The following is an 83,993-nucleotide window of genomic DNA, read 5'->3' as shown; positions in this document are numbered from 1 at the left end:
TGGATTTCTTCCAAGCATTTCGTCCTTATACAATTATATGGAATAGACAAAGTGGTTTTTTTCACCTAAAATCGATATATGTCGAAATTTATAAGAAGGAGGTGTGAACGGGCATGGTACGCTATATTGCCAATAAGTTTTTCTACATGTTGGTATCGCTGTTTATTCTCATTTCGGCGACCTTTTTTCTGATGAAAGCCATTCCAGGGAGTCCTCTGACGTCGGAGAAGCAGGTGCCTCCGGCGATCAAAGAACGATTAATTGAACAGCTGGGACTCGATAAGCCCGTTTATCAGCAGTATTTGAAATATTTGGGTGAGATTGCGCATGGCGATTTGGGGATTTCAATGAAAATGATTAACCAGGATGTATCCCACATCATCGGTCAAACGTTTTCAGCGTCCTTGAAGCTGGGGGCCGTAGCTATCGTCGTCGCGTTAGTCGTCGGGGTGGTGCTTGGTATGCTGGCAGCGCTGTATCATCGCAAATTGATTGACAATGTGGCGATGGTGTTAGCGGTGCTGGGCATCGCGGTGCCGAGCTTCGTGGTAGCTTCTTTGCTGCAATATGTATTCGCTTCGAAACTGCACTGGCTGCCTACGATGGGCTTTAAGGGACCGATGTATTACGTGTTACCGGTGGCGGCACTCACCGCGCAGCCGATCGCGTTTATCGCCCGGTTGACCCGTTCTAGCATGCTTGAGGTCTTGCATGCCGATTACATCAAAACCGCCAAGGCGAAAGGCCTCGGTTGGATGGCCATCCTGTTCCGCCACGTGATCCGCAACGGCATCATGCCAGTCATCACGTATATGGGTCCGATGACGGCGAATATTGTTACCGGTTCCGTGGTTATCGAACAACTCTTCGGGATCGGCGGCATCGGCAAGCAGTTCGTGCAAGCGATCAGCGTTCGCGATTATCCGCTGATTATGGGGATCACGATCTTCTATGGCGTATTGCTGATGTTGGCTCGTTTCATCACAGACATTCTCTATGTGATTGTTGATCCGAGAATTAAGCTTTCGAAAGGGAAGGAGGGATAATGCGCATGGATTCGAATCCGATCAAAATGATGCCGACTCCGGCCGATCTGACGGCGGACGATTTCCGCAAAATCGGTACGGACGAGAAAGAAGCCGAAGTGATTCAACGCGAGAGCATCTCGGCTTGGCGTGACGCTTGGCAACGGCTTCGCAGCAACAAGCTGGCGATGACGGCTTTGATCATCTTGGCGTTGATTACGCTAACCGCGATTATTGCTCCGATCCTTGTCGGCAAAATCTATGGCTATAACTATTATTCGAACGATCTTCTCTATACGAACAAAGGTCCTTCGTCTACACATTGGTTTGGTACGGACGACCTCGGTCGCGACATGTTCATCCGGACCTGGATGGGCGCGCGCATTTCCTTGATCGTCGGCTTGGCGGCAGCTTGTATCGACCTCTTGATCGGCGTGATTTACGGCGGCATCATGGGTTACTATGGCGGCCGCGTCGACGAAATTATGAATAAATTTTCCGAGATTCTGTATTCCATCCCTTACCTGCTCGTTACGATTCTTTTGCTGGTCGTCATGGAGCCAAGCTTGGGAACGATTATCCTGGCTTTGACGATTACCGGATGGATTAACATGTCGTGGATCGTCCGCGGCGAAATTATGCAGTTGAAAAACCGCGAATACGTGCTGGCTTCCCGTTCGATGGGTGCAGGCCACGGGCGCTTGCTGTTCCGCCACCTGTTGCCAAATGCCGTGGGACCGATCATCGTTACGGTAACGTTGTCCGTACCGAACGCCATTTTCGCGGAAGCCTTCCTTAGCTTCCTCGGTCTCGGGGTACAAGCTCCGGTTGCTTCGCTGGGTTCGATGATCAACGATGCTTTGACCGGTTGGTTGTATTACCCTTGGCGCATGATGTTCCCGGCGGTTCTGATCAGCTTGATCATGCTGGCGTTCAACATTTTCGGCGACGGCCTTCGCGACGCGCTGGATCCCAAATTGAAGAAATAGGAGGTGGAATGAATGGAGCCGATTTTACAAGTCAAAGATTTGCATGTTTCCTTCCAAGTCAAAGGTGGAGAAGTGAAGGCCGTCCGCGGCATGAACTTTGAAGTGGGGAAAGGTGAAACGGTTGCGATCGTCGGCGAATCCGGCAGCGGCAAAAGCGTCACGGCCCAAACGATCATGCGCCTGATTCCGTCCCCTCCTTCCATCATCAAGCAAGGTGAAATTATTTTTCAAGGGCAAGACCTACTGAAGAAAAGCGATAAGCAAATGGAAACGATCCGCGGGAAAGATATTGGCATGATATTTCAGGACCCGATGACCTCCTTGAATCCTACGATCAGAGTAGGCCGACAAATTACTGAAGTATTAATCAAACATCAGAAAATGTCAGCGGGCGAAGCGAAGAAACAGGCTGTCGAAATGCTTAAGCTTGTAGGCATTAAGAATGCGGAAGCCCGCTTTAACCAATATCCACACGAATTTTCCGGGGGGATGCGGCAGCGCGTCATGATCGCCATTGCACTCGCTTGCCGGCCTTCGCTGCTGATTGCGGACGAACCGACGACGGCTCTCGACGTGACGATCCAGGCTCAAATCATGGACGTGATGAAAGAGATGCAATCCCGTCTCGGAACCTCCATCATTTTGATCACCCATGACCTTGGCGTCGTAGCCGGTATGTGTGACCGCGTCATCGTTATGTATGCCGGTGAAGTGGTGGAAACCGGAACGAAATGGGAAATCTTTAAAAACCCGCAACATCCGTACACCAAAGGCTTGTTGCGTTCGATGCCGCGTTTGGACCAAAAGAAAGGCGAACCGCTTATTCCGATTATCGGCACGCCGCCGGATTTGATTAAGCCGCCGCTGGGTTGTCCTTTCGCCGCCCGCTGCGACCAGGCGATGAAGATTTGCGAAAGAATCGATCCAAGCGCGACTGTATTCAGCGAAACGCATATGGCCCGCTGCTGGGATCTTCATCCGATGGCCAAGGAGGTACAGTCGTCATGAGCAAAGGCAAAACCTTGATTGAAGTCGAAGGTTTGAAAAAATACTTTAACGTCGGCGGCGGCAACGTGCTCAAAGCCGTCAACGATATTAGCTTTTCGATCGCCGAGGGCGAAACGCTGGGCCTCGTAGGCGAATCGGGCTGCGGTAAATCGACCGCGGGTCGGACCATTCTTCGCTTGTACGAACCGACGGCCGGCAGCGTCCGCTTTAACGGCGTGGATATCAATCAGTTGCCGCCGAAGAAAATGAAAGCGATGCGCCGCGACATGCAGATGATCTTCCAGGATCCGTATGCATCGCTGAATCCGCGGTTCACCGTTACGGATATCATCGGCGAGGCGCTGGATATCCACGGTATGGCAGGCTCCCACGCCGAACGCAAAAAACGCGTCGAAGAGCTGCTCGACATGGTTGGTTTGAACCCGGACCATGCGACGCGTTATCCGCATGAGTTCTCCGGTGGTCAGCGCCAACGGATCGGGATTGCCCGCGCGCTTGCGGTGAATCCGAAATTCATCATCTGCGACGAACCGATCTCGGCGCTGGACGTATCCATTCAGGCGCAGGTCGTCAACCTGCTTGAGGATCTTCAGGACCGCCTGGGATTGACGTACCTGTTTATCGCGCATGACTTGTCCATGGTGAAGCATATCAGTGACCGCGTTGCCGTCATGTACCTGGGCCGGATCGTGGAGCTGGCCGATAGCGAAGAGCTGTATGCCAACCCGATGCACCCTTATACGAAAACCCTCTTGTCTGCGATTCCGATCCCGGATCCGGAGGTTGAAGCCAACAAGAAGCGGATTCAGTTAGAGGATACCGGAAGCGGCCCGATCGGCAAAGAAGGCGCATCCGGCGGCGGATTGTTCGACTTGGACAACTCCGAGCTGGTTGAAGTGTCCAAGGGACATTTCGTTTCCATGCCGAAAAAAGGCTGATTGATCCTGCGAGCTCCCGCAGCCGTAATTAACGGTTGCGGGAGCTTTTTTGCGCCTACCAGTTACGGAAAGTTAGAAGTTCTGCAAAAGTAAGGATTTCTTTGACGGAGCGGCAGGACTTCCGGTACAATCAAGGAAGGTTTTGATGCAGACAGGAGGACGCTACCTGATGAATGTCGTTCAAGAGCAACTCTCATTTGCGGGGCCGCTGGCTGAAGCGTACGTCAACCAGTTCTCCGCAGTTGAGCTATTATATGAAAGCGACCCGGGGCAGGCCGATAGCTGGGCTGAACGGGCCGCATGGCTAGACCAAACGGAACATACGCGCATAGATCGGAAAGCCTTGACTGCCCGGCTTCGAGAATATAACGGGCTATATAACCCGAACCCGGCCGTCAAACGGGCGATTGACCAATTGGAGTTGCCCGGGACGGCGGTGATTGTCGGCGGGCAGCAAAGCGGGCTGTTCACCGGGCCGCTGCTCGTGGTTTATAAAGCCGTGACGATCCTCAAAGCGGCGAAGGCAGCTTCAACCCGGTTAAACCGCCCGGTTGTGCCGATTTTCTGGATTGCCGGCGAGGATCATGACTGGGACGAGGTCAATCATGCCTATGTGTTAGCGCCCGATTTGCAGGTGCGCCGGATCCGCATGCACCGTGGGGCGATGGACCGGCTGCCGGTCAGCTTCACGAAGGTGACGTCCGAAGCTTGGGACAAGGCGGTATCCGAACTGGAGCAGCTGTTGCCCGATAGCGAGCATAAGGCCGCCATCATGGAATTGGTACGAAGCTCGTCATCGGAGACGGATAACCTGACGGCGTGTTTTGCCAAACTGATCGGGGCTTTGTTCGGGAAACACGGTTTGGTGCTGCTGGATTCGTCGGATCCTGAGCTGCGCCGGCTGGAGATGCCGGTATTCGAGCGAATGATTCGGCACAATGACGAGCTGGAGTCGGCTTATCACGAAACGGTACGCGATATGGCGGGCTTGGGATACGAACCGTCTGCAGAGGTAGCTGAAGGCGGAGCCAATTTGTTCTACATAAGCGAGCGGGAACGGCTGCTGTTGTTTAAGCGGGAGGGCCGGTTCGAAGACCGCAAGGGCAAGGTATCCTTTACCGCCGAGGAGTTACTGGTCGAGCTTCGGGAGCATCCGGAGCGGTTCAGCAATAACGTGCTGACGCGTCCGCTGATGCAGGACAGTTTGCTGCCCGTCCTCGGCTCAGTTCTCGGGCCTGGCGAAATCGCCTATTGGGGTCTCACCCGCAAAGCGTTTCATAAGCTGGAGATGAAAATGCCTTTGCTGCTGCCCCGGGAAGCTTTTACTGTCGTCGATGGAACTGTGCAAAAATATATGAAGAAATACCAGCTTGGCTGGAATGACGTGAAGGATGCCGAAGTCTTCCGCAGCAAACGCGAAGCTTGGCTTGCCGCACAGGAGCGGATGCAGGTAGATCAGCGGTTTGACGAAGTCGTCGCCGCTTTTGGACAGCTGTACGATCCGCTTCTCGAGGAATTGGCCGAGGTTCAAAGCGGCCTGTCGCGAATCGGGGCGGTGAACCGGGACAAGATCATCGGCCAAATCGAATACTTGCGCGGCAAGACGAAGGATGCGCTGGAGCAAATCCATGAAACCGGCCTGCGCCATTTTGACCGGATTCAATTGTCATTGTTCCCTTTGAATAAGCCGCAGGAGAGAGTTTACAATCTCTTTGATGCTTTGAACCGGTTCGGAATGGATTGGATCGACGGCCTCATGGATATTCCTTATGAAGTGAGTGGCAAACATCGAATTATCTATTTATAGGAGGAGACGAATATGAGTTCGAAAGCGATTCAGAACAGCATCATTGCCGACCCGAAGCTTGCGCCGGAGGGACATTTGAAGATCGATTGGGTAGAAGCCCACATGCCGGTGCTGAACCGGGTTCGCAAGCAATTTGAGGCCGAGCAGCCTTTTAAAGGCCTGAAAGTTACCATCTCTCTTCACTTGGAAGCGAAAACGGCCTATTTGGCCAAAGTCGTGCAAGCGGGCGGAGCCGAGGTCACCATCACCGGCAGCAATCCGCTGTCGACGCAGGACGATGTCTGCGCCGCTTTGGTCGAAGATGGAGTGACCGTTTATGCGAAATACAATCCCGAGCCGGAGGAATATAAGGCGCTGTTGATCAAAGCGTTGGAGACGAAACCGGACTTGATCATCGACGATGGCGGGGATTTGGTCACGATTTTACACTCGGAACGGACGGACCTGCTGGAGAACGTGCGGGGCGGAGCCGAGGAAACGACGACCGGCATTTTGCGTTTGAAAGCGATGGATAAGGAAGGTCAGCTGAAATTCCCGATGGTCGCGGTGAATGACGCTTATTGCAAATACTTGTTCGACAACCGCTACGGAACTGGTCAATCGGTATGGGATGGAATTAACCGGACGACGAACCTGGTGGTTGCCGGCAAAACCGTCGTGGTGGTTGGCTACGGCTGGTGCGGTAAGGGCGTCGCCATGCGGGCCAAAGGCCTTGGTGCCAACGTCGTCGTAACGGAAGTGGACGCGATCAAAGCGGTCGAAGCTGTGATGGACGGCTTCCAAGTGATGCCGATGCTGGAAGCGGCAAAAATCGGCGATTTCTTCATTACCGTTACCGGCAACCGCGACGTGATTCGCGGCGAGCATTACGATGTGATGAAGGACGGCGCGATCCTGTCCAATGCCGGCCACTTCGATGTGGAAGTGAACAAGCCGGAACTTGCGGAGCGGTCTGTGTCGGTTCGCACGGTGCGCCGCAACATCGAGGAATACCACCTGAAGGACGGACGCAAAATGTACTTGCTTGCGGAAGGACGTCTGGTCAATTTAGCCGCAGGCGACGGGCATCCGGCCGAAATTATGGACATGACGTTTGCGCTGCAGGCGTTGTCCCTGAAATACGTGAATGACCGTTATAAGGAAATCGGCAAAACGGTGGTGAACGTGCCTTACGAGCTGGATGAGCAAGTCGCCCGCTTCAAGCTGGAAAGCCTAGGCGTAAGCATCGATGCGTTGTCCGACGAGCAGCGCGCTTACCTGGATAGCTGGCAGGAGCATTAATTCGGTTTGCAGGACTTGAGTAAAGCTGAGTTGAACATGAAGTCGCATTGTGAATTAACGGTAATTCGTACCGCTAATCGTCGCTTGTTCGCGGATAGATGACCAATTAACGGTAAATCCTACCGTTAATTTTGACGGTCTGGGTAAAGTCGGGCGATTTTGACGGAAATAACGGTACAAAACCCTGTTAATTCGCTGAAACTACGGATCGTTGAGAAAATAACGGTAGCTTTTACTTTTAATTCAGAATAAGGACTCTCTCGTGCAGAGGAATCTGCCGGGATAGTCCTTTTTGTCGTGTTTTGGCGATCAGCAGGAGCAAACAACGAGCACAGACTCAAGCGATTCCGAAGTTACGGCGACCACCCGCCAAAAAAAAATATGAACATTAGAAGGATTTTCTCCTCCAATGTGGAATAGTTACTTATCACGGTGGTGTAAAGTGGTGCAAAGTGGGGGAAAGAGGTAAGGAGTGAGTCACCAATGTTTATGGGGGAATTCCAACATAGCATTGACGATAAAGGCCGGATTATCATACCGGCTAAGTTTCGTGATCTCCTCGGCAGCTCTTTCGTCGTCACCCGCGGCTTGGACCAGTGCCTTTTCGTTTATCCGATGCAGGAGTGGGAAGTCCTGGAGCAAAAGCTGAAAGCATTGCCGTTGATGAAGTCCGACGCCCGCGCGTTTACCCGCTTCTTTTTCTCGGGAGCGACGGAATGCGAATGGGATAAACAGGGAAGGGTAAACTTGCCAGGCAGTTTAAGGCAGTATGCCAAGCTGGAGAAGGATTGCATCGTTCTCGGCGTGTCGAACCGGGTAGAAATATGGAGCAAGGACACGTGGGAGCAATACTTCCAGCAGTCGGAGGATACTTTCAATGAGATTGCGGAAAAACTGGTCGATTTCAACTTCGATCTTTAAGTGCGTGTTCGAAAAGTCAGGTTTTCAGCACCGAGTCTTTAAAATGAATTCAGGTTTGGGGGCGTAAGTCTTGTTCCATCACATCACGGTACTCAAAGAAGAAGCAACAGAAGGGCTGCGCATCAAGCCGGACGGCATTTACGTAGATTGTACGCTGGGGGGCGGCGGTCACAGCTCGGTGATCTTGTCCAAGCTAGGCCCGGGAGGAAGGCTGATCGCCTTCGATCAGGACGACTGGGCGCTGGACAATGCCAAAGAGCGGCTCGCAGCCTACGCGGACAAGTTAACATTGGTAAAAAGCAATTTTCGCTACATCGAGCAAAAACTGCTGGAGATCGAAGGGGTGCCGCAGCTAAACGGGGTTCCCCAAGTGGACGGCGTATTGTACGACCTCGGCGTTTCCTCTCCCCAATTTGACGAAGGGGAGCGGGGATTCAGCTATAACGCGGATGCGCCGCTCGACATGCGGATGGATCAATCCGCGTCGTTGACGGCTCGGGAGATCGTAAATACGTGGCCGGAACGCGAAATTGCTCGTATCTTGTTCCAATACGGCGAGGAGAAATTTTCCAGGCGCATCGCCAAGGTCATTGCAGAACGGCGGGAACAGGAGCCGATCGAATCGACGGGTCAACTCGTTGAGCTGATTAAGGAAGGGATTCCCGCGGCCGCCAGGCGGACGGGCGGACATCCGGCCAAACGCAGCTTTCAAGCGCTGCGCATCGCCGTCAACGACGAGCTCGGCGCTTTCGAGGAAGGGCTGCATGCGGCGATCCGCTGTTTAGCTCCGGAAGGCAGGGTGTCGGTCATCACCTTCCATTCGTTGGAGGATCGAATCTGCAAGCAGATTTTTGCCAGCTATGTAGAGAAATGTACTTGCCCGCCCGATTTTCCCATGTGCGTGTGCGGAGGCAAAGGTTCACTTAAATTGATTAATCGGAAACCGTTAGTCCCGTCGGAGCGGGAACTGGACGAAAATCCGCGGGCCCGCTCGGCGAAATTACGCGTGGCGGAGAAATTGCAAACCGGTGTGGAGGTATCGTAAATGGCTTATACGCGTGGGAATCTGGCAGTCAAGGAGAAACAAGCGGAACGCAGCTATCAAACGCAGCGTTACCGGGAAACGACGAAGGTGGTCACCCGCCGTTCGCCGCTGCCGGTTCGCGAGAAGCTCTTGTATATGATGACGGTCCTGTTTTGTGTGGCGGTGATGGGCGGACTGTTATGGCAAAATGTGTCACTTTACAACATCAAGCGCCAAATGTTTAATTTGAATACGGACATTCAAGCGATCAACGCCGAAGTGAAGGAATTGACGATCCAGAAGGAAAAACTCGAGGAACAGGTTCCGGAGAAAGCGAAGGAGCTCGGTTACGTGCAGCCGGAAGTGGAAGGGTTCCACGTTCAGGTTCCTGCAGGAACGGTGGCGAACAGCGGCGTCAATGCGGAGAACGATGCGGTGGCTGCGGCGGATGGCGTGGCCACAGCCAAGAAATAAAGTCTAAAGAGGTTTTGCCATGATCAAGCGAATAAAGCTTCGAACACTGCTGATAGGGGGATGTATTACCCTCTTTTTTGCTGTATTGATGGGTAGAGCGTTTTGGTTGCAGGTCGTGCAGGCGGACTTTTGGCAGGCGCATGCGGAGGAGCTGTGGTCGACCAAAAAGCCGCTGCCGGCGACGCGGGGAACGATCACCGACCGAAACGGCGACGTCCTGGCGGTGGATGCCCCGGCCTATACGGTGGCCGTCAATCCTGAGATCATTAACAAATACGGCCTTCAGGACGAGGTGGTTGAAGGGCTTGGCAAAGTCCTCGGTAAAGACGAAAATGAGCTGCGGGACATCGTAAACGCCAAGAAGGAGTCCGGCGAATACTTTACGCAACGCGAGGTTCGGAACGAGGGCTGGAAAATCGACCAGGACTTAAAGGACCAGGTTCAAGCTTTCATCGGCGAGCTGAAGGAAGAACACCAAGACCTGCAAGACATCGGCATTTATTTAATCAAGGATCAGAAACGCTATTATCCGAAGCAAAGCTTAGCTTCCCACGTATTGGGTTATCTCGACCGCGAAGGCAAAGCCGTCTCCGGCCTGGAAGCGTTCTTCGACGAGCAGTTGAAAGGCGTCGACGGATCGATCGAGTACAAGCGCGACGGCCGCGGCATCGAAATCCCGAAGGCGAGCGAAATCTATAACCCGCCGAAAGACGGGAAGAACCTGAAGCTCACGATCGATTATACGATTCAATATTATATCGAGCAGGCGATGAAGGAAGCCTACGATCAACTGCAGCCGATCAGTATGACGGTCATCGCGGCGGATCCGAATACGATGGAAATTCTCGGCATGGCGAATATGCCTACATATAACCCGAATGAATATTGGGCGGACGTCGATCAGAAAAATTTTTATAACCATGCGATCAAATCGGTTTACGAGCCGGGTTCCACTTTTAAAATCGTGACACTGGCCGGGGCGGTGCAAGACGGCTTGTTCAATCCAAACGCCACGTACAGATCGGGCAGCATCCGGGTGCCGGGGCAAACGATCCACGACTTGAAGCGCTCCGGTTGGGGCGAGATCACTTATTTGGAGGGCGTCAAGCGCTCCAGTAACGTGGCGTTCGTCAAGCTGGGCTACGAAATGCTGGGACCGGAACGGCTGAAGACGTATGTCGACCAATTCGGTTTCGGCAAAAAGACGGGCATCGAGCTGCCGGGCGAATCCAAAGGGATCGTGGATCCGGTACAGCAAGCCGACTTTGCGGCGATGGCTTACGGCCATGGCAAGCTGCTCGTTACGCCGTTGCAGCAGATTGTTGCGGTATCGGCGATCGCCAACGGCGGCAAGCTGATGGAGCCCCATATCGTGAAGTCGATAACGGATCCGCAGACCGGAGAGACGTTGAACACTAAACCCAAGGAAGTCCAACAGATCCTCACACCGGATAAAGCCAAAGAGGTCGGAACCTATTTGGAACAGGTCGTTTCGGACCAGAAGATCGGGACCGGACGCCACGCCTACATCGAAGGTTACCGGGTTGCCGGCAAGACGGGGACTGCGGTAAAGGTTGTGAACGGGCAATACGACTATACGAAGCAGGTCGTTTCTTTCATTGGCTATGCGCCGGTGGATGATCCGAAAATCGCGGTTATCGTCCTGATCGACGAACCGAAGGATTCCGAGCTGGGCGGGGGGACCGCAGCCGCTCCGGTGTTCAAGAAGATCGTGAACCAAACGCTGCAGTACATGGGGGTTCCGAAGAAAATTGATGCCGGCTCTGATGCCCAGTCCAAAACCGCCGCCTCGGGTCCGAAGGTGCCCGACGTAGGTGGGCTGCCGGTGAAGCAAGCCAAGGATCAGCTGTCGGCAAGCGGCATTTCCTACGCGACTTATGGGAAAGGAACCGAAATCATTTCCCAATTCCCTAAGGCGGGCAGTACGCTAAAAGCCGGTCAATTCGTTTACCTGCTCACGGAGAAAGGGTCGGACATCAACGTGCCGAACCTGCAAGGCGAATCGCTGCGCGACGCCATGGAAATGTTGTCGGTGCTGCAGATTCCGGTCTCGGCGAAAGGGGAAGGATACGTCGTCTCGCAGGAAGTCGTCAACGAGGACGGGGGGAGACGCGTCATTCTTACGCTGGAACCGCCCGACAAGGAGGAAGCACCCCCCGGTGACGGGCAAGCGGAAGATGCCGGCGACGGCGGCGAAAAAGGCGACGATGCGGGTGAAAATGCAACCCAGGACTCGCCATAGCTTGTTCTAACCCCTGGTTGTCCTGAATAGTCATGTGATGAGTACAATCATGATGATGTGTCAGGATGGGTTAGGGGGGCGACCTGTGAAAGTATCCAAATTTACCGTCAGACGAAGATTGTTCTGGCTGTTAATGGTGTTGTGTTTGCTGTTTGCGGCGCTGGCCGTACGTCTTGCCTATGTTCAAATCGGAAAAGGCGCGGAGTTGTCCGCCAAGGCGGAGGATTCCTGGCGCCGAAATATCCCGTATTCGGCAAAACGCGGCGAAATCAGCGACCGTAACGGAAACGTGCTCGCTTATAATATTACGACGCCAACGGTCATGGCCATTCCGGTGCAGATCAAGAATCCGGAGCAGACGGCCAAAAGCCTGGCGCCGCTCCTTGGGATGACCGAGGAATCGGTTCTGAAGTCGATCACCAAGAGACAATCCATAGTCAGGCTGCAACCCGGCGGACGCAAAATTACGATGGAAAAAGCGCAGCAAATTCGTGATTTGGCTCTTCCGGGTATTGTTGTCGCTGAAGATAACAAGCGCTACTACCCCTTCGGGGGGCTGGCGGCACATATTCTGGGCTTCACCGGCGGGTACAACCAAGGGCTCACCGGCGTGGAAAGCAAATACGACAGCCTGCTCAGCGGCATGAACGGCAGCGTATCTTATTTGTCCGACGCCGGCGGTCGCCTGATGCCGGGCTCCTCGGAGAAATACGTGGAGCCGAAAGACGGCTTGAATCTAACGCTGACGATCGACAAAACGATCCAAAGCATCATTGAACGCGAGCTGGACCAAGCCATGGACCGGCTGCAAGCCGATTCGGCGTTGACGATCGCGATGAATCCGAAAACGGGGGAAATCCTCGGCATGGCCGCCAGACCGGGGTACGAGCCGGGAGCTTACCAGGAATACGATTCGGCGATATATAACCGAAATCTGCCGATTTGGATGACGTACGAGCCGGGTTCCACTTTCAAGATCATTACGTTGGCGGCGGCGCTAGAGGAGAAGAAGGTCAACCTGCTGAACGACCGTTTCTTCGATCCCGGTTACGTCAAGGTTGGCGGAGCGACGCTCCGCTGTTGGAAGAAAGGCGGCCACGGCAGCCAAACGTTCCTTCAGGTCGTGGAGAACTCCTGCAACCCCGGATTCGTAGCCTTGGGCCAGCGGCTGGGCAAAGAAACGCTGTTCCAGTACATCAAGAACTTTGGTTTCGGCAGCAAAACCGGCATCGACCTGAACGGAGAAGAGAACGGGATTTTGTTTAAGCTCCCTCAAGTGGGACCGGTCGAGCTGGCGACAACCTCGTTCGGGCAAGGCGTATCGGTAACCCCGATCCAGCAGATTACCGCAGTGTCCGCAGCGATTAACGGCGGCAAACTGTTCAAGCCCTTCGTCGCCAAGTCGTGGACCAATCCGGATACGGGCGAGGTGGTTTCCGAGACGAAGCCGCAGCTGGTGCGGCAGGTCATCTCGGAGGAGACCTCTAAGCAGATCCGCACGGCGCTGGAAAGCGTCGTAGCCAATGGGACGGGCGGGAACGCGTTTATCGATGGTTACCGGGTCGGTGGGAAAACGGGGACGGCCCAAAAGGTCGTGAACGGACGTTATTCGCAAAATGAACATATCGTTTCGTTTATCGGCTTCGCCCCGGCGGACGATCCGCAGATCGTCGTTTACACCGCGGTCGATAATCCGCAGGGCATCCAGTTCGGCGGCGTGGTGGCTGCGCCGATCGTACGCAACATCATGGAAGATGCGCTGGAATACATGAAGGTTCCGCCGCGTCAGCAACAGGTCGCGAAGAAGTACAAATACGGGGAGACGCCGATCGTTACGGTGCCGGACCTAGTCGGCCACACGACGCAGGAAATCTATGAGGATATGAACATGAATTTTAACCTGGCGAGATCCGGCGCGGGCAACGTGGTCATCAATCAAGCCCCGAAGGCGGGATCGCGGGTGGAAAAGGGCTCGACCATTCGCATCTACATGGGAAGCGAAGCCGAAGCAGAAGAACAACACGGTCATAATCCGATCACAAGTGAATAATATTCCTGAACTGAGCAATTTTTGGTGATAATATAGACAATGAGTGTGTAGCTCTGCAAACGTAGTTGAAAGACGGAGGGGTAACCTATGCTGCTTAAGGAACTGGCAACTTATTTAATAGCTTCGCAGATACGAGGGGATGGGGAAACGTCCTGTACGGGAATCGCCATCGATTCGCGCAAGGTGGGGGCGGGGGATCTGTTTATCTGCCTTCCCGGCCATACGGTGGATGGTCATGACTATGCCCGGCAGGCCGAAGAGCAAGGCGCGGCCGCGCTTGTAGTGGAACGGTGGCTGGACGGCGTTGCCCTGCCGCAGCTTAAGGTGAAGGACAGCCGGCTGGCGATGGCCGTGCTCGGAGGCGTGTTCTTCGGTTCGCCGAGCGCACGGTTGAAAGTGATCGGCGTGACAGGGACGAACGGCAAGACGACCACGACTTATCTGATCGAGCGGATCCTGCAGGATCAAGGCCGGGAAACGGGCCTGATCGGCACGATCCAGCGACGGTTCGCCGGTCAGACCTATCCGATGTCGGGGACGACGCCGGAATCGCTTGAACTGCAGAAATATTTGCATGACATGGCCGAAGGCGGCGGCGAGTATTGCGTCATGGAGGTGTCCTCCCATGCCCTGGATCAGGGGCGCGTCAAAGGGACCCGCTTCCGTACGGCCGTATTTACGAACTTGACCCAGGATCATCTGGATTATCATAAAACGATGGAGGATTACCGCGGGGCCAAATCGTTGTTCTTCTCCCGGCTTGGCAATACGTACGCGGCGAATCCGGAGGAACGCAGCTATGCGGTGCTGAACGCCGACGACCCGGCAAGCGCCTTTTTCGCCAAACAGACGGCGGCGGAAGTGATTTCTTACGGCGTGGAGCAGGAGGCGGACGTACGGGCTTCGGACATCTCCATCACGGCCCGGGGGACATCGTTCCACGTCGAAACGTTCCGCGGGAGCGCGGATATCTCCTTGCGCATGGTTGGCAAGTTTAATGTCTATAACGCATTAGCGGCCATTTCGGCGGCGTTGCTGGAAGGCATTCCGCTTGAGCGGATCAAGGCCAGCCTGGAATCGGTCAAAGGCGTCGAAGGCCGGGTGGAGGCGGTGGACGAAGGCCAGGATTTCGCCGTGATCGTCGACTACGCCCATACCCCGGACGGCTTGGAGAACGTGTTGCGTACGGTCAATGAATTCGCCAAGGGGCGAGTCATTTGCGTGTTCGGCTGCGGCGGGGACCGGGACCGGACGAAACGGCCGATTATGGGACGCCTTGCCGCGAAATACGCGCAGCAGGTGATCGTCACCTCCGACAACCCGCGGACCGAGGACCCGGATGCGATCCTGCGGGATATCGAGCAGGGGCTGATCGAAGACGGGGTGGATCGGGCGCGTTACGAGCTGATCGTCGACCGCCGCGAGGCCATCCAAAAGGCTATTGAAATGGCAAGCCGTGAGGATGTAGTATTGATTGCGGGGAAAGGCCATGAGACCTATCAATTGATCGGATCCAAGGTGCTCGATTTTGATGATCGAATCGTAGCAAAAGAAGCGATAAGGGGTTTGGCAAAGTGATAAAAAGAAACTTAGCGGAAATTGCCGCGATGTGCGGCGGACAAATTCGGGAGGCGGGCGACGCCGGCATCCTGGTGCAGGGCGTGGTTACGGACTCCCGGCAAATCACGGAAGGCTGCTTGTTCGTGCCGCTGGCGGGTGAACGGTTCGACGGCCACGATTTTGCCGCGGACTGCTTGCAGGCTGGGGCAGGCGCTTGCCTGTGGGCACGATCGAAGGGAACGCCGCCGGGTCCGGCCGTACTCGTGGATGATACGCTGATCGCGTTGCAGGCACTGGCCAAATCTTACTTGACCGAAACAGGGGCCAAGGTGGTCGGCATCACCGGGAGCAATGGGAAGACGACAACCAAAGACTTGGTATACGCTCTCTTGTCTACAACCTATAAAGTGCATAAAACCAAAGGGAACTTTAACAACCATATCGGCCTTCCTTTGACGCTGCTGGCCATGCCGGAGGATACGGAAATCGCCGTGCTCGAAATGGGCATGAGTGGGCGTCATGAGATCGAACTGCTATCGAAGCTGGGCGAGCCGGAAACGGCGGTGATCACCAACATTGGCGAATCGCATTTGCAACAGCTCGGTTCACGGGAAGAGATCGCGAGGGCCAAGCTGGAGATCCTTGCAGGGATGAAGCCTGGGGGATTGTTCATCTACAATGGGGACGAACCTCTCCTCCCTCAAGTGTTGGCCGAGCCGTCCACCGCGAAGCCGGAAGGGCTGCAAACGGCAACGTTCGGGCTTCGTCCGGAAAATGACGCTTATCCCACCGGGATCCTGTTCACGGACCACCGAACGTTGTTTACGCCGCATGGCAGTGAAGGCGAGCCGCTGGACCTGCCGCTTCTGGGCGAACATAACGTAACCAACGCGCTTGCTGCCATCACCGTCGCCCGCCATTACGGGGTAAGCGAGGCCGCGATCCGCGAAGGCTTCGGCAAGGTGGAACTGACCGGAATGAGAATCGAGGTCGTTACCGGCCAGAGCGGCATCACGATCTTGAACGACGCGTATAACGCCAGCCCGACTTCCATGAAGGCGGCGATCGGCGTTTTGGATCATATGAAGGGGTACCGGAAAAAAATCGCCGTGCTTGGCGATATGCTGGAGTTGGGCGCTTCCGAGGAGGAGTATCACCGCGGAATCGGTGAGATGTTGACGCCGGGCAAGGTCGATCTGCTGTTTACCTGCGGGCCGCTTTCCCGCCACATCGCCGAAGGGGCCAAGAAACAGATGGACCCGGACCGCATTCACGCATATACTGATAAGTCTGAACTGATCCGCAAGCTGGTTTCGCTGCTGCATCCGCAGGACGTCGTCTTGGTTAAGGCTTCCCGAGGCATGAGACTCGAAGAAGTCGTCGAAGCGATCAAAACTAGCGAGTTGACATACTAATACCGGCGAAAGGGGGGGATCCCATGGATTTTGGACTTATCTTGCTAACGATCGGCGTATCCTTTATTCTGGCGGTCATCTCGGCTCCGCTGGTCATTCCGCTGCTGAGAAGGCTCAAATTCGGCCAGCAAATCCGCGGCGAGGGGCCGCAAAGCCATTTGAAAAAGGCAGGAACGCCAACGATGGGCGGCATTATTATCCTATTGGCGTTTACATTGTCCTTTATGAAATTTTCGGTCGTGAATACCGACTTCTACGTTCTTCTGGTCGCTACGCTGGGCTTCGGGCTGGTCGGATTTCTCGACGATTACATCAAAATCGTGTTTAAACGGTCTTTGGGTCTCACGCCAAGGCAGAAATTGATCGGACAACTGCTGTTCTCCGGTATCATGTGCGCTTTGCTGATCTCGGAAGGCCATAGTACGGCGATTGGCGTTCCAGGAACGCAGTTTGCGTTCGATTGGGGTCCGTGGTTCTACTATCCGTTTATCGTCATTATGATGATGGCGGTCACCAACGCGGTTAATTTTACCGACGGGGTGGATGGCTTGCTGTCCGGCGTCAGCGCGATTGCGCTGGGCGCGTTTGCGGTGATCGCAATGCAGGTGACCTCGCTTCCGGCCGCGGTTTGCGCGGCGGCCATGATCGGCGCCGTGCTGGGTTTTCTCGTGTTTAACGCCCACCCGGCCAAGGTATTCATGGGCGATACCGGTTCGCTGGGCATCGGCGGGGCGATCGGAGCGATTGCCATCGTGACCAAAACCGAGCTGCTGTTCCTGATCGTCGGCGGCATCTTCGTGATCGAAATGCTGTCCGTCGTCATTCAAGTGGTCTCATTCAAGACGCGCGGCAAGCGGGTATTCAAAATGAGCCCGATCCACCATCACTTCGAGTTGTCCGGATGGTCGGAATGGCGCGTCGTCGTTACGTTTTGGTCGGTTGGACTGGTGTTGGCGGTCATTGGACTTTACTTGAACAAGGGGTTGTAAAAAGATGAATCATCCAGAAGAATACCGGGGGCGTCAGGTCGTCGTTCTCGGTTTGGCGAGAAGCGGCGTTCAGGTCGCCAAAACCCTGCATAAATATGGAGCCGTCATCACGGTCAACGATAAAAAAGAAAGAGAACAGTGTCCCGAAGCATCCGAATTGGAGGCTTTGGGAATTTCTGTTGTATGCGGAGGTCATCCGGACGGGCTGATCCATGAAGGCGTTTCGCTGGTTGTCAAAAACCCGGGGATCCCGTATACCGCTGCTCCCGTGGCCAAGGCGCTCGAGCTAGGCATCGAGGTCGTGACGGAGGTGGAGGTGGCCTGTCTGCTCAGCCCGGCTCCGATTCTCGGGATTACCGGCTCCAACGGCAAAACCACGACGACGACTTGGATCGGCAATATGCTGGAGGCCGCCGGCATGAGACCGATTGTCGCCGGAAATATCGGTATCCCGCTGTGCGAAGCCGCAGAGGAGGCGGATGCCGGCAACTGGCTGGTCGCCGAGTTGAGCAGCTTTCAGCTGAAGGGGACGAAGGAATTCCGCCCGGAGGTCGCCTGCCTGCTGAACGTGGCGGAGACGCACCTGGATTACCACGGTACGATGGATGACTACATTTCATCCAAAGCCAAGCTGTTTACGAATCAACGGGAAACCGACCGCGCCGTCATCAATTGGGACGACCCTGTGTGCCGGGAGCTTGTGCCCTACCTTCGCGCCAAGCTGATCCCTTTCTCGATGACCGAGGAATTGAAGTCGGAAGGCGTTTACGTCGAGCCGGCGTACGTCCCGGACGTCGAGGACGGGCTGGCCCGCCGCATCATGTATCGCGGAGCCGACGGTGAGTCGCTTGGCATCGTCGACATCGCCGACATCGCCTTGCCGGGCCGCTTTAACGTCGAGAACGCACTCGCGGCCGTCGCGGCGGCGATCGCGGCGGGGGCCGCACCAGAGTCGCTTGCGGAACCGCTGCGGACCTTCCGCGGCGTGGAGCATCGTTTGGAGTACGTGGACGAGAAGCAGGGCGTCGCTTACTACAACAACTCCAAAGCGACCAATTCGAAGGCCACGGTCATGGCCCTGGGCGCATTGCAAGCGCCGATCGTGCTGATCGCCGGCGGTTTGGACCGGGGTTCCGATTACATGGAGCTGCTGCCGGTTTTCAAAGAGAAGGTGAAAGCCATCGTGGCGCTCGGACAAACGAAGGAAAAAATCGCTAGAGTCGCCGAGCTGGCGGGTCTATCGAACATCGTGATGGTCGATACTGTGGACAGCGCCGCGGATACGCTGCGTACCGCGCTGAAGGAGGCCACCGGCCTGGCGGAGCCGGGAGACGTGGTTCTGCTCTCGCCGGCATGCGCCAGCTGGGATATGTTCCCTTCCTATGAAGAGCGTGGACGCATTTTTAAAGAGGCGGTGCATACCCTTTAAGTAGGGGGGTGGAAAAGCCCCTACTTTCTGTCAAGAGGTGGCATCCACGATGGGCAAGAGCCGTACGGCGCCGGATTTTTGGCTGGCGGCCAGCATTCTCGGACTGCTGGCGATCGGAATCGTGATGGTATACAGCGCGGGTTCGGTACTCGCTTTCCATGATTACGGCGATTCTTTCTATTTTGTCAAAAGACAGCTGCTATTTGCCGTGCTCGGATTGATCGCGATGGTTCTCATGATGAATTTGGATTACCGGCTGCTGCGGAAATACGCCAAAATCGGGCTGGTCTTTTGTTTTGCGCTGCTCGTCATCGTGCTGATTCCCGGTATCGGGGTCGTGCGCGGGGGGGCGCGAAGCTGGTTGGGGATCAGCTCCTTTGGCATCCAGCCGTCCGAGTTCATGAAACTGGGCATGATTTTGTTTCTATCCTATTGGCTCAGCAAAGAAGATTACAAGATCACGAACTTTACCAAGGGGCTGCTGCCGCCGCTCGGCATTATCGGACTGGCCTTCGGCTTGATCATGCTGCAGCCCGATTTGGGGACGGGCACGGTGATGTTGGGCGCCTCGCTGTTGATCGTGTTTACCGCGGGCGCGCGCATTCGGCATTTGGCCGGTCTGGCCGCGGTAGGCGCGCTAGGTTTCGTCGGATTGATCCTGGCGGCGCCTTACCGGCTGCAACGGATCACCGCTTTCCTGGATCCGTGGTCGGATCCGTTAGGGGCGGGTTATCAGATCATCCAGTCGCTGTATGCGATCGGACCGGGAGGCTTGGCCGGCTTGGGGCTTGGTATGAGCCGGCAAAAATACAGCTACGTGCCGGAACCGCAAACCGACTTTATCTTCTCGATCCTGGCCGAGGAATTGGGCTTTATCGGCGGGCTTTTGGTCCTGCTTTTGTTTTTGATTTTAGTGTGGCGCGGCATGCGCGTGGCCATGACGATCGACGATACGTTTGGCAGCTTGCTCGCCGTCGGCATCGTCGGCATGGTCGGCGTGCAGGTCGTGATCAACATCGGCGTCGTCATCGGCCTGATGCCCGTCACCGGCATTACGCTGCCGCTGATCAGCTACGGGGGATCGTCGCTTACGCTGATGCTGACCGCGCTAGGCATTTTACTTAATTTATCCCGTTACGCGAGGTGAGGATATGCGCGTCGTACTTAGCGGCGGCGGAACCGGGGGACACATCTACCCGGCGTTAGCCGTCGCCAGCCAATGCGCCGAGGAATTTCCCGGCTCGGAATTTCTGTACATCGGGGGCAAGCGCGGGCTGGAAAGCTCGCTCGTCCCAAAGCAGGGGATTCCGTTTGAAGCGATTGATATTACCGGCTTCCGTCGGAAGCTGTCGTTCGATAACGTGAAAACGGTTATGCGTTTTCTCAAGGGGGTGCAAACCTCCAAGAAGCTGTTAAAAGAATTCAAGCCCGATGTCGTCATCGGGACGGGCGGTTATGTCTGCGGTCCGGTCGTTTACGCTGCGGCCAAGCTGGGTATCCCCAGCATCATTCACGAACAGAACGCGATTCCGGGCTTAACGAACCGCTTTTTAAGCAAATACGTATCAACGGTGGCCGTCAGCTTCGAGGGCTCCGGCACGGCATTTCCGTCGGCCCGCAACGTCGTTTACACGGGCAATCCCCGGGCAACCACTGTCAGCGCAGCAGACAAACGGAAAGGCTTCGAAACCCTTGGTTTGCCGGAGTCTAGCTTCGTCGTGCTGGTCGTCGGCGGCAGCCGCGGCGCCAAAGCGATCAACGAAGCGATGGTTGAGATGTCTCCGTTGCTGAAGCAATCGGAGCATTTGAAATTTGTATACGTGACCGGGGACAGCTATTATGCCTCGACGGTGGAGGCGATCACGGCGAAGACGGGCGAGCTGCCCGCTAATTTGCAGGTGCTTCCTTATGTGCACAACATGCCGGAGGTCCTGGCCTGCACCTCGCTGATCGTGAACCGTGCCGGGGCTTCTTTTTTGGCGGAAATCACGGCGCTGGGCATACCGGCCATCCTGATTCCTTCTCCGAACGTCACGAACAATCATCAGGAGAAAAATGCCCGCACGCTGGAGAGCGCCGGGGCAGCCGAGGTGATCCTGGAGCCGGAGCTGACGGGTGGCAGCCTTTATGCGTCGATTGAGCGCGTCATGAACGATTTGCCGCGGCACAGCGCCATGTCGACCGCTTCGCGAGCGCTGGGCAAGCCGGATTCCGCCCATCTCGTCGTGGAAGAGATGCGGAGACTAGCGTTAAACCGTCACCGCAGCTAGCGGCGGACAGCCTTGTTTCCAGGGTCTGGGCGAGTGTCACACTCTCCGTGAGGGAGGCATAAGATACTCTATAAATCGTGACAACCAAGCGGGGCAGGACGACAACCCCCGCAGGACCCGGGCTCCGGCAGTCATCGGCTGCCGATTTGGAACAGCGGCACCCGGCGTTTGACGCCGATGGAATCCGCCATACAAGTCAAGGAGGGTATACGATGCAGCAGTGGATATCACATTTGATCAGGCTGGAGGCCTTGGAGGTCTTGCCGGATGAGCCGATGTCGAAGTATACGACATGGAAAATCGGCGGTCCGGCAGACGCGATGGTCGTCCCGAAAACTTCCCGGCAGTTGGCGGAGCTGATGCGTCTGCTCCATGCCGAGGGAATTCCGTGGATGACGATCGGAAAAGGCTCCAATCTGCTCGTTTCCGACAAGGGCATCCGGGGCTGCGTCATTCGGCTGGGGGGCGAGCTGGAACAGATTGCGTTCGACGGTACGGAAGTCCGTGCCGGAGGCGGCGCATCTACGGTCAGACTCAGCATCATGGCGGGAAAAGCGGGATTAACCGGGCTGGAATTTGCCGGGGGGATCCCGGGAACGGTCGGCGGCGCCGTCTATATGAATGCAGGTGCCCACGGGTCCGATGTGTCACGTATATTTAAATCCGCTGACATTGTTCTGGAGACAGGTGAATTGGTCACGTACCCAGCGGAGGATATGAAGTTTGCCTACCGGCATTCCGTCCTGCATGAACAGCGAGGGATCGTGGCACAGGCATGTTTTTCGCTTGCCGCGGGCGACCGGCTGGAAGTGGCGGCGGCCATGGCGGCGTATAAGGATCGCCGCCGCAAAACGCAGCCGCTGACGCAGCCTTGCGCAGGCAGCGTATTTCGCAATCCGCCCGGGGATCATGCCGCGAGGCTGATCGAAGCGGCGGGACTCAAAGGGACGAAGGTCGGCGGGGCCGAAGTATCCACGCTGCACGCCAATTTCATCGTCAATACCGGGCAAGCGACAGCAGAGGACGTTCTTGCGCTCATGGAGCAAGTCAAGGCCGCCGTTCAAAGCAAGTTTGGAGTGGCGCTGGTGCCGGAGGTCTTCTTCGTGGGCGAACGGTAAACTCGGAGGTGATACATTGGACAAATTGGTGATCGAAGGCGGGAAACCCCTATCAGGAACCATTCGTATCCATGGAGCGAAAAATGCCGCGCTGCCGATCCTGGCTGCATCGTTGCTGGCAGAAGGCAAAGTGCAACTTCGAAATGTCCCCCGCCTGCTCGATATTGATGTCATGTTAGGCATCCTCGGTCGATTGGGCTGCAGAGCCGTCCATTTGGGAGATACGGTGACCGTCGATACGTCGGGAGCGGATTCCAGCCATGTGCCGGAAGATTTGATGAAACAGATGCGCTCCTCCATTTTTTTAATGGGGCCGCTGCTTTCCCGTTTCGGGGAAGTCTGTATTTATCAACCGGGCGGTTGTGCGATCGGGGAACGGAAAATCGATCTGCATTTGAAGGGACTCGAAGCTTTAGGAGCGAAGATTGAGGAGTACGATCAGCAAATTTGGTGCAGAGCCAGCAGGCTGGTCGGCACTGACATCCATCTGGATTTCCCCAGCGTAGGCGCGACGGAGAACATCATGATGGCGGCTGCGCTGGCCGAAGGAACTACCATAATTACCAACGCGGCGCGGGAGCCGGAGATTCAGGACCTGCAGAACTTTTTGAATGCCATGGGCGCCAGCATTATCGGCGCCGGTACCGACACGATTACCGTCAAAGGGGTAGAACGCCTTTTCCCTTGCGATTACGAGATTATCCCGGACCGCATCGTTGCGGGGACCGCGCTGATCGCCGTCGCCGCGACCCGCGGCAGCGTCACCCTGACCCACAGCAATCCTTCGCATCTCGTATCCTTGTTGCATGTGCTCAAGCGAGCCGGTGTTCAAATCGGAGTTACGGATGATATAATAACGTTGAGCAGTGCGGGCCGTCCCAAAGCGGTAGAACGGATCGTGACCTCGCCGTATCCGTCGTTTCCTACCGATTTGCAGTCCCAAGTGATGGTGTTGTTATCCTTGGCGGACGGACTTAGCGTCATGAAAGAGACCGTGTTCGAAGGCCGGTTCAAGCATGTTGACGAGCTTGTCCGCATGGGGGCCGATATTACGGTGGACCTGAATTCCGCATTTATTCGCGGGGTTCCCCGGCTCTACGGCGCGACCGTGGAAGCGACCGACCTGCGTGCAGGGGCGGCGCTGGTCATCGCCGGTTTGGCGGCCCAAGGCCAAACGGTGGTCGAGCAGGTTCACCATATCGACCGCGGTTACGATCGGATCGAAAACATGTTTCAGCGCCTGGGAGGCGCGGTGCGCCGCGAATCTCCCGCCCTGCGGCAGCTGGATCTGGCCTAAGGCCGATAAGCTTGCTGAATCGCAAACCTTCATTGGTGATAGCCCTAAACTTTTGTCCCCTCCCCCGGAGGGGATAATAGGCTTTGTAATACTTATTCAGAAAGTTGCGGAGAAATGACATGCCAAAAGCAAATGTACCCGTCCTGAAAGAACCCGCGCCAAAGAAGAAAAGCGGCCGTAAAATCAAAACCATTCTCATCTTGCTTTTCCTCGCGTTGCTGTGCGTCCTTTTTTTTCGATCATCCCTTAGTAAAATTTCCGTGATTACGTTCGAAGGCAATACGTATACTACCGAAGCGGAGCTCCTGGAGGTCACCGGTCTTCAAGTCGGCTCCCCGTTTTTTGCCGTCAGCGCGGATCATATTGCCCGCAAGCTGGAGGATGTCTCCTCGGTGAAGCAAGCTACGGTGGACAAGACGTTTCCCGGCAGCGTAAACATCCGCATCGAGGAATATCCGATCGCAGCTTACGAGTTGACGGGGGAAGGGAAGCTGCAAGGTTTGCTCGCCAACGGAACGCGAATCGGGCTCAAAGACGGTTCGATGCCGGTGGACAAGCCGATCTTGACCGGTTGGAAGGCAGATGACGCTAGCTTGGTCAAACTATGCCGAACGTTGTCACAAATTCCGGACGAGCTTACCGCGGACATCTCCGAGATCGTACCCTCGCCGACCATGTCCTATCCGGATCGGATCAAGCTGTATACGAGGTCCAAATTCGAAATCATCTCGGCCATCTCGCTCCTGGCCAAAAAAGCGGAATACATGAACGAAATTCTGCAAACGCAGGACCCTGGGAAGCTAACGATGCTGGATGCCGATTCTTATGTGCCGTACTCCGCGACGGAGAACGAAGACGGTGGACAAAATGATACTACTCATGAGTGAAAAACAATGTTAAAATACATTTTATGGGCTAGTTGGCGTTCTCCCTCTTTTTTCTTCTAATTTTGCATATCTGGCCAGGATCTAATTCCGAAGGGTCATGTACTTCCTGCCTATTGGATGTAAAACTTGGAAGTCAAAAAATTTGTAGAAAAAAGAGGGAAAGGTTAAATGGCGTTGAATTAGTAGATAGTGCATTTAACACGGTAAGTATATTTTGATGGGGAAATAGGAGGTGCCAGGGGCTTGAGCAACAATGACATCATTGTTAGTTTGGACATCGGTACATCCAAAGTTCGTGCTATTATTGGGGAAATTAGTAATGGAACCTTTAATATTATTGGGGTTGGATCTGCCGACTCGGAAGGAATTCGAAAAGGCGCGATTGTAGATATTGACCAGACGGTGCAATCGATTCGCAGCGCTGTGGATCATGCGGAACGGATGGTAGATATTCAAATATCGGAAGTGTATGTCGGCATTTCGGGAAATCATATCGGACTCCAAACGAGCCACGGGGTTGTAGCCGTACAAAACGAAGACCGGGAAATCGGCGAAGAGGACATCGAACGCGTCCTTAAGGCAGCCGAGGTGATTGCGCTGCCGCCGGAACGCGAAATTATCGATGTGGTGGCCAAGCAGTATATCGTGGACGGGCTGGAAGGCATTTCGGACCCGCGGGGCATGATCGGCGTTCGTCTCGAAGTCGAGGCGACGATCGTTACCGGCGCCAAGACGGCGATTCATAACTTGCTTCGCTGCGTGGAGAAAGCCGGACTTAAGGTTCGGGATTTGGTATTGCTGTCGTTGGCTTCCGGACAACTGGCGTTGTCCAAAGACGAAAAAACGATGGGATCCGCCCTGGTAGACATCGGTGCGGGCTCCACGACGATCGCTGTATTCGAAAGCGGCACGATCGTAGCGACATCCACGCTTCCGATTGGGGGAGAATTTATAACGAACGACATTGCTTACGGTCTTCGGACGCTGACGGACCATGCGGAGAAAGCAAAGCTGAAATACGGCTGCGCTGCGATCGAGGACGCGGCGTCGGACGTGACCTTCAAGGTGACGCGGATCGGAAGCAATGTGGACAAGGAGTTTACGCAGGAGGACCTGGCTGCCATTGCGGAGCCTCGCGTGCAGGAGATTTTTCAGTTGATTCGCCAGGAAGTCAAACGTCTTGGCTACAGCGAGCAACCGGGGGGATATATCCTCATCGGCGGAACGGTGTCCATGCCGGGACTGCTTAAGATTGCCCAGCAGGAGCTGGAAGCTTCGGTTCGGATTGCCGTGCCTGATTTCATCGGCGTCCGCGATCCCGCTTTTACCGGCGGGGTAGGGATTTTGCATAAGGTGATCAAGAACCTGCGCGTTCGCAGCGGTTCCAGTCCCAAGAAGAGCGCGAACCGGAGCAAAGCTCCGGGGCCGCAGGAAACGGTACGGAAAACCGGCTTGATGGAACGACTCAAGAACTTGTTTAGCGAATTTATATAGTGGTTCAGGAATGATGCACGGGCCATCCATGCATATTGAGGGGGAGATGGAAGAGTATGTTGGAATTTGATTTCGAAATGGAGAGCTTGGCACAAATCAAGGTGATCGGGGTTGGCGGCGGCGGAAGCAACGCGGTGAACCGGATGATCGAGAACGGCGTGCAGGGCGTGGAATTTATTACGGTCAACACGGACGCTCAAGCGCTGCATTTGGCCAAGTCCGAACATAAATTGCAAATCGGGGATAAGCTTACCCGCGGTCTCGGCGCCGGTGCCAATCCGGAAGTCGGCAAGAAAGCGGCGGAAGAATCCCGCGATTTGATCGCTAATACGCTGAAAGGCGCGGACATGGTGTTTGTAACCGCCGGCATGGGCGGCGGCACCGGGACCGGCGCAGCGCCGGTGATTGCTGAGATCGCCAGAGAATGCGGCGCGCTGACGGTTGGCGTCGTAACCCGTCCGTTTACGTTTGAAGGACGTAAGCGTTCTTCGCAAGCGGAGCTGGGGATCGAAGCCTTGAAGGAAAAGGTCGATACGCTGATCGTGATCCCGAACGACCGTTTGCTTGAGATCGTCGACAAGAAGACGCCGATGCTGGAAGCGTTCCGCGAAGCGGACAACGTGTTGCGTCAGGCGGTGCAAGGCATTTCCGACTTGATCGCCGTACCGGGTCTGATCAACCTCGACTTCGCCGACGTGAAGACGATCATGACCGAGCGCGGATCCGCCCTGATGGGGATCGGTCTTGCGACCGGCGAGAACCGTGCGGCCGAAGCGGCACGCAAAGCGATCATGAGTCCGTTGCTCGAGACTTCGATCGAAGGCGCGCGCGGCGTCATCATGAACATTACCGGCGGGGCCAACCTGTCGCTGTATGAAGTAAATGAAGCGGCCGAGATCGTCATCTCCGCATCCGATCCGGAAGTGAACATGATTTTCGGCGCGATCATCGACGAGAACATGAAGGAAGAGATCAAAGTCACGGTGATCGCCACGGGTTTCGAGAACAAGCCGTTGCCTAACCGCAAGCCGACGGCATCTGCTCCTGGCGCGCCGGAGCCGCAGGAGTCCCGTCCGAGTTCGGCTTCCACGCTGAGACCTTTCGGCAACCAGCCTAGCGGCGACCAACTGGATATTCCGACGTTTCTCCGCAACCGTTCGCGCAACAACAACGAATAGGCGATAAGCCTTTGAACGTCTTCCCCAAGACCTTGCCCTAGTATGGGACAAGGTCTTTTTCTTTTTTTCAAAGGACGCTTGACTCTCCAGCAACTGGAGCATTTAGGATACCTATAGGTTTCCAGTCGACAAAAATAGTGGCATTCTACTTTCAATTTTAGACAGACTTTCTCGTTCGTTCTCTTTATACTGATAACCATCTACCCAGGCAGGTGAATGCCGTTGGTTGTCTATATCGATCTTCTATTCTTGATGAACCTATTGATCGATGCAAGCTTGCTCCTGGTCACGGCTTGGATGCGGAAGCAAAAAATCATCCTCTGGCGGCTGGCCTTGTCGGCGGGAGTCGGGGCGACGTACGTCGTCATGATGTTTTTGCCGGAGCTCTCGTTTCTGTACACGTTTCTGGTGAAGTTTCTATTCTCTGTCGCGATGTTGTGGATCGCGTTCGGATTTGGAAGTTTGCAAAACTACCTACGGAATATGGGAGCTTTTTATATTGTCAATTTTGCGGCGGCCGGCGGGATTCTGGGTGTGCACTATCTACTGCAGGACTCCGGAGAAATCTGGAGCGGGATTTGGTATTCGGCATCCGGCGGGCTTTCGTTTTCGCTCAAAATCGGAGCGTTGTTTATCCTGGTTTGTTTTTTTGTTGTCTTGTTCTGGTTTAAACGGGTGCTCGATGCACGCCAGCGGCAGGAGCGGATTCGCTCCTTTTTGGCTGAGGTGGAGGTGCGCGTCGGAGATACGACGATTACCTGCACGGGACTGATCGACACAGGCAATCAATTAACCGACCCGCTTAGCCGCCTGCCGGTGACGGTGATGGAAGCTTCGCTTTGGGAGCGGGTTCTCCCCCCGTCTTATCGGGGGAAGCTGGCTGACGAGCGTGCGGACAACCTCATCCTGGAGCTTACGGAGGCTGGGGATTTTCCTTGGCCCGAGCGGCTGCGGCTGGTTCCCTACCGAGGGATCAACAAAGGCACGCAGTTTATGCTGGCGCTCAAGCCTGACGAGGTGACGGTGCGTCTGGAGGGACGGGAGTATCGTTCGCCCCGGGTGCTGATCGGTTTGGACGGGGGGAGGTTATCGACAGAAGGAACTTACCGAGCGATCGTTCATCCCGCGTTGGTAGAGACGGCAGAGGCGACGGAAGGCACGGACCACATCAGTAAAACGGGAACGTAACATAGGAGGATACGAAACCATGCATGTAAAGTGGAAAATGATGCTGCAGCTGCAGTATTACCGGCTGCTGTTTCTTTTTGGGCTAAAAAGCGAAGAAATCTATTATATCGGCGGCAGCGAAGCGCTGCCACCTCCCTTGACGCGCGAGGAGGAAGAATACCTGCTGCAGCGGCTGCCCAGCGGCGATGCGGCGATCCGTGCCATGCTGATCGAGCGCAACCTGCGACTTGTCGTGTATATCGCCAGAAAATTCGAGAATACCGGAATCAATATCGAGGACCTGGTATCCATCGGGGCGATCGGGCTGATCAAGGCGGTCAACACCTTTGACCCGGAGAAGAAAATCAAACTGGCCACCTATGCTTCCCGCTGCATCGAAAATGAAATTCTGATGTATCTGCGCCGCAACAGCAAAATACGCACCGAGGTGAGCTTCGATGAGCCGCTCAACATCGATTGGGACGGCAACGAACTGCTGCTCTCCGATGTGCTGGGCACGGAGAACGATACGATCTACCGCAACATCGAGGAGCAGGTGGATCGCAAGCTGCTGCACAAAGCGCTCGACAAATTGACCGAGCGGGAACGCATGATCATGGAGCTGCGGTTCGGGCTGGTCGACGGCGACGAGAAAACGCAGAAGGATGTGGCCGACCTGCTGGGGATCTCGCAATCGTACATCTCGCGTCTGGAGAAACGGATCATTAAACGGCTGCGCAAGGAATTTAACAAGATGGTCTAAGCCATCGGCTCGATGATTTTCGCTTCGTCACGGAAAGAGGACAGCGGAATAAAAATGCAACCCCGGGAGATACTGTTCATTAGTTTCTCCTTGGGAGGTTTAGACACGATGACCCGAAACAAAGTCGAAATTTGCGGCGTCGATACCGCAAAATTGCCCGTTCTAACCAATGCGGAAATGCGTGAATTGTTCCACTCGTTGCAGCAGGACCACGTAAGATCAGCCAGAGAAAAGTTAGTTAATGGCAACCTGAGACTCGTGCTGAGCGTCATCCAGCGGTTCAACAATCGGGGGGAGTATGTGGACGACCTGTTCCAGGTTGGCTGCATCGGACTCATGAAAGCCATCGATAATTTCGATTTATCGCAGAACGTCAAATTCTCCACCTACGCCGTGCCGATGATTATCGGGGAAATCCGGCGTTACCTGCGGGACAATAATCCGATCCGCGTCTCCCGCAGCCTGCGCGACATCGCCTACAAGGCGCTGCAAATGCGGGACAACCTGACCAACCAGAACTCGCGCGAACCCACGATCTTCGAAATCTCCGAGGCGTTGGGCTTACCGAAGGAGGACGTTGTTTTTGCCCTCGACGCCATCCAGGATCCGGTTTCTTTGTTCGAGCCGATTTACCATGACGGCGGCGATCCCATCTACGTGATGGACCAAATCAGCGACGACAAGAACAAGGACGTGTCCTGGATTGAGGAAATCGCTTTGCGCGAAGCGATGCAGCGGTTGGGCCGCCGCGAAAAAATGATCTTGTCCATGCGTTTCTTCGAAGGAAAAACGCAAATGGAGGTTGCCGACGAAATCGGGATCTCTCAGGCACAAGTATCCAGGCTCGAGAAATCCGCCATTTTACAAATGCAGAAGCATGTGAAGTCGTAATTCCGGTCCCTGCGGGGACCTTTTTTTAGTTGTGAAGATTTCCATATCTTGAACAACCGCTCCTTCTGTATCATGGAAATGGTGCAATAGGCTTGCAACGCGAGATACGCGGGAGGGAAGGATTATGAAGTATTGCATTGGCGAGTTTTCCTCGCTGCTGGGCATCACCCGGGATACGTTGAGGTTGTACGAGAAGCACGAGATCGTCAAGCCGGTCAAGGACCGCCACAACAGTTACCGCTATTTCAACGACCTGGACGCCAGGGACCTTTTGATGAGCCGATGGTATCGAAGCATGCAAATTCCGCTGCAGGACGTGGCCGGCCTAATCCAAAACGCCTCGCTGGGCGACATTCTCGATAAGATGGAGAGCAGCAGGCAGGAGCTGGAGGAAGAGATCCGCAAAAGCACGATGCTGCTGCATAAACTTGTCGAGCTAAGCGGGGAGGTTCAGAGCTTGGAGAGCCGACTGTTCCAATGCAAGCTTGTGGATCGTCCGGGGCTTTACCGTCTAAAACAAACGGACAAGAACAACCTGCTCAACACGAAAGGCTTGGAAGGCACCATAAATGCCTTGATGGAGATGCTTCCTTACTCGTTTTATTGCTTCCGCATCGAGCAGGACACGATCGAGTCAGAGGAAGATCTGATGGATTACAGCTGGGGCTTATCGATTTCCGAAGAGGAGGTGCGTCAGCTCGGAATCGCATTGGACGAGCATCTGGAGTATATCCCGCCGTCCCGCTGCGTATCGTCCGTGATTTTATCGCCCCAGGGCGAGCATTTTTCCAAAGAGGCATTCCGGTTTATGCTGGATTACATGGACGAACGCCAATATGCCGTTTCCGGCGCGGTGACCGGACGGTTGATGCTGACCGAAACTCATCAAGGGACGAAACGTTCGTTTTTGGAAATACATATCCCCATAGTGGAATCTTATTGACCTTGGTGCCGCACCAAGGTTTATGCTTGATTCGGAGCCTTACTTGATCATTTCATGTGAAAACAATCACAAAAAAAGGCTTCAATATGCAGTAAGGGGAGAAGAGGGAATGCGCAGCAAACGTTTTAACAAAATGCTCATGTTTTCCATCTGCATCGTATTGGTCGCATCGATGTTCGGCTGGGGGTGGCAATCCGGGAAGCTGGTAAACAGCCCTTCCACAGCGGCGGCGGCCTCCGCGTTTAAAGCGGGGACGTATACCGGAGAGGCTGAAGGCAAAGACGGCGTGATCAAAGTGCAAGTGACGATGGAGCAAGCGGATCGGATCAAGGATATCAAGATCGTCAGCCAAACGGAAACCGAGGGACTCGGCGATTCCGCGCTGAACAAAATCAAGGAGCAAATCCTGGCTAACCAATCGCTGGCCGTCGACGCGGTAAGCGGCGCAAGCGTGTCGAGCGATGCCATGCTGAAAGCGGTAGAAGATGCCGTGAAAAAAGCGGGCGGCGACGTCAACGCCTTGAAATCGGTTAGCGTCAAGAAGCCTGGCGCAGGCAAGACGGAGAAGCTTCAAGCGGACGTCGTTGTCGTCGGCGCAGGCGCTTCCGGCGTATCGGCAGCGGTGACGGCAGCGGACAAAGGCGCCAAAGTCGTGATCATCGAGAAAACCGGCGTGATCGGCGGCGCCAGCAACCTGTCCTGGGCGGGTAAATTTTATAACTCTTCCGCCGCGGTAGCCGATGGTTTAAAGGTGAACGTGGAACAGGAAATTTCCAATTGGATCGTCAATAACCACTGGAGAGTGGATGCGGCGGCAGTACGCCAATACGTCACGAAATCCGGAGATACTTACGATTGGTTAAAGAACAAAGGGTATGTAACAACTTACATGAACTTTGGCGGCGAACAGCTTCACGTGCTGCCGGCTTATAACACCCGTGAACAAACCCTTCGCAAGATGCTGGCGGCTTCCGTAGAGAAGAACGGCGGCAAGGTCATTACCGAAACTACCGCGAAGAAACTGATGACGGACGCTAAAGGTGCCGTTACCGGCGTCGTAGCGGAGAAGGCGGACGGAACAACGCTGGAGATCAGCGCAAAGAGCGTCGTTATGGCGACGGGCGGATACGCCGGCAACAAAGAGATGGTGAAGGAAGCCTTTGGCTTTGAGGGAGTCAATGGCGGACTTGCGCAAAACATCGGCGAAGGTCTGAAAATGTCCTGGGCAGTAGGTGCGAAGGTGCCGGACAACTTCGGTGGACAAATGCTGCACCAAACGTTGGCAAGAGCAACCAGCGATTTGAAAAAGCAATACTCTTCCTTCGAAGCCAGCTACCCGTTGATGTTGAGCTATCTGCCAACTTTGATGAACGTGGGCCCTTCGGGAGCCCGGTTCAGAGACGAGACGGCTACATTGACGGCGGTTGCGGCTGCCAATACGAGCGCCTTTAACGGGCCTTACCATCTGGTGATCGTTTCGCAATCGCAGTTGAAAGCTTTGGAAGCGAAGGGCATGAACGGCATCAAAGCGCCGAAGCTGCCTGGACTTCCTCCGGAATTTTACGCGGATTTCACCGATAAGTTCAAACTGGACACGCCATGGAAGAATGTCGTATCCGTATTTGATGCCATGGTGAAAAACGGAGACGGGTATAAAGGCAACACGATTGAGGAATTGGCCAAAAACGCCGGAATGGACGCAGAAGTATTCAAGGACGCGTTCAACAAATATGCGCAAGCAACCCAAACCGGCGTAGACACAGAATTTGGCAAATCCAAAGACTACTTGCCGCCGATGGGCGACGGCCCTTATTATGCGATCATTGCCGAGATCAACAACCTGGGTTCGGTTGGCGGCTTGCTCGTAAACCCTAAATTCCAAGTGCTGAACGACAAACGCGTACCGGTAAAAGGACTTTATGCCGTCGGACTTGAATCCGAAGGCGTGCTCTTTAATGACACATACGTCGGTAACGGCGTAGGCATCGGCTATTCGTTTACCTCCGGACGTCTGGGCGGCGAAAACGCAGCTGCCGGCGCGCTGGGCAAAAAATAGAAAATAGAACGGGACGAATGGAAGGGCCGCCTCTTCCGGGATCGAATGGATTCCGGGGGGCGGTCCTTTTTTGCGTTGTTCGGTCGTCTTTTCCCGTGGCCAAGGGCGCATGCGCTGAATTCCTCGCACATATAGTAAAGGGACGGAGTGAATCAGACGGGACGGGGGCGATAAAACCATGGACAATGTGGTGAGGGCGAGTATGAAAATATCCGATTTCCAGACGAAGGACGTCATCAATGTCGTGGACGGGAAACGGCTCGGGCATATCAGCGACCTGGAGCTGGATCTCAGACAAGGGGTCATCGAAGCGATTGTCGTGCCCGTCGGGGCGAAATTCATGGGGATATTCGGCGGCGGCAGCGATTTGATCATCCCTTGGAAAAATATCGTGAAGATCGGATCCGACGTCGTTCTGGTCAAAATGGAGGAATTGCGTGAATCCAGAACGCAGACGACCTACGATACCACCGTGTACATTGACCGGGATGGGCGGGCGGAGCGGCGGAGCTAGAAACCGCAAGCGGCCCCGCGCCGATTTGTGGTAGACTTGAATTACTATATAAAAATTAGACGATTTTTAATTACCTTGAGGAGATGGATGATGGAACCGTTTGTAAGGAATGCTAATGACCAACAACCGGAACGGTTCGAGTTGGCTCCGTGGTCGGATCTGATCCCGGGACTCAGCGTCGGGTTTACCGGAAGGGCAGGCGGGGTCAGCGAGCCGCCGTACGATCGCTTGAATCTTGCCTACCATGTCGGCGACGATCCGCAGCATGTCTTGGAGAACCGGCGCCGGTTAGCCGAAGCGCTGGGTTTCGCTCCCGATGCCTGGACCTGCGGCGAGCAGGTTCACGGCAACGCCGTCGCCGTGGTTCGTGCCGAGGATCGCGGCAAGGGGTACCTGGATCGCAGCAGCGCCTTCCAGGAAACGGACGGGCTAGTGACGAACGTGCCGGGGGTGCTGCTGACTTCGTTTTATGCCGATTGCGTTCCGCTATATTTCGCCGATCCCGGGAAGGGCGTCGTCGGTTTGGCCCATGCCGGGTGGAAGGGGACCGTCCGCCTGATTGCCGCGGAGATGATCCAAACGATGGAACGGGAGTTCGGCAGCCGGAGAAGCGAAATTCGCACCGCCATCGGCCCCAGCATCGGAGACTGCTGTTACGAGGTGGACGAGGCGGTGATGGAGAAAGTCCGCGAGGCGTTGCCCGCTGGGGATGGGATTGTTGGGGGGAAGCCCTATGCTTCCGCGTCAAACCATGCAGGGAAAACGATGCTGAACTTGAAAGAAATCAATCGAATCATTATGATTAAAGCAGGAATATTGCCGACTCATATCGAATGTACAACGTGGTGTACAAGCTGCCATCCGCAGTATTTTTACTCCTACCGGGCGCAAGGTGGCGTTACGGGGAGGATGGCAAGCTGGATTGGCATAAAAGAGAGGTGATCCTTCCCGTGTCGCTGAAGGAACGAATACAGCATGTGGAAGAGCGGATTTTAGCGGCTTGCGAGCGGAGCGGAAGGAAACGCGAAGAGGTCCATGTCGTGGCCGTAACCAAATACGTGTCGACTGAAGCGACTCGCGAAGTCCTTGACGAAGGTATCGAGCATATCGGCGAGAACCGTCCGCAACTGGCCGTTCCCAAATGGGAAGCGCTTGGCGGACAAGGGACCTGGCATTTTATCGGCCATTTGCAGAGCAATAAGGTCAAGGACGTCATCGGGAAATTTCAATATATTCATTCGTTGGACCGGCTGTCGCTGGCCCGGGAATTGGAGAAGCGGGCCGCGGCTCTCGGAACGAACGTTACCGCGTTTTTGCAGGTGAACGTATCCGGCGAGGAGTCCAAGCAGGGAATTACGCCGGAAACGGCGGCCGATTTTCTTAGGGAGACCGCAGAACTGAAGCATGTCCGCATCGCCGGGTTGATGACGATGGCCCCGATCGAGGAGGATGCGGAGCGGACAAGACCGGTCTTTCGACGCCTGCGCGAGCTACGCGATCAACTGAACGCCCTGGCGATTACCGCGGAGCCGTTGACGGAACTGTCGATGGGCATGTCGGGAGATTTCGAAGTGGCGATCGAGGAAGGGGCGACTTGGGTTCGCCTCGGAACGCTTTTAGTGGGGAAAGGGGAATTGACGTAATGGGAGTAATGAACCGGTTCATGAACTTTCTGGGCTTGCAGGAAGAAGAAGAGATTGTGGAGCGCGAACGGTTTTCCGGCCAAGAGGACGCGGAAATTGAAACCCCAAGCTTTGAATCCCGTAAAAATCAGAGAGGAAACAACGTGGTCAGCATTCACTCCCAGAAGAATGTCAAGGTGATCCTCTATGAACCTCGCTCCTATGAAGAAGCGCAGGAAATCGCTGACCATCTGCGTTCCCACCGGTCGGTCGTGGTAAATTTGCAGCGGGTTCGCAATGATCAGGCGATGCGGATCATCGATTTCTTGAGCGGTACGATTTACGCGCTAAGCGGCAGTATATCCAAGGTCGGGGCGAATATTTTCCTGTGCACGCCGGATACCGTCGAGATTCAGGGGTCCATCACGGAGATTTTAACGGAGGATTCCGATTACAACAGAATGAGGTGATGACAGCTTGGTAGGCTATATCGATTCCATCGTTTGGCTGCTATACAATATTTACTTTTATATGATTCTGGTTTACATTTTGATGTCTTGGGTACCTAATGTCCGGGAAAGTTTTATCGGCGAGCTGCTGGGCAAGCTGGTTGAACCTTACTTGGCTCCCTTCCGGCGGTTTATACCTCCGATCATGGGGATGATCGACATTTCTCCGATTATTGCCTTGTTCGTGCTCCGCTTGGCTGCCTTCGGATTAATGAGCGTTCTGCACTATATCTTCGGGTATTAGAGATGAAAGCCGATATCTATGAACATTTTAAACCGGAGGAACGGCCGTTCGTCGACCGGGCCTGGGAATGGGTCGTAAATGCCGGGGATTATCATGAGGTCAAGCTAAGCGACTTCCTGGATCCGCGGCAGTGTTTTATCCTGGAGTCCTTGGCCAATCGTCACCCGGATGCGCTGATCCGGCTGGACGGCGGTTATGAAGGCGCGGAACGGCGCCGGGCGCTGATTGCTCCGGATTACCGGGATCTCAGCCAAGAACCGATGGGAATGAAAGTGCTCGACATCACCTCGGGAGACCAGAAGTTTCTTGCCCTTCAGCACGGCGATTATTTGGGTGCGATTTTGGGATTGGGTCTCAAACGAGATAAAATCGGCGACATCCATGTCCGCGAGGACGGGTGCCATGTGGTGATAGCTGAAGAGATCGCTCCCTTCCTGCAGATGAACCTTAACCAGGTGCATCGAGTCAGCGTCCTCACCGAGCTGCTGAACCTAAGCGAGCTGAGGACGATGGAGAAAGAGCTGGAGCCGCTGGAATTGACGGTGGCCTCTTTGAGACTGGATGGGATCGCCAGCGATGTGTTCCGCTTAAGCCGCAGCAAAGTGCTGATTCCGATCAAGGCGGGCCGTTGCCGGGTGAATTGGAGAACGGAGGAGGATCCCTCTACCCCGCTGAAAGCCGGAGACGTGATCGCGCTGCAAGGCTTCGGGCGGTTTAAAGTGCTTGAGGCAGGCGGCTTGACCAAAAAGGGCAGGCATCGTGTCAAAATCGGTAAATTTGTGTGAGGCGTTTTGCAGGAGATGGCGGATTCTTGTCGAATAAGATAGTTCGAACTGTTTCCTGAATGTATCTCGTGATTGAAATGACCACGTCTTCCCTCTGAAGTGCGAGTTCAAAAAGTCAGGTTTTCAGCACCGATTCGATGTCGAGTTCGCTTCTCGAGTTACCTCGTGATCAAAAGTTGACTTTTGAACAACTTTTTTAAGGGAAGTTTCGAAATTTCTAGGAGGTGGGGATCATGCCATTAACGCCGCTGGATATACATAACAAAGAGTTTTCCAGACGTATTCGCGGTTACGACGAAGATGAAGTCAACGAGTTTCTCGACCAAGTGATCAAAGACTATGAGATCGTGATCCGGGAGAACAAGGAGCTTCACAACCAGCTAATGACTTTGCAAGAGAAACTGGATCATTTCGCCAATATTGAGGAAACGCTGAGCAAAACGATTATCGTTGCGCAGGAAGCGGCCGATGAAGTGAAGAACAACGCGAAGAAGGAAGCCCAGTTGATCGTGAAGGAAGCGGAGAAGAACGCCGACCGGATCGTCAACGAATCGCTGGCCAAATCTCGCAAAATCGCGATGGAAGTGGAAGAACTCAAGAAGCAGGCTTCCATCTACCGCGCTCGGTTCCGTACGCTGGTGGAAGCGCAGCTGGATTTGCTTAGCAGCGATAGCTGGGATACGTTGGAGAATCGCGAACGCGTCGCCGATAAAGGGCAAGAGGTGCAAGAGTTGTATTAATCGCAAACAACGCCATTTGGCTTCCGTGAAGGAGCGCCAAATGGCGTTGTTGTTATTGGATCTCATTGGTCCAAGCGATTGGGCCGGCTTGCCTGCGATATTCCGAAGGAGAAACACCGGTCATTTGCTTGAATAGGGACAAGAAGTGCTTTTTGTCCGTATAACCGACGGTCCGCATGATCTCCTTAACGGAGAGTCGGGTGGAGGCGAGCAGCTCGCGGCTCGTCTCGATTCTTTTCTTTCGGACGTAATCGTTAAACGTGCAGCCCGCGTATTGCCGGAATAAACGATGAAAATGGCGTTCGCTTAAATGGCTGGCGGTTGCTAAGCTGCGGGCGGTTAAAGGGGTATGAAAGGAGGCGTCGATCTGGTGAACGACTTCCTCCATGGCCCGGTTTTCCGGTCCGTCGGCAAGGCGGGTCTCCCTGCGCTCCAAATGGCGTTCCAGCATGACCGCCAGCTCGACGAACAGACTGTACAATCGAAGGAGATAACCGGAATTTCTTTCGGTATATTCACGGTAAGCCGTCCGAAACCAGGTGCTCCATTGTCCGCTGCCATCCTTCAAGTGGTACGGCCGCGGAGGTTCTGCGGCATCTTCTCCGAATAAGCAGAGCCTGGAACGGCGCAGCTCCTCAAAGCCCGGCAGGCACTCCAAACGGGACCGAAGCTTATTTGGTTCATACAGGCAATTGTATACGATTAGTGGCCGACGCGGGCCTGCATGGCAGGGGCGGAAGACATGCTTCGTTCCGGCGGGGAGCAGAAACATATCGTTTCTGGCGACGCGAACGACCTGATCGTCAATAAAATGAAACCCCTCTCCTTCGGCCACAAGCACGATCTCCACGAATCGATGGCTGTGCATCTGCAGATCAAACGACTCCTCGGCCCGGTTAAAGAAAAAGGGCAAGGAGTCCGTAAAAAAGGCGGTTCCGTCCAAGACCTTCTCCCCTCGGTACAATGACAACCGTAACCCCTCCTCCACTGCAGTTGCCCCTATTATAGGCCCCGGCCCCGGCTGGGTCAATTTCCAGAACCGGATGCCAAACGAATATGTTCGATCACGGCATCAACGCCTCCCGGGGGCTGAACCACGATATCGACGACGTCCGGGGAAACGATGCGCAGATGCATCCGGGCGGGGGGAGGCGGCATTTGTCCGTCTCCCGCGGTTACGCTCCCGGGACTCGGTGTCTCCAAGCGCCAGGAGATGTCGATTTTGCCGCCTCCCGGAACGGGAACTGACCCGCGAGCCCAGGACAATCCGCCGCAAGGCTGCGGTTCAACGAGGACGCGGCTCCAACCGGGCTCAAGGCAACGCACACCGAGGACGTAAGCGCCCAGGAAGTAGGCCGGCCCTGCGGACCAGGCATGGCAATGACTCCGGGTCAGCAGGTCGGGATTTGCTCGATTTTCCGAGAAGTTCGGATACATTTCCCAGCAGGTCGTAGCCCCCCAATCGATCATTTGCCCGTATTGGCGGCGAATGTCCTCGAGCATGACGTCCCATTCGCGCAGCTTGGCGAGCGCCTCGTAATAAAAGAAGGACATAAACGGGCTGCCGATTTGCACGAAGGCGCTGGGCGGCCGCAGAATATGGCTTTCGACGAAAGCGAGCCTACCGGTCTCGTCCCCGGCTTGTTCAGGAATTCCGCATAACAGCGCCACCACTTGCGTTTGAATGCTGAATATGTCTGAGAGCCGACCGTCCGCATGGATGCAGTCGAGATAGGCTTTTTTTTCCTCTGACCATAAATGCGTATTGATGGCGGCAGCCAAGCGGTTCGCCTGATCGGCGTAGAACGCTTTGGCTTCGTCATTGCCGAGAACTGACGCTAATGCGGCGGCGGACGACAGCGCTTTGACCAGGAACATGTTCTGGTGCGAAACGATGCCGTCGTTCGGCTGGTCCAGCGGAGCCCAATCCAACAGGTTCCAACTGCGAATCTGCAGTAATCCCCGGGCATCGAGCCGCCCTAAATAATGCTTAAGCGTGTATTCGATGTGGGGGAAGATATCCGTTGCAAAGGTTTTGTCCCCATTATGTCGATACAGCTCCAAGCAAGCGGTAATCCAGAAAAACGTCCAGTTCGGGATAACGCTGTTCCATCCGCTGGGCACCTGGTTAGCGTAAAACGGGGTTTGGAACTTTGAACCGGGAACCAATCGAAGGCAGCGTTCCACGATCCGGTCGGCCCCAAATAAATAATAGTTAACCAGCGCTTCATTTCGGGCATCGCCGACCCAAAAGGTTTGCTCGTACATCGGACAGTCAACGAAGGTATCCTCCATGCAAAGCCGGGTCGTATGTTGACTGATTTGCCAGATGTCATTCAAGCGCGGATCCGAAGACTGGAATTGCCCGATCTCGGCGATGGGATAATTGCTTTGCAGCATCCGTAGATAACGGATGCGAACGGGGGAAGCCGCGTTTCGTACGGTAACCTGGCAGTAACGCAGACCCCTCCGCACCGGAGAAGTATACTTGCGAAGTCCACCGGCACAGATATAACGAAGCGTATGGTCCAGTCCGTAGGTATCCTGGCGCCGGCCGTGATGCATAAATTCGAATCCGTACAAATCGAGAATCGCCCCTTCCGGCGCTTCTACTTCGAACTCGAAATACCCCGACAGTTCCTTGCCGAAGTCGATCACAAATTCGGTATCCGCGTCGGGATAGCAGGGGACTTCCGCAACATCGGGCCCGGGAATCACCGCGTGATGCAGCGAGCTAGGAATGGATAGGGGGACTTCATGCCTTTTCCACACGGAGAGGATAAAGACGTCTTCCCGGCTAACCAGCCCTTCGGGAACGGGACGCATCCAAGTCGTAAATCCCAGCAGACCTGCCGTATCCGAGATCCCTTTGGCCCGCACATAATCCGGATGACCTTCATCCATCGGCAGGTTCGGGAGATGATCGTAACGGATGCCGCCGTCGAAAGGACCAAGGGTGGCAAAGACGGAGGGATCGTCTATTTCGGCGGAGGGATTCGCCTGAAGGAACGAAAGGGGCGATAAGAACTCCAACGGCTCCTCCGCATCCACGGCAAAATGATACCCGCCTCCGTGCGTGCCTCCGCTCACGTCGATCAGCAAAAAATGGTCGCCCGGCTCGAGGTCAAGGCGGAGGAAGCGTTCGGGGGCTTCTCCCGTCAGCGAGTTCTCATCGTACCAAACTCCGTTCAGGCTGCAACCCCGAAAAGTCCCTCCGACATCGATCAACGCCAGCGTGGCCGTACAGCGCCGTTTACAACGTAGGACGGTAGTCAGCAACCCTAGGAATTCCACCGGGTTTGCCGTATCGGTACTCTCTTCATAAAAATGATTGCGCAGGTCGATCGCCGCGGTAAATTGCACGGGCGTGACCTTGCTGAGCTGTTCGACGCGCCGCGGATAAACGGGCTCTTCCGTCAAATAAGGAATGTCCCTCGTCACCGGCATTCCCCAAGGTTCGCATCCCGCCGGGCCGATGACGGTGGCCGGTTGCCACTCCGGCCCCGGCTTGAAATCCGCTTCGATCCAGGCGTCGTCCCAAAGCCGGGCATCGATTTTTTCGGCAAAAGCATGTTGACAGGACATTCTCGGGGAACGCCGGTCGTGACCTGGATGCGGAACGGTCAGCCATGTGTCGTCGGTCGCTGCCATCACCTGCCGGGCCGTGTCGGGGCCGGTGACGCGCTGGCCTTGTCCTTGGGCGGAAGAGCCGCTTTCAAGCTCCAATTGGGCCAGCAGCCCTCCGCGCCCCCGCAAATAATAAAAGTTACTGATGCCAAAATGCATAACCATGACGGCAATAGCATTGGTCTGTCCCGGTCTCAGCAGATGGCCGATGTCGTACTCGTCATAGGCTAGCCGAAACGGCCAGGATCGCGGAGGGCCTTGCCCAACCCGCTGTCCGTTGACGTATAACACGTATCTCGAATCCGCCGTTAGCTTAACACTTGCTCTGCCGCTATCGGCTCCCGGCCACGCAAACGTTTTGCGGAAACAAGTCCAATCGTTGCGCGGGCTGGCCTCGCCGGAATGCCAAATCCATTTTCCCTGCCAGAGAGTCTCCATCGGTATGCTCGCTCCTTTACACGTCGAGTGATATCCCTTTCATTATAAAAGAGGAGGCGAAGGAACAAAGGAGGGGAAAACGTACTAACGAGGGGGAGAACGGACATTTCAAGGGAAACCCTAGATTCGCTGCCGAATCATCTACTAGGTCTGCTTCGTGATCTAAGCCCGATGATGTTGACATGGGGGAGGCAATACGATATAACTATTTACATATTGTACTTGCATAATGGAATTATTCGATGATGGGAACCAGTACGCCGCGATTTTTGTTCCCCAGAGAGTTGGCACCCTGCTGAAAGCCAACGTTCAAAGCGCGGACGGAAGATCCTCCCGGAGAAGCAAAGCTGAACTCTTTTTAGTCGGATTTTCAGCACCGAGAAGGTTGGATGAAACTGGGACTGAGTAGTGGAGCGTAGCTGGAAGCTACGTGAGCAACGGAAGGCCCGGTTGAATTCAAGATTCGACGTCGAATTATCTACTTGATCTGCTTCGTGATCAAAATCCGATTTTAGTAAGCTTTGCCGGTTGTTGGCCGTTATACCGACCCCATATGAAGCGTATGGGATCAAGGTGTCATGCCTATTTGCGGCCTCGTCCAGACGGCGGCTGCGTTTGAAGCGCATGAAACAAGGGTGGTAACGCGAGCATAAGTCTCGTCCCTTTTAGGGGCGGGGCTTTTTCTTATTTTCCAGGCTTAATAAAGAAAGGAAGAGAAGCATGAAGAAAGTCGACGTGAAAGAAAATGCGCGTACGCGCGACTTGCGGATTCTGGACAAATGGAGCCGCGAAAATACGTTTAAACGGAGTATCGAAAACCGGGCGGGCCGGCCGAACTACGTCTTTTTTGAAGGACCGCCAACCGCCAACGGCTTGCCGCATATCGGGCACGTGCTGGGACGCGTCATCAAGGACTTCGTCGGCCGCTACCAAACGATGAAAGGCTACCGCGTCGTCCGCAAAGCGGGCTGGGATACGCACGGGTTGCCGGTCGAGCTGGGCGTGGAGAAGGAACTCGGCATCTCCGGCAAGCAAGAGATCGAGAAATACGGCATCGAGGAATTCGTGAAAAAATGTAAAGACAGCGTCTTCGGTTATGAGAAGCAATGGCGCGAATTTACCGAAGCGATTGCGTACTGGGTAGATCTCGACGATCCGTACATCACCCTGAACAACAGCTATATCGAAAGCGTGTGGAACATCCTGGCGACGATCCACGATAAGGGCTTGCTGTACCGCGGCCATCGCGTCAGCCCGTATTGCCCTTGCTGCCAAACGTCGCTAAGCTCCCACGAAGTGGCGCAAGGTTATGAGGACGTTAAGGATCTCAGCGCCACGGCCAAGTTCAAGCTGAACGACTCCGGCGAATATGTGCTGGCCTGGACGACCACGCCTTGGACGCTGCCGTCCCACGTGGCTTTGGCCGTAAATCCGGACATGGAATACGCCCGAGTGCAGCAGGAAGACGGCGTATACATCGTCGCCAAGAACCTGGTCGAGAAAGTGATGAAAGGCGATTATACGGTATTGTCGACGCATAAAGGTTCGGAATTCGTAGGCAAAACCTATACGCCGCCGTTCACCTACATTCAAGCCGATAACATCAACGTAATCGTTGGCGCATCGTTCGTCACCGACGCCAGCGGTACGGGGATCGTCCACATGGCTCCGGCGCATGGCGAAGACGACTACCGCGTCTGCCGGGAAAACGGCATCAGCTTCGTCAGCGTTGTGAACGGCCAAGGGCGTTATACCGATGTGGTTACCGATTTCGCCGGCCGGTTCGTGAAGGACTGCGACCTCGACATCGTCAAGATGTTGTCCGAGCAAGGAACGTTGTACAGCAAAGAGAAATACGAGCACAGCTATCCGTTTTGCTGGCGTTGTAAATCGCCGCTGCTGTACTATGCGATGGAGAGCTGGTTTATCGAAACGACCGCAGTTAAGGATCAGCTGATCGCCAACAACAATTCGGTCGACTGGTATCCGGGGCATGTCCGCGAGGGCCGGTTCGGCAAGTTCCTGGAAGAGCTGGTCGACTGGAACATCAGCCGGAACCGCTATTGGGGCACGCCGCTGAACGTGTGGGTTTGCCCGGATTGCGGCGGGCAGTTCGCGCCTCACAGCATCGCTGAGCTGCGCGAGCATGCGGTCGGCCATGTCAGCGAAGATCTGGAGCTGCATAAGCCGTACGTGGACGAAGTGAAGGTTCGTTGCCCGCACTGCGATGGCGGGGTGATGGAACGGACGAGCGAAGTCATCGACGTATGGTTCGACAGCGGTTCGATGCCGTTTGCGCAGCATCATTATCCGTTCGAGAACCAGGAGACGTTCGCGGAGCAATTCCCGGCGGACATGATCTGCGAAGGGATCGACCAAACGCGCGGCTGGTTCTACAGCCTGCTGGCCGTGTCCACGCTGTTTACCGGCAAAGCGCCGTACAAAGCCGTCATCGCCACCGGCCACGTGCTGGACGAAAACGGGCAAAAGATGTCCAAATCCAAAGGCAACGTCATCGATCCTTGGGAAATCATCAACGAGTTCGGCACGGACGCGTTCCGTTGGGCGCTCTTGTCCGACAGCGCGCCTTGGAACAGCAAACGGTTCTCTAAAGGGATCGTGGCCGAAGCCAAGTCCAAAGTGGTGGATACGTTAGTCAACACGCATGCGTTCCTGACACTGTACGCCGGCATCGACGGCTATAAACCTGAAGAGCACGCTTACCGTCCTTCGGAGAATAAGCTGGACCGCTGGATCCTGTCCCGCCTGAACAGCTTGATTCCGGTCGTAGATAAAGGCCTGGCGGTGAATGACTTCGTGAACTCCTCGCAAGCGATCGAAGGGTTCATCGACGAGCTGAGCAACTGGTATATCCGTCGTTCCCGAGACCGGTTCTGGGGGAGCGGCTTGAACGAGGATAAATTGTTTGCCTATCAGACGTTGACTCACGTGCTGCTGACGGTATCCAAGCTAATCGCGCCGTTCGCGCCAATGATCGCCGAGGATATTTACACCAACCTGGGCGGCGGGGAGAGCGTACACTTGGCTGATTATCCGCAGGCGGACGAATCGCTGATCGATCCGGCGTTGGAACAGGATATGGAGAGCGCGCGGCAGATCGTCGAGCTTGCCCGCAACGTCCGCAACGAGAGCGGCATCAAGACGCGCCAGCCGTTGTCCAGCCTGATCGTCTCCATGGACCGGGAGTTCGCGGTGAGCGAATATGAAGACATCATCAAGGAAGAAATCAACGTCAAGGCAATCGACATCGAAACGAGTGACAGCGGCTTCGTCGATTTCACGCTGAAGATGAACCTGAAGGTGGCCGGCAAGAAATACGGCAAAAACGTCGGGTTCCTGCAAGGATACCTGAAGAATCTTGCGCCGGAGCAAACCCGTGCGATCGTGGAGCAAGGCCAATTTACCATTCTTTCTCCGGAAGGCGAAGAGTTGGCGGTAACGGCGGACGAACTGCTCGTCGAAAAGCAGGCGAAACCGGGTTACGCTTCCGCTTCCGGTTATGGATTGACCGTAGCGCTCAATACGGATATCACGCCGGAGCTCGAGCAAGAAGGTTGGGTACGCGAAGTCGTACGCGCCGTGCAGGATACCCGCAAGAAGATGGATCTGCCGATCGAGAAACGGGTGCACCTCACTTTGGACGTCGACGACGAACTGAAAGCGGCCATCACTGCGTTTGAACACGTGCTGCGCGAGAACGTATTGATTACCGACGTCGCTTTCGGGAAAGCGCAAGGTCCTGCAGAGTCCGTGGACCTTGGCAGTAAGACGATTGCCATTTCGATTGACGCTTAAGTAGGTATTGAGGAGAAATGATGGATTCGCCTGAATGGAGCTTTTCCAGGAGGGCCATAATAGTAGCAATTGAAGCAAACGAGCCTGCGGTCTCCCTTGAAGGGGAACGGGCTCGTTTGTGTTTTAGGAAACTCTGGGGAGCAAAGGATGGGGTGTAAATGTCTCGTCGTAAACCGGCGCCCGAACCCGCGGCGGAGCCCTTGCCGGAAACGCCGGAAGAGCAGATGAACGCCATGTACCGCCTAACCCTGAACTGGACCAGGCAGCTAGAGAGGTCGCGCATCGCCGAATATACCGAATTGCTGAACCGCCCGTGGCGTTTGATTTGGCTGAACCTGTTGTCCGGCACGGCCCGGGGAGTTGGCGTGGCGATCGGCTTTACCTTTTTTGCAGCAACGATCATCTACATATTGCAGGGCTTGGGTGCGCTAAACCTTCCGATTATCGGCGATTATATCGCGGACATCGTACGCATCGTGCAAAGACAGCTGGAGCTTAATACTTATTAGAACCGGTTCCCAGCGAATCTTCGCTATCCAAATGCTCCGTGGCACTCATATGTTTCCGATAGACCCCGTTGCGGTAAAAACAAACGTTTTTGCCGTAGATATCGGTGGCAACGAAGGACTCATAAGGTTCAACGAATCCGTCAAGCTCTTCGGAGGCTTCGATCTCCATATCATTGTAGTCGTCGATTTCCGCATCCTCGGCCATGGCCGGCGAATTGGAGGTACCGAAGCTTTCGACGATCTGCCAGGCGTCTTCCCCGTCAAAGCCGTTTTGGTCATCTCGTTCATCCAGGCTCGTTCTTCCGAACGGAGGGGACAGGAAGATTTCCTCGATCGGCCGTTTGGCCGATACGAAGGTTTGCGGGCTATGCTCCTTGCAGTACGCCGTTTCCGGAATCGCGCTGAGTCGTTCGAAGCTGATGGGCTTGCCGCAAGTCGCACAGTAGCCGTAGCTGCCGTCCTCGATCCGTTCGAGCGCATCTTCGACCCGCGCCAGGTGCAGCTCATGATGTTCGGCTAGAGCGAGGTCTTTTCCCCGCTCATATACTTCCGAACCGAGGTCCCCGGGATGATTATCGATCGGGCTGAGCTCATTGGTATTATCGCGCATCGATTCATTCATTCCGTAATGGTCATTGTCCGACAACTGTTCGGTTAAAGCGGACTTGGTTTCCTGCAGTTTCGCGGTAAGCTCCGCGATCTGGGCTTTCGTCAAATGCGGCATGGGGTTGCTCCTTCCTTCCTGTGTCTAGAGCGGTGATTTGTAACGTCTCTCCTAGCCGTATTTTGTGCAGAACCATGACGAATTACCTAAGGAAAATCCTTTCGCGCATGGACGGGTCATTTCCGGCTGTGCTACAATATACAAGGCTTAGATGAGGAATATCCTGCCGCTTTTGTGCGGGTGGGAAATGAAAAACGAGGTGACTGACCGCGTGGTATATTTTTTGATTGCATTAATCGTTTTTCTGGTCGATCAAGGCACGAAATATTGGATTGCAACCGGAATGACGATCGGGGAACAGATCCCGGTGATCGGCGACTTTTTCCTGATTACTTCGCATCGGAACCGCGGCGCAGCGTTTGGTATTTTGCAGGATCAACGCTGGTTTTTTATCGTGGTGACCACGGTTGTGGTGATTGGGATCGTCTGGTATCTGCTTAAAGTGAGAAAACAGCCGAACAAGCTGCTGCCTGTAGCGTTGTCCCTGGTGCTAGGCGGAGCGATCGGCAATTTCCTGGATCGTGCCGTCAGCGGGGAAGTCGTTGATTTTCTGATGTTCAATTTCGGTTCGTACACGTTTCCGATTTTTAACGTAGCCGATTCGTGCATTGTCGTCGGCGTTGCTCTGATCATTTTGGATTCCCTGCTGGAGATGAGCCGGGAGAAGCAGGCTTCTGCTCATCAGGAGCATGAGGAAAACGTATGAGCCTGGACAGAACGGTAGAAGATTTCGAAGACGAGAAGCTCGAGTGGGTGGCTGGACCGGCCGACGCGAAGGAGCGAATCGATAAATATGCAAAAACGCAGCTGGGGGAGGAGGTCTCCCGCAGCCAGATTCAGCTGTGGATAGAATCGGGGAACCTGGTCGTGAACGATGCACCGGTCAAAGCGAATTACAAGCTGGCGGAAGGCGACCGGGTGATTCTGACCATACCGGAGGCGGAGCCGACGGAAATCGAGCCGGAAGACATTCCGCTCGATATTTGTTATGAAGACGGCGACGTCATCGTCGTCAACAAGGCGCGCGGCATGGTCGTGCATCCTGCCCCGGGCCATGCCTCCGGGACGCTGGTCAACGCCTTGATGCACCATTGCAAGGATTTGTCGGGCATCAACGGCGAGCTTCGGCCCGGGATCGTGCATCGCATCGACAAGGACACGTCGGGACTGATCATGGCGGCCAAGAACGATAAAGCGCATGCCTCCTTGGCGGCGCAGCTCAAGGCCCATACCGTGACGCGCAAATATTATGCCCTGGTGCACGGCAACGTCAGCCATGATCAAGGCACGGTGGATGCGCCGATCGGCCGCGACCCCCATGATCGCAAGATGTATACGGTGATCGAACGGAACAGCAAGCATGCGGTAACGCATTTTCAAGTCGTCGAACGGTTTGGGGACTATACGCTGCTCGAGCTCAAGCTGGAGACCGGACGAACGCATCAAATCCGCGTCCATATGAAGTTCATCGGCCATCCGCTGGTCGGAGACCCGCTTTATGGCCGCAGCAAAGGGATCAAAATGGACGGACAAGCGCTGCATGCCGCCGTGCTGGGGTTTGACCACCCTGATGACGGGCGGTATTTGGAATTCAGCGCGCCGATCCCCTTGGATATGGAAGCGGTGCTGCAATCGCTGAGAAACCGTTGATCAACGTATACAATGTTCACCTCCAGGAGACAGCTTGATCAAAAAGTACAAACGATCGGGTGATTAATCCATTCTCTAAATGGGCCGAATTCCTGCATATTTAAAGTGCGAGTTCGAACCATTCGAGAATGGATTTTTTCATGAATACGAAGGAGATGGACGTTTGATATGAGTACGCTGAATGGACAAGAAACGTATATTCAACAGCAATTTGCAGAGCGCATTGGCGGGGCGAATTACGGCAAAGACACCGCTATTTATAAATTCGAGAAAATCAAGCGCGCCAAAGCGGCGGCGAAGAAGGACTTTCCTGATCTCGAGCTGATCGACATGGGCGTCGGCGAACCCGACGACATGGCGGATGCCGGCATCGTGGCCAAGCTGGCGGAGGAAGCGGCCAAACGCGAGAACCGCGGCTACGCTGACAACGGAATTGCCGAATTCAAGGAAGCGGCGGCGAAGTACCTCCATGACGTCTTTGGTGTTGAAGGCATCGATCCGGTCTCGGAGGTGGTGCACTCGATCGGTTCGAAACCGGCGATCGCCATGCTGCCTTCCTGCTTCATCAATCCCGGGGATATCACGATTATGACCGTACCGGGCTATCCGATCATCGGAACGCATACGAAGTATTTGGGCGGCGAGGTTTATACGGTGCAGTTGACGGAGGAGAACGACTTCCTGCCGGATCTGGACGCGATTCCGGAAGAGATCGCGCGCAAGGCGAAGCTGATGTATTTGAATTACCCGAACAATCCGACGGGCGCCAGCGCGACGAAGGAGTTTTTTGCCAAAGTGGTGGAATGGGCGAAGAAATATCAAGTCGTTATCGTACATGATGCTCCTTATGCCGCGTTGACCTATGACGGCCTGAAGCCGCTGAGCTTCTTGTCTGTCCCGGGGGCGAAGGACGTGGGCGTCGAGCTGCACTCCTTGTCTAAGTCGTACAACATGACGGGATGGAGAATCGGGTTTGTTGCCGGCAATCCGCTGGTCGTTAAAGCGTTCAGCGACGTGAAGGACAATAACGATTCCGGCCAATTCATCGCGATCCAGAAAGCAGCGGCTTACGGGCTCGCCCATCCGGAAATCACGGAGCGCATCGCCGAGAAATATTCGCGCCGCCACGAGCTGCTGGTGAACGCACTAAACGATTTAGGCTTTAAGGCGAAGAAGCCGAAGGGATCGTTCTTCCTCTATGTGGAAGCGCCGAAGGGCGTGGAAGGCGGACCGACGTTTGCGACAGCCGAAGATTTCTCGCAGTTCCTAATCCGTGAGAAACTCATTTCCACCGTGCCGTGGGACGATGCAGGACATTTCGTGCGTTTCTCCGTCACGTTTATCGCCGACGGCGAGGATGAAGAGCGCCGCGTCATTTCCGAAATCAAACGCCGCCTAGGCGATTTGAAGTTTATTTTCTAGTAAAAATATACCAAAGGGCCTCTTGGGTTGATCCCAAGGGGCGTTTTTTTGTTTGGAGTGGATGATGTGGTTGCGAATGCTGCTGTTGGTGGTGATACGGGTGTTGTTGGAGTAGTTGATGCTGATGCTGCGCTGCTACTGGTGCTACTGCTGTTGTTGAGTAGGCGTTGATGTTGAGATTTGCTGGTGTTGATGTCGGTGCTGTTGAGGGCCGATCTGCCTTATGCTCTAACGCTGGCCAGAAAGCTTATTTCAGCGAAAATCGCAGGTTTTTACTTTTAACGCTTGCCAGCGAGCTTATTGAAGCAAAACCTACCTCGTTTACACCAAGAAATCGCAAATAAGCTCTCCTGTAAGCGTTACGTCGCAAAAGGCCGCATTTTTTCCCGAATAGCGTTTCTGATCAGCGTTAGATCACGTCTCCTCGTGCATTCGCCTCCCAAGCCCCCTCGTTCACTCGTCTCCCAAAGTTCCCTAATTCCCCGAATGCCCCAAATGCCCCAAATGCCCCAAATGCCCCAAATGCCCCAAATGCCCCGAATGCCCATCTCCCACAAGTCCGCTCGTCCTCCATGCCCCCGTCCCTCCCAAGCCCCTGTTCCCGCATTATGGCCTCGCCGTCATCCATCACCTATCACCTAGAGTCTTGGTTAAATATTCAGAATGTTAGGGCGTTTATGCAGTGATAAGGGAAGGGGAGGGGCACCGGCTAACCTGCTATAGATCAGGGATAAGCCGGGAAAACTCACAGTTGAATAAATATAACATTGTATGTATAATTATAAATATTCAACAACACAGCAGGCTTCCAACGGGGAGATGGAATGAACCTCAGCATCGGCACGTAACGATCTGGGCCGGGTGTCTTGACAGGCTAACCTCATTCTGTCATAATTCATGTAAACCATAAGCACCTTTAATTCAGTCCCGTGAGGCTGGCAAGGTAACGTGAATGGGGAATTGGGCGGACTTCGCTTATTTGCGGCGGTCCTCTATGTCCAAGACCTACATGACAGTCATAGGTATACTGTGGCTAAAGACTCCTTGCCTGGATTTCCGGCAAGGAGTTTTTTTATGCGCCTATCACGGACGATGCAAGGTGACCCTATCCCTTAAGGAGGTCGCAGGCTGTGAGCAACGAAAGTCATATCATAATGGACGAAACGGCGATTCGGAGGGCACTGACAAGAATTGCGCATGAAATTTTGGAACGAAACAAAGGTATCGAGGGGTGCGTGCTGGCCGGCATCAAAACAAGAGGCGTCTACCTCGCAAAGCGGTTGGCCGAACGCCTGGAGAGCATCGAAGGAACCGCCATTCCATGGGGCGAGCTTGACGTAACGAATTATCGCGACGATAAAGAGGAGCCCGCTCAAGCGAGCGCCAAAGCTACCTTCCCGGTATCGATTCAAGGCAAGAAAGTCATCTTGTTCGACGATGTGCTCTATACGGGCCGCACGATTCGGGCGGCGATGGACGCGATCATGGATTGCGGCCGTCCGGAGTCGATCCAACTGGCGGTGCTTGCCGACCGGGGACACCGGGAGCTGCCGATCCGAGCCGACTACATCGGCAAAAACGTGCCGACCTCGCGGGCGGAAGAAATCGAAGTGCTCTTGACGGAGCATGACGGCACCGATCTGGTTCGCATCCTGCAAGCACGGGAGGGGAACTAACGATGGCGCTGACCGCAACCGCTGTGAAGGAACGCAGCCTCCTCGGGCTGAAGGAATTAAGCGCCGCGGAAATTTCCGCGATTCTCGACCGGGCGGCTTATTGGGACGCAAGGGAAGAGAAGATGATTCCCGTACTGAAGGATCATTTCGTTGCGAATATGTTTTTCGAAAACAGTACGCGCACCCGCTTCTCGTTCGAGATGGCGGAGAAACGGCTGGGTGCCCAGGTGCTGAACTTCGCGGCAGCCGCCTCCAGTGTGGAGAAGGGCGAGTCGATTTACGACACGGTCCGTACGCTGGAATCGATGGGTATCGACGCCGGCGTGATCCGGTTGAAGCCGATCGGCATGCTGGAGGAGCTGGCCAAGCGGGTATCGGTGCCGCTCGTAAATGCCGGGGACGGCAACAACGAGCATCCGACGCAAGCGCTGCTGGATCTATATACGATGAAACAGCATTTCGGGGAACTTGGCGGGCTGAAGGTGTCGATCATCGGGGATATCAAGCATAGCCGGGTCGCACGCTCCAACTTGTGGGCGCTGCAAAAATTCGGCGCGGAAGTGAAGCTCTGCGCGCCGGACAATATGCAAGCCCCGGAATTGAGCGCGTATGCGCCTTATGTCCCGATGGACGAAGCGCTTTGCGCTGATGTGGTCATGATGCTGCGAGTGCAGCTGGAACGCCACGTCGGCGGGCTGATTAAGTCGGCCGAAGAATACCGTCTGCAATACGGCTTGACGGAGGAACGGGCTGCGGCCCTCGCGCCGCACGCGCTGATCATGCATCCGGCTCCGGTGAACCGGGGCGTCGAGATCGACGATGCGGTGGTCGAGCATCCGCAATCCCGGATTTTTAAGCAGATGCAGAACGGGGTTCCGATCCGCATGGCGGTAATGGAACGCGCTTTGCTGTAAACCGCGGCCGGGATAAAGGGTTGCTTCGAGCAGGACGACAGACGGAGTTTTCGGGTACGAACTTCAATCAGCGAGGAGAGATAAAACATGCGGCTGGTCATCATCAATGCCAATGTCTTGAATGAACAAGGGGAACAGGAATTATCCCAAATTACGATCGAGAACGGAATCATCGCGAAGGTCGAGAAAGCGGGCCAACTCGAGCAGGCCGGCTCGGAAGCCGGGACTGAGGTCATCGATGCCGGCGGGAAACTGGTGACGCCGGGATTCATCGATATGCACGTTCATTTGCGGGAACCGGGGTTTGAGCATAAGGAAACGATCGAAACCGGCTCGCGCTCGGCGGCTCAAGGGGGATTCACCACGATCGCCTGCATGCCGAACACCCGGCCGGTCACTGACAACCCGGACACGGTACGGTTTGTGTTGCAGAAGGCCGAGGAAGCCGGGCTGGTGAACGTGCTGCCTTATGCGGCGATCACCAAAAGCGAGCTTGGCCGCGAGCTGACGGACTTCGCCGCTTTGAAGGAAGCCGGCGCGATCGGCTTCACCGATGACGGCGTCGGCGTGCAAAACGCGCAAATGATGAAAGATGCGATGCGGCAGGCCGCTTCGCTGGGGATGCCGGTGATCGCCCATTGCGAGGATAACTCGCTGGTGGAAGGCGCACCGGTAGCTGAAGGGGAATTCGCCCGGAAGCACGGGTTGAAGGGAATTCCGAACGAATCCGAGGCGATTCATGTCGGGCGGGATATTTTGCTGGCGGAAGCGACCGGGGTTCACTACCATGTGTGCCACGTAAGCACGGAGCAGTCGATCCGGCTGATCCGCCAGGCAAAGCAAATCGGCATCAACGTCACCGCGGAGGTGTGCCCGCACCATCTGGTCTTGTCGGAGGAGGATATTCCCGGACTGGATGCCAACTGGAAAATGAATCCGCCGCTGCGCTCCCGCCGGGATGTGGAAGCTTGCATCGCCGCGCTGGAAGACGGCACGATCGACATTCTCGTGACCGACCATGCTCCGCACAGCGAAGAGGAGAAGGCGAAAGGCATGCAGTTGGCACCGTTTGGCATCGTTGGATTCGAGACGGCCTTCCCGCTGCTGTATACGAAGTTCGTCGCCACAGGCCGCTGGAGCCTGGCGATGCTGGTGCAGCGGATGACGGCCGATCCGGCCCGCGTGTTCGGCCTGGAGGCGGGACGTTTGGTTCCGGGGACTCCGGCCGACCTGGCGATCGTCGATCTGAACGCGGAGCGGACGGTTGATCCGGCCGCCTTCGCCTCGAAAGGACGCAATACACCGTTTACCGGATGGAAGCTGAAGGGCTGGCCCGTCGCAACCATCGTCAAAGGGAAACTGGTCTGGAACGATACGCTCGAACTAGCCCAATAATGGGCTAATGTGAATATAGTATTTCAGCTTATGGATAAAGGAGTGCTGCAGGATGCAGGCAAGATTATTGTTGGAAGACGGCACGCTGTTTACCGGGACCTCATTTGGGGCGGAAGGGGAGAAGACCGGCGAGGTCGTTTTTAATACGGGAATTACGGGATACCAAGAGGTGCTGTCCGATCCTTCCTACTGCGGGCAAATCGTCACGATGACGTACCCGCTGATCGGAAACTACGGCATTTCGCGCGACGACTTCGAATCCATCGCACCGTCGATCCACGGCTTTGTCGTACGCCGCTATGAACCGACTCCAAGCAACTGGCGGGCTCAATACAATTTGGGCGACCTGCTGAAGGAATACGGCATTCCCGGCATTACCGACATCGATACGCGCATGCTGACGCGCCTTATCCGCCATCAAGGAACGATGAGGGGGATTTTGACCACCTCGACGAAATCGGTGGACGAATTGAAGGAAATGATGCTGGCCACCAGCATCGCCGAGCTGCGCAATCAAGTGGCGCAAACCTCGACGCACCATGTCTACAGCAGTCCGGGGTCCAAGGAACGGATCGTGCTGGTCGACTTCGGGGCAAAAAGCGGGATTCTACGCGAGCTGAACAAACGCGATTGCGACGTCGTGATCGTGCCGCATAACACGACCGCGGACGAAATCCGCCGCTTGCACCCGGACGGCATCCAGCTGTCCAACGGACCTGGGGACCCGAAAGACGTCCCGTATGCGGCGAAGATGATCGCCGAGCTGCTCGGGGAGTATCCGATTTTCGGGATTTGCTTAGGCCACCAGCTGTTCGCCTTGGCCTGCGGCGCCGATACGGAGAAGTTGAAATTCGGCCATCGCGGCGGCAACCATCCCGTGAAAGAGCTGGCTTCCGGCCGCTGCTACATTACGTCGCAGAACCACGGCTACACCGTAAACGAAGCGTCCGTCGCCGGAACCGAACTGGAAGTGACGCACATCAACAATAACGACAAAACGATCGAAGGACTAAAACATAAGAAATACCCGGCCTTTTCCGTACAATATCATCCGGAGGCGGCTCCGGGACCCTACGACAACAGCTACTTGTTCGACCGGTTCATCGAGATGATCCGCGAGCACAAGCGGCAGAACCCGCAAAAACCCCGCCAAGCCGAACTGATGGCCGCGGCGAAAGGAGAACTGTAAACCTATGCCGATCAACAAAGACCTTAAGAAAATTCTCGTCATCGGCTCCGGACCCATCGTCATCGGCCAAGCGGCCGAGTTCGATTACGCCGGAACGCAAGCCTGCCAGGCGCTGAAAGAAGAAGGCGTCGAGGTGGTGCTGATCAACAGCAACCCGGCGACGATCATGACCGATACGAACATGGCCGACAAGGTTTACATCGAACCGATCACGCTGGAATTCGTGACGCAAATCATCCGTCAGGAGCGGCCGGACGGCTTGCTTCCGACGCTCGGCGGGCAAACCGGCCTGAACATGGCGGTCGAGCTGGCCAGAGCGGGCGTACTGGAGCGCGAAAACGTGAAGCTCCTCGGCACGCAGCTGACTTCGATTGAAAAAGCGGAGGACCGCGATCTGTTCCGCGAGCTGATGCGCGAGCTGGAGCAGCCGGTACCGGAGAGCACCATCATCACCACGGTGGATGAAGCGCTGCAATTCGCCGATGAGATCGGCTATCCGGTCATCGTCCGTCCGGCGTATACGCTGGGCGGTACCGGCGGCGGGATCTGCGCCACGGTAGAGGAGCTGCGCGAGACCGTAGCCTCCGGCATCCGCTACAGCCCGATCGGCCAATGCTTGATCGAGAAATCCATCGCCGGCATGAAGGAAGTCGAATACGAAGTGATGCGCGATGCCAACGACAACTGCATCGTCGTCTGCAACATGGAGAACTTCGACCCGGTAGGCGTACATACCGGGGATAGCATCGTCGTCGCGCCGAGCCAAACGCTCTCCGACCGCGAATACCAGATGCTGCGTTCGGCCTCGCTCAAGATCATCCGGGCGCTGAACATCGAAGGCGGCTGCAACGTGCAGTTCGCGCTGGATCCGCAAAGCTTCCAGTATTACGTCATCGAAGTGAATCCGCGGGTTAGCCGTTCGTCGGCGCTCGCGTCGAAAGCGACGGGGTACCCGATCGCGAAAATGGCGGCCAAAATCGCGATGGGTTATACGCTCGACGAAATCGTCAACCCGGTAACGGGGCAGACTTACGCCTGCTTCGAGCCGACGCTCGACTACATCGTCAGCAAAATCCCGCGTTGGCCGTTCGATAAGTTCGTCCACGCCAACCGCAAGCTGGGTACGCAAATGAAAGCGACCGGCGAAGTGATGGCCATCGGCCGGACGTTTGAAGAGTCGATCCACAAAGCGGTCCGGTCGCTCGAGATCGGTACGCATCGCTTGTACCTGAAAGGCGCGGAGAAGATCGACGAGGAAACGCTGAACAACCGCCTGACCAAGGCGGACGACGAGCGGCTGTTCCTGATTGCCGAAGCGTTCCGCCGCGGCTACAAGCTGCAGCAAATTCATGACCTGACCGGAATCGACTGGTGGTTCCTCGACAAAATCGAACGCTTGGTGGAATTCGAGAAGACGATTGCGGAAGAAGAGTTCTTTTCCTACGAAACGCTGTACGAGGCGAAGCGCTTAGGATTTACCGACCGGGCGATCGCCGAGCTGCGCGCCGCCGGCCAACCGTCCGGCACGCACCGGACCGAAGCGGAAGTGAGAAGCTTCCGCAAGGAGCACGGGTTGAAGCCGGTGTACAAAATGGTTGATACGTGCGCGGCCGAATTCGAAGCATCCACGCCTTACTACTACTCGACCTATGAAACGGAAAACGAAGTCGTCCAAACCGACAAGGAGAAGATCGTCGTGCTTGGCTCCGGACCGATCCGCATCGGGCAAGGGATCGAGTTCGACTACTCGACGGTGCATGCGGTCTGGGCGATTCAAAAGGCCGGTTACGAAGCGGTCATCATCAATAACAATCCGGAGACGGTATCCACCGACTTCAATACGTCGGATCGCCTGTACTTCGAGCCCTTGTTCTTCGAGGACGTGATGAACGTGATCGAAGAGGAGAAACCGGTGGGCGTGATCGTCCAGTTCGGCGGCCAAACGGCGATCAACCTGGCGGCTCCGCTGCAAGCGGCGGGCGTGCGCATCCTCGGCACCTCGCTCGAGAGCATCGACGAAGCGGAAGACCGCAAGAAATTCGAAGCGCTCTTGTCGAAGCTGGACATCGCGCAACCGAAAGGCAGCACGGTAACCTCGGTGGAGGAAGCGGTGGGAACGGCTCAATCCCTCGGCTATCCGGTGCTGGTCAGACCGTCGTACGTGCTCGGGGGCCGGGCGATGGAAATCGTCTACTCCGACGAGGAATTGCTGCGCTACATGGAAGAAGCGGTGAACATTAATCCGCAGCATCCGGTGCTGATCGACCGCTACATGCTGGGCAAGGAAGTGGAAGTCGACGCCATCAGCGACGGAGAGACGGTGCTCATCCCGGGGATCATGGAGCATATCGAACGCGCCGGCGTTCACTCGGGCGACTCGATCGCGGTGTATCCGCCGCAGCATCTGTCGGCGGAATTGAAAGAGAAAATCGTCGAGATCACGGTTAAAATCGCCCGCGAGCTGAAGACGATCGGCCTGGTGAACATCCAGTTCGTCATCTACAAAAATGAAGTGTACGTCATCGAAGTCAACCCGCGTTCATCCCGGACGGTACCGTTCCTGAGCAAGGTGACGAACATTCCGATGGCGAACGTGGCGACCCAATGCATTCTTGGCGCGAAGCTCAGCGATCTTGGCTACCAAAACGGCCTATGGCCGGAAAGCGCTCAGGTTGCCGTCAAGGTGCCGGTGTTCTCCTTCGCCAAGCTGCGCCGCGTCGAGCCGACACTTGGACCGGAAATGAAATCGACGGGTGAGGTCATGGGCCGCGATCCGCAATATGCCAAAGCGCTGTATAAAGGTTTGATCGGCGCGGGCATGAAGATCCCTGCGACCGGTGCGATCATCGCCACGGTGGCCGATAAAGATAAGCAGGAAGCGGTTGATCTGCTGCGCGGCTTCTACCGCCTAGGCTACAAGATTATCGCTACGGACGGCACGGCTTCCGCGCTGATCGAAGCGGGTATCCACGTGACGACGGTCTACAAGCTGTCCGAAGGGGTGCCGAACATTCTGGATCTCATCCGGAACGGCGAAGCTCACTTCGTCATCAATACGCTGACCAAAGGCAAAGAGCCGGAACGCGACGGCTTCCGCATCCGCCGGGAAGCGGTGGAGAACGGCGTCGTCTGCATGACCTCGCTGGATACGGTCCGCGCGCTGCTGGAGATGCTGGAGACGATCAACTTCTCCTCGCAAGCCATGCCTGCGCTTTAGAGGAAGTTCAAAAAGTCGGCTTTTTGATCGCGAAGAGGTGTTTTGAAACCCAACGGAAAGCTAACGGACACCAGGAACGATATTGTTCCGGTGTTGGGGAGCTTTCGATTCTAACGGACCGAGGAGCCCTTATTTCGGGCAAAACCAACAAGATTAACCCCTTGAGGTATAATAAGGTCTCTGGAGTCCGTTACAACGGGAAAAAACGGGGAAATGAGCAAATAAGGTCCATACGGTCTGTTAGTTTGGGTTAATTGAAAAATAAAGCGGCGGCTCGGAAGCATCATGCTTCGGAGCCGCCAGTATGAATGGAGGAGAGCGGATTTGCGTTCGTTTGAAGAAGCGGCCGGGAAACTGATCGTCGGCCTGGACTTTCCCGATGCGGACCAGGCGCGGAAACTGCTGAAGGAGCTGGAGGGGATTCCCTGCTACATGAAGGTGGGGCTGCAGCTGTTTTATGCGGCCGGTCCGGATTTGATCCGCGAGTTGAAGCAGCGGGGCTACTCCGTTTTTCTAGACGTGAAGATGCATGACATCCCGAACACGGTCAAAGGCGGAGCGAACAGCGTCACGAAACTGGGCGTGGATCTGTTTAACGTGCATGCGGGAGGCGGGCTGGACATGATGAAGGCAGCCCGAGAGGGTGCGCTGGCAGCCCTCGAGAGCGACAGCTCGCTGACGATGCCGAAGATCATCGCGGTGACGCAGTTGACCAGCACGAGCCGCCGAGTGATGAACGAGGAAATCGGCATCCCGGGCGAAGTGGAGGGAGCTGTCGTGCATTATGCGGAGGTGGCTCGTCAAGCCGGGCTGGACGGCGTTGTCGCTTCGCCTCTTGAGGTGACGGCGATTAAAGCGCAATGCGGACAAGCTTTCTTGACGGTGACGCCGGGCATTCGCCCGGCGAACAGCCCGCAAGGCGATCAATCGCGCACGTTAACTCCAGGTGAGGCGATGGCGCAAGGGACGGATTATATCGTCGTTGGCCGGCCGATCATCGCTGCCCCCAATCCGCGAGAAGCGGCGGAATCGATCATTAAGGAGATGATGTAAGACATGACGAATACCCAATCGGTAGAAGCGCAAATTGCCGGGAGTCTGCTGGACATCGGAGCGGTGGCGCTCCGTCCGCATCAGCCGTTCACCTGGACCTCGGGCATCAAATCGCCGATATACTGTGACAACCGGCTCACGATGTCGTACCCGGAGATCCGTGATTTGATCGCCGAATCGTTCGCGGCCATGATCCGCAAGACCTACCCCGAAGCCGAAGTGATTGCCGGAACGGCGACGGCAGGCATCCCGCACGCGGCGTTCACTTCGCAGAAGCTGGGTCTGCCGATGGCCTACATTCGCGACAAGGCCAAAGGGCATGGCAAAGAGAATCAAATCGAAGGTTTGATTAAGCCGGGGCAGAAAGTCGTCGTCATCGAGGATTTGATCTCCACCGGCGGCAGCTCGATCAAGGCGGCGCAAGCCGTGCGCGAAGCCGGAGCGGAGCCTTTGGCTGTACTGGCGATTTTCAGCTACCAGCTGGACAAAGCCGTGCAGGCATTTGCCGATGCGGGTATCACGCTGCAAACCCTGTCCAACTATACGGCGCTGATCGACGTCGCCGTGAAGCGCGGCGATATTCAAGCGGAAGACCTCGAGCTTCTGCGGTCTTGGCGGCAGGACCCGGCGTCGTTCGGCAACGCGTAAGCGATTCATTAAACAAGGAGCAGCCCGATCTTAGGATTTGGGCTGCTTTTTTAATTGCGCACAAAATAAGACCACCGATGAGAAGCGAGTTCGCCTTTTGTCATCGGGGGTCTCTTTTTCTACTTAAACGAAAATCCCTCGTATTTCTCCGCATTCTTCAAGCTAGTCCATACGTCCGGCGAATCCCCGCCGATATGCCAGTAGGCATACCCGGCAACGCCGTATTTGGCCCCCAGCTGGTATTTCTCGGATAGGGAACGGGCATCTTCCAGCCAAATCTTGTGCAACGTGCCGTTCTTACGGTATTCCATGGTGTATTGGCCAGCCGCATCGTTCCATTTGGGCGTACCGCCGTATTGGGTGATCCGATTATTTTGCTCGGGGAGAGAGACGTCCTCCGACGATAGCGTGGTCCCGCTGCCGCTGAGGCTCCAATCCCGCGTGTACAGCGGCATCCCGAGAATGAGCTTATCCGCTGGAATTTTTGCGAGCAGCTTATCAAGGTGTTTCTGCACCCAGCCGAGCGATGCGACCGAACCGGCGGTATATCCGCTCCAGTGCTCGTCGTAGGCCATAATCACCGAGTAATCGGCGCTCTTGGCCAATTCGGCGTAGTCGTACGCATCCGACCAGTCGCTGCCGAGATCCGGCGGCAGATCGACGGACAGCACGGCCGAGACCGAATGCAGTTCCTTAGCCAGGTTGGCGATGAAGGCGGTAAACAGGTCCCGATCGGCAGCCGCGACGTTCTCGAAATCCACGTTGATGCCGTTCAGCCCATATTTTTGAACATAAGACTTCAAGCTTTGAATCGCGTCCGCGGAAAGGGAGCCGGAAGCAAGCAACTTGTGCGTCGTTTCCTGATCAAAACGGTTGCCTACCATGGCCCATACCTGTTTGCCGTTATTTTTGGCCCAGGTTGCTAGAGAAGGAACGCTGGAGTCGGAGATCTTGCCGGTTTTTTCGAGAAAATACCACCTCGGCGCCAGCACGTTCACGCTCGATTGCAGTATCGACTTCTGATAAGCTTCGTTCGATTGGCCGTATTGCCAGCCGATTTGGACCGGAGCCGGATGGGCGGTAGCCGCGATTGCCTCGGTCCAGCGGTAGTCCTGCAGCAGGCGATCCAAGATGACGGCCGTCTCCTGGCGCGTGATCGCCTGCGCCGGATAGAACATTCCGCTGCTTCCTTGCATCAGTCCCAGCTGCGATATGGAGCCGATGTACGGCTTGGCCCAAACCGCGATCGCCGCCTCGTCCTTGTAGCCGGTCTGTACGCTAGCGGCTGCCGGCGTTTGCTTCAGCGCCCGGACCAGCCAAGCGGCGGCCTCCTGGCGGGTTAGCGGTTGATCGGGCTTGAAAAGGCCGTCGCCCATTCCTTCGGTTAGGCCCAGCTCGGTAGCCGCCTGGATCGTGCCGTAATACCAGGAGGTCTTCGGCACGTCGCGATAAGCCGGAACGGCGGATGCCGCCGGTTCCACCCGAAAGATCCGCGTCAGTGTGGTCATAAATTCCGCCCTCGTAATCGAGCGGGTGGGGGAAAACAAAGACTCGGACGTTCCTTTCATCACATTATCGGCATGTAAGCGAATAATTGCGTCTTGGGCATAGCTGGCCGAGATGTCGGTATACGGCAGTTTGTCGGCGGCGGCCGGCTCTAGCCGGAAAACGGCCGCAGCAAGCAGCAGCGATGCCGCCAGTAGAGTGGGTATCATTTTTTTCATGAAGTAGTTCTCCTTGCCGATTCTAGTAGAATTCTCCTTTATTCTAACAGAATTGTAACCTAGCATCAGCGCATAAAATCTGGAAAGAAAAAGAACGAATTCGTTAATTCCGTTGTAACTTTTTGCCATAGTATTTCGTTTATAATGCAAGACGTAAATGAATTGCTAGACAAGGCCAAGAAGACCAAGAAGAGGCAGAATCACAAATTAGGGAAATGGGAGAACGATACACGATGATGCGATGGCTTCGCAAAACAGAAAAAGTCGAAGTTCCGTCCGGAACGGACGCTCCGGTCCCGGAGGCGGAAGCGGAAGCGGAAGCCGCTGCCGCTGCAGAGAAGACGGTCTCAGAAGATGCAGCCGTCGAGGCCATTGCAGTCCGTGCGCAAGAGGAGGAACCGGAGAAGGAGACCGGACCGATCTTGTCGGTCAAAGACGTTCGCCGTTCTTTTCCAGTCGGCGGAGGAGAGATCCAGGTTTTGAAAGGGATCGACATGGAAGTGCTTTCCGGCCAGCTGGTGATGCTCAAGGGGCGCTCCGGCTCGGGTAAAACGACGCTGCTCAATATGCTCGGCGGATTGGACCAGCCGACGTCGGGCGAAATATGGTTCCGCGGCCAGCCGCTGCATGAGCTGAACGACGACAATCGGACGCTGCTGCGCCGGGATCAGATCGGCTTTATTTTCCAAGCGTACGCCTTGCTTCCGCTGCTATCTGCCTGGGAGAACGTCGAGCTGTCGCTGCGAATGGCGGGCGTTCCGCCCCAGGAGTGGAAACGGCGCGTTACGCACTGCCTGGAGCTCGTCGGGCTGGGGAAACGAATGTTCCACCGCCCGTTCGAGCTGTCCGGCGGGGAACAGCAGCGGGTGGCGATCGCCAAAGCGATCGCTCACCGGCCCAAGCTGCTGCTGGCGGATGAGCCGACGGCCAATCTCGATTCGCAAATGGGAGCACAAGTCATGGCAGTATTCAAGAACATCATACAGACCGAACGCGTGACGATCTGTATGACTACACACGATCCTACAATCCTGGAGGTAGCGGACCATGTTTACGAAATGGTGGATGGCAAATTTATCGGGTAAAAGGGGGAAAGTTAGGCTGATTCGAACGCTGGGCATCTTGTCCGTATGCCTGGCTTTGGCGGCATCCACGGGCTGCGCCTTGCTGCCGAACGAAGAGGCGGAGGAGGACCTGCCCGTGATCACGCCGCCGACGATTTCGAAGAAGCCGGAGTACGAAGTGCGCACGGAGACGATCGAGATCAGCGTCAGCGCGGTCGGCAAGATCATGAGCCAGCGGGAGGAACCGTTATTTTTCACGGAAGATAATCTCCACGTCAAAGAAGTAATGGTCAAGGCGGGAGACAAGGTTAAGCAGGGCGACGCCCTGATTCAACTGGACGTTGAGGACCTGCAGAAGGACTTGCGCAAGAAGAAGCTGGAGTTCCGCAAACAGGAAATCTCCATGAAAGAGCTGCTTCGTACGAAGGACGAGAAGGACCCGATCGAGTTCGAGGAAGCCTCCATCGTCTTCGAGGAACAACGCCAAGCGCTGGAAGATTTGGAGAAAACGATTGCGGACGGAACTTTGCGAGCGCCGTTCTCCGGCACGGTGGTATCGGTCTCCGCCCAGAAAGGCGCCGCAATCAAAGCCTATGATACGGTAGCGGTGCTGTCCGATACGTCTTCGCTGGTGGTGGCGGCCCAGTTTGCCAAGGAGGATTTGGCGAAGGTAGCGGTCGGCATGAAAGCGAAGGTCGACATCAACGCGGCTGGCGTATTCGACGGTAAAGTGAAAGTGATGCCGGTCGATACCGGAAGTTCCGATAACGGAAACGGGAACGGCGGCGGCGGAGGTACTCCTCCGGAGAAAGATACGATCGATAAGTACCTGATCGTCCAACTGGACAAATGGCCCGAGGGAATCGAACGCGGCCGGCCGCTTAGCGTTTCGATCGTGACCCAACGTAAGGAAAATGCCGTATTGATTCCGATATCCGCCCTGCGGACCATCGGTTCGCGTACTTACGTCCAGGTCGTGGAGGAGGACGGCACGAAACGCGAAGCTGATGTTGAGGTGGGCATGCAAACCTCGACCGACGTGGAAATCGTTAAAGGACTCACGCCGGGACAGAAAGTAGTGGGTCGTTAATGGGAGTTCCTTTATTACGCTTGCTGTTCCGCAAAATGTGGAACACGAAATGGCTGACGTTGAGTACTTTATTAGGTCTGATCGTCGCCGTCTCGTTTACGGTCAGCATCCCGATGTATTCCGACGGGTCGTTGAAACGGGTCGTCGCGACCACGCTGAAAGCCGAAAGCGAAGGGCTTCCCGCAGGTTCGTTGATCATGAGCTACCAGGCGCCGGGCGGTACGAAGACGGATTCCGGCGCGCTTGCGGCGGTCAATCAATATATCGTGGACGAAGTGCCGGCAAAGATCGGCTTCCCCTACGACGCCTATGTCAATACACGGGCGATCCGCAGCACAGAGGTGTTCCCGGAGGATCCGACCAAAGTCGATGCGAGTCGGACTCGGACGATGTCGATCGTGTCCATGAGCGGTTTACAGGATCATGTCTCCATCTCCGGCGGCCAGCTGTATTCGGATCAGGCCGGCGGAGATACGCTTGAGGCTCTGATGCTGGAGGAGGCGATGTACCGCCAGGATCTGCACGTTGGGGACGTCATGGAGTATCCGGTGTACAGCGGCGTCGACGTAACGCTGAAAGTCAAGATCGTCGGCACCTTCCAGCCGGCTAACGAAAATGATCCGTATTGGTACCAAGGCTTTGAAGGAATGATGAACAACTTCTACGTCCCGGATCAAGTATTTAATGAAGACCTGCTGAATCGTTTGTCGATTCCGCTGCATAATTCCAGCTGGTATTACGCCTTTAATCTCGGCGAGATCAAAACGAGTCAGCTGTCGCCGCTGTCGGATACGCTGGAGCGGCTGAACGTGGAGTTGTACCAGAAGCTGAAAGACACGAAGGTGGACGTATCCTTCGGCAGTCTGTTGAATGATTTCCGCAAGCAAAGCCTGCAAATGCAGACGCTGCTGTTTACTCTGGCGGCACCGATGATTGCCATGGTGTTCTATTATATCGTCATGAACGCCCGCCAAGCGCTTGACAAGCAGCAGAGCGACATTGCCGTGCTTCGCAGCCGCGGGGCTTCCACGAAGCAGATCATTTTGATCTATTTATTTGAGAGCTTGATTCTTGGCGTGATTGCGTTGATCACGGGTCCTTTGCTCGGTTGGTTTATGTCCAAGAGCATCGGCTCCGCGGACGGTTTCCTGACTTTCGTGAACCGGAAATCCATACCGGTAGGATTTAACTTCGACGCCTTCGCATTAGGCGCGGCGGCGGTGATCATCGCCATCTTGGCAACGCTGCTGCCGGCCGTCTCGTTCGCCCGGTCCTCGATCGTCAAGACCAAACAGAAGCAAGCACGCTCCGATCGGGCGCCGTTCTGGCAACGCTGGTTTCTGGATATCGTTTTGATGGGGGTATCGGGTTACGGTTACTACTTGTTTAATCAACGGCAGATGCTGACGTTCCAGACCGGAATGACCACGGATGAGCTGCAGGTTCAGCCTTTCCTGTTCTTCGTTCCGGCGCTGGCGATCTTCTCGATCGGATTGTTCTTCCTGCGGGTGTTCCCATGGCTGCTGAAGCTGATCGGCTGGATCGGCAAAAAATGGCTTCCGGTTCCCTACTATTTAAGCTTGACGCAACTATCCAGGTCGTCTTCCTCTTATTATCCGCTGATGATTCTGCTCGTGTTGACGTTGGGGCTTGGCGTATATAACGCTTCCGCGGCCCGGACGATCGACCTGAACTCGACGGAGCGGACGCTGTACAAATACGGGGCTGACGTCATTATGCGGACGGTTTGGGAAGGCACGCCGGAGATTACCCGTCCTTCTCAAGGAGGCTCCGGCCAAGGTCAAGGCGGCGGTTCGGGAGCTCCGGGCGGCGGCGGGAACCCGGGCGGAGGTCCTGGAGGCGGGCCGGGCGGCGGAGGGCAAAATCCTACCCCGTCCAAAGTGATTTATTCCGAGCCTCCGTTCGAAATCTTCCGGAAGCTGGATGGGGTCGAACATGCGGCGCGCGTCCTGCAGACGAAGGGCAACATCATCGTCTCCGGCCGCTCGGCGGGCCAAGGCAACGTGATGGGGATCGACAACGTCGATTTTGCCAAAGTCGCCTGGTTCCGAAACGATTTGTTCCCGACGCATCCGTATAATTACCTGAACTTTCTGGGGATGAACGAAAGCGCGGCTTTGGTTCCGTCCTCGTTGGCGGAGAAGTACAAATTAAAGCCGGGCGACGTGTTTACCGTAGCCTTGGGCGAGCAAACGGTGGAATTTGCCGTTTACGGGATTTTGCCGTACTGGCCTAGTCAATATCCGGATCAAACGCCGTTTATTATCGCGAATTTGGATTATATCTACGACCAGGTTCCGCTTATTCCTTATGAGGTGTGGCTGAAAATGAAGCCGGGTGCCAAGGTTGCGCCGCTGATCACCAAACTGGCCGACGAAGGAATCGAGCTTTATTCGGTCGACGATGTGCGCAGCGAACTGGCGGCGCAGAGCAAGCACCCGACCCGGGGCGGGGTATTTGGGATTCTAAGTCTTGGATTCCTCGTTTCGGTGATCGTCTCGCTGATCGGGTACGTGCTTTACTGGTTTTTCAATTTGTCCGGCCGGGTCGTCCAGTTCGGGATTTTACGGGCCATGGGCTTATCCCGCAAACAATTGACGTTTATGCTGCTGGCCGAACAAATTTTGACGGCAGGCTTGTCGATCGTGCTGGGGATCGTCATCGGGAAAATCGCCGGCAAGCTGTACTTGCCGTTCCTGCAAACGGCGGATAACGTAACGACGCAAGTGCCGCCGTTCCGGATCGTGTTCGATAACCAGGACACGCTGCAGCTCTATGTCGTCGTGTTCGTGATGCTTCTGATGGGAGCCGGCTTGCTCTTCTGGCAAATCCGGCGCCTGCGCGTGCATCAGGCGGTAAAAATGGGAGAGGAGCGCTAAAGGATGATTCATTGCGAAGGACTTGTCAAGATTTTCAAATCCGAAGATATCGAAGTTGTGGCGCTCCAAGGCTTAAACTTGACCGTTGAACAAGGCGAGATGATGGCGATTATCGGCAACAGCGGCAGCGGCAAATCGACGCTGCTGAATATCCTTGGCGGGCTGGATCGCCCGTCGGCCGGCCAGGTTACCGTCGGGGGCTGGGATCTGCTCAAGATCCGCGATGACCAGTTGGTGGAATATAAGCGCAACACGGTCGGCTTCGTTTGGCAGAACAACGCCCGTAACCTGCTTCCCTACTTGACGGCACTGGAGAATGTGGAAATGCCGATGCTGCTCACCGGGAAGCTGGACCGGGCTTATGCGAGAGAACTGCTGGAGCGAGTCGGCTTAAAGGATCGGATGCATAACAAACTGCATCAACTCTCCGGCGGGGAGCAGCAGCGGGTCGCGATCGCCATCTCGCTATCGAACCGGCCGAAGCTGCTGTTGGCCGACGAGCCGACGGGTTCGGTGGACACGGCAACCTCCGATCAGATCATGCAGATCTTTCGCGAGGTAAACCGGGAGCTCGGAATCACGGTCGTCATCGTCACGCACGATTTGACGCTCGCCGGAAAGGTGGACCGCGTGGTCGCCATCCGCGACGGATTGACCAGCACCGAATTCCTGAAGCGCAATCCGAATCTGGATTTGGCAGCGGCGGAGCTCGGAGCCGGGGGCTTGCAGGAGGTTCACGAAGCTTTTGTCGTCGTCGACCGCGTCGGACGGCTGCAGGTTCCGAAGGAATATTTGGAATCCGTCGGGATCAACGGCCGGGCCAGCATGGAGTTCGACGGGGAGAAGATCATTATTACGGCACCTAAATCATTGGAGGGGGATCCATCATGAGGTTGAAAAAATTATTGTCCGTATCGCTGGCGGCGACGCTGGCGCTGGGCCTGTTGGCCGGCTGCAACGGCGGCAAGGCGGCAGAAACCGAGCAGGAGAAAGTGCTCCGTATCGGAGTACTGTACGGGGGTTATGACGATTCTTATTTCCGCCAACAGTATACCGACGTGTACGAATTCACGCACCAGAACATCCGCATCGAGGTGGTGCCAGCGATCGACCAGAGCCAATACCGTTACCAGGATAGCTCGCAGCCTTACGTACAGCCGGATTACCTGGATAGCATGAAAAAAATCATGACCGGCAGCAATCCGGTCGACGTCGTGGTAACCGATACGACGGTATTGAATCAGCTGATCAAGGAAAACATGGTCAAACAGCTGGATCCGATGATGCAAGAGGATAAATTCGATACGTCGGACTTCGTGCCGGCGGTGATTGACGGAATCAAGGATCTCGGGGAAGGCAGTCTGTACGCGTTAACGCCTTCGTTCTCTTCCTCTGCCTTGTACTATAACAAAAAGGTCTTTACGGATGCCGGCGTGGAGCCACCAACCGACAACATGACTTGGGACGATATCTTTAATTTGGCTCGCCGCGTGGCCAAAGGCGAAGGCAAGGACCGGGTGTACGGATTTTCGTTTAACCGGTACCAAGGAAGCGATCCGTTCTGGGATATGCAGAACAACTATGTAAGCGCGTTGCAACTCAAAACCTTTGACGACAAAGCGGAAACGATGACCGTGAATACGCCGCAATGGACCAAGGTTTGGGAGACGATCAGCAAGCTGGCCAAGGACAAAATCATTCCGGACAGCAACAGCGGCATGATGGACGGCACGGAATGGAACCCTGTCACGAGCGACTTCTTCCTGTCCGGCAAAGTGGCGATGACCATCGGCGAGAACTACTATGTAAATGAAATTACGGACGCCAACAACAACGCTTCGAAAATCAAAAACTTCAAACCCGTGGATTGGGATGTCGTTACCGTTCCGGTTCATCCTGAAAAACCAGGCGTCGGGGGTAACATCTGGCTGAGCAATACGTTTGCGATCAACAGCGCGGCTCCGAACGCCGAAACGGCCTGGGACTTCATTAAATTCATTAACGGCGAGGATTGGGCGAAGCTGAAATCCCGCAGCAACTCCTATGAAATGCTGGCTCGCAAAACGTATATCCAACCGAAAATGGGCTTGGATTACAACATTCAGGCGTTTTATATGTTGAAGCCGGCGCCGCCAACGGATCCGAAGCAGGATAAGCTGATGAGCGAAAAACCGGGACTTTACAGCGTGACCGACAGCGGACGCAAGTTCTTCCAAGAGGTGCTGGAGAACAAGAAAACGCCGGCAGAGGCGCTTAAAGAGTGGGAAGAAAAGGGCAACAAGATGCTGCAGGAGATTAAAAACAATCCGAAAACTCAGTTCCAGGAGGATGGCACGCCATTCGTTCCGCAGGAAGGGGCTGCAGCGGGCGGAATTAAAGGATAAGCCGCAGCATCAGGGATATGCAGAAATTACCAGATCAACAAAGGGTCGCCGGACGGAATCCGGCGGCTTTTTTTGTTAAGGTTGGGTATTCTATAGGCAAGGACAATATGCTCCAATTTACCGAAAGGATGGACGGAACAGTCATGCGTTGGGTCTATTTCAATAAATTGTACAGAACGAAATTCCAAGCCGGCTGCCTGGCTCGAAGATTGGAGCAAGACGGCTGGATCTACGGTTTCGACGACATGCGGCAAATCGAAATTTTCCGCTCCCGCAAGGGTAAATACGGCGTGCGTTTCATTCCATAACTTGCGGCTTGACGCGCCCTACGGGAATCGTGTATATTATTAATTGTCGCTATTTATTGACGCGGGGTGGAGCAGCCCGGTAGCTCGTCGGGCTCATAACCCGAAGGCCGCAGGTTCAAATCCTGCCCCCGCAATCCAAGTTTCTCCGGGCCCTTAGCTCAGTTGGTTAGAGCGGTCGGCTCATAACCGATTGGTCACAGGTTCGAGTCCTGTAGGGCCCATATGCGCGAAACCCCCTTGCCTAGCAAGGGGTTTTTGCTTTGTTCGGGGGTTGGCTTCAAACCTTTTCACGTTTTTCGGGAGGCAGAGCGATTCCTATTTATTCTTGACATGTTTGATCGGTCGCTGTCCGGCATGAAGGTAAATAGGAAAGAAATTTTATGTTGAAATTGATCAAAAAGGGATTATAAACGAGAATGGAATCAATCTGCACAGAGAGTTGCCTAACGATAAGGCCCATCCTGTATTACAGAAAAATCACTAGTGCAGCCCAGACTAGAAAATACCCTCCGATGATCAGAGATACGAACCCCCTGAATCTCATGGATTCCAGGTAGGATTCGCTGGGTTCGGCTTCCCCTCGAACTTTCCAAGCCTCATCCATCCGCCAGAAGACATCAGGTTTTCTGCGGACGAGGATCCCTAGTCCGATAAAAGCAATTGAGAAAATGACGAGCAAAAATCCGATGGTATTCCCCCCCCCTTAACTAAGTTGGTTCCATGATAAGATCGAAAATCGTTTCTATACCTATACGATTGAAAATCTTTGAAGTTCCCTTTTCCACGGTATGGTTCCCTTAACGTCGAAACGCCGCCTGATCCCCTTTTCCGGATCAAGCGGCGTTTCTGTTTAGGTGTTCAAATCGTGAAGCCCGGGGCTATGCTCGTTAGGCATTTCCGGCAGGAACGGGAGCGGGAAGCCCTCCGGCGGGGCAGTAACCTGGAGGGAGCCGCCGTTACGGCTGGGGGTTTGCCCGGTGAAGATCTCGCCAATACGCGTCGCATCCAGCCGGAAGTTGAATTGGGCATTATGGAAGCCCATGTCGACATATTTACGGCATTCCGGGTATTTGTTGATATCGTAATTCGGTACGGGAAACAGTTTGCCCCAATCGACCCCAAGCGTCTCCAGCGCTTTGGCAAAGGCGTTCTGATGCGCGTTATCCCGGACGATCAGGAAGGCCAGCGTTTCGCGGAACGTCTTGTTGGAGCTCATTTCGTAAATCCGCGTCTTTTGTAGGACCCCGGTGGATTCCAGCACGAGGTTGTCCAGCAGGTCGCTGATCAGGTTTCCATGGCTGTACACATAGTTGCCGTTCCAAGGATTTCCGGCGGCATCGACCGGCAGGGAGCTTTGAGCGCCCATAATGAAATGATGCGGGTTCGCGTGCTTAATGGCTTCGTCAAGCGGCGCCGCGTCCACGCCGGCGTTTCCGGGCATCGACTCGCCCGCGCCGGTAAGCAACTGGTTAATCGTATGCTGAACCAGTTCGACATGACTGATCTCCTCCAGAAAGACGCCGCGAATCAAATCGCGGTACTGCGTTGCCGTTCCCCGGAAGTTGTTGCTTTGGAAAAAAAACTGCATCATCGTTCGCATTTCGCCGAATCTTCCGCCTAGCGTTTCCTGAATGACTTTGGCTGCCGCTGGATCGGGTTGATCCGGGACGATGAGATTGATCAAATCCTCTTTATAAAAATACACGCCGGGTATCCCCTTCCTATTGTTTATTGTAGCGAATTGACTGTTTTTATTGTGGTTTTCCTTCGGGGATATTATCCAGAAAAAAGGAGCCGCTCCCGCGGCCCCCTGAATCATTTGGCTTGCTTTTGGATCACCAATCGATGGTATTCGTTGAGGAGTTCGTCCAGACGTTGGCTTACCATGACCAGTTCCCTATCGGCCAGACGTTTGCTTCCGGCGAGTCGATTTAGTTCCATCCGGAGCTCTTCAATTTTGAAGATAAGATCCAAGGCGAACAACTCCCAGAATTGAAGTATCTATTGTATACGTCCGCTGTGCACTGGCGACCGTCCTGCGGATCCCACTTTATATCTGTCCGCACCAGGCTAAAGTGGTATCTATACCTTCTATGTCCGTTTTTGTAAATCCTCCCTAAATCCTGAGATAAAATGCAAAAAACTGTCGATTCGGTGAAATTTATTAAATTTTAAAGTTTTTCGGAGACCAAAAAGGACCGCTGGGGGCGGTCCTTCCTCGGTGATCGATAGGCGATTACTGCTTATCCTGAGACGGAGCAGGGTGTGCAGCCAAGTATTCGACGGCATTGTAGGTCAGTACGGCGGCATCGGCACGGGTAATCGCATCGCCCGGATGGAATTGCTGGTTCGCGTCCAACTTGGCAATCCCCAGCACGAGCGCGCGCTGAACCGTTCCCTGATAAGAGATGTTGAGCTGGTCATCGTCGGCAAATTCGACCGGTTTGATATTGATCTTAGGCAAATCGCCATGCTTCTCCATCGCTAAAATCAGCTGATGGGTAAATTCCTCCCGCGTCATCGGCTTGTCCGGGTTCACAGCGGCATCCAGATCAAAACCGTTGTTTTGCGCAATTACGAATGCGGGGGCATACCAAGCATCATTCTTGACGTTGGAAAAATAGTCGTTTGCTCCTTTAGGGGCCTCCGTATTGAGCTCCAGGCCCAGCAGATTGACGATAAGCTGAACGCCTTGGCTGGTAGTCAAATGTTCGTCCGGCAGAAAACTGTCGGCTCCGACGCCGCGAACGATTCCTTTGGCTTGCAGGACGGAAATGCTGTCTTTGGCGACGGAATGGCTTACGTCTTTAAAAGTCCCTGCGGCCGCGAAGCTTTCTCCGGCAAGCGACAAACTCAGGATGGCGGCGGCGGACAACAGGGCTAGATTACGTTTGAACATGGGGTCATCACCTCGTCTTGTTATTTTTGACAACTACTAGACGAGGGCTTACAGAAAATGTTGCAAGCTAATCAAAAGATTTACCAAATGGGATGATTCGCGTCACGTGGTTGATTTCGTCGAGCCGAACCCATACGGCCCCTTCCGTCGTGCGCAATTGTACCTTGTCCGGAGCGGAACCCCACTTGGGCAGACCGGTCATCATTTGACCGTCATGCAGTTGAACGACCACCTGATGGCCGAGGGTTACCGCCATTTTTAACTCGTGCATGAAACCAAACCTCATCTCTCCTGATATTCAAGCCGATTAACGCTACAACTAACTTACCATAAATCCCAATCGAATAGTTTATCGGATAGGGACGGTCTGGATTTTTGGTTGAATTTGATTTTGATTCTGTATATAATCATAAATACGGGATTTTTATGATGTGCCGGGGTGGCGGAATAGGCAGACGCACAGGACTTAAAATCCTGCGGTTGGTGACAACCGTACCGGTTCGAGCCCGGTCCTCGGCATCCCTAACGGAAAGAGCGTATTCGATAGACGAATGCGCTCTTTTTTTATAGGCCAAAGGGATTATTTTCGCCAAAAAACATTAAGAAAATTCTACCAAATGTCGATATAAAACGCAGAGGGCTGGAAAATGGTTCCGGTAAATTCAGCAATGAGGATAAAGGAGAGAAATCGATGACTGCTAACAGGAAAATGACGTATTGGATGCTCGTCTTGACGCTGCTCCTTTCGGTAATGGTTCCGACGGGCGTGTTTGCGGCAACCGGGGACATCAAAGGCATTGCGATCGAGGGACAAGATACGACCATTGAATTGGGCGTTGGCAAGACGAAACAGCTTAAAGTTAACGGTTCCAAAGAAGGATCAACTGAGAAAATAGATATGACCACTACAGTAAATTGGTCCTCATCCGATGCTAGTGTTGTGAGGGTTGAAAACGGATTAGTAACAGCGCTGAAAAGCGGAACGGCCAGCGTTACTGCTTCTTATAACAAGGGTGATGTCGGGTCCGTGTCGTCGATCACCATTAAAGTAACGGATACCTACACTGCGTTAACCTTGGATTACAAACTGGACGGGAAATATAGCCTGGACAGCTCCGCATCGGATCTAACCGTTACGGCCAAGGCGAAGGTGGACAATACGTCGATTGAACCGAAGGATGTGACGGCTGACGCGGAATGGACCTCCTCCAATGCGGGCGTACTGACCATTGAGAAGGGCCAGATTACGATAACCGGTTCGGGGGAAGCCACGATCACGGCCAAATATGCCGGGCTGACCGCTTCTTTTAAAGCGAAGGTAACTTCGCCGTACTCCGGTTTGAAATTGTATCAAAAGATTGGAGAAACCGAAACTGAGATTCAGGAGAACGAAGACCTGGAGCTCATCAAGGATGACAAGGAAGTGAACCTTCGGGTCAAAACGGTGTTGGCCAGCAATTCGAACGCCACAAACGACGTATCGGACAAAGCAACCTGGGCTTCTACGGATAACGGTGTAGCTACCGTCGAAGACGGTACCGTCAAAATTGTATCGGTGGGGAAAGCGACGATTACGGCGACGTATCTTGGCGAACAGGCTAAGGTCGACATTTATGTGCGCGCACCATATGAAGCGATCCTGCTGACGCCATCCGGCGATCAAACGATGTTTATCAACGAGACGTTGGCGATGGATGCCGGCGTGAGAGTCAAAGCGAATGAAACGCAGGACATCAGCGAGGATGCTGAATGGTCTTCTTCCAATAAACTGATCGCCACCGTGGATGACAAGGGCGTCATTTCGGCCAAAGCAGCGGGGACGACGACGATTAAAGCCAGCTACCAAGGCGTAAGCAAGAGCTTCAAATTGACGGTATACCCTTCGGTTACCAAGCTTGAAGCCGAGAAAGATCAGCTGGACGTCTACCTGGGGGGATCGGCCAGCTTGCCGAAGGTGACGGGCACGAAGCTGGACGGAGAAACCATCGATCTCAGCAATGAAATCACTTGGACCTCAAGTCAAGAGAACATCGCGGTCGTGGAGGACGGGAAAATCGTCGCGAAGGATTTGGATGACACGTTAGTGTCCGCCGAGGTTACGCTGACCGGGAAGCTGTCCGATGCCGGAGCGGGGCTGACGCCAAACGCGAACTTCCCGATTCGGGGAACGACGGTTGAGGTCAAAGTGAGCGTGAAGGAGAAGGTGTTGACCCTGCTCGCCTCTGAAGATTCGATGAGCATCGTCATCGGGGCGGAAACCGCCCTGCCGCAGATCACGGCCGTTTACGAGAACGGGGTGGAGCAAACGAATCCGACCGGCGTGGAATGGACCGTATCGGGTTCCAATGCGGTACTGAAGACGACGGCGGACGGGAAGAAGATCAAGGGGCTTAGCAAGGGCTCGGCTACGCTGAAGGGAACTTACGAGAACAAGACCGTCAGCCTTTCCGTCACCATCGAACCGAAAATCACCAAAATCGTCGTGGAGCCGCAATCGATCGAGTTGAATATCAAAAAATCGAAATCGATCAAAGTGACCGGCTATTACGTGGACGGGAAGAAGGTAACCCTTTCTTCCAAAATGGGCTGGGTATCCTCCGATGAGAAAGTCGTTACGGTGTCCTCGTCTTCGGTGAAGGCCGTTGCCGAGGGGACGGCGACGTTGACCGGCTCTTATCAGGGCCAAACGGTCACCGTGAAGGTGAACGTCATTCCGAAGCTGACGAAGCTGGAAGTCAGCGAGAAAAAACTGCAGCTAGCCCCGGGATCGGCCAAAACACTCGTGCTCACGGCAACCTACGATACCGGCAAGGTAGCCACCGTGACCGGCAGCGCCACGTGGTCCAGCTCGAAGACCAGCGTTGCCACCGTGACGGCCGGCAAGATCGAAGCGGTCGCGAAAGGCTCGGCTTCGATCAAAGCGCAATACGGCGGCAAGTCCGTGACGGTCAGCGTTTCGGTAAAATAAGGATATTGGCGTTCAAGGAGTCTGCCTTCGCGAAGGCAGGCTCTTTTTTTTGTGCGAGTTAGCAAGTTTTGGTTGATTTTAGGCCCGGGCATCCCCTATAATTGGAACAAATGTTCTGGGAAGAGGACTATCATCTATGAGTAGACAGAAGACACGATGGACGGTTGTTTGCGTATTTGTGGCATGGTTGTGCGTCTTGATTTCGGGCTGCGCCCCGGAGGGATGGGAGGAAGCCTTGCGGCAACCTTCCGAGAACGCGTCATTGGCTTCCGAAACGAAGGGGGACAGCCGGCTCCGCGTCATTTTTCTGGATGTCGGACAAGGCGCTTCACAGCTGCTGATCAGCCCGTCCGGGCATACGATGCTGATCGATGCCGGTAACAATGACCGGGAGGAGGAGATGTTGGGTTATTTGCAGGCGTATGGGGTACGTCGCTTGGATCTCGTGATCGGGACGCATCCGGATGCGGATCATATCGGCGGGTTGGACCGGGTAATCGACCGATTGGACGTTGGCGAGGTGTATATGCCGAAGATCCAGTCCAATACGAAAACGTTCGAGTCGTTGCTGAATTCCATTCGCAGCAAAGGGCTGAAGGTCAAGACCGCCAAAGCGGGTTTGGAGCCAGCCTGGGACGAGCAGATCCAGGTGAAGATGCTGGCCCCAGTGACGGCGACCGACGACAGCAACAATATGAGTGCCGTCGTCAAGGTAACCTATGGCAGTACCTCCTTTCTGTTAACCGGGGATGCGGAAGCCGAAAGCGAACGGGCGATGCTCGAATCGGGGGCGAATCTGCGCGCCGATGTTCTGCTGGTTGGGCACCACGGCTCGAAGTCGTCGACCACGGCAAAGTTCCTGAATGCGGTGAAACCGATGTACGCCGTGATCCAAGTGGGCGATAATTCCTACGGGCATCCGACGAAGACGATCCTGGACCGGCTGGCTAAGCGGCAGGTGGAGGTGTACCGCAACGATTTGAAGGGGACGGTGGAGATCGCGAGCGATGGCAAGGGGTACCAAATCACGACGGAGAGGTAAGGATGGGCATGATCCATATCGTGGAAGGCTTTGAAGGTGAATTATGCATCCTGGAGTCAGACGGGAGCACCCGTCATGTTCCGCGTTCTCAGGTCGATCCCACGGCCAAAACGGGAGACGTCGTGGAATGGGACGGCGGGAAATGGGTCCCCAACCTGCGGGAAACCGAACGGAGGACCCGCCAAATCCGCGCTTTAATGGAAGAAGTGTGGGAAGAAGAGTAGCGTTCCATTCATACAATCTACCTGAGGAGGAATGAGGAGATGTTGATTAAACCGCAGCCAGGGGAATACGGAGAACATTTCGAGCCTTACATCAATAGGGTACCCGACGGCGATTTGCTTGCTATTCTGGAGGCGCAGACCAAGCTTCTCCGCGAAGAATGGGCCGGAGTCAGTGAAGCACAGGCCAATTACCGGTACGCCGAAGGAAAATGGAGCGTCAAAGAAGTACTGGGGCACATGGCGGATACGGAGCGGATTATGAGCTACCGTTTGCTGAGGATCGCCCGCGGCGATACAACGCCGCTTCCGGGGTTCGATGAGGAGTTGTTCGCTCGTCATGCCGGGTTTGACCGGTTGTCGTTAGAAGAGCTGCTGCGCGGCTTCGAGATTGTGCGGGAGTCGACGCTGGCGTTGGCTCGCCAGTTGGACGACGCCGCATGGGCCCGTATGGGAACCGCCGCCGGCGGACCGGCCTCTGCCCGCGCCTTCGCCTACATTATCGCGGGGCATGCGGAGCATCATGCGCGAATTTTGCGGGAACGGTATACGCAGGCTTAATAAGGCGGACGAACGCAACGCAAAAACGGACGGGAACAGCCATCCTGAGGATGACTGCTTCCGTCCGTTTATTTTGGTTCGAATTACTCGTGGGACATGATCATTTCGAGCTCCCCGCTTAAGCGGTAAGGCCCAAAGCCGACCGGCAGGATAAAATGCTCGCCCTTGGCCAGCTCGTAGCTGTGGCCGTCTGCCGTCAACGTACCGCTGCCTGCAAGCACGCTGAAAATCGTATATTTATCGTTCGCGGCCACTTCGGTTTCGGCGCCGGTAACATTCCATTTTTCCACCGTAAAGAAGGAATTGGAGACGAAGGAGGTGACCGTCAGGCCGCCTTTCTGCGTGGTTTCGTATGAAACCGGTACATAGGCTTGCGGTACGGTGGTGACGTCGATTGCTTTCTCCAAATGCAGCTCGCGGGTGTTGCCGTTCTTGTCACGGCGGTCATAGTCATATACGCGGTAGGTCGTATCCGAGCTTTGCTGCGTTTCAAGCACCACGATGCCTTTGCCAAGCGCATGCAGCGTGCCGCTAGGGACATAGAAGAAGTCGCCCGGTTTAACCGGCACTTTGGTCAGGAATTGGTCCCACTCGCCGTTCTCGATCATCGAGACGAGCTCTTCTTTCGTTTTCGCTTCATGGCCGTAAATGATCACGGCACCGGGTTCGGCATCCACGATGTACCAGCATTCGGTTTTGCCGAGCTCGCCGTTTTCGTGTTGGCCGGCATAGGCGTCGTCCGGGTGCACCTGCACTGACAGATCGTCGGAAGCGTCGAGAATTTTCGTCAGCAGCGGGAATACCTTGGATGAGGAGCGGAACAGTTCAGGATGCGAGGTCCACAAATCGCCCAGCTTCGTGCCTTGGTACGACCCGTTCTTCACGATGCTCTGTCCGTTGGGATGCGCGGATACGGCCCAGCATTCGCCGGTATGGTCATTCGGGATGTCGTAGCCGAACAGGTCTTTTAGCTTCGTTCCCCCCCAAATACGCTCTTGGAAAATCGGCTGCAAAAAAATCGGTTCATTCATGGTTATCGGACTCCTTTATCTCTATGGATCAGTATGGAATATGAACTAATGCGGCGGCGCCGATCAAGCCAGCGTCTTGATGAAGGGCGGCGGGAACGATCGGCGTTTGCCGGCCCGAAGGGTTCAGCGCATACTTGGACACGTACTCCCGCACGGCCTCAAACATCGGAGCGCCAACCTGGGAGACGCCGCCGCCGATGACCAGCTTCTCCGGATCAAACGTATTGATCAGGGTTACGCAACCTACGCCGATATTTTCAAATACCTTGGCGACAAGCTCCTGAATTGAAGTATGCCCGGCTGCCGCCAGATCAAAAGCTTCTTTCGAGGAAACTTCCCGGCTGAGCAGGGCCGAGGCTTGTCTCGCGACCGCCGTGCCGGAGGCCACGTATTCCCAGCACCCTTTCTGTCCGCACACGCAGGTGCCGGCGGAAGGGTCAACGACGAAATGCCCGACGTCGCCGGCATTGCCGGAAGCTCCGGTGATCAGCTTGCCGTGGGAGTAGATCCCGGCGCCGATGCCCGTGCTGATCGTCACGAACACGAAGTGTTCGGCATCCTTGGCGGCCCCAAGCCATTTTTCGGCCAGGGCGGCAGCGGTAGCATCGTTCTCGAGCCGGATTTGCAAGCTGAAATAACGTGCCAGCGAGGCGACGACGGGGAAGTTCCACCAGCTTCGCAAATTCGGCGGCTCGGCGATTTTTCCTTCCTTTGTATTCAACGGGCCTGGAGCTCCGACCCCGATTCCTATAAGTTCGGCTTGATGCACGCCTTGTGCGGCGAGGATGTCCTGGATCGCGGCAGCCATCCGGTCGACCATGATGTCCGGCGCCACCGTCTGGTCCGTCGGCAGGGAGACCTTCGCTCGAACCTCGCCATCCGCGCTAACCAGCCCGATGGCGGTTTTCGTGCCGCCGATGTCGATACCTATTGCATAACTCAACGTTCATTCCTCCTGTGGAAGTGTAGAAATCTTCGTAGCTTGACAAACTTGACAAAACTAGTATTTGTAAAGTAGGATGTAGGCTAAGTGTAGCATGTTTCGAAAGGAATGAAAAGAATGGGCCGCAAAAAGAAAATCTCCATGCAGGATATCGCCGACCAACTCCATATTTCCAAAAATGCGGTGTCCCTGGCGCTGATGAACAAAAAGGGCGTCAGCGAGGAGATGCGCCGTCTCGTGCAACAAACCGCCCGGGAGATGGGGTACGGTCCCTACGCGCCCCAGGAGAGCGGAAAGGCAAATATCCTGGTGCTCGTTCCCGAACGGATCATGAGCTATCAGGATAATGATCATTTTCAATTTTTCCACGACATGATTTGGGGTTTGGAACGAAGTGCACGCAAAAAAGGCTTAAACGCCGTCATTACCCCGCTCGACCGGGAGACGGAAACCGCGCGGTCGCTGCCGGGACCGTTCGCCGACATTCCGTACCGGGGCGTGATACTGTTCGGCATCGCCGAACGGGCCTATGCGGAGCGCATTTGGGAGCTGGATACGCCGCTTGTGCTGATGGATTCCTATTACCGCGATCTGCCTTGTCCGGCCGTCACCTCGGCCAATTTGGAGGGGGCCTATGCGGCCGTCTCGCATTTGATTGCGGCCGGTCACCGGCGAATCGGGTTTATCGGGCCGACGAACCTGTCGACCAGTCACGAGGAGCGCTGGTTCGGGTACGAGAAAGCGATGAAGGAGCAGGGGCTGGAGATCCGGGGAGCGGATTGCTTGACGACCTCCCAAGGGTATGACTGTACCACGGCGGAGATGGCGGCTTTTCTGGATGGGCTTGGCGAATGGCCGACGGCGTTTTTTTGCGGGAATGATCGAATTGCTTATTTGCTTGCCGGACTGTTGAAGGAAAGAAACAAGCGCATGCCGGAGGACGTCTCCATCGCCGGGTTTGATGATTTACCTTACGTGAACGGGGAAGGGTTAAATATGACGACGATGCGGGTGGAGAAGGAGCGCATGTGCGATGCGGCGATCAGCCTGCTGTTGTCGGAGCTTGGCCGTACCCGGGAAGCGATCCATTGGCAGGTCGAGCCGACGCTGGTGGTGCGCGATTCGGTCGCCCGAAAGGCGTAAGGTGCGAAGAACGGCGGTCGTGGAGTTTCGAGCGGATCAAAAAGGGTGTCCCCAGGAGCCGGCAAGCCGGTCCATCGGGACACCCTTTGTATAGATGCAGGCGCTTAGCCTGCATTCCTGCTTATTTGTTCAATGCTGCTTCGTAACGTTTCTCCACTTCGGACCAGTTGATCACGTTGAAGAAAGCGGCGATGTAGTCAGGACGTTTGTTTTGGTATTTCAGGTAATAAGCGTGCTCCCATACGTCCAGACCAAGGATCGGCGTTTTGCCTTCCATGATTGGGGAGTCTTGGTTTGGCAAGCTGTATACGGACAATTTGCCGTTGCCGTCCACGGCCAGGAAGGCCCAACCGCTGCCGAAACGAGTCGTCGCCGCTTTGCTGAAGTCTTCCTTAAACTTGTCGAAGCCGCCCAGTTCGCTGTTGATGGCATCAGCCAGCTTGCCGGAAGGTTGGCCGCCGCCGTTCGGGCCGATCGTTTCCCAGAACAAGGAGTGGTTGGCGTGGCCGCCGCCGTTGTTGCGAACTGCGGTACGGATGCTTTCCGGTACGCTGTCCAGATCGGCGATCAGTTCTTCCACGGATTTGGATTGCAGTTCCGGAGCGGATTCCAGAGCTGCGTTCAGGTTCGTTACGTACGTATTATGGTGACGATCATGGTGAATCATCATCGTTGTTTCATCGATATGAGGCTCAAGCGCGTTGTTCGGGTAAGGCAATGCAGGCAATTGATGTGCCATTTCGAATCAATCCTTTCTTCTCCGATATGTAATAGTAATTCCGACAAATCTAATTATAAATCTGCACCTCGCCTTAGTCAACATAAATGTATGTTAAGTATGTTAAATCGTTCGAAGCATTGACAAATGGATTCACGATCCTCATAATGATGGTTCAAGCAGAGTAAGTCATAGTTTGGGGTGAGAGACGTCATGGGGTTGGGCATCGTCATCGTCGAGGTATGCGACAGCAACCTGATGAGTGCGCTTGAACTGGAGAAGCTGGAAGAGGACTATCCCGAAATCGCCGTGATGCGCCAGGACTGTCTTAGTTTATGCGGCTTATGTAAGCTTAGACCGTACGCGCTGGTGAATGGCAAACGGGTCGCCGCCAAAACGACGGAGGAGTGCATTCGGCTCGTCAAGCAAGCCATCGAAGACGAATTAAGCGTCTATGACATATAACCAGCAAAAAAGCAGCCCTTGGGCTGCTTTTTCTGTTATTGCCGGTTGCGCTGGCGGATCACATATACGCATTTCTTGCCTTGCTGGGCCAAGCATTCCGTGCGCTCCACGTCAGCGTCCAGCAGCGATTCGAACAAATTGAGCTCGCAGTCGCAGGCATGGTTGTAGCGGTTGGCGATTTGCGAGATCGGGCAGTTATGCTCCATAAGCACGTATTCGCCGCCGTCGGTTTGCTGGAGCTCGGTCATATAGCCGTTGTCGTTTTGGATTTCCGAGAGCGTCCGCACTTTGTCGTTTAGCGTTTTGCCTTGCATGTCAGCCATGTATTTGCGGCTGAGCTTCTCCTTGCGGCGGTCGAACAGGCGGTCAACCATGTCTTCGCCGCTTTCCTCGGCCAGTTCGTCCAGCAGGTCCAGCGTAAGCGAATGGTATTTTTTCGGAAAAAGCCCCTCGGCCAGGTCGGTTAATCCATACACCGCCGTTGGCCGTCCCGGCGTTTGCCGGATCATTTTCGACTCGATTAGTCCGTCGCGCTCCATGGTGCCGAGATGCCGGCGCACGGCCATTTCCGTGATCTGCAGCTCCGTCGTGAGTTCCTTAGCGCTAAGAGGTCCAGCGGTTTTCATCAGATGAAGAATCCGCTCGCGGGTAGAAAGATCTTTGTTCGCGTTCATGCGTGACACTCCCTCTCGGGTGATAGGTTCCGGCGGTCCTTAGCTTTGCGGGACGGCGAGGGCCGCCTCCCGGCAGGTTTCCGAACAGAAGCCGTGATGCTCGTCTTCGCAATCCTCGCAGCATACGTACTGCAGGTTGCAGACGGGGCAATTGATATATCGGTCGTGCGTCGTGTCGCAGTGATGGCAGCTGCCGATCACGACGTCTTCCTCCGTCCGGTTGATCGGCACGGAGATCCGCTCGTCGAAGACGTAGCATTTACCGTCAAACAGACGTCCGTTCACCTGCGGATCTTTGCCGTAAGTGACGATTCCGCCCTCCAGTTGAGCAACGTCGCTGAAACCTTCATTCAGCAGGAAGCCGGTCAGCTTCTCGCAGCGGATACCCCCGGTGCAATAAGTCAGAATTTTCTTATCCTTGTGCTCGCTCAGGTTCTGCCGAATCCATTCCGGAAACTCGCGGAAGGAGTCGATATCCGGCCGAATCGCTCCGCGAAAATGGCCGATGTCGTATTCGTAATCGTTGCGCCCGTCCAGTACGATCACGTCGTCCTGCTGCAGCTGCTCGTAAAACTCGACGGGGGAGAGGCGTATGCCGCTAATGACGTTCGGGTCCAGTTCCTCCTCGTAGCGGAAGGTGACCAGCTCTTTTTTATGGCGAACGAACATCTTCTTGAACGTATGGGCGTTGGCTTCGTCAATCTTGAACACGATGTCGGCGAACAGCGGATTGGCTCTGAGATCGTTCATATACTTCTCGGTCTGCTCCACCGTGCCGGACAACGTCCCGTTGATGCCTTCGGCAGCAATCAGGATCCGTCCCTTGAGCCCCAGTTCTTTGCAGTACTGCAGATGCTCGGCGGTAAAGGCGGCGGGATCCTCGATCCGGACAAACTTATAAAATAATAATACGCGGTAGGCGTGTTGTTCCATTATTTAAATCACCTATCTATTCTATGTTGAATTCTACTGCATTGTAGTCCAAGGTTCCTAACTTAGTCAATATATAAGTATAGTAAGTATATTATTGCGGGTCTAGCGGATATTCTTTCCTTGCGGAGCCGAGAACGAATTAAATTTGAAATAAAAGGGTTGCCGAAAAATCCGGTTTCCCGGTAAAATATTCTGGATTCGGGCTAACGTTTGGGGAGAGGGGAGCTTCTTTTGAAAAAATGGATATGGCCGATTTTGCTTGCCGTCTTGTTTGCGGTGCTGGGCGGGCTGATAAATACGGAGGGACTGCGCTCAATCGATCGCGCCATCGGAGATTTCTTCTTCGGGCTGCGGAACGACAGCTTGACTCCAGTGGTGAAAGGGATCTCCGAGTTGGGAACGACGACCGGATTCGTTGTGGTGCTTCTGATTACCCTGATCTGGACGCTGGTGTTTTTGCGAAACGGTCGGTACGCGGTTTGGCTGACGATCAGCCTGATTGGCGGGTGGCTGCTCAACAAACTGCTAAAAGCCTTGTACACCCGTGAGCGTCCTGACTTGTGGGAGAGCCTTGTCGTACCGGACGGGTATAGCTTTCCCAGCGGAAACGCGATGATCTCCGCCGCTCTCTTCGGGCTGATCGCGCTGCTGCTGTTTCGTTCCGGGAAGGCGGGGAACCGTGTTTGGGCAGCCATCGTGTTGCTGATCCTATTGCTGATCGGGGTCAGCCGCTTGTATTTAGGCGTGCATTACGCCAGCGATATCGTCGGCGGCCTTCTGGCGGGCGCGGCGATCGCCGAGATTTGCTCTTGGGGTGCCGTACGCCGGAGCAACCAATAAAGAAGAAGGCCCTCCATCCGGAGGGCCTTCAATCGTTTATGAAGTCATTACGCCGTGCGTTTCGCGTTCAGCGGTTGTTTCGGCGCCGGGGTTTGCGTTCCGGCATCCTTCTTATGGAACAGCTTGCGGAGGTAAGGAAGCACGAAGTAGTCGAGG

At 55.1% G+C, this 83,993-nt stretch carries 73 protein-coding genes, 3 tRNA genes and 1 other annotated feature; of the genes, 62 read left to right on the top strand and 14 right to left on the bottom strand.

What is annotated here, in order from left to right; translation table 11 throughout:
* Positions 1 to 113 precede the first annotated feature (113 nt).
* From MJ257_RS09695 to MJ257_RS09530, 34 genes are all read left to right on the top strand, one after another.
* Positions 114 to 1,046, top strand: a complete 933-nt coding sequence (locus MJ257_RS09695; RefSeq protein ID WP_240269057.1) for an ABC transporter permease — start codon at positions 114 to 116, stop codon at positions 1,044 to 1,046.
* Positions 1,047 to 1,051: 5 nt separating this feature from the next.
* The gene (locus MJ257_RS09690; RefSeq protein ID WP_270405944.1) at positions 1,052 to 2,014 is read left to right on the top strand and encodes an ABC transporter permease; all 963 of its coding nucleotides are present in this window, start codon (positions 1,052 to 1,054) and stop codon (positions 2,012 to 2,014) included.
* 12 nt (positions 2,015 to 2,026) lie between these two features.
* Positions 2,027 to 3,022 (top strand): ABC transporter ATP-binding protein, encoded by a 996-nt coding sequence (locus MJ257_RS09685; protein ID WP_240269056.1) that lies wholly within the window; start codon positions 2,027 to 2,029, stop codon positions 3,020 to 3,022.
* Positions 3,019 to 3,960 (top strand): ABC transporter ATP-binding protein, encoded by a 942-nt coding sequence (locus tag MJ257_RS09680; RefSeq protein WP_240269055.1) that lies wholly within the window; start codon positions 3,019 to 3,021, stop codon positions 3,958 to 3,960. The genes MJ257_RS09685 and MJ257_RS09680 overlap by 4 nt, the downstream gene beginning before the upstream one ends.
* 169 nt (positions 3,961 to 4,129) lie before the next feature.
* The gene (bshC, locus tag MJ257_RS09675; protein ID WP_240269054.1) at positions 4,130 to 5,767 is read left to right on the top strand and encodes a bacillithiol biosynthesis cysteine-adding enzyme BshC; all 1,638 of its coding nucleotides are present in this window, start codon (positions 4,130 to 4,132) and stop codon (positions 5,765 to 5,767) included.
* A gap of 12 nt (positions 5,768 to 5,779) precedes the next feature.
* Complete coding sequence (locus MJ257_RS09670) at positions 5,780 to 7,048, top strand: adenosylhomocysteinase (protein ID WP_240269053.1); 1,269 nt, start codon at positions 5,780 to 5,782, stop codon at positions 7,046 to 7,048.
* 483 nt (positions 7,049 to 7,531) lie between these two features.
* Entirely contained in the window at positions 7,532 to 7,969 is a 438-nt protein-coding gene (gene mraZ, locus MJ257_RS09665; RefSeq protein ID WP_240269052.1) for a division/cell wall cluster transcriptional repressor MraZ, read from the top strand.
* Between the two features lie 70 nt (positions 7,970 to 8,039).
* Entirely contained in the window at positions 8,040 to 9,014 is a 975-nt protein-coding gene (rsmH, locus tag MJ257_RS09660; protein ID WP_240269051.1) for a 16S rRNA (cytosine(1402)-N(4))-methyltransferase RsmH, read from the top strand.
* Entirely contained in the window at positions 9,015 to 9,467 is a 453-nt protein-coding gene (locus tag MJ257_RS09655) for a hypothetical protein (RefSeq protein WP_240269050.1), read from the top strand.
* A gap of 88 nt (positions 9,468 to 9,555) precedes the next feature.
* Positions 9,556 to 11,730: a penicillin-binding transpeptidase domain-containing protein gene (locus MJ257_RS09650; protein WP_240269049.1), complete on the top strand. Its 2,175-nt coding sequence runs from the start codon at positions 9,556 to 9,558 to the stop codon at positions 11,728 to 11,730.
* 85 nt (positions 11,731 to 11,815) lie between these two features.
* Positions 11,816 to 13,780, top strand: a complete 1,965-nt coding sequence (locus tag MJ257_RS09645; RefSeq protein WP_240269048.1) for a stage V sporulation protein D — start codon at positions 11,816 to 11,818, stop codon at positions 13,778 to 13,780.
* An 87-nt stretch (positions 13,781 to 13,867) separates the two neighbouring features.
* Entirely contained in the window at positions 13,868 to 15,358 is a 1,491-nt protein-coding gene (locus MJ257_RS09640) for a UDP-N-acetylmuramoyl-L-alanyl-D-glutamate--2,6-diaminopimelate ligase (protein ID WP_240269047.1), read from the top strand.
* The gene (locus MJ257_RS09635; protein ID WP_240269046.1) at positions 15,355 to 16,755 is read left to right on the top strand and encodes a UDP-N-acetylmuramoyl-tripeptide--D-alanyl-D-alanine ligase; all 1,401 of its coding nucleotides are present in this window, start codon (positions 15,355 to 15,357) and stop codon (positions 16,753 to 16,755) included. Before MJ257_RS09640 ends, MJ257_RS09635 begins: the two co-directional genes overlap by 4 nt.
* Positions 16,756 to 16,778: 23 nt before the next feature.
* Positions 16,779 to 17,744 carry a phospho-N-acetylmuramoyl-pentapeptide-transferase gene (mraY, locus tag MJ257_RS09630; RefSeq protein WP_240269045.1) on the top strand — a complete coding sequence of 322 codons (966 nt, stop codon included), beginning with the start codon at positions 16,779 to 16,781 and terminating at the stop codon, positions 17,742 to 17,744.
* Between the two features lie 4 nt (positions 17,745 to 17,748).
* Positions 17,749 to 19,173: a UDP-N-acetylmuramoyl-L-alanine--D-glutamate ligase gene (gene murD, locus MJ257_RS09625; protein ID WP_240269044.1), complete on the top strand. Its 1,425-nt coding sequence runs from the start codon at positions 17,749 to 17,751 to the stop codon at positions 19,171 to 19,173.
* Positions 19,174 to 19,222: 49 nt separating this feature from the next.
* A complete protein-coding gene (gene spoVE / locus MJ257_RS09620) occupies positions 19,223 to 20,320 on the top strand; it encodes a stage V sporulation protein E (RefSeq protein ID WP_240269062.1) in 1,098 nt (365 codons plus the stop codon).
* A 4-nt stretch (positions 20,321 to 20,324) separates the two neighbouring features.
* A complete protein-coding gene (gene murG / locus MJ257_RS09615; protein WP_240269043.1) occupies positions 20,325 to 21,443 on the top strand; it encodes an undecaprenyldiphospho-muramoylpentapeptide beta-N-acetylglucosaminyltransferase in 1,119 nt (372 codons plus the stop codon).
* Positions 21,444 to 21,655: 212 nt separating this feature from the next.
* The gene (murB, locus tag MJ257_RS09610) at positions 21,656 to 22,561 is read left to right on the top strand and encodes a UDP-N-acetylmuramate dehydrogenase (RefSeq protein ID WP_240269061.1); all 906 of its coding nucleotides are present in this window, start codon (positions 21,656 to 21,658) and stop codon (positions 22,559 to 22,561) included.
* Positions 22,562 to 22,577: 16 nt separating this feature from the next.
* A complete protein-coding gene (gene murA / locus MJ257_RS09605; RefSeq protein ID WP_240269042.1) occupies positions 22,578 to 23,858 on the top strand; it encodes a UDP-N-acetylglucosamine 1-carboxyvinyltransferase in 1,281 nt (426 codons plus the stop codon).
* Positions 23,859 to 24,118: 260 nt separating this feature from the next.
* A complete protein-coding gene (locus MJ257_RS09600) occupies positions 24,119 to 24,745 on the top strand; it encodes a cell division protein FtsQ/DivIB (protein ID WP_372489762.1) in 627 nt (208 codons plus the stop codon).
* Between the two features lie 243 nt (positions 24,746 to 24,988).
* Positions 24,989 to 26,239, top strand: a complete 1,251-nt coding sequence (gene ftsA, locus MJ257_RS09595; RefSeq protein WP_240269040.1) for a cell division protein FtsA — start codon at positions 24,989 to 24,991, stop codon at positions 26,237 to 26,239.
* Between the two features lie 56 nt (positions 26,240 to 26,295).
* A complete protein-coding gene (gene ftsZ, locus MJ257_RS09590) occupies positions 26,296 to 27,417 on the top strand; it encodes a cell division protein FtsZ (RefSeq protein WP_240269039.1) in 1,122 nt (373 codons plus the stop codon).
* A gap of 216 nt (positions 27,418 to 27,633) precedes the next feature.
* Entirely contained in the window at positions 27,634 to 28,605 is a 972-nt protein-coding gene (spoIIGA, locus tag MJ257_RS09585) for a sigma-E processing peptidase SpoIIGA (protein ID WP_270405952.1), read from the top strand.
* Positions 28,606 to 28,624: 19 nt separating this feature from the next.
* Positions 28,625 to 29,347 carry an RNA polymerase sporulation sigma factor SigE gene (gene sigE, locus MJ257_RS09580; RefSeq protein WP_240269037.1) on the top strand — a complete coding sequence of 241 codons (723 nt, stop codon included), beginning with the start codon at positions 28,625 to 28,627 and terminating at the stop codon, positions 29,345 to 29,347.
* Positions 29,348 to 29,455: 108 nt separating this feature from the next.
* On the top strand, positions 29,456 to 30,238 hold the full coding sequence (gene sigG, locus MJ257_RS09575; RefSeq protein ID WP_036621413.1) for an RNA polymerase sporulation sigma factor SigG: 783 nt from the start codon (positions 29,456 to 29,458) through the stop codon (positions 30,236 to 30,238).
* 124 nt (positions 30,239 to 30,362) lie between these two features.
* Entirely contained in the window at positions 30,363 to 31,181 is an 819-nt protein-coding gene (locus MJ257_RS09570) for a MerR family transcriptional regulator (RefSeq protein WP_240269036.1), read from the top strand.
* 109 nt (positions 31,182 to 31,290) lie between these two features.
* Positions 31,291 to 33,237, top strand: coding sequence for an FAD-dependent oxidoreductase (locus tag MJ257_RS09565; protein WP_240269035.1), 1,947 nt, complete (start codon positions 31,291 to 31,293; stop codon positions 33,235 to 33,237).
* 178 nt (positions 33,238 to 33,415) lie between these two features.
* Positions 33,416 to 33,751, top strand: coding sequence for a YlmC/YmxH family sporulation protein (locus MJ257_RS09560; RefSeq protein ID WP_240269034.1), 336 nt, complete (start codon positions 33,416 to 33,418; stop codon positions 33,749 to 33,751).
* A gap of 90 nt (positions 33,752 to 33,841) precedes the next feature.
* Entirely contained in the window at positions 33,842 to 34,693 is an 852-nt protein-coding gene (pgeF, locus tag MJ257_RS09555) for a peptidoglycan editing factor PgeF (protein ID WP_240269033.1), read from the top strand.
* 8 nt (positions 34,694 to 34,701) lie between these two features.
* The gene (locus MJ257_RS09550; RefSeq protein ID WP_240269032.1) at positions 34,702 to 35,394 is read left to right on the top strand and encodes a YggS family pyridoxal phosphate-dependent enzyme; all 693 of its coding nucleotides are present in this window, start codon (positions 34,702 to 34,704) and stop codon (positions 35,392 to 35,394) included.
* Positions 35,394 to 35,843 (top strand): cell division protein SepF, encoded by a 450-nt coding sequence (locus tag MJ257_RS09545; RefSeq protein ID WP_240269031.1) that lies wholly within the window; start codon positions 35,394 to 35,396, stop codon positions 35,841 to 35,843. Before MJ257_RS09550 ends, MJ257_RS09545 begins: the two co-directional genes overlap by 1 nt.
* Positions 35,844 to 35,850: 7 nt before the next feature.
* Positions 35,851 to 36,126, top strand: a complete 276-nt coding sequence (locus tag MJ257_RS09540; RefSeq protein ID WP_270405957.1) for a YggT family protein — start codon at positions 35,851 to 35,853, stop codon at positions 36,124 to 36,126.
* Positions 36,127 to 36,128: 2 nt separating this feature from the next.
* Positions 36,129 to 36,911 carry a YlmH family RNA-binding protein gene (locus tag MJ257_RS09535; RefSeq protein ID WP_240269030.1) on the top strand — a complete coding sequence of 261 codons (783 nt, stop codon included), beginning with the start codon at positions 36,129 to 36,131 and terminating at the stop codon, positions 36,909 to 36,911.
* Positions 36,912 to 37,144: 233 nt separating this feature from the next.
* Positions 37,145 to 37,651: a DivIVA domain-containing protein gene (locus MJ257_RS09530; RefSeq protein ID WP_178023106.1), complete on the top strand. Its 507-nt coding sequence runs from the start codon at positions 37,145 to 37,147 to the stop codon at positions 37,649 to 37,651.
* A gap of 52 nt (positions 37,652 to 37,703) precedes the next feature.
* Here MJ257_RS09530 and MJ257_RS09525 read toward each other — a convergent pair whose 3' ends face one another.
* Positions 37,704 to 38,621 carry an AraC family transcriptional regulator gene (locus MJ257_RS09525; protein ID WP_240269029.1) on the bottom strand — a complete coding sequence of 306 codons (918 nt, stop codon included), beginning with the start codon at positions 38,619 to 38,621 and terminating at the stop codon, positions 37,704 to 37,706.
* Between the two features lie 56 nt (positions 38,622 to 38,677).
* Positions 38,678 to 41,716 carry a family 78 glycoside hydrolase catalytic domain gene (locus MJ257_RS09520; protein ID WP_240269028.1) on the bottom strand — a complete coding sequence of 1,013 codons (3,039 nt, stop codon included), beginning with the start codon at positions 41,714 to 41,716 and terminating at the stop codon, positions 38,678 to 38,680.
* A 233-nt stretch (positions 41,717 to 41,949) separates the two neighbouring features.
* Positions 41,950 to 42,383: a binding site (T-box leader), on the top strand.
* A gap of 53 nt (positions 42,384 to 42,436) precedes the next feature.
* On the opposite strand from MJ257_RS09520, the gene ileS reads away from it, so the two are divergent.
* Together ileS and MJ257_RS09510 are read left to right on the top strand one after the other, a co-directional pair.
* Entirely contained in the window at positions 42,437 to 45,532 is a 3,096-nt protein-coding gene (ileS, locus tag MJ257_RS09515) for an isoleucine--tRNA ligase (protein WP_240269027.1), read from the top strand.
* 158 nt (positions 45,533 to 45,690) lie between these two features.
* Positions 45,691 to 46,041: a DUF5665 domain-containing protein gene (locus MJ257_RS09510; protein ID WP_240269026.1), complete on the top strand. Its 351-nt coding sequence runs from the start codon at positions 45,691 to 45,693 to the stop codon at positions 46,039 to 46,041.
* Here the strand turns inward: MJ257_RS09510 and MJ257_RS09505 are convergent.
* Positions 46,028 to 46,765 carry a TraR/DksA C4-type zinc finger protein gene (locus MJ257_RS09505; RefSeq protein ID WP_240269025.1) on the bottom strand — a complete coding sequence of 246 codons (738 nt, stop codon included), beginning with the start codon at positions 46,763 to 46,765 and terminating at the stop codon, positions 46,028 to 46,030. The two genes, MJ257_RS09510 and MJ257_RS09505, sit on opposite strands and share 14 nt — an antisense overlap.
* Before the next feature lie 211 nt (positions 46,766 to 46,976).
* On the opposite strand from MJ257_RS09505, the gene lspA reads away from it, so the two are divergent.
* The 10 genes from lspA (at position 46,977) to pyrE (ending at position 59,929) form a co-directional block, all read left to right on the top strand.
* Entirely contained in the window at positions 46,977 to 47,471 is a 495-nt protein-coding gene (gene lspA / locus MJ257_RS09500; protein ID WP_240269024.1) for a signal peptidase II, read from the top strand.
* A complete protein-coding gene (locus MJ257_RS09495; RefSeq protein WP_240269023.1) occupies positions 47,468 to 48,415 on the top strand; it encodes an RluA family pseudouridine synthase in 948 nt (315 codons plus the stop codon). Before lspA ends, MJ257_RS09495 begins: the two co-directional genes overlap by 4 nt.
* A gap of 168 nt (positions 48,416 to 48,583) precedes the next feature.
* Positions 48,584 to 49,837, top strand: a complete 1,254-nt coding sequence (locus MJ257_RS09490; protein ID WP_240269022.1) for an LL-diaminopimelate aminotransferase — start codon at positions 48,584 to 48,586, stop codon at positions 49,835 to 49,837.
* A gap of 1,130 nt (positions 49,838 to 50,967) precedes the next feature.
* The gene (gene pyrR / locus MJ257_RS09485; RefSeq protein ID WP_270405959.1) at positions 50,968 to 51,513 is read left to right on the top strand and encodes a bifunctional pyr operon transcriptional regulator/uracil phosphoribosyltransferase PyrR; all 546 of its coding nucleotides are present in this window, start codon (positions 50,968 to 50,970) and stop codon (positions 51,511 to 51,513) included.
* A 2-nt stretch (positions 51,514 to 51,515) separates the two neighbouring features.
* Positions 51,516 to 52,427: an aspartate carbamoyltransferase catalytic subunit gene (locus MJ257_RS09480; RefSeq protein ID WP_240269021.1), complete on the top strand. Its 912-nt coding sequence runs from the start codon at positions 51,516 to 51,518 to the stop codon at positions 52,425 to 52,427.
* A gap of 87 nt (positions 52,428 to 52,514) precedes the next feature.
* Entirely contained in the window at positions 52,515 to 53,822 is a 1,308-nt protein-coding gene (gene pyrC / locus MJ257_RS09475; protein ID WP_240269020.1) for a dihydroorotase, read from the top strand.
* Between the two features lie 52 nt (positions 53,823 to 53,874).
* On the top strand, positions 53,875 to 55,011 hold the full coding sequence (gene carA / locus MJ257_RS09470) for a glutamine-hydrolyzing carbamoyl-phosphate synthase small subunit (RefSeq protein ID WP_240269019.1): 1,137 nt from the start codon (positions 53,875 to 53,877) through the stop codon (positions 55,009 to 55,011).
* A 4-nt stretch (positions 55,012 to 55,015) separates the two neighbouring features.
* On the top strand, positions 55,016 to 58,228 hold the full coding sequence (gene carB, locus MJ257_RS09465) for a carbamoyl-phosphate synthase large subunit (RefSeq protein WP_240269018.1): 3,213 nt from the start codon (positions 55,016 to 55,018) through the stop codon (positions 58,226 to 58,228).
* 285 nt (positions 58,229 to 58,513) lie between these two features.
* Entirely contained in the window at positions 58,514 to 59,281 is a 768-nt protein-coding gene (pyrF, locus tag MJ257_RS09460) for an orotidine-5'-phosphate decarboxylase (RefSeq protein ID WP_240269017.1), read from the top strand.
* Between the two features lie 3 nt (positions 59,282 to 59,284).
* A complete protein-coding gene (gene pyrE, locus MJ257_RS09455) occupies positions 59,285 to 59,929 on the top strand; it encodes an orotate phosphoribosyltransferase (RefSeq protein ID WP_240269016.1) in 645 nt (214 codons plus the stop codon).
* A gap of 119 nt (positions 59,930 to 60,048) precedes the next feature.
* Here pyrE and MJ257_RS09450 read toward each other — a convergent pair whose 3' ends face one another.
* The gene (locus MJ257_RS09450; protein ID WP_240269015.1) at positions 60,049 to 61,653 is read right to left on the bottom strand and encodes an S-layer homology domain-containing protein; all 1,605 of its coding nucleotides are present in this window, start codon (positions 61,651 to 61,653) and stop codon (positions 60,049 to 60,051) included.
* A 233-nt stretch (positions 61,654 to 61,886) separates the two neighbouring features.
* On the opposite strand from MJ257_RS09450, the gene MJ257_RS09445 reads away from it, so the two are divergent.
* The 8 genes from MJ257_RS09445 to MJ257_RS09410 all read left to right on the top strand — a co-directional run bounded on the left by MJ257_RS09445 (position 61,887) and on the right by MJ257_RS09410 (position 69,620).
* Complete coding sequence (locus MJ257_RS09445) at positions 61,887 to 62,738, top strand: ABC transporter ATP-binding protein (protein WP_240269014.1); 852 nt, start codon at positions 61,887 to 61,889, stop codon at positions 62,736 to 62,738.
* Positions 62,701 to 63,807, top strand: coding sequence for an efflux RND transporter periplasmic adaptor subunit (locus tag MJ257_RS09440; protein ID WP_240269013.1), 1,107 nt, complete (start codon positions 62,701 to 62,703; stop codon positions 63,805 to 63,807). The genes MJ257_RS09445 and MJ257_RS09440 overlap by 38 nt, the downstream gene beginning before the upstream one ends.
* On the top strand, positions 63,807 to 66,707 hold the full coding sequence (locus MJ257_RS09435) for an ABC transporter permease (protein WP_240269012.1): 2,901 nt from the start codon (positions 63,807 to 63,809) through the stop codon (positions 66,705 to 66,707). Before MJ257_RS09440 ends, MJ257_RS09435 begins: the two co-directional genes overlap by 1 nt.
* Positions 66,708 to 66,710: 3 nt before the next feature.
* Positions 66,711 to 67,598 (top strand): ABC transporter ATP-binding protein, encoded by an 888-nt coding sequence (locus MJ257_RS09430; protein ID WP_240269011.1) that lies wholly within the window; start codon positions 66,711 to 66,713, stop codon positions 67,596 to 67,598.
* Entirely contained in the window at positions 67,595 to 69,091 is a 1,497-nt protein-coding gene (locus MJ257_RS09425; protein WP_240269010.1) for an ABC transporter substrate-binding protein, read from the top strand. The genes MJ257_RS09430 and MJ257_RS09425 overlap by 4 nt, the downstream gene beginning before the upstream one ends.
* Positions 69,092 to 69,108: 17 nt before the next feature.
* A complete protein-coding gene (locus MJ257_RS09420; protein WP_240269064.1) occupies positions 69,109 to 69,399 on the top strand; it encodes a hypothetical protein in 291 nt (96 codons plus the stop codon).
* A gap of 60 nt (positions 69,400 to 69,459) precedes the next feature.
* Positions 69,460 to 69,533: transfer RNA gene (locus MJ257_RS09415), tRNA-Met, on the top strand.
* 13 nt (positions 69,534 to 69,546) lie between these two features.
* Positions 69,547 to 69,620 (top strand) — tRNA-Ile (locus MJ257_RS09410).
* Positions 69,621 to 69,865: 245 nt separating this feature from the next.
* Here MJ257_RS09410 and MJ257_RS24980 read toward each other — a convergent pair.
* From MJ257_RS24980 to MJ257_RS09390, 5 genes are all read right to left on the bottom strand, one after another.
* On the bottom strand, positions 69,866 to 70,078 hold the full coding sequence (locus tag MJ257_RS24980; protein ID WP_333492540.1) for a DUF6199 family natural product biosynthesis protein: 213 nt from the start codon (positions 70,076 to 70,078) through the stop codon (positions 69,866 to 69,868).
* A 171-nt stretch (positions 70,079 to 70,249) separates the two neighbouring features.
* The gene (locus MJ257_RS09405) at positions 70,250 to 71,104 is read right to left on the bottom strand and encodes a manganese catalase family protein (RefSeq protein ID WP_240269009.1); all 855 of its coding nucleotides are present in this window, start codon (positions 71,102 to 71,104) and stop codon (positions 70,250 to 70,252) included.
* Between the two features lie 110 nt (positions 71,105 to 71,214).
* A complete protein-coding gene (locus MJ257_RS09400; protein ID WP_240269058.1) occupies positions 71,215 to 71,340 on the bottom strand; it encodes an aspartyl-phosphate phosphatase Spo0E family protein in 126 nt (41 codons plus the stop codon).
* A gap of 295 nt (positions 71,341 to 71,635) precedes the next feature.
* Complete coding sequence (locus tag MJ257_RS09395; protein WP_240269008.1) at positions 71,636 to 72,298, bottom strand: S-layer homology domain-containing protein; 663 nt, start codon at positions 72,296 to 72,298, stop codon at positions 71,636 to 71,638.
* Between the two features lie 67 nt (positions 72,299 to 72,365).
* A complete protein-coding gene (locus MJ257_RS09390) occupies positions 72,366 to 72,569 on the bottom strand; it encodes a hypothetical protein (RefSeq protein WP_240269007.1) in 204 nt (67 codons plus the stop codon).
* Between the two features lie 162 nt (positions 72,570 to 72,731).
* Between MJ257_RS09390 and MJ257_RS09385 the strand changes: the two genes are divergently transcribed.
* The 5 genes from MJ257_RS09385 (at position 72,732) to MJ257_RS09365 (ending at position 77,090) form a co-directional block, all read left to right on the top strand.
* Positions 72,732 to 72,817: transfer RNA gene (locus MJ257_RS09385), tRNA-Leu, on the top strand.
* 172 nt (positions 72,818 to 72,989) lie between these two features.
* Entirely contained in the window at positions 72,990 to 75,266 is a 2,277-nt protein-coding gene (locus MJ257_RS09380; protein ID WP_240269006.1) for an Ig-like domain-containing protein, read from the top strand.
* A gap of 136 nt (positions 75,267 to 75,402) precedes the next feature.
* The gene (locus tag MJ257_RS09375; RefSeq protein ID WP_240269005.1) at positions 75,403 to 76,308 is read left to right on the top strand and encodes a ComEC/Rec2 family competence protein; all 906 of its coding nucleotides are present in this window, start codon (positions 75,403 to 75,405) and stop codon (positions 76,306 to 76,308) included.
* A gap of 2 nt (positions 76,309 to 76,310) precedes the next feature.
* Positions 76,311 to 76,532, top strand: a complete 222-nt coding sequence (locus MJ257_RS09370) for a DUF3006 domain-containing protein (protein ID WP_240269004.1) — start codon at positions 76,311 to 76,313, stop codon at positions 76,530 to 76,532.
* A 39-nt stretch (positions 76,533 to 76,571) separates the two neighbouring features.
* Positions 76,572 to 77,090, top strand: coding sequence for a DinB family protein (locus tag MJ257_RS09365; RefSeq protein WP_240269003.1), 519 nt, complete (start codon positions 76,572 to 76,574; stop codon positions 77,088 to 77,090).
* 83 nt (positions 77,091 to 77,173) lie between these two features.
* Here MJ257_RS09365 and manA read toward each other — a convergent pair whose 3' ends face one another.
* Entirely contained in the window at positions 77,174 to 78,121 is a 948-nt protein-coding gene (gene manA / locus MJ257_RS09360; protein WP_240269002.1) for a mannose-6-phosphate isomerase, class I, read from the bottom strand.
* Between the two features lie 28 nt (positions 78,122 to 78,149).
* Positions 78,150 to 79,064, bottom strand: coding sequence for an ROK family protein (locus MJ257_RS09355; RefSeq protein ID WP_240269001.1), 915 nt, complete (start codon positions 79,062 to 79,064; stop codon positions 78,150 to 78,152).
* A gap of 117 nt (positions 79,065 to 79,181) precedes the next feature.
* Here MJ257_RS09355 and MJ257_RS09350 point away from each other — a divergent pair, with 117 nt between their 5' ends.
* The gene (locus tag MJ257_RS09350) at positions 79,182 to 80,207 is read left to right on the top strand and encodes a LacI family DNA-binding transcriptional regulator (protein WP_240269000.1); all 1,026 of its coding nucleotides are present in this window, start codon (positions 79,182 to 79,184) and stop codon (positions 80,205 to 80,207) included.
* 121 nt (positions 80,208 to 80,328) lie between these two features.
* Here MJ257_RS09350 and MJ257_RS09345 read toward each other — a convergent pair whose 3' ends face one another.
* Positions 80,329 to 80,946, bottom strand: coding sequence for a superoxide dismutase (locus MJ257_RS09345; RefSeq protein ID WP_240268999.1), 618 nt, complete (start codon positions 80,944 to 80,946; stop codon positions 80,329 to 80,331).
* A gap of 192 nt (positions 80,947 to 81,138) precedes the next feature.
* Between MJ257_RS09345 and MJ257_RS09340 the strand changes: the two genes are divergently transcribed.
* Positions 81,139 to 81,390, top strand: a complete 252-nt coding sequence (locus tag MJ257_RS09340) for a YuzB family protein (RefSeq protein ID WP_178022993.1) — start codon at positions 81,139 to 81,141, stop codon at positions 81,388 to 81,390.
* A gap of 35 nt (positions 81,391 to 81,425) precedes the next feature.
* On the opposite strand, the gene MJ257_RS09335 is transcribed toward MJ257_RS09340, so the two are convergent.
* Together MJ257_RS09335 and trhO are read right to left on the bottom strand one after the other, a co-directional pair.
* Positions 81,426 to 82,064 (bottom strand): helix-turn-helix transcriptional regulator, encoded by a 639-nt coding sequence (locus MJ257_RS09335; RefSeq protein WP_240268998.1) that lies wholly within the window; start codon positions 82,062 to 82,064, stop codon positions 81,426 to 81,428.
* 39 nt (positions 82,065 to 82,103) lie between these two features.
* The gene (gene trhO / locus MJ257_RS09330; RefSeq protein ID WP_240268997.1) at positions 82,104 to 82,997 is read right to left on the bottom strand and encodes an oxygen-dependent tRNA uridine(34) hydroxylase TrhO; all 894 of its coding nucleotides are present in this window, start codon (positions 82,995 to 82,997) and stop codon (positions 82,104 to 82,106) included.
* Between the two features lie 231 nt (positions 82,998 to 83,228).
* Here trhO and MJ257_RS09325 point away from each other — a divergent pair, with 231 nt between their 5' ends.
* Positions 83,229 to 83,837, top strand: coding sequence for a phosphatase PAP2 family protein (locus tag MJ257_RS09325; protein WP_240268996.1), 609 nt, complete (start codon positions 83,229 to 83,231; stop codon positions 83,835 to 83,837).
* Positions 83,838 to 83,993 lie beyond the last annotated feature (156 nt).

It is taken from the genome of Paenibacillus timonensis, from assembly GCF_022427145.1.
GTDB lineage: Bacteria > Bacillota > Bacilli > Paenibacillales > Paenibacillaceae > Fontibacillus > Fontibacillus timonensis.
This window is presented reverse-complemented; position numbering and strand designations above follow the sequence as displayed.

What these genes read in the sequence shown, in the direction of transcription:
- pyrC (WP_240269020.1), top strand. Translation starts at nt 52,515, where the DNA reads ATGCGGCTGGTCATCATCAATGCCAATGTCTTGAATGAACAAGGGGAA.
- MJ257_RS09345 (WP_240268999.1), bottom strand. Translation starts at nt 80,946, where the DNA reads ATGGCACATCAATTGCCTGCATTGCCTTACCCGAACAACGCGCTTGAG.
- MJ257_RS09340 (WP_178022993.1), top strand. Translation starts at nt 81,139, where the DNA reads ATGGGGTTGGGCATCGTCATCGTCGAGGTATGCGACAGCAACCTGATG.
- MJ257_RS09655 (WP_240269050.1), top strand. Translation starts at nt 9,015, where the DNA reads ATGGCTTATACGCGTGGGAATCTGGCAGTCAAGGAGAAACAAGCGGAA.
- MJ257_RS09420 (WP_240269064.1), top strand. Translation starts at nt 69,109, where the DNA reads ATGCAGAAATTACCAGATCAACAAAGGGTCGCCGGACGGAATCCGGCG.
- MJ257_RS09695 (WP_240269057.1), top strand. Translation starts at nt 114, where the DNA reads ATGGTACGCTATATTGCCAATAAGTTTTTCTACATGTTGGTATCGCTG.
- MJ257_RS09510 (WP_240269026.1), top strand. Translation starts at nt 45,691, where the DNA reads ATGTCTCGTCGTAAACCGGCGCCCGAACCCGCGGCGGAGCCCTTGCCG.
- MJ257_RS09425 (WP_240269010.1), top strand. Translation starts at nt 67,595, where the DNA reads ATGAGGTTGAAAAAATTATTGTCCGTATCGCTGGCGGCGACGCTGGCG.
- MJ257_RS09375 (WP_240269005.1), top strand. Translation starts at nt 75,403, where the DNA reads ATGAGTAGACAGAAGACACGATGGACGGTTGTTTGCGTATTTGTGGCA.
- MJ257_RS09440 (WP_240269013.1), top strand. Translation starts at nt 62,701, where the DNA reads ATGTTTACGAAATGGTGGATGGCAAATTTATCGGGTAAAAGGGGGAAA.
- MJ257_RS09685 (WP_240269056.1), top strand. Translation starts at nt 2,027, where the DNA reads ATGGAGCCGATTTTACAAGTCAAAGATTTGCATGTTTCCTTCCAAGTC.
- MJ257_RS09370 (WP_240269004.1), top strand. Translation starts at nt 76,311, where the DNA reads ATGGGCATGATCCATATCGTGGAAGGCTTTGAAGGTGAATTATGCATC.
- MJ257_RS09570 (WP_240269036.1), top strand. Translation starts at nt 30,363, where the DNA reads ATGAAGTATTGCATTGGCGAGTTTTCCTCGCTGCTGGGCATCACCCGG.
- mraZ (WP_240269052.1), top strand. Translation starts at nt 7,532, where the DNA reads ATGTTTATGGGGGAATTCCAACATAGCATTGACGATAAAGGCCGGATT.
- murG (WP_240269043.1), top strand. Translation starts at nt 20,325, where the DNA reads ATGCGCGTCGTACTTAGCGGCGGCGGAACCGGGGGACACATCTACCCG.
- manA (WP_240269002.1), bottom strand. Translation starts at nt 78,121, where the DNA reads ATGAATGAACCGATTTTTTTGCAGCCGATTTTCCAAGAGCGTATTTGG.
- bshC (WP_240269054.1), top strand. Translation starts at nt 4,130, where the DNA reads ATGAATGTCGTTCAAGAGCAACTCTCATTTGCGGGGCCGCTGGCTGAA.
- MJ257_RS09670 (WP_240269053.1), top strand. Translation starts at nt 5,780, where the DNA reads ATGAGTTCGAAAGCGATTCAGAACAGCATCATTGCCGACCCGAAGCTT.
- MJ257_RS09445 (WP_240269014.1), top strand. Translation starts at nt 61,887, where the DNA reads ATGATGCGATGGCTTCGCAAAACAGAAAAAGTCGAAGTTCCGTCCGGA.
- MJ257_RS09365 (WP_240269003.1), top strand. Translation starts at nt 76,572, where the DNA reads ATGTTGATTAAACCGCAGCCAGGGGAATACGGAGAACATTTCGAGCCT.
- MJ257_RS09545 (WP_240269031.1), top strand. Translation starts at nt 35,394, where the DNA reads ATGGGAGTAATGAACCGGTTCATGAACTTTCTGGGCTTGCAGGAAGAA.
- MJ257_RS09535 (WP_240269030.1), top strand. Translation starts at nt 36,129, where the DNA reads ATGAAAGCCGATATCTATGAACATTTTAAACCGGAGGAACGGCCGTTC.
- carB (WP_240269018.1), top strand. Translation starts at nt 55,016, where the DNA reads ATGCCGATCAACAAAGACCTTAAGAAAATTCTCGTCATCGGCTCCGGA.
- MJ257_RS09390 (WP_240269007.1), bottom strand. Translation starts at nt 72,569, where the DNA reads ATGCACGAGTTAAAAATGGCGGTAACCCTCGGCCATCAGGTGGTCGTT.
- mraY (WP_240269045.1), top strand. Translation starts at nt 16,779, where the DNA reads ATGGATTTTGGACTTATCTTGCTAACGATCGGCGTATCCTTTATTCTG.
- murD (WP_240269044.1), top strand. Translation starts at nt 17,749, where the DNA reads ATGAATCATCCAGAAGAATACCGGGGGCGTCAGGTCGTCGTTCTCGGT.
- MJ257_RS09400 (WP_240269058.1), bottom strand. Translation starts at nt 71,340, where the DNA reads ATGGAACTAAATCGACTCGCCGGAAGCAAACGTCTGGCCGATAGGGAA.
- MJ257_RS09430 (WP_240269011.1), top strand. Translation starts at nt 66,711, where the DNA reads ATGATTCATTGCGAAGGACTTGTCAAGATTTTCAAATCCGAAGATATC.
- MJ257_RS09680 (WP_240269055.1), top strand. Translation starts at nt 3,019, where the DNA reads ATGAGCAAAGGCAAAACCTTGATTGAAGTCGAAGGTTTGAAAAAATAC.
- MJ257_RS09650 (WP_240269049.1), top strand. Translation starts at nt 9,556, where the DNA reads ATGGGTAGAGCGTTTTGGTTGCAGGTCGTGCAGGCGGACTTTTGGCAG.
- MJ257_RS09450 (WP_240269015.1), bottom strand. Translation starts at nt 61,653, where the DNA reads ATGAAAAAAATGATACCCACTCTACTGGCGGCATCGCTGCTGCTTGCT.
- MJ257_RS09395 (WP_240269008.1), bottom strand. Translation starts at nt 72,298, where the DNA reads ATGTTCAAACGTAATCTAGCCCTGTTGTCCGCCGCCGCCATCCTGAGT.
- MJ257_RS09565 (WP_240269035.1), top strand. Translation starts at nt 31,291, where the DNA reads ATGCGCAGCAAACGTTTTAACAAAATGCTCATGTTTTCCATCTGCATC.
- MJ257_RS09380 (WP_240269006.1), top strand. Translation starts at nt 72,990, where the DNA reads ATGACTGCTAACAGGAAAATGACGTATTGGATGCTCGTCTTGACGCTG.
- trhO (WP_240268997.1), bottom strand. Translation starts at nt 82,997, where the DNA reads ATGGAACAACACGCCTACCGCGTATTATTATTTTATAAGTTTGTCCGG.
- MJ257_RS09350 (WP_240269000.1), top strand. Translation starts at nt 79,182, where the DNA reads ATGGGCCGCAAAAAGAAAATCTCCATGCAGGATATCGCCGACCAACTC.
- MJ257_RS09490 (WP_240269022.1), top strand. Translation starts at nt 48,584, where the DNA reads ATGAGTACGCTGAATGGACAAGAAACGTATATTCAACAGCAATTTGCA.
- MJ257_RS09560 (WP_240269034.1), top strand. Translation starts at nt 33,416, where the DNA reads ATGGACAATGTGGTGAGGGCGAGTATGAAAATATCCGATTTCCAGACG.
- MJ257_RS09495 (WP_240269023.1), top strand. Translation starts at nt 47,468, where the DNA reads ATGAGCCTGGACAGAACGGTAGAAGATTTCGAAGACGAGAAGCTCGAG.
- spoIIGA (WP_270405952.1), top strand. Translation starts at nt 27,634, where the DNA reads ATGCCGTTGGTTGTCTATATCGATCTTCTATTCTTGATGAACCTATTG.
- MJ257_RS09690 (WP_270405944.1), top strand. Translation starts at nt 1,052, where the DNA reads ATGGATTCGAATCCGATCAAAATGATGCCGACTCCGGCCGATCTGACG.
- carA (WP_240269019.1), top strand. Translation starts at nt 53,875, where the DNA reads ATGCAGGCAAGATTATTGTTGGAAGACGGCACGCTGTTTACCGGGACC.
- pyrE (WP_240269016.1), top strand. Translation starts at nt 59,285, where the DNA reads ATGACGAATACCCAATCGGTAGAAGCGCAAATTGCCGGGAGTCTGCTG.
- pgeF (WP_240269033.1), top strand. Translation starts at nt 33,842, where the DNA reads ATGGAACCGTTTGTAAGGAATGCTAATGACCAACAACCGGAACGGTTC.
- MJ257_RS09335 (WP_240268998.1), bottom strand. Translation starts at nt 82,064, where the DNA reads ATGAACGCGAACAAAGATCTTTCTACCCGCGAGCGGATTCTTCATCTG.
- MJ257_RS09435 (WP_240269012.1), top strand. Translation starts at nt 63,807, where the DNA reads ATGGGAGTTCCTTTATTACGCTTGCTGTTCCGCAAAATGTGGAACACG.
- pyrF (WP_240269017.1), top strand. Translation starts at nt 58,514, where the DNA reads ATGCTTCGGAGCCGCCAGTATGAATGGAGGAGAGCGGATTTGCGTTCG.
- MJ257_RS09480 (WP_240269021.1), top strand. Translation starts at nt 51,516, where the DNA reads ATGGCGCTGACCGCAACCGCTGTGAAGGAACGCAGCCTCCTCGGGCTG.
- MJ257_RS09530 (WP_178023106.1), top strand. Translation starts at nt 37,145, where the DNA reads ATGCCATTAACGCCGCTGGATATACATAACAAAGAGTTTTCCAGACGT.
- ileS (WP_240269027.1), top strand. Translation starts at nt 42,437, where the DNA reads ATGAAGAAAGTCGACGTGAAAGAAAATGCGCGTACGCGCGACTTGCGG.
- sigE (WP_240269037.1), top strand. Translation starts at nt 28,625, where the DNA reads ATGCATGTAAAGTGGAAAATGATGCTGCAGCTGCAGTATTACCGGCTG.
- MJ257_RS09505 (WP_240269025.1), bottom strand. Translation starts at nt 46,765, where the DNA reads ATGCCGCATTTGACGAAAGCCCAGATCGCGGAGCTTACCGCGAAACTG.
- spoVE (WP_240269062.1), top strand. Translation starts at nt 19,223, where the DNA reads ATGGGCAAGAGCCGTACGGCGCCGGATTTTTGGCTGGCGGCCAGCATT.
- ftsZ (WP_240269039.1), top strand. Translation starts at nt 26,296, where the DNA reads ATGTTGGAATTTGATTTCGAAATGGAGAGCTTGGCACAAATCAAGGTG.
- sigG (WP_036621413.1), top strand. Translation starts at nt 29,456, where the DNA reads ATGACCCGAAACAAAGTCGAAATTTGCGGCGTCGATACCGCAAAATTG.
- MJ257_RS09640 (WP_240269047.1), top strand. Translation starts at nt 13,868, where the DNA reads ATGCTGCTTAAGGAACTGGCAACTTATTTAATAGCTTCGCAGATACGA.
- MJ257_RS09520 (WP_240269028.1), bottom strand. Translation starts at nt 41,716, where the DNA reads ATGGAGACTCTCTGGCAGGGAAAATGGATTTGGCATTCCGGCGAGGCC.
- murB (WP_240269061.1), top strand. Translation starts at nt 21,656, where the DNA reads ATGCAGCAGTGGATATCACATTTGATCAGGCTGGAGGCCTTGGAGGTC.